The sequence below is a fragment of the Micromonospora aridisoli genome (assembly GCF_056150025.1).
Window position 1 is genome coordinate 1 of the sequence record NZ_JAXCFK010000017.1, and the last position, 83,457, is coordinate 83,457.

Consider the following 83,457-nt stretch of genomic DNA (forward strand, 5'->3'; position numbering starts at 1 on the left):
CCAACTCCGGCGGCGACTCCGGCCTCCTGCCCTACCGCCCCGGCCTACTCACCCTCCACCGCTGACCAACAGACACCCCGGCACGGGCACAGCCGGAACCGGGCGGGCTCGGCACCAACCGCGCCCGCCCACCCCACCACACCGCCCACCACCAGGAGGTACCGACAGTGCGCGGACACGCACCTCAACCCCCACCTGCGGAGAACACCCATGCTGATCGGGTGTCCCCCGGCACTCGGGGACGGCTGTTCAAGCTCGCCGCGGCCGGGATCGCAGCCACCGTGGGGATGTTCACCATGACGGTGGCGTCCGGTTCGGCATCGGCCGCCGACAACCCGTACCAGCGGGGCCCGGACCCCACCCGGACCAGCGTCGCGGCCGTGAACGGCCCGTTTGCCAACACCTCGGTCAGCGTGCCGCCCGGAAACGGCTTCAATGGCGGCCGGATCTATTACCCGACCGACACCAGCCAGGGCACCTTCGGGGCCATCGCGATCTCACCGGGTTACACCGCGCTGTTCTCCGACGAACTGGCCTGGATGGGGCCGTGGCTGGCATCGCACGGCTTCGTCGTGATCGGCATCGAGACCAACAGCCGAAACGACTTCGACACGGCCCGTGGCACCCAGTTGCTCGCCGCGTTGGACTACCTGACGCAGCAGAGCTCGGTGCGCAACCGGGTGGACCCGAACCGGTTGGCCGTCTCCGGTCACTCCATGGGCGGCGGTGGGGCGCTGAGCGCGGCGATCCGGCGCCCGTCGTTGAAGGCAGCGGTCGGCATCACGCCGTACTCACCGTCGTCGAACCTGGCCAACGACCGGGTACCCACGATGGTCATCTCCGGGCAGGCGGACACGGTGGTCACCCCGTCCTACGCCCTCGGTCTGTACAACAGCCTCCCGGCCACGACGGAGAGTGTCTACCTCGAGGTGGCGGGCGGTGACCATGGGTTCATGGTCGGACGGTCGAACCCGGTGCTGATCCGGACCATGCTGCCGTTCCTGAAGTTGTTCATCGACAACGACGCCCGGTACAGCCAGTTCCTCTGCCCGCTGCTGGACAACAGTGGTGTGGTCACCTATCGCAGTACGTGCCCGTTGCTGCCGTCGGACCCGACCACTCCGCCGCCGACCGGCACGCCGACGCCGACGCCCACCACCACCCCGACCACGCCGCCGTCCGGCTCCGCCAGCCAGATCGTCGGTCAGCAGTCGGGCCGGTGCATCGACGTACCCAACGCCTCCCGGAACAACGGCACCCGGGTCCAGCTCTACGACTGCCACGGACAGACCAACCAGGCCTGGACCTACACTGCCAACCGGCAACTACAGGTCTACGGCAACATGTGCCTCGACGCGGCAGGCTCCGGAAACGGTGCCGCAGTCCAGATCTACAGCTGCCACAACCAGACCAACCAGCAGTGGAACGTCAACTCCAACGGCACCATCAGCAATGTCCAGTCCGGACGCTGCCTCGACGCCTGGAGCACCAGCAACGGCGCCCAAATCCAGCTCTACGACTGCCACGGGCAGACCAACCAGCAGTTCAGGCTCGCCTCCCTCGCGCGGTGATCGACGAACTCCAGGGCGTGTCCCGACACACCTGACACGCCCGCCGGATTGAACACGGGCGGGCCCGACGTGACGTCGGGCCCGCCCGGATCGCGCAGTCACCTGACGGAGGCCGACTCTCGCCCTTCTGCTCTTCCTGACCTGCGGGCCGGTCACCATGCCGAGGGTCACTGTGTGAGGATCTGGTAGTGCGCCGCCTCCTCGCTTCCGTCGCGGTGCTCGTGGTGCTCTGCTCCGTCGCCGGGTTCGTGCTGCGCACCGAGCGCCGGACCGCACAGGACCGCCGCGATCTGCACGATCTCACCCGGCCGTCACCATGGCCCCTCGACGAACTGCTGGTGCCCGACGATCTGCCACCGGACGGGACACTCGGGTGGCTGGACGCCGGTGGCCTCACGTTGTCCTTCAATCTCGTCATCGCCGGCCGTACCACCGTTCCGGTGCTGTGGCAGCTGCATCCCGCCGAGCCGGACGGGACCTTCCCGGACGCCGTCAACTGCGCGGCCGTCGCGACCGTGAGCTGCGACGACGTCGGCGACGGCTTCGTCTTCGCCACCTCCAGGCACGCCCCCAACAGCATCCCGTCGACCGCCCTGGTCCGCACCGACCGTGACCGGGTTCTCAGCGTCGTCGTTCAGGTGCCGCGGTATGTCGGCGCCGACGTACTGCGACCGGTCTTGACCCGCACGCACCGGCCCAGTGACGCCGAACTGCTCGCCCTGCTACGCCGGGACGGGTACCAGACGGACTGGAGCTGACGCGGCGCGGCGTAGCGCCGGCTCCTCCCGACCTCCGAGCCCTGCCGACGGAGTGATCTGTCTCACGAGCTGTCAGGGCCATCGGCCATCCGGTGTCTTGAGGGTGAATCTCTCGAAGCGAAGGAGACGCCGTGGCTGGGAACAGCGATGTGGTGGTGATCGGCGGCGGGTACGCCGGTGTGATGGCGGCCAACCGTCTGCGGCAACGCGACGACGTGACGGTGACCTTGGTAAATCCGCGCCCGATGTTCGTCGAGCGGATCCGCTTGCATCAGTTGGTGGGCGGCTCCGACGACGCGGTCGTCGACTACCGGGCTGTCCTGGGCGGAGACATCCGGTTGGTGGTCGACACCGTGACTCGAATCGATGTGGCCGACCGCCGCGTGATGCTGGCGAGCGGCGGCTCGATCGGTTACGACTATCTGATCTACGCCGTGGGTAGTGGCAGCGCCGAACCGCGCGTCGCCGGAGCGGCGGAGTTCGCTTACCCGATCGCCACCCTGGAGGAGGCACAGCAACTGCGGCCGGTCCTCGGCCGAGCACCTGCAACGGCTTCGGTGACGGTCGTCGGAGCCGGCCCGACCGGCATCGAGACCGCCGCCGAGTTGGCCGAGGATGGCCGAAGAGTGACCCTGGTCTGCGGTGGCGTGCTCGGTCCGTACCTGCATCCTCGGGGTCGACGCGCGGTCGCCCGGCGCCTGACCGAACTCGGCGTTACCGTACTCGACGGCGTCGGCGCGACGGTGACGGCCGTCAATCGGGACACGGTGCGGCTCAGTGACGGGCGCACGCTGCCAAGCACGGTGACCATCTGGACCGCCGGATTCGGCGTGCCGGACCTGGCCGCCAACAGCGGTTTGACCACCGACGCCGAGGGTCGCCTGCTCACCGACGAGACCTTGACGAGCGTGGACGATGTGCGGGTCGTCGCGGCCGGTGATTCGGCGGCACCGTCGGACCTTCCCCTGCGGATGAGCTGCCAGGCCGCCACGAGGATCGGCGCACATGCCGCCGACACGGTACTCAGCCGCATCGCAGGCGAGCAGCCAAGGCCTCTCAACCTGGGGTTCTTCGGGCAGTGCATCAGCCTGGGTCGGCGCGCCGGCCTCTTCCAGTTCGCCTCCAGGGACGACACCGCGAACAGGTTCCACCTCGGCGGCGGACCGGGCGCGAAGCTCAAGGAGTTCGTCTGCCGGCACACGGTCAAGCATCTTGCCAACGAGGCACGTAGACCCGGCTCGCTGACCTGGGTCAGGGATGACAAGCGCCAGGAACTGCTGCGCGCCAGGCACGGTGGCAGCCCGGCCGTCCGCTGAGCCGACGGTCCGGGCCGCGCCCCGGAGACGCCGCCCACCCGCGCAAGGCAAGGAGACACAGCATGAACCTCGCACTTTGGATTGCTGCGGGACTGCTGGCGACAATCGCCCTACTCAGCGGCATCACCAAGACGTTCGTACCCAAGGAGAAGCTGGCGGCTGCGCACAGCGGCGGGGAATGGCTCAACTACGCCAGCGTCGGCTTCGTCAAGACTCTCGGAATCCTCGAACTCCTGGCCGCGATCGGCCTGATCCTGCCCGCAGTGCTCGACATCGCGCCGTACCTGGTGCCGGTGACCGCCATCTGCTGGATACCACTCATGATCGGCGCGGCGATCACCCACGGCCGCCTCGGCCAGTTCAAGCTGGTGATGCTGAACATGGCCTATCTCACGGTCGCCGCCTTCATCGCATGGGGCCGCATCAGCCTTGAGCCCTTCACCACCTGACACGCAGGCCCGACCGATGGCGTCGGCAACGAGGACCACCGCGACGGAAGGGCCACGACATGAACCACGCCACCGACCCGGCGACCGACAGCTTCCTCGCCCACCGGAACCTGCTCTTCACCGTCGCGTACGAGATGCTCGGATCGGCGGCCGACGCCGAAGACGTCCTGCAGGAGACCTGGCTGCGGTGGGTCAGGGTAGCGGCGGAGCACGTCCGCGACCAGCGCGCCTACCTGGTGCGGATCGTCACCCGGCTGTCGCTCAACCGGCTGCGCGCCATGAGGCGACGCAAAGAGGCCTACGTCGGCCCGTGGCTGCCCGACCCACTGCTCACCACGCCGGACGTGGCCGACAACATCGAACTCGCCGAGAGCGTGTCGATGGCTCTGATGATCATCCTCGAGACGCTGTCACCGACCGAACGCGCTGTGTTCGTGCTGCGCGAGGTCTTCGATCTCAGCTACGACGAGATCGCGGCCGCCGTCGGCAAGACCCCCGCAGCCGTACATCAGATTGCGCACCGCGCCCGCCGGCACGTCGACGCCCGCCGCCCGCGCAGGACGGCCTCGCCAAGCGACACCCGGGCGGCTCTGGAGTCGTTCCAGCGGGCGTTCGAAACCGGGGACCTACAGGGCCTGCTTGACGTGCTCGCCCCCGATGTCGTCCTGGTCGGCGACGGTGGCGGCGTCAAGCAGGCCGCGCTGCGGCCGATCATCGGCGCGGAGAAGGTGGTCCGCATGCTCTTCGGTGGTGTGGGCAAGGTCGAAGGCACGCTCACCGGTGAGCCCACCGTGATCAACGGCAGCCCGGCACTCCTCGTACGCCTGAACGGCGACCTGGACGGCATCATGGCGGTTCGGGTCGAGGACGCGCGCATCACCGGCCTCTACTACGTCCGCAACCCCGAGAAGCTGACCCACGTCGAAGCCGAGACCCCGCTCACCCTTCGATGAACATCGCTTGTGGACCGCGACATGCCGACGGCCTTGCCCAAATTATCTTAGTCATTAAGATAATGGCATGGCCATATCGACTGACTTCTCGGTGGCGATCGCCGGCGCCGGCCTCTCCGGCCTCTGCCTCGCCCACTACCTGACCCGCGCCGGCATCGACGTGCACGTCTACGAGCGGGACCCAGGCCCCTTCGTCAGGCGACAGGGCTACCGGATCATTCTCGACCGGTACGGGCTGCAGGCGCTGCGCGAGAGCCTGCCCCGGCCGCTGTACCGCCTGGCGCTGACCACCGGCGACGAGCCCGGCGGGTACCTGCGCTTCACCGACAGTCGGCTGCGGGACGCATTCACCATCACCTTCAAGGACGAGCCGTACGCCACCCGCCAGGTCGACCGGCTGACCCTGCGGTCGATCCTGCAGTCCGGGCTGGACGGCCGCATCCACTACGGCAAGGCCGCCGTGGCGGTGGAGCGCGGCGGCCCGGCCGGGCTGCGGCTGCGGTTCGCCGACGGCGGGGCCGCCGCGGCAACCGTCGTCGTCGGCGCGGACGGCGTGGGCTCGGCGCTGCGCAGGCAGCTCATGCCGGACGCGGACCCGGCGAACACTGCGATGCTGGGCATCTACGGCCGGTCGCCGCTGCGACGCAACGGCGAGAGCGTCATCCCGGACGCGCTGCGCACCAGCGGGGTACTGGCCATCGCCGACCGACCGGGCCGCGCCTTCTTCTTCACCTCCATGCGGTTCGGCGAGCGCCCGCAGGAGGCCTTCGCGCGCCTGGCCCCGGGCAGCTACGCGCCCACCGGCGAGGACTACGTGATGTGGGCGCTGCTGCTCCGGCAGGGGGAGGTGCCCATCGGCGTACGCGGAAACCTGCTGGCACTGTGGCGACTGGCCAGCAGGATGAGTGCGGACTTCCACCCGGTCATCCGGCGGCTGGTCGACACGGCCGAACTGGACGCCACGGTGCTCAACCTCTTCGCCACCGGCCGGCGCCCGCACCGGTGGGCGGTGCCCCGGGCGACGATGATGGGCGACGCCGTGCACGCCATGCCACCGTTCGGCGCTCACGGCGGCAACACCGCGCTCCGCGACGCCGCCCTGCTCGGCCACCGGCTGGTCGAGGCCCGGACGAGCGGCACGTCGGTGGAGGAGGCGATCGCCAGCTACCAGAAGGAGATGGTGCCCTACGCCTTCCGCGCCGTCGACACCGCCGCCAGGCTGATGCGCCGCCTGACCGGGGGCTCCGCCGCACCGCACTGGATGCTCACCCGCGTGTTACCTCGGCTGCACCGGGTCACCGTACCGGAGGCATGATTGCGGGCATGTCCCACGAGCCGGCCCGTGCGTCCGCGATCGCCGACCTCATGCGCGCCGGACGAGAGACCTCGCGGCTTTCCATGGTGTTCCGGTACGCCATCGCGGAGCGGCTCGGCCTCACCGTGAGCGACCTGGAGTGCCTGGACTACCTGGCGGACGTCGCATCCGCCACCGCGGGACAGATCGCCGAGCGGACCAACCTCACCACCGGGGCGGTGACCAGCATGCTCCGCCGACTCCAGCAGGCCGGCTACGTGACGGCCGAGCGCGATCCGGCGGACCGGCGGCGGGTCATCGTCACCCTGCGGCCCGAACGCATGCCCGAGCTGCAACGACCGTACGAGCGGTTCGCCGAGCGGACCGAGCGGCTCATCGAGGGCTACAGCGTCGAGGAGGTCTCGCTGCTGATCCGGCACTATGACCGCGTGCAGGCGATGTACCTCGCCGAGCTGGACCGTCTCCGCGGCGGCGACACCCCGCAGCGGTCCGCCTGAGGCGCCGTTCCCCGTACAACTTGCTCGTCGGGTCGCCATCACAAACGCGCTCTCACGCATAGGGCATCGGTTCCCAATACCGCCCCCTGCCAGCTTATACAGGCTGATTAACTGCAGCTTCCCCCATTTCACCCACAATGACCTGCCGCCTGGGGCTTTGCTGAACATCAGTAAGCGGTGTTTGTCCTGATCGGTCTTCAGTGGACAAGCTCAGCGGGCCAGCCTTGCCCTGTCCATTCAGCTCAGACTCGAAAACTTCCGATACGTGGGAAACCGGACACCTACTCGAATACGAGCAGCTGCCTGACCAGCCCAGATGCTGTTCCGGCTCCGTCGGGTCGCTTCACTGAGATTCACGATCACCAGGCGGGATTGATTCAGCGATGCCGATCCGGGGTAAGGCTCACGCGCGCCGGTTGGCCCCAGCGTTGGTCGGTGTGGCGACCGGAGATGAGTATAGGCGTGGAGATTACGCCCGCGTTGCGCCGACGGTTATCGATCCTAATATGAAAGGGCCGGACGTACAGCCACAGCAGGGGCCCCAGCGGAGGAGGCAGCAGCATGGCGCAGGCCAACCCGCGATTCGACGCATCGCCGATCGGGCTACGGGTTCTCGTCACTCTCGGCCCGGAGGTACTGCGTAAAGGGCTGGAGGCGCTCCTCGGCGAGCTGCACGCGGTCACCGGCGTCCGGGTCGCGTCGACGGTCGGTGAGGCGATGGTGCTCCTCCGGCGGCACCGGCCCGACCTGCTGATCCTGATTGTCGAGGACGATGTCCCGGTCGAACGGTTGGTGATCGCCGCCCGAGGCGTCGGCGTTCGGACCCTGGCGGTTTTGAGCCGAGCCGGTGACGCACTCCGCGATCGGACGGTTCCCCTGGCGGCCGATGGTTTCATCCTGGCCGGTGAGCTCGATCGGCGGTCGCTGAACGACGCCCTGGCCGAGCTGTGGCGAGGTGAGATGCCAATGCCGCTCGCTCTCGGCCGGGTCGCGCTCTCGGCGTTACGCGAGGATCAGCGCCCCGTCGACACTCCGGCGCTGACCCCCCGGGAGGGCGAGACGCTGAAGTTGCTGGCCCGAGGGCTGAGCAACCGTCAGATCGCCGCGACGATGGGGATCACCGAGCACGGCGCGAAGCGGCATGTCTGCCGCATTCTGGCGAAGTTGAACTGCACCAACCGAACGGAGGCGGTTACTACGGCCTATCAGTTGGGCCTGCTGCCCGCCAAGCATTGACTCACCGCATACCGCTCCCCTCCGGGATGCTGTTCTCCATCGCCGCCCAGCCGGGCAACGGTGCCGTCAGCTTCAGCCGCATCTCGTCGTATTCGGCGTCCGGATCTGAGTCGAGCACGATCGCGCCGCCGGCACCGACCTGGAGGATTCCCCGGTGCAGGACTGCGGTCCGGATGACAATGTTGAGGTCCGCCCCGCCGGTCAGACCGAAGAAACCCAGCGCTCCGGAGTAGACACCCCGCGCCCGATCCTCGATCTCACCGAGCAGCCGCATCGTCCGCGGCTTCGGTGCGCCGGTCATCGAGCCACCGGGGAAACAGGCCCGGACGATCCGGGTCGCCGGGACCGACCGCCGGCTACGGCCACGCACCGTGGAGACCAGCTGATGCACGGTCGCGTACGACTCCACCACCATGAACGAGGGCACATGGACGCTGCCGATCTCGCAGACCTGCCCGAGGTCATTGCGGAGCAGGTCGACAATCATCAGATTCTCCGCCCGGGTCTTCGGCGAGTCACGCAGCTCGGCCCGCAGGGCGTGGTCCTGCTCGGGGTCGGTGGCCCGAGGGGCGGTTCCCTTGATCGGCTTGGCCTCGACCACCCCGGTCCGGTCGATCTTGAGAAAGCGCTCCGGCGAGGAGCAGAGGACCTGCGTCTCACCGAGGCGGAGATAGGCGGCGTACGGCGCGGGGTTGTGACGGCGCTGCCGCAGATAGAGCTCGATACCGCATCCGTCGTACGGGGCCCGGAGTTCGTTGGTCAGGCAGATCTCGTAGCTCTCTCCGGCGCGGAGCAGTTCCAGGCAGGTGCGGATGTTCGCCAGGTAGCTCTCGCGGCCCCGGGACAGCCAGCGCTCCACGTTGTACGTCCTTCCCGGTCCCGCTCGCCCGCTGGTCGGTCGGGCCGGGTCCGGCCCCTCCGGTCGGCTGGCCCGTCCACTGCGGCCGTTGACGGCATGACCGACGGGTCCGGTGCGCAGCAGGGCGGCCGTGCTGTCCAGCCAGCCGTCCGCGGCCGCGACCTGGGCGTCGGTGGCGCGGCAGAGGGCCAGCAGCCACATCTCACCGGTCTGATGGTCCAGGGCCACCATCCGGGTCGCGGCCATCCAGACCGCGTCCGGGGTCTCGGCGACGTGTCGGTTCGGTGCGCCGCAGTCGGCCTTCACCTCGTAACCGAAGTAGCCGACGTAGCCGCTCGGCAGGTCGAACGGGAACTCTCCGGTGTCCGGGAGCCGGCGCTCGTCGAGGCGACGCTGCAACACGGTGAAGATGTCCCCCGACTCCACGCCGATCCGGACGCCGGTCGGGTCGAGCACCTCGACCGTGCCGGTGGCGCTGACGTACCGGAGCACCTCCCCGTCCGGTCCGCCCGGGTGCCCCAGAAACGAGAACCGGGACAGGCCGGGGATGACCCGGCTGCTGTCCAGCCAGAAGGCGTACGGCCGATCGCGGGCGATCCGCTGGAAGATCCACTCGGGGTCGACCGTCCCGACCTGCTCGCGCGATGCGGTCTCCAGGGTGGCAGGGCCGGGCAGCCGTCGGTGACGCAGCAGCCAACCACCGGCGTGACCATTACTGTCGCTCGATACCGCGCCCGGTTCGGCGACGTCACCGACCGCCCGCGAACTGTTGGTCGCCGCCTTGCCCACCAACCGGCGGAAGTTCAGCAGCAGCCGGCTGCCGTGCTCGGTGCTCACTGACTCCGGATGGAACTGCACCCCGAACCAGGGGTGGAAGCGGTGCCGCAGTCCCATCACCACCCCGTCCTCGGCCCAGGCGTCGGCAACCAGGTCAGTCGGTAGTGGTTCGGCGACGCAGAGCGAGTGGTAGCGGACCGCCACGAAATTCTGCGGCAGGCCGGTGAAGAGCCCGCCGTCATGCCGTATCTGGCTCAGGTGTCCGTGGCGCGGCCGAGGCGCCGGCCCGACTGCGGCTCCGCAGAGGTGGCCCAGGGCCTGGTGGCCGAGGCACACGCCGAGCACCGGTCGACCGCTGTGGCGGATGACGTCGAGGCAGCGGCCGATGTCCTCAGGCACCTGCGGCCGGCCGGGACCGGGCGAGATGATCACCGCGTCGAACTGCCGCGCGAACTCCGCAGTCAACCGCTGGCTGTCGTTCCGCAGCACCTGCGGCTCTACGCCGTAGGTGCGGGCGATCAGCTGATAGAGGTTGAAGGTGTACGAGTCATAGTTGTCGATCAACAGCGTGCGCACGTCACGCCACCCCTGCCCGCCCGGCGGCGCTCGCTTCCCACCCGTCGGGGTCGGGTGCGGTGCCGGCGTGTTCCCGCTCGGCCCCTCCAGCGTTCTCCTGCTCCCGATCGTTGCCCCGCTCGCGCAGGGCGAAGCGGCGGAGCTTCCCCGTCGGCGTACGGGGCAGGGCGGCGAGGCGGGTGACGCCCCGGGGAACCTTGAACGGCGCCACCCGGCCATCCAACCAGCGAGCGAGGTCGTCCACGGTGGGGGTGGCGGCGCCGGGCACCGGTACGACGAAGGCGTGCAGCCGGGTGGCGCCGGTCTCGTCCGTTCGGGCGGCCACCGCGGCCTCGGCGACCGTCGGGTGCTCCTCGATAAGGTGCTCCACCGGCTGAGGTGCCAGCGTGATCCCGCCGACCATCTCCAGGTCGTCCACCCGGCCGCGCAGGGCGTACGTTCCGTCGCCGTGCCGTACCGCCAGGTCCCGGGTCCGCAGCCAGCCGCCCACCAGGGTGCGGGCGGTCTCCTCCGGCCGGTTCAGGTACCCGGCCATGACCGTCTCCCCGGCGACCCAGAGTTCCCCCTCGACCTCGTCGGGTACCGGCACCCCGTCGCTGTCGAGCAGCCGAAGGGAATAGCCCGGGACCGGGCGTCCGACGGTCCCGGCCCGGTGCTCCTCCACGGTGTTCGCGCAGAAGGCGTGCCCGGCTTCGGTGGAGCCGACCTGATCTAGCAGCGGCACGCCGAGCAGTTCCTCGGCCCGCGCCGCGAGCTCCGGTCGCAACGCCTCGCCGGCGGACACCGCGGCTCGGACACTGCCGAAGGCGGATCGGTCATTGGCCGCCACGAGATGTGCGTACGACGTGGGCACCCCGTAGAGCAGGGTGACCCGATGCTCGGCAGCGAGTTCCGCGACCGCCGCGGGGGTCGGTCGCTCCGGCAGCAGCACCGCCGACGATCCGGAGAAGAGGGGGAAGACGAAGGCGTTACCGAAGCCGTAGGCGAAGTGCAGCTTCGAGATCGAGAGGGTCACGTCGTCGGCGCTGCTGCGCACCACCCCGAGCCCGACATACCGGTAGTACGCCTCCGGGTCGGCGTGCCGATGGACAGCTCCCTTCGGGGCACCGGTGGTGCCGGAGGTGTACTGCACATACAGGGGATCGGTCCCGGCCACCTGAACCGCAGGGACGCGACTCACCCGACCGGCCCGGTGGAGCAGCTCAGTCGGGGAGAGCGTACGGACGGTGAACCGGTCCGCCAGCGTCTCGGGGCAGAGCACGAGAACCGGAGCGCAGTCGGCGACCAGCGCCGTGTGCTCCGGAGCGGCCAGCGCCGGGTTGACCAGGACAGCGACCGCCCCGGCCCGAGCCACGGCCAGGAACGAGACCACCCAGGCGGCGCTGTCCGGCAGTGCCAGGAGCACCCGGTCGCCCGGTCTGATCCCTTCGGTCACCAGTACCCGCGCGGCCCGGCCGGCCAGATCGTGGATCGCTCCGTGTGACCAGGTCCGGCCCGGTTCGCGGACGGCCGGGCGCTGGGCCCAGCCGCGTTCCGCGCAGCGCCGTTCCAGGGTGGCCGCGAGATTCATGGCGAGAGCCCTTTCTACTGCTGGCAGGCACGGGAGTTCCGGTGAATGCCGGCGGGCGCAAAAATCCAGGAAGAAATGAATTCGATCTCGACCGTAGATTGCCCCAGATGTGGGCAGCAAGTGTCTGATGCGATACCTCAGGCGGCTCAGACATTTTTTTATCCGCCACCGGATGTAGGCTCCCGGGAAGTATGCTATGTGCCGGCATCGCTGCTGTTCAGAGCGGCGCCGGTGGACGGCGGCGAGGCGGGCGACGCTCGGAAAGTTAGGTGTTCCTAGGTACCCGTCCGGGCACCTCGCGTAGTAGCAGACAGGCGTTCCCCGGTCACTTGTCGAGTTGAGCGGACACCGATCCCGTGGCACCGTGAGCCGGGTGTCGTACAGATACCGCGAGGTCAATTTCAGCGAATACGCAATCGAGCTGCACGGTGTGCATTACGACGCGCGGGAGATCGAAGCTTCGGTGCGTGAGTGTGTGGCCGCCGCCGGAAACGTTTGCGCCATCCAGCCGGAGTACGGCGGGGAGCTGACGCTGATCCTGGAAACGGCTGGCACCAGCGGACCGGAGCTGGCACGCCGAGTCATGGGTGCCGTGGTGGATCGGCATGGACTGGCCCCGGGCACCGTCTGCCTGGTCCCCGGTGGGGAGTTGAACGGTTCGGACCGACCGGACGGCACGAGCGGCGGCACCGCTCCGTGGCGGCACGAGGTGCTGCGGCGGCTCCGGGCCGGCGAGCTCACTGTGGAGTACCGGTACGAGGCTCGGCCCGGCGGCGACCGATCCGCCACGACCAGCGCCGACGAGCCGTCAGCGCCAGCCGTGGCCGGTGGCAGACCGGTCTCGGGCACCTCCCCGACGAAGGCCGGTCCCGGCCTGACCGCCGAGGTGATGCGTACCGACGTGGCCCGCCTGCTCGGGGTCGAACCGACCGACATCGACCCGGACGTCGACCTGGTGGAGCTCGGGCTCGACTCGCTGCGCACGATGCAGCTGGTGAACCAGTGGCGGCGGAGCGGCACCGAGCTGACCTTCGCGGAGTTGGTCGCGGAGCCGGTGCTGAACCGGTGGTGGGAGCTGCTCACGGCTGCCGGGACCGGAGCCGGGACCGGACCGGCCGAGCCGGCGGACGGCGACCCGATCGACGAGACCGAGCCGTTCCCCTTGACCCCGGTGCAGCACGCCTACTGGATCGGCCGCCGGGACGACCAGGTCCTCGGCGGAGTCGGCTGCCACTTCTACGTCGAGTTCGACGGTGGCGGAGCCGACGGCACCGCGCCGCTCGACCCGGACCGGCTGGCGGAAGCGGTCCGTGCCCTGCTGCGGCGGCACGACCTGCTGCGGGCCCGGTTCCTCGATGACGGCACCCAGCAGATCCAGCCCGAACCGACCTGGCCCGGTCTGGTGGTGCACGACCTGCGTACCGTCGGTGCGGCCGAGGTCAACGCGGAGCTGGCCGCGGAGCGGGACCGGCTGGCGCACCGGCGACTGGCCGTCGAGCTGGGCGAGGTATTCGACCTGCGTCTCAGCCTGTTGCCCGGCGGACGCCACCGGCTGCATCTGAACTTCGATCTGCTCGTCGCCGACGTCCTCAGTATCCAGATCATCCTGGCGGACCTGACCCGCCTCTACCTTGCGGGCGCGCAGGCGGATCTGCCGCCGCTGCCGTACGGCTTCCCGACGTACCTGGCCCAACAGGAGAGCCGCCGCCGGCAGGCTCGCGGGCGGGACCGGGAGTACTGGCAGGCGCGCCTGCCCGACCTGCCGGGCGGTCCGCAGCTACCGCTCGCCGTCGAGCCGGCGCTCGTCGAGACGACCCGGTTCCAGCGGCGCGACCACCTGCTGGAACCGGCCGTGCGGGGGCGGCTGGAGCACCTGGCCCGGCAGCACGGCGTCACCCTGCCGATGGTGCTCGCCACCGCCTACGCCGAGGTACTCGGTGCCTGGAGCACCGAGCAGCGGTTTCTGCTCAATCTGCCGCTCTTCGACCGGGAGGTCGTCGACCCCCACGTGGCGTGGATCGTCGCCGACTTCACCAATCTGCTTCCGATGGATGTCGACCTTCGCGAGCCCAGCTCCTTCAGGCAGCGGGTGCGCGGGCTGCAGGAGCAGCTCCGAGCCGGGATCGGGCACAGCGCGTACACCGGGGTCGAGGTACTCCGGGACCTCACGCGCACCCGACCGGGCGACCGCTCTCCGGCACCGGTGGTCTTCACCAGCGCGATCGGCATGGGCGACCTGGTGGGCGAGGAGGTCCAGCGGACCTTCGGCCGGCTCGGATGGATGCTGTCGCAGACTCCGCAGGCCTGGCTCGACCACCAGGTGACCGAGCGCGACGGCGGCCTGTACCTGGTGTGGGACGCCGTGGCGGAGCTCTTCCCGCCCGGCGTACTGGACGACATGTTCGCCGGTTACCTGCGGTTGCTGAACTGGCTGGCCCGAGGCGAGTGGGACGAACCGTCCCCCGCGCTCCTCCCTGCGGCACAGTCCGCCGTGCGCGACACGGCGAACGCCACCGAAGGGAGGCAGCCGGACCGCCCGATGCACGCCGACTTCTTCGACCGGGCAGCGGCCGATCCGGGTCGTACCGCGCTGATCGCGGCAGACCACGTCGTCAGCTACGGCGAACTGGCCGACCGCTCGCTGCGGATCGCCGCTGCCCTGCGTGACCGGGGCATCGGGCGAGGCGACGTGGTGGGGGTGACCCTGCCGAAGAGCCCGGAGCAGATCGCGGCGGTGTTCGGCGTACTGGCCGCCGGGGCGGCGTACCTGCCGGCCGGACTGGAGCAACCGCCGGCCCGCCGGGCCCGGATGCTGCGTCGGGCGGCGGTACGGGTGGTGCTCACCGATGGCGACGCCGTCGGCTGGCCGGACGAGGTCGAGCCGGTGCCGGTCGCGACGACGGCGGCCCGGGAACCCCTCGCCGGCTGCGTCCCGGTACCGGTGACCGACCCGGCGTACGTGATCTTCACCTCCGGCTCGACCGGAGAGCCCAAGGGGGTGGAGATCACCCACATCGCGGCGCGAAACACCATCGACGATGTCAACGAGCGGTTCGCCGTGGACCGGAGCGACCGGGTGCTCGCCGTCTCGGCACTCGACTTCGACCTGTCGGTGTACGACATCTTCGGACTGCTCTCGGTCGGCGGGGCGCTGGTGCTGGTGGAGGAGGGTGAACGGCGGGACGCGTACCGCTGGGCCGAGCTCTGCCGCACCCACCGGGTGACGGTCTGGAACACCGTCCCAGCGCTGCTGGACATGCTGCTGCTCGCCGCCAGCGACCCCGATCGGCCGGCTCGGACGTTGCCGGAGCTACGCCTGGTGCTCGTCTCGGGCGACTGGATCGGCCTCGACCTGCCGGGACGCGCCGTCACGGCTACCGGTGGCTGCCGGTTCGTCGCCCTCGGCGGCGCCACCGAGGCGGCGATCTGGTCGAACCACATCGAGGTGGCCGAGGTGCCCGCCCACTGGCCGAGCGTTCCCTACGGCCGTCCGCTGCGGAACCAGCGGTACCGGGTCGTCGACGAGCAGGGCCGGGACCGACCCGACTGGGTCCCCGGCGAGCTGTGGATCGGCGGCCTGGGGGTCGCCACCGGCTACCGGGGGGACCCGGAGGCGACCGAGCGCTCCTTCGTGACCGTCGCCGGCACCCGCTGGTACCGCACCGGCGACCTGGGCCGGTACTGGCCCGACGGCACCCTCGAGTTCCTCGGCCGAACCGATCACCAGGTGAAGGTCCGTGGGCACCGGATCGAGCTGGGCGAGGTCGAGGCCGCGCTGCTGGCCCACCCGGCGGTTGCCGCAGCCGTGGTGCTGGCGGTCGGCCAGCCAACCCGCCTGGCCGCGACGATCGTCCCGCGGCCGAAGGCCGCAGCGGGCGATGTCGAGGAGGATTGGTCGTGCGCGGGCGGCGCGGGTACGGACGAACTGCTCGCCTTCCTCCGCGAACGGCTCCCCACCCACTCGGTCCCGGCCAGCATCACCAGCGTCCCCGAACTGCCGCTGACCAGCAATGGAAAGGTGGACCGCCGGGCCCTCGCGGGCCTCCTCGAGGATGCCACGGCACCGGCACCGGTGGAGCCGCCGCGGGGTGGAATCGAGGAGGCGGTAGCCGAGCTCTGGGCGGAACTGCTCGGTACGGCCGCCGTGGGCCGGTGGGACAACTTCTTCTCACTCGGTGGGGACAGCCTGCTCGCCACCCGGATGATCTCCAGGCTGAACGCTGCGGGCTTCGCCGGTGCCGAACTCGGCCGGCTCTTCCACACCGCCGAGTTGGCCAGCTTCGCCGCCGGCCTCCGGCACGGCGGCCCGGAACGGCCGACGCCGACGTTGCGGCCCGATCCGGAGCACCGGTACGACCCCTTCCCACCGACCGACGTACAGCGGGCCTACTGGATCGGTCGGACGGACACCTTCGCGTTGGGTGGTGTCGGCTGCCACTTCTACACCGAGTACGACGGTGCGGGGATCGACCTGGAGCGGCTCACCGACGCCTGGAACCGGGTCATCGAGCGGCACGACATGCTCCGGGCGGTCTTCCTGCCCAGCGGCGAGCAGCAGGTTCTCGCCAGCGTGCCGCGGTTCGAGATCCCGGTCGTCGAGGTCGGGTCCGGCGACGCCGAGGAGGTGCTCGCGCAGCAGCGGAACGCGATGTCGCACCAGGTCCTCGACGCCTGCCGCTGGCCGCTGTTCGATGTCCGGGCGGTGCGCTACGGCGACCGGACCCGGCTCGCGGTGAGCATCGACAGCATCCTCATCGATGCGCTCAGCGCGATGATCCTGATGCGCGAGGTGGACACCTTCTACCGCCGGCCCGACGCCGAGCTACCCCCGGTCGGCGTCTCGTTCCGGGACTATCTGCTCGGCGCGGGACCGGACGAGGCCAGCCGGGCCGAGTCCGAGTCGTACTGGTCGCGCCGGGTCGACGACCTGCCCGAAGGACCGGCCCTGCCGCTGGCCCGGGACCCCGCCACCGTCCAGCGACCCCGCTTCCTGCGGCGGGAGCAGCAGCTCCCGGAGCCGCAGTGGCGCCGGCTGCGGGAGCTGGCTCAGCGGTACGGGCTGACCGGCTCGACCCTCCTGGCCACCGCCTTCGCCGAGGTGCTCGGCGCCTGGAGCGCCCGGGGAGACCTCACCGTCAACGTGACCCTCTTCGACCGTCGGGACGTGCACCCCGACATCGATGCCGTCCTTGGTGACTTCACCTCGTTGCTGCTCGTGGGTTACCAACCCGAACCGGGCGAGAGCTGGCTCGACGCCGCCCGCCGGATGCAGCGGAGGATGGGCGAGGATCTGGCGCACAGCGATGTCTCGGCGGTGTGGGTGATGCGGGAGCTGGCCCGGCGCCGGGGCAACCTCGACGTCAGCATGCCGGTGGTCTTCACCAGCACGCTCGGGGTCACCGACGATGTCGTCGTCGAGCCCTCGTTCGCCGAACGGGTCTGGGGGATCTCGCAGACGCCGCAGGTCTGGCTGGACCACCAGGTGGTGGAGCGGGCCGCCGGCCTGCTGCTGGTCTGGGACGCCGTCGAGGAGCTGTTCCCGGCGGGCGTACTGGACGCGATGTTCTCGGCGTACATGCGGCTGCTGGAATGGCTGGCCGAGGGCACCTGGGAGGAGCCGGTGCCGGCGCTGCTTCCGCCCGAGCAGCGAATCGTCCGGGCCGACGTGAACGCAACAGATGGACCGGTGCCCGACGGGTTGCTGCACACCGGGTTCTTCCGGCGCGCCGCCGAGGCCCCGGAACGGGTTGCGGTGCTCAGCGATGGCGGTGAGCTCACCTACGGTGAGTTGGCCGGCCAGGCGCTGCGGGTGGCCGGTGCGCTGCTCGGGCACGGCGTCCGCCCCGGTGACCTGGTCGGGGTCACGCTGCCCAAGGGGCCGGAGCAGGTGGTCGCGGTCCTCGGAGTGCTGGCCGCCGGGGCGGCGTACGTGCCCTGCGGCGTGGAGCAGCCGCCCCTGCGTCGGGATCGGATGTTCGCCAACGCCGGGGTGCGCCTGGTCCTCACCGACGCCGCCCCCCGGGACTGGCCGGAGACGGTACGGACGGTTCCGCTCACCGACGCGGTCCGGGCCACCGCGACGGCCGAGCCGGTGCCGCTGGACCCGGGCTGCCTGGCATACGTGATCTTCACCTCCGGCTCGACCGGCGAACCGAAGGGTGTCGAACTCACCCACTCCGCGGCCGGGAACACCGTCAACGACGTCAATGAGCGGTTCGGGGTACGGGAGACGGATCGGGTCCTCGCCGTCTCGGCGCTCGACTTCGACCTGTCGGTGTACGACATCTTCGGGCCACTCGCCGCCGGTGGTGCCGTGGTGCTCCCCGCCGAGAGCGAGCGGCGGGAACCCCAGGCCTGGCTGCGACTGTGCCGCGAACACCGGGTGACCCTGTGGAACAGCGTCCCGGCGCTGCTGGACATGCTGTTGGTGGCGCTGTCCGACGACGACCAGGCCCCGGGCCTGCGGCTGGTGCTGGTCTCCGGCGACTGGGTGGGGGTGGACCTGCCGGGCCGGGTGGCGATGGCGTTCGACAGGTGCCGGTTCGTGGCGCTCGGCGGAGCCACCGAGGCCGCCATCTGGTCCAACGCCGTCGAGGTGACCGAGGTGCCAGAGTCATGGACCGCCGTCCCGTACGGCCTGCCGCTGCGGAACCAGCGGTACCGGGTGGTGGACGACCGGGGCCGCGACTGCCCCGACTGGGTCGCCGGAGAGCTGTGGATCGGGGGCGCCGGAGTGGCCGCCGGGTACCGCAACGACCCGGAACGCACCCGGGAACGTTTCGTCGACTACGCCGGGGAGCGCTGGTACCGCACCGGGGACTTGGGCCGCTACTGGCCCGACGGCACGCTGGAGTTCCTCGGTCGGACCGACCAGCAGGTGAAGATCCGTGGGCACCGGATCGAGCTGGGCGAGGTGACCGCGGCGCTGGCCGCCTACCCCACCCTGAGCGCGGCCGCCGCCGTCGCGGTCGGCCGGCCGCCCCGGCTGGTCGCCTTCGGCGTCCCCGAAGCCGGCTGCGGCGACGAGGACCTTGCCGGACTGGAGGAGTTCGTCGCCGCCCGGCTGCCGAGCTACGCGGTGCCGGGCGTGTGCCTCCTCCTGGACGAACTGCCGCTGACGGCCAACGGCAAGGTCGACCGGTCCGCCCTGGAGAAGCTGGCCGAGGAGGACGGTGCCCCGGTCGAGCCCGGCGAGCCGCCTCGGGGCCCGGTCGAGGAGGCAGTCGCGGAGATCTGGGCCCGGCTGCTGGACCTGCCCGGCGTGGGCCGGGAGGAGAACTTCATCGCTCTCGGCGGGGACAGTCAACTCGCCGCCCGGCTCGCCACGGCGCTGCGGGAGCGGTTCGGGGTGGACATCTCGTTGCGGCAGCTCTTCGCCGCTCCCACCGTCGCCGGGACGGCACGGCTGATCGACGGTTTCGAGGAAGGCGCGCTATGACCCGCTCGACGACCACACTGACGCCCGCCGAGCTGATCGCCGACCTGCGCGATCTCGGCATGCAGCTCTGGGCGGACGACGGCCAGCTCCGGTTCCGGGCGCCCAAGGGGGTACTCACCCCGGAGCGTCGGGAACTGCTCACCGCCAACCGGGAGGCGGTGCTGGCGTGCCTGGACGCGGAGACCGCCACCGTGACACCCGATCCGGAGCACCAGCACGAGCCGTTTCCGCTGACCGACGTGCAGTTGGCGTACCTGCTCGGCCGGCGGGACGCCTTCGACTACGGCGACGTGCCCTGCCAGGTCTACGCGGAGATCGAGTATCCGTCGCTCGATGCGGAGCGGCTGGAGGAGGCGTGGAACCTGCTGGTGCGCCGCCACGGCATGCTGCGCGCCGGCTTCGACCTCGACGGACACCAGCAGGTACGGCCGGAGGTGCCCCGGTACCGGATCATGGTGACCGACCTGCGGGGAGCCGCCGCGGAAGAGCTACGCTCCGCCCTCCGCGCCACCCGGGACGAGCTGGACCACCGGGCGTACGACCCGCGACAGTGGCCGCTCTTCGAGCTGCGACTGACCCGCACCGACGACGGGACCATCCTGCACGTCTCGGTGGACTTCCTGATCGCCGACTACCTGAGCATCCAGGTGCTCCTCGACGAGCTGCACCAGGCGTACGACGGGGTGGAGCTGCCAGAGCTGGAGATCACGTTCCGGGACTACCTGCTCGCCGAACGCGGCAACCGGGAGGGGAGCCGGTACGAGCGGGACCGGGCGTACTGGATGGACCGTCTGCCCCAGCTACCGGGGGCACCGGAGCTGCCGCTCCGCCAGAGCGGCGACGCCGATCATGCCCGCCGCCCGGATCAGCGGCGACCTGGCCGGTTCCGCCGGCTGGCCACCACCCTTCCAGCCCAGCACTGGACGGTGCTCCAGCGGGCGGCCCGGGAGCAGCGGCTCACGCCCTCGACCGCGGTACTCGCGGCGGTGGCCGAGGTGATCGGCCGGTGGAGCCGCAACCCCCGGTTCTGTCTCAACCTGACCCTGCTCAACCGGGAGCCGGTGCATCCGCAGATCGGGCAGGTGGTCGGTGACTTCACCACGGTCAGCCTCCTGGCGGTGGAGACGATGCCGGAGCTCGGCTTCGCCGAGCGGGCCCGTGCGGTGCAGGACCGGCTCTGGGCGGACATGGACCATCGCCAGTTCAGTGGCGTGTCGGTGATGCGGGAACTGGCCCGCGAACGCGGCCGGTCGGCGGCGCTGATGCCGGTCGTCTTCACCAGTACCCTCGGGCTGGGCGAGGAGTCCGAGCCGGAGCCCGCCGCCGGGTTGAGCGGCACCGTCGGCTACGGCCGCAGCCAGACACCGCAGGTCTGGATCGACGCCCAGGCCATGGTCGATCGGGGTGCGCTGACCGTTCGCTGGGACGTCCGGGAGGGGATCTTCCCCGACGGCGTGGTCGACGACATGTTCGGCGAGCTTTCCGCGTTGCTGCACCGGCTCGCCACCGAACCGGGGGCCTGGCAGCTGCCGTCCCCGATCGACATCCCGCCCGCACAGCATCGGGCCAGGGCCGCCGCCAACGACACCGCCGGCCCACTGCCCGAAGGGCTGCTGACCGACGACGTGGTCGCGGCCGCTCTGCGGTACCCGGACCGGGTCGCCGTGACCGGATCCCGCGGCGACATGACCTACCGGGAGCTGCTCGGCCGGGCCTCGGGAGTGGCCGCCGCGCTGCGGTCCGACGGCTGCCAGCCGGGGGAGATCGTGGCCTTGGCGATGGAGAAGGGCTGGGAGCAGGTGGTAGGGGTGCTCGGCGTGCTTCTCGCCGACGCCGCCTACCTGCCGCTGGATGCCGCTCAGCCGCCGGCCCGCCGGGACCGGATCCTGGCTGACGCCGGAGTTCGGCGGGTGCTGGGCCAGTCCTGGTCGCCGACGCCGCCTCCCGCGGGCACGCTCTTCGTTGACACCCTGGATGTCTCTGCCGGCACCGGCCCGGCTGACATCCCGAGTCCCGGCCGCGGGCCGGACGACCTGGCTTACGTGATCTACACATCCGGCTCCACCGGTACGCCGAAGGGTGTGATGATCTCGCACCGTGCGGCGTTGAACACGATCCACGATGTCAACCGCCGTTTCGACGTAACCGCCGACGACCGGGTGCTCGCCCTCGCGGGGCTCGGCTTCGACCTCTCGGTGTACGACCTGTTCGGGCTCCTCGGCCTCGGCGGACAGCTGGTGCTGCCGGCGGCCGACCGCCGGGGCGACCCGGCACACTGGGCGGAGCTGCTCGCCGAACACCGGGTGACCGTCTGGAACTCGGTACCCGCACAGCTGCAGCTACTCGCCGACTACCTGGCTGTGGAACCTCGGGCGGATCTCGACGCGTTGCGGCTCGCCCTGCTCAGCGGGGACTGGATCCCGGTCGGCCTCCCCGACCGGGTCCGGGAGCTGCTGCCCGGCCTGCGCATGGTCAGCCTGGGCGGTGCGACCGAGGCGGCGATCTGGTCGATCTTCCACCCGATCGACGAGGTGGACCCGGCCTGGCCGAGCATCCCGTACGGCCGGCCCCTGACCAACCAGAGCTTCCATGTCCTGGACCGTTGGCAGCGTCCCAGCCCGGACCACGTCCCGGGGGAGCTGCACATCGGCGGGGCAGGACTGGCCCTGGGCTACCTCGGCGACCCGGAGCGGACCGCCGAGCGGTTCGTGGACCATCCGCAACACGGCCGGCTCTACCGTACGGGGGATGTCGGGACCTACCACCCCGACGGGACACTGGAGTTCCTGGGTCGACAGGACCGCCAGGTCAAGATCCGGGGACACCGGATCGAGCTGGCCGAGGTCGAGGCGGCGCTGGCCACCGCTGACGGGGTCGCGGCGGCGCATGTGCTGGTGGACGGTGCGGATGCGATGCGTCGACGGCTCGTCGCCTTCGTACAGACCGCAGCCGGAGTGGCGGACCGTCCGGACGACGAGCGGCACCGCCTGCTCGCCGCCGCCACCACCGCCGGCGAGGCGACCACCGACGCCGTCGACGCGGCCGAGTTGGCCGAGTTCATGCGACGGCTGGACCGGGCCGGTCTGCTCGGGATGCTGCACGCGCTGGCGGAGCAGGGCCTCTTCCGCTCGCCGGAGGAGACGCACGACACGGCGGAGATCCTCGACCGGACCGAGACCGCTCCCCGGCACCACCGGCTGGTCCGGCGCTGGCTCAACGCCCTGGTCCGGGCCGGTTTGCTTACCGAACGCGACGGCCGGTATGCCGCTTGCCGCCGGATCGACGCAGGCGATCTGTCGGACGCCTGGGCGGCCGTGGACGAGCTGCAGCGGGAGGACCAGTATCCGGCGAAGCTGATCGACTACTTCCGGACCAGCACCGAGTCGCTGCCGCGACTGCTGCGCGACGAGCTGGACCCGCTGCCGCTGCTCTTCCCCGAAGGACGGCTGGACATCTCCTACGCCGCCTACCGGGACAACGTCATCAGCCGATACGTCAACCACGCGGTCGTGGGCCTGCTCCGCGAGCTGACCGAGACCCGACCGAAGACGCTGCGGGTGCTCGAGGTCGGTGCCGGTGTCGGCGGCACCAGCACCGTGCTGATCCCGGCCCTCGCCGACGCAGATGTGGACTACCTCTTCACCGACGTGTCCCAGTTCTTCCTCACCGAGGCGCAGCAGCGCTTCGGTGACCGGGCGTCGTACGGGCTGCTGGACATCAACACCGACCCGAGGGCGCAGGGTTATCTGCCGAACAGCTTCGACGTCGTGCTCTGCGCCAACGTTCTGCACAACTCGCGGGATGCCGCGGTGGTCCTGGGCCGGCTCCGTGATCTGCTCGCTCCCGGTGGGTGGCTGGTCTTCATCGAGACCACCCGGGAGAACGTGCAGATCATGACGTCGATGGAGTTCATGATGCCGGAGAAGGATCCGGCCAAGTGGGACTACGACGACCTGCGGCGCGGCCGGGACCAGACCTTCCTGGACGTGGCGCAGTGGCGGGGACTGCTCACCGACGCCGGCGCGGACGTACTGCTCGACCTGCCCGGTGCCGGCGGCGTGACCGAACCGCTCGGCCAGCACGTCTTCGCCGCCCGGTTCAAGGCGGACCGCGCCGACGTCCGACCGGTCGACCTGCTGCGCCACTGCGCCCAGCGGGTACCCGAATACATGCTCCCGGCCCAGGTGCAGATCGTTGACGCGCTGCCGCTGACCGGCAACGGCAAGATCGACCAGGCGGCACTGGCCGGCTGGATCGTCCGGGACGGCGATACCGCCCAGCCGGTGGACGCCGCCCCTGCCGACGAGTTGGAACAGCGGATCGCCACGGTCTGGGCGGACCTGCTCCAGGTGCGCCGGGTCGGCCGGGAGCAGGACTTCTATCAACTGGGCGGGGACTCATTGCTGACCGCGCGGCTGGCCGGCCGGCTCCGGGAGGAGGTGCCCGAGGCAGGCGGAGTTCCGTACGACACCCTGCTTCGGGTGGTCCTCAACCGGCCCACGGTGGCCGCGCTCGCGGAGCACCTGCGGGCCGGTCAACATCCGGTCGATCCGAGCGCCCCGGCGGAGCGGCGCTCTCCCCTGCTGCCGTTGGTCGACGCCCCCGGTGACGCGGTGCGGGTACTGGTGCACGACGGGGTCGGGACGCTGGCCGCGTACCGGAGCCTGGTGCCCATGCTGGACGGCTCCGGCCCGGTGGTCGGCCTGGCGGTGACCGGCGACGACCAGTACCAGGCCGAGGACCCGGTCGGGCTGGTCGAGCGCCGGGCCAGCGACTACACCCGCCGGCTGGTCGAGACCGGTGCCGTCCGGTTCCACGTCGTCGGCTACTGCATGGGCGGTCTGCTCGCTCTGGAGGTCGCTCGGCAGCTCACTGAGTCCGGTGCCACGGTGGCCAGCCTCACCATCATCAGCAGCTACAGCCTGCCGCACACGATCGAGGACGAGCTGGTGCTGGAGTACGTCTTCGCCCGACTGCTCGACCTCGACACCGAGGCGTTGGGCTACCCGGATGACGAGGCGACCGCGCGTGCCTTCCAGGAGGTCCTGGCGCGCACCCCCGGCCGGGTCCCGAGCGGGGCGCTGGACGGGCTGACCGACGACCCGGCGTTGACCGGGGCCGCGGCGAAGTTCGCGGCGCTGCGGCAGACGCCTCAGCAGAGCCGACTCGCCGCCGTGGAGAAGCTGTTGGCCGGTCAGGCCGCGGAAGCGGCCGGCCCGGTGGAGCTGGGCGGCCTCTACGACCTCTACCGGCACAGCATGCGCGCGGTGACCCGGCACGAGGCCACCCCGTACGCCGGGGACATCACGTTTCTGCGGGAGCGGGACGAGACCGGATTCCTGCCCTGGCTGCGGCAAGACATGACCGACTACTGGCGGGAGGTCTGTCTGGGCGACCTCTCCGTGGTGGATGTCCCCGGCGACCACTTCTCCTGCCTGCGGCCACCGCACGTCCAACGGGTCGCCGACGTACTGTCCGAGGTACACCGGGGGGCGCGGTGACGATCCCGGTGGTCGGCGTGCTCGGCTGCTACGGGGCGGTCGGGTCGGCGGTGGTCGAGTTGCTGGCGGCGGCGGATGTCCGGCTGCGCCTCGGCGGGCGGCGGCCCGGGCCGCTGGCCGAGGTTGCCCGGGAGGCCGGCATACCTCGGGAGGCCACCGCACGTGTGGACGCCGCCGACCGGTACCGCCTCAGCGAGTTCGCCGCCGGGTGCGCCGTCGTCGTCGACTGCACCGGTCCGGCGTACCGGGCCGAGGCCGGCGTGGTGCGGGCGGCGGTGGCCGCCGGGGCAGACTACGTCGGGGTGGCCGGCGAGCACCGGTACGCCGACCTGCCTGCCGGCCGCCGGGTGGTGGTGGGTGCGGGGATGACGCCCGGGTTGACCTTCGTGCTGCCCCGGGCGCTGGCCGCTGCGGGGTTCGACCGGTTCGACCGGCTGACCGCTTACACCGGCGGGCGGGACCGTTTCACTCCGGGCGCCGCACGGGACTACGTGGCGGGGATGGTCGAGGGCGACGGTCGGTCGCTGGCCGCGTGGCTCGGCGGCCGCCGGGTGCCGGGGGCGTTGACGCCGCTGGACCGGGTCGAGCTGCCGTACTTCCCGGGGCGGGTCACCGCGCATCCGTTCCTCAGTACCGAGGCCGAGCGGCTGGCGGCCACGATCGGGCTCGCCGAGGTGCGCTGGTACCACGTCTTCGACGGGGAGCAGGCGCTGCGGGCGCTGAGCACCGTGGATCCCGCTGAGATCGAGCCGGCGGCTGACCGGCTGGTGCGGGCGGCCGAGTTGGAAACCTTCGGCAGATCGACGTACCAGCTCATCGTCCTGCAACTCGACGGTGCCGCGCAGGGCCGCCCGGTGACGCGGACCCTGGCGCTGCGGGCGGCGGACAGCTACCGGCTGACCGCGGAGGCGGCGGCGCTCGCCGCCCGGGCGGTGCTCGCCGGTCAGGTGCCGCCGGGTTCGCACCACGCGGGCGAGGTGCTCGATCCGGTCCGGGTGATGGAGCGGTTGGCGGTCGCGCCGAGCGTCCGCCAGCTGGAGTTGGTCGATCGGCCGGCGGCGGTCGAGGAGGGTGCGCTGTGACCGGGAACGTGGTGGTCTGCGGGACCGGCTTCGGCCGGGTCTATCTGCGCGCCCTCGAACGTGCCGAGCCGTCGCTGCGGTTGGCCGGTGTACTGGCCCGTGGCAGCACCCGCTCGGTGGCCTGCGCCCAGCGCGCCGGGGTGCCGCTCTACACCGATGTGGACGATCTTCCCTCGGAGATCGACTTCGCGGTGGTCGCAGTCTACGCCGGGGTGAACGGCGGTGCCGGCACCGAACTCGCACAGCGGCTGATGGGACGCGGCATCCATGTCCTTCAGGAAGGGCCGCTGCATCAGGACGAGCTGACCGACGCACTTCGTACCGCCCGGCGGGCCGGGGTGATGTACCAGGTCAGCACCCATTACGTGGAGGTGGAGCCGGTCCGCCGGTTCATCGCCGTGACCCGGGCGCTCGCCGCCCAGCAGCCGTTGCTCCATCTCGACGCGACCTGCGGGCTCCAGGTCTTCTATCACCTGTTCGACATCCTCCGGCTGATGCTCGGCGGGCTTCGTCCGTGGTCGTTCGCGGAGACCGTGCCGTCCGTCGGCGGGTTCGCCACCCTGGTCGGGGAGGTGCACGGGGTGCCGGTGACGCTACGGGTGCAGAACCAGTTACACCTGAGTGACCCGGACAACCACGCCCACCTGCTGCACCGGATCAATGTCTACGCCTCGGGCGGAAACCTGACCCTCGTGAACACCCACGGCCCGCTCATCTGGAGCCCTCGTCCGCACTTTCCGGAACAGGGCAAGGCCGTCAGCCGGCTGGACGAGAGTCCGGGTGAGCACCTGGACTACCCCAGTGCCAGCCCACTCGGCCCGGCCGAGGCGCCCAGCTATCGGAGCGTCGTGGGGGAGCTGTGGCCGGCGGCTGCCGGCCGGGCGTTGGCCGGGTTGCACCGCGCGGCCCGGGAAGGCGCCGACCCGCTCACGGCCGGGCAGTCCCAACTCGCCGTCGCCGGAGTCTGGCGGGACGCGAGCCGCCGTCTCGGTCCGCCGGAGTCACTCGACGGGCCCGCACCCCGACCGCTGTCGGTGAAGGAGGTCGAAGTCCCGTGATGATCACAAGTGGTCAACGCTGGCTGCGCCGGCTCACCACCGCGGACGCACCGGGCGGGCGGCCGCGGGTACGGCTGGTGGCGCTTCCCCATGCCGGCGGGGCCGCGAGCTTCTACCATGGATGGGCACGGCTGCTGCCGAGGGATGTGGAGCTCATGGCGGTCCAATACCCGGGCCGGCAGGACCGCGTTGACGAGCCGTGCGCGGTGACCATGCCGGAGTTGGCCGACCCGATCGCGGCTGCCCTTGCTTCGATGGCCGGGCCGACCATGGCCGTCTTCGGACACAGCATGGGGGCGGCGGTCGCCGTCGAGGTCACGCGACGGCTGGAGGAGCGAATCGGGCAGCCCCTGCTGCGGCTCTTCGTGTCCGGCCGCCCCGCTCCCCACCGGCAGCGTCACACCGCCGTCCACGAGGGTGGCGACGACGCGCTCCTGGCGGACCTGCGGCGGCTCGGCGGGACCGACGAGTCCCTGCTCGCCCAGCCGGGGCTGCGGGAGATGGTGCTGCCGAGCCTGCGCGCCGACTACCGGTTGATCGAGCGGTACCGGCCCACCTCCGGGGCTCCGCTGCGGACCGCGATCACCGCGCTCTGCGGCGACCGGGATCCGGAGGTGAGCCCCGAGGAGGCGGCTGCCTGGCGGGAGCAGACCAGCGGTGACTTTCGCTCCCAGGTGATCGAGGGTGATCACTTCTACGTCGCTGACCGGCCGGTCGCGGCGGTCCGGGCGGTCCTGGCGGACGTGCGGCCGCGGTTCCCGCTGGCAGCTCCGTGGCCGTCGACGCCGTGATCCATCAGATCCAAACAGGTTTAGGTTTCACCGGCATCTTTTGGTGAAATAGATGAGGAAACGCTACAGAAAGGATGAATCATGACAACGACCAGCCACGACCTGGAGAAGGAACTCTTCGCTCTGGAGCAGGAGGGGTGGCGGGCGATTTCGGCGGCAAACGGCGACTTCTATCGCGAGCTGGTCACTCCGCAGACCCTCGTGGTGGAGCACGACGGGGTCTCCACCGGTGACGACCTCGTCGCGGAGATCGACGGAAACACCTCCCCGTTCACCGACTTCACCCTCGATGAGCAGCGGATCGTGCCGGTCAGCGACGACACCGCCGTGATCACCTACCGGGCGATCGCCGAAGTGAGCGGGCGGGGCACGTTCCGGCTCTACATGTCCAGCCTCTGGCAGCGCCAGGCGGACGGCTGGAAGCTCCTGTTCCACCAGCAGACGCCGATGTCCAACCAGGAGAGCTGAGACCGACTAGGGTGCCGATCCCCGCACTGGTCGGTGGCCCCCGGAGAGGACGAAGCGGTGACACAACCCGGCATTGAGGTCGAACATCTCCGCAAGGAGTTCGGCGACAAGGTTGCGGTGGCGGACATCTCCTTCACGGTGGCCAGCGGAACCCTGCTCGGCCTGCTCGGCGCGAACGGAGCAGGTAAGACCACCATCATCAACTGCCTCACCACTCTGGTACGGCCGGACGGCGGCCGGGCGGCCGTCGCCGGCCACGACGTCGTGGAGCAGCCCCAGGAGGTCCGCGCGTCGATCGCCCTGACCGGCCAGTTCGCCGCCCTCGACGAGGTGCTGACCGGGCGGGAGAACCTCGTTCTGTTCGGCCGCCTGCTCCGGCTGGGCCGAACCCGTGCCCGGCAGCGCGCTGCGGAGCTTCTCGACCAGTTTCGCCTCACCGAGGCGGCCGACAAGCCGGTCAAGAGCTACTCGGGAGGGATGCGGCGCCGTCTCGACCTGGCCGCCAGTCTGGTGGTCGAGCGGCCGGTGCTCTTCCTCGACGAGCCGACCACCGGGCTCGACCCGCGCAGCCGGGAGGAGATGTGGCAGCTCATCCGCCAGCTCCGCGATGGCGGCAGCACAGTCCTGCTGACCAGTCAGTACCTCGAGGAGGTCGACCGCCTGGCCGATCGGGTCGTGGTGCTGGACAGCGGACGGGTGATCGCCGAGGGGACCACCGACGAGCTGAAGGAGCGGGTCGGCGGCCAGGTGTGCGAGATCGAGGTACCCATCGCCCGGAGGGAGGCCGCCGCCGCCGCGCTCCGTTCCGGGATCGGCGAGGTCGCCGAGCGGGACGGCGCGCTCGTTGTGCCGGCGCCGCGTGCCCGGACACTCGCCGATGTGGTCCGGCTGCTGGAGGAGGCGGGTATCGAGGCCGAGAACGTGGCCCTGCGCAAACCCACCATGGACGAGGTCTTCTTCGCCTTCACCTCCGACGGGAAACAGCGGCCGAACGCGGAGAGGTCCCAGGTATGACGGCGGCGACGGGTACCGAGCGGGGGATCGGAAACCTGGTCATCCAGGGCTCCGCACTCGCCGGCCGGAACCTGCGGCAGCGGGCCAACTCCGAGATGCTGGTCATGTTCGGCGTGTTCCCGGTGATCTTCGTCTTCGGGTTCCTGCTGCTCTTCGGCCAGCTCTTCTCTGAGCGCGGGCTGGACTACGCCCAGTTCCTGCCACCGGCGATCGTCGCGCAGTGGATGTTCACGGTGGCGAACACGTCGGGGGCCGCCTCCGCCGCCGACCGCGCCTCGGGGATGCTCACCCGCTGCCTGTCGATGCCGGTCAACCGGGCGGCGGTGGTGGTCGGACGGCTCGCCTCGGACGTGGTCTGGGCGGTGCTCGCAGTGGTGGTGATCAGTGCCACCGGGTACGTCGCGGGGTTCCGGTTCCACGGTGGAGCCCTGGCCGTGCTCGGCTTCGTCCTGCTCGCGGTGGCGTTCGCGTTGACCTTGACAGCGGCGACGACCGCGGTCGGCCTCTCCTCGACCGATCCGGAGGCGGTGGCGGCGACGCTGAACCTGCCGTACCTGGCGCTGATCATGCTCTCCACCGCGTTCGTGCCGGCCGACGCCTTCCCCGGTTGGCTGGAGCCGGTGATCCGGCTCTCCCCGGTTTCGGTGGTCATCGAGGCCCTGCGGTCGCTCGCCTCGGCGACGCCGTCCTGGGCGCAGGTCTGGCCGGCGGTCGCCTGGCTGGCCGGGCTGCTCGCGATCTTCTCGTGGGCCGCCACGCGCGCATTCAGGAGGGCTCGATGAGTGTCGGGTACGAAGCGTCGGTCCTGGCCGGTCGGAACCTCCGTCGGTTCCTGCGCAGCCCACGCCTGCTCGGTGACGCCGTCGCCTTTCCGCTGGTCCTGCTGGTGTTGCTGCTGGTGATGTTCGGCGAGGTGGTCGGTGGGGCGACCGACGAGCCGTACGTAGCCCGGCTGGCGCCGGGGATCGTGTTGTTCAGCGTCGCCTACAGCTGCGTGGGTACGGCCGTCGGATTCCACGCGGACGTGCACGGCGGGTTCCAAGGGCGGCTGCGGACCATGCCGATCGCTCGAATGTCCCCACTGCTCGGCCGGATAGCCAGCGACGTGGTCAAGTTCGTGCTGGTCACTGTGGTGACCGTCGCGGTGGGTCACCTCGTCGGGTTCCGGTTCGAGCAGGGCGTCCCGGCGGCGATCGGTTTCCTGCTGGTGGTACTGCTGTTCGCGCTGATCTTCCTCTGGTTGGCCCTGGTGGTGGCCCTGACCGCCCGTAGCGCCGAGGCGGCGGCCAGCTCCCTGAACGCGCCGGTCACGCTGCTCTTGCTGGTCTCCACCTGCCTGGTGCCGCTGTCGGCGTTCCCGGGATGGGCCCAGCCGGTGATCCGGGCCAACCCGTTGAGCTGCGCGCACACCGCGCTGGTCGGCCTCTCCTCAGGAGGGCCGGTCCTGGTGCCGGTGCTGCAGACCCTGGCCTGGGTGCTCGGCGCCACGCTGCTGCTGGGTCCGTTGGCGCTGCGGCTCAGTCGGCGATGACCGCCAACCGGGCTGAGCCACCCGCGCGGGCGGGTGGCTCAGTGCCGGCGTTCTCCCGAACGGAGCAGCTCGATCAGCTCGTACCGCAGCTCGCCGTCCGGGTACTCGCCGATTGCACACCGGCGGGTCACCGGCCGCCAACCGTGTTCGGCGGCGATCCGACCGAGCATCGCCGGATCGCCCAGGCCGGCGAAGCCGAGCAGTACCCGCCCGCCGGGTGCCAGGTGCCGCCCGACGGTACCCAGAAACGCCGCGTGGGCCGCGTACCCGGGGTCGAAGAAGGCCCGGTCCAGCAGGTCGTCCGGCGACTCCCCGGCAGGGGTACCGACGAAGTTGGAGTTCCAGAAGATCAGGTCGAAGCGTTCGTCCCCGGTCAGCGGCTGGAACATGTCGCCGCACCGCGCGGTCACCCGGTCGGCGACGCCGTGTCGCTCGGCGTTGCGCCGAGTGTTCTCCACGGCCACGGCACTGATGTCGAGCGCGGTGACCGTCGCGCAGCCGCGCTGTGCGGCGATGACGGAGAGGTAGCCGGTACCGCAGCCCATCTCACAGAACGATCCACCGATGGGGTAGGCGAGCCACTCGGCGTACAGGGCGGCCGACGGAGTCAGATGTGGCGCGTAGACCCCGGGAAGAAGATCCCATTGCTGCCCCAGCAGTTCGAAGGTTCGCGGTTCGACGATCTCCTGATGCCGGTCCCGCAAGCGCAGAACCAGGTCTCGATTCCGGGAATCCATAGATCTGCCCCCTTCTCTGTACCGGGAGCATAAACACAGGAGGACGGTACGTTGCGAGTCGAACGGCGAGTACCCAGGCAGCAGGTGGAAACCCCACAGCGGATCGGAGCCGACCCGCTACGACAGTTCCAGGACTGGCGCGCGGAGTGGGTCGCCCAACGCCCCGCCGACCCGGCGGCCGCAGTGCTGGCCACGGTCGGCCCGGACGGCCGCCCCACCGCGCGGTACGTCGACCTGGCCTATGTCGACTCCGGTTTCGTCTTCTTCACCGGGTACCGCAGCCGCAAGGCGACCGATCTCGCCGTCTCCCCGTACGCCGAACTCTGTTTCGGCTGGCTGGAGACATCCCGGCAGGTCCGGGTCAGCGGCCCGGTGGAGCGGCTGGACCCGCTGGCCAGCGACGAATACTACAGTCGGCTCCCCCGACCGGTGCAGCTCCTGGCCTGGTCGACCGACCAGCGGTCGGTGCTCGAGGAGCCGCTGACCGGCCGGATCGCCGCCACCGAGCGGCGCTTCGCGGGACAGGAGATTCCCCGGCCCACGCAGTGGGGTGGGCTACGGCTGCTACCGGAGCTGATCGAATTCTGGCAGGGTGACCCCGCCGGTGCGCCGGAGCGGCTGCGGTACCGGCGCACCGGAGACGGCTGGACCGGCGAACGGATCGCGCCATGACCAGGTCGCTCGTCGAGCCGGAGGCGCTACAACAGCCGGAGTGGCCGGACCCGGCCGTCGTGGCAGGCGTCCGGGAGATACTCGCCAGCCGGGCCGGCCTGGTCTCCGAAGCGGAGTGTGGCGTCCTCACCGGACTACTCGGCCGGGCGGCCCGGGGCGAGGCGATGGTGTTGCAGGCCGGCGACTGCGCGGAGCGGTTCACCGAGGCCGCCCCGGAACCGATCGCCGCCCGGCTGACCCAGTTGACCGGCCTTGCCGCGCAGCTCCACCGGGGCACCGGGCTGCCGGTGGTACCGGTCGGACGGATCGCCGGTCAGTACGCGAAGCCGCGTACGTCGGCGTGGGAGCGGCTGCCCGATGGCACAGTGCTCCCCGCGTACCGGGGGGACCTGGTCAACCGGCCGGAGGCGGACCTCGATGCCCGCACCCCCGATCCGAACCGGATGCTGACCGGGTACGACTGCGCCGCCTTCGTCCTGCGCCAGCTCCGGCGACGATCCGGATCCGACCCGGCCGGCGCCTCGCGGCAGGTACCCACCCCGGTCTTCGCCTCGCACGAGGCGCTGCTGCGCGACTACGAGACCGCGCTGGAGCGATCCGGAACGGCCGGACGGTACGCCTCCTCCGGCCATCTGCTGTGGATCGGCGACCGGACCCGGGCTCCGCACGGCTGGCACGTGCGCTGGGCGGCGGAGCTGAGCAACCCGGTCGGGGTCAAGATCGGACCATCCATCACCGTCACCGATGCGGTCCGGCTGAGCCGGGTGCTCAACCCGCAGGGCCGGCCCGGCAAGGTGTCGTTCATTGTCCGGCTCGGCTCGCAGCGGATCCGGCGCATCCTGCCGGAGCTGGCGCTCGCGGTCCGCCGGCACGGGACACCGGTGGTGTGGCTGTGCGATCCGATGCACGGCAACACGTACCGACTGCGTTCCGGCGCGAAGACCCGGCCGGTGGAGGCGATCCACGACGAGGCGACCGCCTTCGTCCGGATCCTCGCCGCCCACCGGCTGCACCCGGCCGGGCTGCACCTGGAGACGACCCCGGAAGACGTGACCGAGTGCGTCGCCGCCCCGGTGGACACGCCGGTCTCCCCGGCGCGGGTCGCGCAGCCCCGGTACACCAGCGCCTGTGACCCGCGGCTCAACCGGGAACAGGCGGACGAACTCGTGGCCCATTTCGCGGGCCTGACCCGACGGAGGTGACCCAGCGATGAGCAGACGACAGCAGGGCAGCGCGGACGTCAAGACGTTCGACGGCTTCCCGGCCGAGGCGTTCCGCTTCTACCAGAGCCTGGAGAAGCACAACACCCGCGACCACTGGCACCGGCACAAGGAGACGTACGACTCCTGCGTCCGCGAGCCGATGGAGGCGCTCGCCGCCGAGCTCGGGGAGAAGTACGGCGCGGTCAAGGTGTGGCGACCGCAGCGGGACGTCCGGTTCGCGAAGGACAAGTCGCCGTACAAGACGTACCAGGGGTTGACCGCCGGCTCGGCCGACAGCGTCGGCTACTACCTGCAGCTCGACGCCGAAGGACTGCGACTGGGCGGTGGCTACCACGGCCTCTCCTCGGAGCAGGTCGAGCGTTACCGCGAGGCGGTTGACGACGCTCGCTCCGGTGCCGCGTTGCAACGCATCATCGACGAACTCACCGCCGACGACTGGCAACTGATCGGGGAACGACTCAAGACCAGACCGCGCGGCTGCCCGGCGGATCATCCCCGGGTGGAGCTGCTGCGGTACCGGTCGCTGGCCGCCGACCGGGTGCACCGGGTGTCGGACGGGATCGACGGCGAGGCGGCGCTACGCCTCGTCCGGGACGGCTGGGACGCGCTGGCTCCGCTGGTCGACTGGCTGGATCGGCACGTCTCCGCGACCGGAGGGAGCTGAGCATGCTGACGGGGTGTGTGCCCTGGCCTCCGGATCTCGCCCGGCGGTACACCGAGCGGGGCTACTGGCGGCCGGAGCCGCTCGGCGCGCGGCTCCGGACCCTGGCCGACGCCGACGCCGACCGGATCGCACTGGTCGAGCCGACCCGCCGGATGACCTACGGGGAACTGGACCGGCGTGCCGACCGGCTGGCCGCGGGCCTGCGCCGGATCGGCCTGTCACCTGGGGACCGGGTCGTGATCCAGCTTCCCAACGTGATCGAGTTCGTGACGCTGTGCCACGCCCTGTTCCGGCTGGGCGCACTCCCGGTCTTCGCGCTGCCCGCCCACCGGGAGAGCGAGCTCACCCACCTCTGCGCCATGAGCGAGGCGACCGCACTGGTGATCCCGGACAACTACCTCGGCTTCGATCACCGCGAACTGGCCCGGCGGGTGACCGGGCCGAAACACGTCTTTGTCGTGGGTGACCCGGCGGAATTCGTGGCCCTCGACGCGATCGACGCCGAGCCCGAGCCGCTACCCGCCCCGGACCCGGCGGAAGTGGCGCTCTTCCTGCTCTCCGGCGGAACGACCGGACTGCCGAAGCTGATTCCCCGCACTCACCAGGACTACGGCTACAACCTACGGATCAGCGCCGAGAACGCCGGCCTGAACGCGGCCGACAGCTATCTGGCGGTGCTGCCGGTCGGACACAACTACGCGCTGGCCTGCCCGGGCGTGCTCGGTACCTTGCACGTCGGCGGTCGGGTGGTGCTCGCGCCGACGCCGAGTGCCGAGGATGTCTTCCCCCTGATCGAGCGGGAGCGGGTGACGGTGACCGCGCTGGTACCGCCACTGGCCCTGCTCTGGCTGGAGATGGCCGGGATCGCCGGGTCGGATCTGTCCAGCCTGCGGCTGGTCCAGGTGGGCGGCGCGAAGTTCGGTGCCGGAGCCGCCCGACGGTTCGGCCCGGCCCTCGGTTGCGTGCTGCAGCAGTCGTTCGGAATGGCCGAGGGGCTGCTCTGCCAGACCGCCCTGGACGATCCACCGGAGACCGTGGCCACCACCCAGGGCCGGCCGCTCTCCCCCGACGACGAGATCCGGGTGGTCGACGCCGCCGGCGCTCCCGTGCCTGACGGTGAGGTCGGGGAGCTGCTCACCCGAGGGCCGTACACCCTGCGCGGCTACTACCGGGCGGAAGAGCACAACGCCACCGCCTTCACCTCGGACGGGTTCTTCCGCACCGGCGACCTGGTCCGGCTGCTGCCCAGCGGGCACCTGGTGGTGGAGGGTCGAGTGAAGGACCAGATCAACCGGGGCGGGGACAAGGTGGCCGCCGACGAGTTGGAGGACCATCTGCTGGCCCACCCGGCCGTGCGGGAGTGCGCCGTGGTCGCCATGCCGGACCCGCTGATCGGCGAGCGGACCTGCGCCTTCGTGGTGCCACGACCACGGGGTACGGCGCCGCCGCGCCTGCCCGAGATGGTGGCGTTCCTGCGGGATCGTGGGCTGGCGGCGTACAAGCTGCCGGACCGGTTGGAGCTGGTCGAGTCGTTTCCGCGTACCGCAGTGGGGAAGGTGGACAAGGGCCGGCTGCGGGAACGGATCCGCGAACTCACCGGCGCGGAGCGCGCCTCCACCAGCATGGAGCGCGACCGATGATCGTGGTAGGCGCAGGTCCGACCGGTCTCACGGCCGCACTGGCGCTGCGGTCGGCAGGCCTGCCGGCCACGGTCCTGGAAGCGGAGCCGGTGGACCGTACCCGACCGGGCAGCCGGGCCCTGTTCCTGCACGGCCGCACGCTGCGGCTGCTCGCAGGGCTCAACCCGGAACTCGCCGAGGAGATCGCCCACCGGGCCGTGGTCTGGCCGACCCGCGAGACGTACTACCGAGGACGATTGGTCTACTCCCGCAGCTACCCGCCGCACTCCCCCGGGCTGCCTCCCTTCGCCAGCCTGCGCCAGGTGGAGACGGAACGCCTGCTCCTGGCGGCCTGCGAGCGGGCCGGGGTCCGGTTCGAGTGGGGCACCGAGGTAACGACGGTCACGACCGGGCCGGAGGAGGTCACACTGGAGACCGCCGACGGTCGGCGGTGGAGCAGCGGGTACGTCGTCGCCGCCGACGGTGCCCGCTCGGCGGTCCGCCGATCGCTCGGGGTGGGGCTGCACGGTCCCCGGCCGCGCGGCTTCCACGTCGTCGTCGACCTGGCCGAGGATCCGGACCGGCCAATGCCGCCGCGCCGGACCTTTCACTACGAACATCCGGCCCTCGCCGGTCGTACCGTGCTCCAGGTGCCCTTCGCCGGCGGCTGGCAGGTCGACCTCCAGTGCCGCGAGACCGACGCCCCGGCGACCTTCGACAGTGTGGAGGCGGCGCGACGCTGGCTGCCCGCGGTGGTGCCGGAGCGGTACCAAGATCTGATCCTGTGGGTCGCCCGGTACCACTTCCATCAGGTGGTGGCGGACCGACTCACCGACGGGCACCATCGGGTGCTGCTCGCGGGGGAGGCGGCGCACCTGTTCCCGCCGTTCGGCGCGCGCGGGATGAACAGCGGGATGGCCGACGCCGTCGCCGCGGCGGAGGCGATCGCTGCGGCGGACGCCGATCCGACGGCGGTGCCCAGGTACGCCGCTCGACGGCACGCGGCGGCCCGCTACAACCGGGACGCGGCCGGGGCCGCGCTGCGCCACCTGCGGCCGGGGCGGGTGATGCGGATCCGGCAGCGGTGCTGCGCCACCCTGGCGCCGGTGGTCCCAGCGCTCGGCCGGTGGCTGGAGACGGCACCCTACGGACCCCGTCAGGGCCCGTCCTCCGAGAGCAAGTACTGAGGCGGTCACCGGGCCGGCGTCGATCCCCACGGAGCCGCGGCATCGGCATCGGCATCGGCATCGGCATCGGCATCGGCATCGGCATCGGAGACACCGCAACATCCTCGACGGGCCGGTGCCGGGGCACCGGCCCTGCGGGCAGCCCGGCCGGCAGCTTGTCCCAGTCGTCGATGGCGTTCGGGTACGCGATGTCGCTCGGACCGCCGATGAAGTGGGCGATCGGTTTGGTCAGTCTCCTGAGCTGGTGATCGTCGGCAACCGGGCGGCAGGCTGCTGCGCGAAGTTGTCGGCCAGCGCACCCGCTTTTCGCCGGGTAACGATCAGCGGCGAGCCGCGTACGCCCGGTCGGCCGGGCCGGATCGACTGCACCCGACGGGGCAGCACTGGTACGACTCCACGTTCTCAACTACTATCGGCCATCGACCCATCACAATGGGTCGATCATCCCGCTGATTCGCGAGTGATTCGGTCTGCTTGGGGGTTGACCAATGCCAGACGTCGCCAGGGTCGCAGCGCGGTCGTACCCGTTCAGCCCTCCCGATCGACTCAACCTCGACCCCCACTACGCGGAGCTACGGCGCAGCGAGCCACTCATCCGGGTACGGTTGCCGTTCGGCGAGGAGGCATGGCTCGCCACCCGGTACGCGGACGTGCGGACCGTCCTCGGTGACGCGAGATTCAGTCGGGCCGCCAGCGTGGGTCGGGACGAGCCGCGGCTCACCCCGAGACAGATCGAGGGCGGCATCCTGTCCATGGATCCGCCGGAGCACACCCGGCTGCGGCGGCTGGTCGCCAAGGCGTTCACCGCCCGCCGGGTCGAGCAACTCCGGCCCCGGACCCGGCAGATCGCTGACGAACTGATCGACGCCATGATGACGGCCGGGCCGCCGGCCGACCTGGTCGAGCATTTCGCCACCCCGCTGCCGATCCAGGTGATCTGTGAGTTGCTCGGGGTGCCCTTCGCCGACCGGCAGCTCTTCCACGTCTGGTCGGAGGCGATCGTCTCGACCACCTCGCTGTCACCGGAGCAGATCCACGAGTACCTCGACAACCTGTACGGGTACATCGGCGAACTCGTCCAGCAGCGGCGCCGGGAGCCCACCGACGACCTGATCTGCGCCATGGTGCGGGCGCGCGACGAGCACCAGGAGCGGTTCACCGAACAGGAGGTCGTGCAGCTCGCCGCCGGGCTACTCGCCGCCGGCCACGAAACCACAGTCACTCAGCTACCCAACTTCGCGTACGTCCTGCTCACCCATCCGGATCAGCTGGCCTGGCTGCGCGCCGAACCGGACCGGGTGCCGACCGCGATCGAGGAACTGATGCGCTACGTCCCGCTCGGGGTGGCGTCCGCGTTCGCTCGGTACGCCACCGAGGACATCGAGGTCGGCGGGGTGCTGGTGCGGGCTGGCGAACCAGTGATCGGCTCGCTCTCCTCGGCGAACCGGGACGAGTCCGTCTTCGCCGATCCCGACCGTCTCGACCTTGGCCGCGAGACCAACCCGCACATCGGCTTCGGACACGGTGTGCACCACTGCCTGGGTGCCCAGCTCGCCCGGATGGAGTTGCAGGTCGGGATCGGCACCCTTGTCGCCCGGCTGCCCGAGCTGCGGATCGCCGTGCCCGAGGCGGAACTGACCTGGAAGAGCGGGATGATCGTCCGAGGTCTGGCCCGGATGCCGGTGGCCTGGTGAGCGCCGACTGGCTGATCGAGGTCGACGCACAGCGCTGCATCGGCTCGGGTGGCTGCGTCGGCATGGCACCGGCCCACTTTCGGATGGAGTCGGGGGTGGCCACCCCGATCGCAGCGGCCGTCGAGCCGACCGAGATGGTGATCGACGCCGCGGAGTCGTGCCCGGTCGAGGCGATCGCGGTACGCGACAACGATGGCACCCTGATCGCTCCGGCCTGACCCGACAGACCCCCGGCACGGATCGCATGACGATCTCGACCACCACAACGTGAAACCGGGTGGGCCCGGCACCATGCCGAGCCCACCACCCGGGTCACCCCGACATCTCACCCGCGCGGCGGCCCCGGTGTCGGCGGGTCACACCGCGATCTTCTCCGCGAGCCGGCCTGGATGGGGCCGTGGCTGGCATCGCACCGCTTCGCCGTGCTCGGCATCCGGACCCAACAGCCGGGACGATTTCGGCACGGCCCGTCCAAACTGGCCGGCGTGCGTGCGGCGCTCGCCTTACGGGAGCCGACCCTTGACGGGAACGTTACGTGTTTGATTGACGGTCGTCATCGATGTGTCTAGTGTTTGTATAAATAGCCATCGATGGAGGTGCCATGAGACGAATCAGGGCAGCGCTGGCTGGAGTGGCCAGCTTCCTGCTCCTCACCGTGGGTTTTGTCGCCCTGTCTCCACCGGCGTCCGCCGCGTCGCTGGTCGAGGTGACCAACTTCGGCAACAACCCGGGCGGCATGCGGATGCACATATACGTGCCGGACAACCGGCCCGCCAATCCGGCGATAGTGGTAGCAATGCACGGCTGCGGCGGATCGGGGCCGGGCTTCTACTCGGGCAGCGAGTTCGCCTCGCTGTCGAACCAGTACGGGTTCATCGTGATCTACCCGAGCGCCATGCAGGAGGCCGGGTTCGGCAAGTGTTTCGACACCTGGTCGGACGCGTCCAAGCGTCGTGGTGGCGGCAGCGACCCGGTCTCCATCGAGTCGATGGTGAACTACGCCCGTACGCAGCACGGCGGTGACATCAACCGGGTCTACGCCACCGGTAGTTCCTCCGGCGGCATGATGACCCAGCACATGCTCGCGGTCTACCCCGACCTGTTCAAGGCGGGTGCATCCTTCATGGGCGTGCCCTTCAACTGTTTCGCCAACGCGGCCGCCTACCCGCCCGGCGGTTCCTGCACCAACGGCACGATGAACCGGACTCCCCAGCAGTGGGGTGATCTGGTTCGGGCGGCGTACCCCGGCTACACCGGCCCTCGCCCGCCGATCCAACTGTGGCACGGCACCAACGACACCCTCGTGCCCTACTCCCTGCTGCAGGAGTCGGTCGAGCAGTGGACCAACGTACACGGGCTGAGCCAGACCCCGACGTCCACCGACACCCCGCAGCCCAACTGGAACCGCCGCCGCTTCGGCACCCAGGTCGAGGCATACGCCATCCAGGGTGCCGGGCACAGCCTGCCGTCGAGCGGCATGGCGCGGGTCGCCATCCAGTTCTTCGGCTTGGACCGCTCGACCTCACCTACCACTCCGCCGCCCACCGGTACGCCGACGCCGACGCCCACCACCACCCCGACCACGCCGCCGTCCGGCTCCGCCAGCCAGATCGTCGGTCAGCAGTCGGGCCGGTGCATCGACGTACCCAACGCCTCCCGCAACAACGGCACCCGGGTCCAGCTCTACGACTGCCACGGACAGACCAACCAGGCCTGGACCTACACTGCCAACCGGCAACTACAGGTCTACGGCAACATGTGCCTCGACGCGGCAGGCTCCGGAAACGGTGCCGCAGTCCAGATCTACAGCTGCCACAACCAGACCAACCAGCAGTGGAACGTCAACTCCAACGGCACCATCAGCAATGTCCAGTCCGGACGCTGCCTCGACGCCTGGAGCACCAGCAACGGCGCCCAAATCCAGCTCTACGACTGCCACGGGCAGACCAACCAGCAGTTCCGGCTCGCCCGTCTCGCATGACGATCTCGACCAGCACAACGTGAAAGCGGGTGGGCCCGGCACCACGCCGAGCCCACCCGAAGGCGGCTACCTGGCGGGTTGGGCAGTACGACGCCCCCGGCGCCGACGGTCGGCACACGAGAGCCGTACTCCTGCCATGCCGGTCACTTCGTGCAGAGCGCGGCGTCGACGAGGGCGGCCCGGTCGGCGGCGACAGAGCCGTCCGTGACCGACCCGTTGAGCGAGGTGACCACGACGGTCGCCGCGCGACCGTCGTCGGTGGCGCCGTTGACGGTCGAGTAGCCGGGGATGTCACCGCCGTGGCCCCACGCCACCCCGCCGCAACTCAACGGGGTGCGGAAGAGACCGAGCCCGTACCCCACGCCCGATCCCGGCTGCAGCGCGACGGTGGTCCGCATCTCGGCCAGCTGCGCAGGTTTGATCAGTTTGCCAGCCAGGAGGGCCAGCAGGAACGTGTTGAGATCGGCCGGAGTGGAGACCAGTTGGCCGGCGGCCCATCCCCAGCTCGGGTCCATCCGGGTGAAGTCGAGCAGTTCGCCGGTGGCTTCATCGAGTTGGTAACCCTTGGGATGCCTGCCGCGGATACCTTCCTCACCGATCCCGGGCGCGTAGGTGTCGCGCAGACCTATCCGCTCGATGACCCGGGTGGTGACCAGCTCGTTGAACGGCCGGCCGGTGACCCGTTGGGCGATCAGGCCGGCCAGCAGGTAATTGGTGTTGCTGTAGGCCCAGTCGCCGGCCGGCCGGCCTGCCCTGGCGTTGGCCATGTCGAGCAGGTCCCGGGGCTCGAAGTAGATGTGCTGGTACGGCGGGATGTCTCGCACGCCCTGGAACATCGCCTCGGTGTAGTCGGGCAGGCCGCTGGTGTGCTGCAGCAGTTGGCGGACCGTGATCGCATCTGCGTTCACACCGGGGCTGCGCACCAGACCCGGCAGGTACGTTTCGACCGACTCGTCGAGATCCACTGTGCCTTCGTCGACGAGCTGCAGCACGACGACGGAGGCGAACATCTTGCTGGCGCTGCCGATGCGTACCCGGCCGTTCTTCGGCACCTTCGCGCCGGTGCGCAGGTCGCCGACCCCGGCCGTGTAGTGCCGGGTCCGGCCGCGGCGGTCCCGGACGGCGGCCAGCGCCCCCGGGTGCCGATCGGTACCGACGAGCTTCTCGATGCGTTGCCCGATGGCGTCGGGACGGGTCTCGGCCCAGGCGGTGCCGGCCGGGCCGGCGGCCGTGAGACCGCCCGCCGCGATCACGGCGGTCGTCGCCATGGCGACGACCCGGCGACGCGACCGGGTGGGCCGGCGGAGTCGAGTGAGGTGAGTGGGCATGGCAGGCAGCTCCTTCTGGGTACGGATAGCCGGGCCGCCGCCCGGGCCGGGTGCGCCAGTCGTTCCGGCACGGGCGGCGGGTCACCCCGTCAGTGGCGGTTCGGGCGAAGGGATCGGGTCAGTTGACCGGGGACGGCTACCTGCCGGCGCACAGGGCGGCGTCGAACGCGTCCAGGACCTGGAAGACGCCGTCGTTGACCGCAGCGGTCACCACGATGGTCACGGCGCGTCCATCGGAGGTGATGGCGGAACGGCTGGAGTATCCGTCGATGTCACCGCCGTGCCCCCAAGCGCGACCACCGCAGGAGAGGTCGTACCCGGTGAGGCCGAGACCGTAGTGCCACACCAGGTCCGGGAAGGCCTCGCCACCGGGTAGGAAGGCCTTGCTGTCGCGCATCTCGGCCAGGGTCGCCGGCGAGATCAGCTTCCCGTTCTGCAGCGCCACCAGGAACTTGTTGAGGTCACTCGGGGTGGAGATCATCTGTCCGGCCGCCCAGGCGATGGAGGGGTCCACCTGGGTGGTGTCGACCCACTTCATCGTCTCCGGGTCCGGCAGGTAGCCCTTCGCGTGCGGCTGGCGGATGGTCTTGTCACCGACACCCGGCCAGTACGTCTCGTGCAGCCCGACCGGCTTCAGGATCTTGTTGGTGATCACTTCGCTGATCGGGCGACCGGTGACCTTCTGCACCAGCAGACCGGCCACGATGTAATTGGCGTTGCGGTACTGCACCTGCCCACCGGGGGCCGGGGCGTGCGCCTCGTGGGCGAACGCCGAGTCGAGCATGTCACGCGGCTCGTAGTACCTCTCGCCCCACACGGAGACATCCGGCAGGTCGTACTCCGGCAGGCCGCTGGTCATGCTCAGCAGGTGGCGGACCGTGATGGTGCGTCCGTCGAATCCCTTGCCACGGACCAGCCCCGGGAGGTACGTCTCGATCGGCTCGTCCAGCCGCACCTTGCCCTCCTCGACGAGCTGCAGGACGGCGACAGAGGTGTACATCTTGGTGTTGCTCGCCATCCGTACGTACCCGTCGGTGGGCACCTTCGCCTTGGTACGCGGGTCGTTGACGCCGGCGGTGTAGTTGGTGACGCGGCCCTTGCTGTCCCGTACCGAGACCAGCGCCCCGGGGGCGACGCCGGCCTTGACCAGCGCGTCCAGGCTGCTCTGGATGGTGTCCTTCTTCGGGCGGTGGGCCTGCGCGGCGTCGGCGTACTGGATGCCGATGCCGGCGAACCCGACCAGCGCCACGAGCGCCAGCGCGGCGGCGCTGCGGCGACCGGCCCTGAACCGCTTGCGCGGCGTCACGGTGACGTTGCCCATAGCGGTGGCGGTGCTGTCGCCCCAGCCGGACTCGTCGGTGCGTTGCGGTGACACGGAACCTCCTGGTGAGTGTTCGGACCGGGCGCCATGGGCGCCGATCCACGGAGCCGACGACGATTCGTCGGAGCCTGCGGTGGACTGCCCGGCGGTCACTCCTTGACACCGATGCTGTGCACCGGCGGCGTACGAAGGAGCGCGCTGACGGGGGCGACGGTGGTGACCAGCGCGAGCAGCGTGGTACCGCCGATGATCGAGATCCAGCCGAGCGGCGGGACGTACGGGATCAGGTGCCCGGTCATCGTCCGGACCACTGAGACCAACGTGACGGCGGCGATGGCGCCACCGATGAGCAGCGATGTGCCGAGCAGGCCGGCCTGTTCGGCGTGCACCATCCGCTTGACCTGACGGGTCGTGACGCCGACCAGGCGCAGCAGGGCCAGCTCGCGGCCCCGGGCCAGCGCTGCCATGATCATGGTGTTGGCGGCGGCGAGGGCGGCGTAGCCGACCATGACGCCGATGAGCAGCTTGTTCAGCCAGGCGCTGAGCGCCAGGTCGGTGGCGAGCTGGGCACCGATGACCCCGGTGTCGGTCAGGCCGCTGCCCGGGTACCGCTCGACCAGGCCGGCGAGCCCGGCGGCGGCCTCGGCGTCGCCCGGTTCGGTGCTGATCAGGACCTGGTCGTCGAGGTTGGTGGGGGTGTGGCCGTCGGCCGTCTCCCGGTGGAGAGTCACGTCCCCGAAGGCGAGCCCGCGTTCGTAGACGGCGACCAGCCGCAACGACACCGGGGTGCCGTCACCGAGCCAGAACTCGACCTGGTCGCCGAGATCCGCCCCCTGTGTGGAAGCCTGCAGGGTCGACATTGCCACGGCGTCGCCACGCAGGTCAGCGAGGCTGCCCTCGGCGACCGACAGGTCCAGGACACGGTCGGCCCCGTCGGGGTCGATCACCTGGGCGGCGACGGGTTCGACGCCCCCCATCACCGGGACGATCACCGAGGTACGCCGGATTCCGGTGGCGGCGACGACGCCGGGCACCTGGCGGGCGTCCGCCACGGCGGTAGCCGGTAGCCCGACCGCCGACACCAGCGCGTGCTGGGCCAGCATTCCGTCGCGGGTCTGGGCGATGCTTTCCCGCTCCAGGTTGTCCTGGAGGAACCAGATCGAACCACCGAAGCCGACCGACAGCACCAGCGCGGTCAGTACGGTCGCCATGCCGCGAGCGTTCGCCCGCAGGTTGGCCGCCGCCAGGTATCCACTGTCGCCCCACACGGCACGCAGCACCGGGCCGAGTACCTGCGCGGCGTACCGGTTGATCCACGGCGCGAGCAGCGCGGCGGCGAGCACGAAGACGAACAGCATGCCCAGCGCCGCGCCGAGCGCTGCTTCGCCACGGAGGGCCGTACCGAACATGGTCAGCGTGACCCCGCCGCCGAGCGCGATCAGACCGGCGACGAACCGGACGCGGCTGCTGCGGGCCGGCTCCACGGCGACCTCGCCGAGCGCCTCGGTCGGGCGGATCTTCACCGTACGGCGGGCCGCGATCAGCCCCGCCGTCACCGCCACCAGCACCGTCGCCGCGCTGACCGCCACCGCGGAGAGCACCCCGCCGGCGAGCGGGAAGCCGTCGGGGATGAAGCCTCTGGTCATGAGCTGTCCGTGCACCCAGTCGGTCACCCACAGCCCGGCTGGGACGCCGAGCACGGCTGAGACGATGCTCAACTGCGCGACCTCGGCGACGATCATCAGCCGTACCTGGCCCGGGGTCGCCGCGACGGCACGCAACAGGGCCAGGTCGCGGCGGCGGTGGCGGACCGCCAGGCCGATCGTTCCGGCGACGACGAACATCACGAGCCCGGCGACGTAGCCGCCGAAGACGGCACCGAGCTGGATCAGCATGGTGGCCGCCGCGAGCGCCTCGGACTGTTCGAGCTTTCCGCGTTCGTCGCCGGTGTGGACGGTCGCGCCGGACTCGGCGGCCAGCCGGCCGACCTCGCCCGTCACGGCGGCGGAGTCCGCGTCCGGGGCCAGGACGATCCCGATCAGTCCGGCCCGGTCCGGGCTGCCGCTGAGCGCCGCGGCGTGGTCGTCGGTGAAGAAGAGCGCGGACGGGGTGTCACCGGCGGCGGTACGGTCCACGATGCCGCTGATCCGGTACTGGCGCTCCGATCCGGCGGCGAGGACCGGGATCTGGTCGCCGGGCCGCAGTTGGGCACCGGCCGCCGTGGCGAGCCGGGTGTCGATGGCGACCTCGTCGGTGGTGTCCGGCCGGTTGCCGTCGACGATCCGGTACGGGGTGAGCGCGGCGCTGCTCCAACCGTGCCCGACCGCCTCCTGTGCCGTGTCCTGGATCGGTACGACCGCCTGGATCGAGCGGTCGGCGGCGGCGACCGCCACGCCGGGCAGTTGCCCGATGCGGTCGGCCAGGTCGACCGGCACGCTTCCGCCGGTGGGCAGGTCCACGGTGACCGTGGCCGTCTCACCGAACTCGGTGGTCTCGATGGTCATGTCGCGGTCCGCGACCAGGATGTCGGCGGCGGCGTACCGCTGCGGTGCGGGTGTGAACCGCATCCCCGACTCGACCAGCACGCCCATCGACATGAGGATCATGACGCCGCAGGTGAGCGCGACGAGGGTGGCGACCGCGCTGCCGATCCGGTGGCGCAGCATCCGGAGGGCGAGCATCAGCATGGCTCAGCTCTCCTGGGTGACGAGCTGGCGGCGGCCGAGCCACGCCAACTGCTCGGCGATCTGCTCCGCACCCGGCTGGGGCATGTCCCGCACGATCCGGCCGTCGGCCAGGACCATCACCCGGTCGGCGTACGAGGCCGCCACCGGATCGTGGGTCACCATGATCACCGTCTGCTGCGACTCGTCCACCACCGACCGCAGCAGGGCCAGCACGTCAGCGGCGGTCTGGGTGTCCAGCGCGCCGGTCGGCTCGTCACAGAAGATCACCTCGGGGCGCATCGCCAGTGCCCGGGCGATCGCCACCCGCTGCTGCTGCCCGCCGGACAACTCGGCCGGGCGATGGTGCAGCCGGTCGCCGAGCCCGACCCGGTCCACCACCTGGCGCAGCCAGGTCACGTCGGGGCGTGCCCCGGACAGCCGCAGCGGCAGGTGGATGTTCTCCTCGACGTTCAGCGCGCCGATCAGGTTGAACGCCTGGAAGACGAAGCCGATCCGGCTGCGCCGCAGCTTGGTCAGCTTCGTCTCCGACAGCCGCGACAGCTCCTGGTCACCGATCCACACCTGCCCGGAGGAGGGCCGGTCCAGGCCGGCCGTGGTCTGCAGCAGGGTGCTCTTGCCGGAGCCGGACGGCCCCATCACCGCAGTGAACGTGCCGCGGTGGAACTCCGCGTCGACGCCGGCGAGCGCGGTGACCGCTTGCGGTCCGGAACCATAGGTACGGGCGAGCTGTATCACGCGGACCGCCGGGTCGGCGGGGCGTCCAACGCGGACGGACATCTGGACCAACCTCTCCATGTCGTCTGAGGACGATGACATGGAAAACGCTATGGTCAGACGGGTTGTCGGACGATCTAGCGTACTGGCCAACCGGGGTACAGCAGGCTGTACCAATCGCGCGGCGCTGGGCTCACCGACTGCGGCGCTGGGCGTCCTCGAGGTAGCGCAGCACCGCCGTCACCCGCCGGTCGGCGCGGTCGTCCGGGGCGAGACCGAGCTTGGCGAAGATGCTGCGGATGTGCTTGTGCACGGCCCCGTCGGTGACGAACAGCCGCTGCGCGATCGCCCCGTTGCCAAGCCCTTCGGCCATCAGGGCGAGCACGTCACGTTCCCGGGCGCTGAGCCGACTCAGGGTGCTGTCGGGACGGCTGCGGGCGAACAGCTGCCCGACCACCTCCGGGTCGATCGCCGTACCGCCGTCGGCGACCCGGTGCAGCGCGGCGAGGAACTCCTCGACCCGGCCGACCCGCTCCTTGAGCAGGTAGCCGAGCCGGACCGCGCCGCCGGCGAGCAGGTCGGTGGCGAACGCCTGCTCGACGTACGCCGACAGGACCAGCACCGCGAGGTCGGGTCGACGACGCCGGGCCTCGACAGCGGCCACGATGCCCTCGTCGGTGTGGGTGGGCGGCATCCGGACGTCGACGATCGCGACGTCCGGCCGGAACTCGTCCACGGCGGCCAGGAAGGTCGTCGGTGAGTCGGTGGTGGCGACCACGTCGAGCCCCTCGGCCCGCAGCAGCAGCGACAGACCCTCCCGAAGCAGAGCGTCGTCCTCGGCGATCACGATCCGCACGGCAGCTCCACGAGTAGTGTCGTCGGCCCACCACGTGGGCTGGTCAGAGTGAAGCGGCCGTCGTGGGCTTCCACCCGCCGCCGGATGCCGCCGATGCCCGAGCCGCGGCCCTCGTCGGCACCGCCCCGGCCGTCGTCGACGACCGACACGTGCAGCCGGTCGGCGTGGCGTCGCACCGTGACCGACGCCGAGGCGGCACCGCTGTGCCGGGCGACGTTGGTCAGCGCCTCCGCGACCACGAAGTACGCCGTCGCCTCGACCGACGCGGCGCATCGGCCGGGGACGTCGACCCGCACCGTGCACGGCAACCCGCAGCCGGCGGCCAGACCGTCGAGCGCGGCGGCGAGCCCACGGTCGTCGAGCACCGGGGGCAGAATCCCGCGTACGACGCTGCGAAGCTCCGCCAGCGCCAGTTCAGCCGAGTCGTGCGCGCGGTCCAGAATCTCCACCGCCCGCGCCGGATCCCGGAGCATCGCCCGCCGCGCCGCACCCAGCAGTACGGTGACCGCGACCAGCCGGTTCTGTGCCCCGTCGTGCAGGGACCGCTCGATGCGGCGCAGCTCGACGGCGTGCGCGTCCAGCGCGGCCGCCCGGGTCGCGGTCAGCTCGGCGATCCGCAGCGACATGTCGACGTCGCGCGGTGGGGCCAGCAACCGCCGCCCCGGCAGCGCCTGCAGCCCGGCCATCGGCGGGTTGAGCGCCACGGTCGCGGCGAGCCAGCCGACCCCGATCAGCCCCACCACCAGCGCGTCGGGCAATCCATCGATCCGCCACACGACGAACCCCGGGCCGCCCGCCTCCGGCGGCAGCATCCAGTAGTAGAGCGGGAACAACAGGCTCTGCACGGCGGAGATGGGTAGGGACAGCCCCAGCACACCCAGCCCGAACCCGACGGTGCCGTGGATGCCCACAAACGCGCACTCGCGCCGAAACCATGGGTCGCGCAGGACGTCGCGCAGGCTGGTGGGGACCGCCGGCGGCAGGGGCAGGTCGCGGTCCCATCGCGACAGTCGGGCCCGCTCCCGGTTGGCGGCGAGCCGGACCGCCTTCGCCGCCGACGGGACCATCGCCAGGCCGATGCCGACCACGCTGGCGAGCGCCACCAGGACCAGGAGCAGTACGGCCGCCAGCGCCAGGATCGACGTGCCGAGGCCGCCGACGAGGTGTTCGATGGCGTCGACAGACATTCGTAGGCGGCGTCGCAGGTATCGCCGCGCCGCCCGCCAAAGCTGCGGGCCCAGTTGTCCCGCAGCGACCGATGCGCCAGCGGCGTCCCTGCACGGCATCCCGTACCTCCCGGCAGAGACGATAGCGACGCAAGGTCGGCTCCGACGTGCCGCGGCCCAGAAAGTACAGCCTGCTGTACCAGTCCTGTGGGTGCCGGAAATCTCGTCCGGCAAACTCGTCGAACGGCACGAACCCAGCCAGAGGCCCGCGCCCTAGGACTGCCCGACATCCACCTTGAGTGTTGCAGCTGACGCATGGGTCAGGGTTTACGGTCGCGCTCCACCGACCGAGCAAGGAGCGTTACGTGCCTCCACTGCCTTCCGTCCATCGTCAGGTTCAGTTGCTCACGACTCCGGACGGCCTGCCGCGCCCGGAAGACTTCAGCATCGTTGAGGTCCCGGTGCCACCCCACGCGCCCGGCGAAGTCCTGGTCCGCAATCGTGCCTTCCTGGTCTCCGCGGCCCTGCTCCGGACCCTCATCGGCGCGGCCGCGGCGGGACTGCCCGGTCCGCGCCCCGGCGATCCGTTGCCCGGCGCCGCGATCGGCGAGGTCGTCGCCGCCCCCTACTCCAGCGGCCTGCGTCCGGGCGAGTTGGTCGGGCACGACCTTGGCTGGCGCGAGTACGCGGTCGTCCCGGCCGACCGGTGCCGTCGCCTCGGAGACTCGCTACCGGATCCGCTGGCCCACCTGTCTCAGGGCTGGACCGCGTACGCGGCGCTGACCCGCACCGCCGCCGTTCGTACCGGCGACACGGTGCTCATCACCGGCGCCGCCGGCGCCGTCGGTTCCCTCGCCGGCCAGATCGCCCGTCGTCTCGGCGCGGCCAGAGTCATCGGTACCACCGGCTCACCGGCAAAGGCCCGCGTCCTGACCACCGAACTCGGCTACGACGCGGTCATCGTACGCGGAGCGGAACCGATCGCCACGCAGCTCGCCAACGCCGCTCCGGACGGTATCGACGTGGCGCTCGACACCGTCGGCGGCGAACAACTTCAGGCGGCGGTGCAAGCCGCCCGGCCCCACGCCCGCATCGTTCTGATCGGCGCGCTGTCGGCGCAACTCGCCGCCAAGGGCACCGGCACGACCGCGACGCTGGAACTGGACCTCGTGCCCATCGTGCTCAAGCGAATCAGCATGCGCGGGTTCAACGCCGCGGACCACCCCGACGCGCTCGCCGAATGGACGCAGCGGTTCGGCGCCTGGCTACACACCGGCGACATCCGGTTTCCGCATTCCCGCATCCATGGAATCGACCGGGCCGCCCAAGCGTTCCAGGAGGTCGTCGAGGGACGGCATGTCGGCGCCGTCCTCGTAGAGCTCTGACAGTCGGGAGGCGCGATGCGTATCGGTGATGCCGCAGCGGCAGCGGGAACCACACCGCGGGCGCTTCGCTTCTACGAACAGCGAGGACTGCTGCCGCCACCGATACGCACCCGCACCGGGCAACGGACCTACAGCAATGCCGACGTGGCCCGAGTGAAGATCATCCGTGAGTTGCTGTCGCTCGGCCTGACCGTTGACGACATCGCCACGCTCAGCGCCCACCTTCATCTGCTCGACGGCGACACTCTGCCCGAACACACCGTGCCCGACCGCATCCGGCTGCCGCAGGCGAGTGAAATGTTCCGCCGCCGGTTGGAGGTCATCGACGAGCAAATCACCCGGCTGACCCGACTGCGGCAACTGCTGTCCGTCTGCCACGCTCAGTTGGCCGAGAAAGCGCCACCCGCGACGGCAGACCCCCATTGACCCGCCCTCCCTGCGCCGATGTGAGACAGCCCGCCTACCAGGGGAGTCGCTTCCTGGACGGTCGCGAGGAGAAATCACCAGCATGACGCCGAAGTTCGGTGAGAGCCCGGATCTGCCCGCCTTCATCACGAGAATGCCCGCCTTTCAGGATCCGGTTCAGGGTCGGCGCGCCAAACCATGATCAAGCCCAGCCGGAGGCGGCAACCACGCACCGGACAGGGCCGGACGCGAAGGATGCTCGTCGCACCAGCACTACGCCCCTGTGGCGGCTGTCTTGGCGGCCTCGATTGCCGAGTTGAAGTCGGGGTTGGCCCCGAGTTGAGCGAGCAGCACATTCGCTGCGTTGTAACAGTCGAACCTTTCGATTTTTCCGTCACGGAGATGCCAGAGATCCGCCGTCGGTACGTCGATCCGGTTGCCGGTCGGCGGGATTTCGCCGACCGGGGTAGGGAACCCGCCGAGATGCGTTCCCTGAATGCGGAGTTTGACGGCAACGACATCACCGAGCGCATGCACTTCGAGTAGCTCGCGGTGGACGTCGGGAAAGACGCTGGCGAAGCCAGTCAGCGCCTGAGGAATCTGGTCCCCGCGGAAGGTTAGCGAGTTCGGCACGTCGTTGAAGGTCCCGTCCTGGGTGAACAAGGCGCGAAAACCGTGTCCATCGAGGACGTTGCCTTCCGACAGCCGGTATGCCTCGCGAACAACCTCTTCGTTACTCTTCACTTCTGCTCTTCCTTGATCTTGGTTGATACGCCACATGTCGGGCAGGAGTCAAGTGATGACGCCGTCGCTTAGGTCGACGACGCCTCCGTCGTGGTTTCAGTGATGCGCGCTCGGTCAAGCTAGCAGGTTTTTGACCGTACGGTCAATAACGTAGGCTTGCTCACATGCCCCGTCCCCGCAAGTTCCTCGAGAGCGAAGTCGTCAGCAGCGCTAGTGAGGTGTTCGCCGTGCACGGCCTTGCCGCTGCGACGCTGGACGACCTCGTACGGGCGACCGGCCTAGGGAAGCAGAGCTTGTACAACGCGTTCGGCGGGAAGCGGGAATTGTTTTTCCGGGCGCTCTCTGAGGATCGGGACGAGGCGACGCGCGCTGTCTCGGAAGCGCTCGGACACGATGACGCTTCGCCGCTGGAACGCATTCGTGGTCACATGCTCATGATGGCGATCGAGTTCAGTAGCAGTGATCGGCGGGTCTCGCTCACCACGCGTGCGCTGGTCGAATCGACCGGCGCGGAGGATCCGCTTTCGACGGCCGCGAAGGACGGCATCGAACAGCTCGCCGGCGTCTATGCTCAATGCCTGGAACATGCGCGGGAGAGCAGGGACATACCGGAGGACGCGAACGTGCAATCGCTGGCCGTCTACTTCGTCGCCGTCACTCGGGGGATGGAGTTGCTCGGCCGCGCCGGTGTCGGCCGCGCCGTTCTCACCGCAGTCGCACTCGACGCACTTCGCGTGCTGCACGGTCAGCGGATGGACGAGGCCGATAATGGCCCGTCGGTGCGGGAATGACTGCCATCTGGCCGCTGCCAAGGCGAACTCGGGACGATAGCCTGACCGAGATCGAGGAAAGCCGTGATCATCCGGCGGCGGCTTCCTGACGCGAACCCCGCTGCCTTCCTGCCAACCTCGCCGGGCCGCTGAGCAACCTGCAGGACAGGTCAGCAACGAACTCCCGTCCTGGGCGTCGTTCGTGCTCGACTGCTGTCCTACCGGGAGCTTCGGCCTATCTGGAGTAACGACACGCCGCTGCGCACCTGCTCACGCCCCCTTCATCACGATGAAAATGGCTTATCGGTGCCGTACCGGGCAACCATGGTTCGGACGGCCTCGTCCACAACCGCGGTCGTGCGGGCAGGTGTCACCGTCCAGTCCGGGAGCAGAAGGCTCGGCCAGAAGAGGTAGTTGGAGATCATCCCGAGGAATTGCGTAGCGGCCATCTCCGGGTCAGCGATGTCGGCGGCTCCCGCGTCGCACTCGGTCATGAGGTAGCCCCGGACGGACTCGAAGTACGGCAATTTGCCCTGTGAGAAATGCGCCTTGGCCAGTTCCGGAAAGCGCGGCAGTTCGGCGATGACGATACGAAACAGGCTGGTCATCGCCGGCTGGCTCATCAGCGTCGCGTAGCGCTGTCCGAGGACCGTCAGGCCGGCCTTCAGGTCGCCGGCGGGCGGCACGTCGGCGACGTCGTTCTCGGCCCACGAGTCGATGACGATGGCATCGAACAACGCTGCCTTCGTCGGGAACTGCTTGAACAGCGTCGCTTTCGAAACGCCAGCACTGTCGGCAACACGCGCTAGTGATGCCCGGTCGTAGCCCAACTCGAGGAAAAGTTCGGTAGCGGCCCGCACGATGAGCGCACGCTTCTCCTGCGCCACGCGCTGGTGGTAGGCCGACGGCGCTGGGGTCATGCGCCCATCATAGCGAGGTGAGTGGGTTGACTCACCACTCGGAGTGGGCGTAGCGTCGGCATGGTGAGTCACCCGGCTCACCACCCGCTCCTGCGGGCTGTCGTTCACCGCTCGGTACTCGGAGGATCAGATGCCCCGCTTCGCCAATCAGACCGTACTCGTGACCGGCGGCACCGGCGGGCAGGGCGCCAGCCACGTTCGTGCCTTGCACAGCGAGGGCGCCAACGTCGTCATCGGGGACATCGATGCCGAGCGCGGCGTCGACCTCGCCGCCGAGCTGGGAGGTGCGGCGCTTTTCGTCCACCTCGACGTCTCCCAGGAGGAGTCGTGGGCCGCCGCCATCGCGGAGACCGAGAAGGTCTTCGGTGCGCTCACGATCCTGGTCAACAACGCCGGGGTGCAGAACCCGCCGGCCCTCATCGAGTCAACGGAACGGGCTACGTGGGCCCGCATCCTCGACATCAACCTCACCGGCACTTTCCTCGGCATCAAGGCAGCCGCCCCGGCGCTGCGGCGCGCGGGGGGAGGAGCAATCGTCAACATCGCCTCCACCATGGGCATCGGCGGTACTGCTTTCTATGCGCCCTATGTCGCCAGCAAGTGGGCGGTCCGAGGGCTCACTCGGACCGCTGCCCTTGAGTTGGGCCGCGACAACATCCGCGTCAATGCCATCCACCCCGGCGTTGTCGCCACCCCGTTCATCACCGAGCCGGCGGCCGGCAGCGACGCCCCGATCGCCGACTTCTACTCGCCCGAGCCGTTCGCTGTCCCGCGGCTCGGGCAGCCCGCCGACATCACTGCGCTGCTGTTGTTTCTCATCTCGCCCCACGCGGCCTTCATCACCGGCGCCGAGTATGTCATCGACGGCGGATTGCTCCTCGGTCCCGCTCTACAGAAGGAAACCGCATGAACCCCGCCGACCTGCATGGCGGACGCCGCACGCTCGACCCGCTGGCACAACTGCCGCACGAGATCAGGCGCGCCATCGAGATCACACCCGCAGCCGGAAGAAGCCGCAGGTCAAGCAGTCATCACATGACGTACGTTCACGGAACGTGATGACACCCGAGTGGCACCCACCGTCCACAGCGGGCAAACAACAAGAAGGGGCCGTCCCGCGTTTCCGCTGGGCAGGCCCTCATGATCTTGCGCCCGAAGGGATTCCGCCCAGCTCGCCGCGTGGCGTGGGCAGAGCAACCTGGACCTGACCGTGGCGGTGAGTGTGGTGCCGGCCCAGCTGTACGACCTGGCATTCGTCACCACGGTGCGCGATTGCCTGGCGGAGACCGCACACCGCCAGACCGGCTCATCCTCGAGATCGCTCAGGACCAGGCGACCGACCTCGAACGCGCCGGCGAGGCAATTACCGAACTGGCGGCCATCGGGGTGCGCATCGCTCCGGACGACTTCGTCGTAACCCATGCGACGCTGGCAGGGCTGTTTGCCTTCCCGGTGCATCAGAACAAGATCGGCCGCGCCATCGCCCTCGACGAATCCGGCAACGGCCGCACCATGGTGCAGATTCTCGCCCTCGCCGCCCAGATGCTCGGCTACGAGCTGGTCGCCGCCGGGGTGGAGGCAGACGACCCTGTCGAGGCCATCCGCGAGGCCGGATTCCGAACCTCCCAGGGATCCCGCTACGCCGATCCGATGCCCGCCGCCGAGATGGTGACCTGGCTCGCGGAGCGGAGGGCGGTCGGCGCCGAGAGGTGACCCCGGCGTCGATGAGCACCGTCTTCACCCGCGACCCGTTACGGGAATTCCCGCCGTCTTTACCAGCGGGATCGCTGGCAACGTCCGCAACGGGTTCCGAGACACCGCTGAGCGCCGGACCCAGGAAAAAATCCGGGACGGGGCCTGGGTCCCCGTCCCGGACTCGTCCGTGCCGCCGCGGCTCACTGTTGCAGCACGGGCTCCTCGTGGTCGACGAGGGAGTGTCGCCCGCTCGGCGGCGACGCCGGCGGACGCGACAGCCGGCTCGGCCACCACATTCGCCGGCCGATCAGCAGGGTGAGGGCGGGCACCAGGACCGACCGCACGAGCAGGGCGTCGAGCAGCACGCCGAAGGCCACCAGGAACCCGACCTCGACCAGCATCACCAGCGGCAGGGAGACGAGGACCGCGAACGTGGCGGCCAGGACCAGGCCCGCCGAGGTGATGACGCCACCGGTGGCGGAGAGGGCTTTGAGCATGCCGTCTCTGGTGCCGAGACGTACGGTCTCCTCCCGGGCTCGGCTGGCCAGGAAGATGTTGTAGTCGATGCCGAGCGCCACGAGGAACAGGAAGGCCAGCAGCGGCACGGAAGAGTCGATGCCTTTGAACCCGAGGATGGTCTCGAAGACGAACACGCTGCCGCCGAAGGCCGCGGCGAAGGAGACGACCACGGTGGCCATCAGGACCAGCGGGGCCACGATCGCGCGCAGCAGCAGCCCGAGGACGATCAGGACGACGACGAGCACCAGTGGGATCACCAGCTTCTCGTCGCGGCTGGTGGTGACTTCGGTGTCCAGGTTCTCCGCGCTCGGCCCGCCGACGATCGCCTCCGCCCCGTTGACCGCGTGCACGGCGGTGCGCACCCGCTTGATCGTGTCGTACTCGGCGGGGGTGTCCGGCGCGTCGGTCGGGAACACGGAGATGTCTGTCCAGCCTCCGACGGTCTGGCCCGGTTCGGCCTGCGCCACGCCGGGAGTGCGCTTGACGACGTCGAGAATCTGTTGCTGGTACGCCGGCCGCGTGTAGATGGTCATCGGCTGGCCGCCGAGCTCCGGGAAGTTCTGGCGCAGAACGGTGAAGCCGGTGACCGACTCCGGCGGGGACAGGAACTGGTCCTGCTCCCGCAGGGCGCCGGTGTTGCCCGTCAGCCCGACGCAGAGCACGCCGAGGATGCCGAGCGAGCTGAGCGTCGCCACCCAGCGGCGGCGGTTGATGGCGGTGCCGAGCCGTCCCCACAGCCCCGGCTTGGCCTGCACGGCCGTGCTGAACCGCGGGATGACCGGCCAGAAGATCCGCCGGCCGAGGACCACGAGCACCGCTGGGAACAGCGTCAGCATGGCTACCAGCGCGCACAGGATGCCGGCCGCACCGACCGGGCCCAGCCCGCTGGTGCTGTTCAGGTCCGCGGCGAGCAGGCAGAGCAGACCCGCGACCACGGTGGCCGCGGACGCGATGATGGCCGGCGCCGCGCCGCGCAGCGCGTGGACCATCGCCACCCGGACGTTCTCGTGATGATGCAGCGTCTCCCGATATCGGGCGATGAGCAACAACGCGTAGTCGGTGCCGACGCCGAAGACCAGGATCGTCAGCAGCGCCGAGGTCTGGTTGTCGACCACGATGCCGAAGTTCTTGACGAGCAGGTAGACGGTCGCCATCGAGGTCAGCGCGGCCGCGCCCACGGCCACCAGCGGGATCAACCACAACACCGGGCTGCGGTAGGTGAGGATGAGCAGGATCGTGACGACGATGACGGTGGTGAGGAAGACCTGCTCGTCGATGCCGTCGAAGACGGCGTCCAGGTCGCCGTCGATCGCGGCCGGGCCGGTCACCTCGAGTTCCAGGCCGGCGGGGCGTTCCTTCGCGGCGTCACGCAACGGGCCGACGAGTTCCTCCGGCGGGCCGTAGGCCGTGCTCAGGTCGAGGGTGAACATCATTGCCTTGCCGTTGGTGGACGGCCTGATCGGGGGACCGTCGTCATCCTCTTCGCCGGACGTCGCCGTCTTCGGCGGGTACCGCTTGGCAAGGGTGTTGTAGTGGCGTTCGACCGTGGCGCGGTCGGCGTAGGTCAAGCCGCCGGCGCGGTGGTACACGAAGACGAACGTGTTGTCCTCCGCGCCGGGAAGACTCTCCTCCAGCACCGCCACCTTGGTGGACTCGGCGCTTGCCGGCAGGGCGTCCACGGCTTTGTCGGTGGTGACCGAGCTCAATTTTCCGCTCAACGGCACCATGACCGCCGCCAGGGCCACCCACAAGCCGATTACCAACCACGGCACCCACCGGCTGGCCAGCCGACCGGGCGGCGCGTCCTTGGTCGGCGCTACGTTGACTGCCATCGATCCTCCTACGCAGGCGTTACATTGCTTGTCCGAGGCCGACTTCGTACCGAGTGAGTCTGAGACGATCATTAATGTGGTGCTCAGGCCGGTGCTCCGAGCCAGGTGCCCGACACGGGCCAACAGTGACGTCGAGATCACGCTCGGTGGGCGCGTCTTGGGCAACACAGCCGTTGGCAGGATGAGCAAGGCGTCGACGTCGACCAGGTCCGTGCGGGCGGTGACGGTGTTGACCCGTGCGGTCCACGCGGCCGCGCCCCCGCGTGGTTGACAAGGCTCAGCAGGAGCGCACGCCCCTTGGTCGGCGTGTCTGTTGCCATCGGCGGGTGGAGTTCTCGGTCTCGTGAAGTCCTAGAGAAACTCCATGATCACCTTGGACCCGGGCGGCCAGGCAGGCGTAGAAGTCCACCACGCTGACGCGTGCGCCGGGCACCTGGCTCGGACAACCGACCTGATCACATTAACGTTCGTCTCAGATTCACTAGGTACGAAGTCGGCGTCAGACAAGCGAGGTAACCCGTCGACAGGAGGCTAGTGATGGCAGTGGATGCAGCGCCGTCGGGGAAAGCGCCGCCCGGGCGATTGAGGTTCGGGGCGTCCACCATGGCTCTGCCGACGGCGTACCCGGTCGCCGCCTGCGGTTCGCACCCCCACAACAGTGCGGGGCCCGCCGCGACCGGCCCGCACAGCCCGCACGCGAGCGAGCGGTTCCTCGACCCCGGGCAGGACGCGAAGACCCCTGCTCCCGGCCGGCAGCGCTTCGGCGGGACCGGCGCCGAGGTCGCAGAGAGGGACCCGGCTCGGGTGGAGACCTGGGCGACGAAGGCTCGATCTGAAGCATCTCGCAGACGGATGCCGTACGGACACCACGCCACACAAACCCCTGAAGGGAGACTGACATGAAGCCCATGGGACGCCGCAGCTTCCTGGCCGCCGCCACGGCACTCGGCATCGGCGCCGGCGTGTCCACGCATGCCATTGTCTCGGCAGCGAGCGACAACAAGACTCCGGACCAGGCTCCGGACCAGAACGCGGACAAGACCGCGGAAATTTACCAGCGAGACCGGGACCTGCCCTTCATCGGCACGGAGGAGACATTTTCGACTCCCACGTTGTTGAAGCTGAACTCCATCAATGACGAGCATATAGCATTCCTTGAGGAAATTGGCCTTTCGGATCTAGGCCAACGCCGCATCGACGATATGGACGCGGGGGGACTCAACGTTCAAATCCTCTCTGCTCATACGCCGTCCGTACAAAATGTCCCTGGGCAAAGGGGCATCGACCTTGCCTATCGTCTTAACCGGCAGCTTGTAGACGGGCCAATCGCCAAATATCCAGGCCGCTTCAAGGCTTTCGCCACCTTGCCCTTGCAGAGCCCGGAGGCGGCGGCGGACGAACTGGAACGCTCGGTTCGGGAGGATGGCTTCTTGGGCGCACTGACCAACGGGCATATCACGAAGAAGTACCTCGATCATCCCGATTTCGAGCCTGTGCTGGCACGTGCCGTTGCTCTCGATGTGCCGATCTACCTACATCCCGGCTATCCAGCTGACGAGATCTTCGAGATCCTTTACAGCACCACACGTTCTGAATACACGAAGGAATTCCAACCCTACATTTTCAGTGGGTCTGGGTATGGCTGGCACCAGGAGGTGCTGACCCAATGCATTCGGATGATCACGTACGGGGTTTTTGACAGATTCCCCAAACTCAAGATCATCATCGGTCACATGGGCGAAGGTCTTCCCTTTTACTACGAGCGGATCGCCAATGACATGGGCGAGCCGACAGAAAACTCGCTTAAGAAGCCCTTCGAGCAATACTTCCAGGACAACTTCTGGGTCACAACCAGCGCATTCCCGCAGACCGAACTGCTCAATCTCCTGCTGAAGTACATAAGCGTGGACCGAGTGATGTTCGCAACCGACTACCCGTTCGCGGACATAAAGGCGCAGACCGACTGGTTCCGCGGAGTCGACTTGCCACGCGAAGACAAGGAAAAGATTGCGTTCCGAAATGCAGAGAAACTGTTCAGAATGAAAGTGCCCGTGAAGTGACGCGCCGGCGTCGGCAGCAGTAGCGACTCTCCTGAGATCCCCAGCGTGCCGACCCGCCTGGTCAAGACAGCGCGGTTCGCGAGGGTCCGCTGCGGAGCCCCGTAGCCGACCCTCGCCCCGCCCACGTCACCGCGACAACGACCACGTCATCGCCTGGCCACACCCAGACGCCGTCAGTGGCGAGCACAGCATTGCCACCGACGGCGAAGAGCGAACCCAGTGCCGTTGCAGCATCGGGCGTTCTGCCACACGGCTTGGAAGCGGGTCGGCTCGTTGGCCTTGCCGTCGACATCGACCTGGCCCAGGACCGTCCCGGTGTGCTGATCGAGCACAGCGAGCAGATGCACCTGGGAGCCGGCCGGGCCGCTGCCTCGCAAGGTCTTTGCCGTCCACGCTGTACACACGCCGGGCCGAGCTCGGCACCGGCCGGAACGCAAGAGCCCACCGCCAACCGTGTCGTCCAGGGCGTCGGCGTCGACACCGGCCAGGACGCGCCGGTTTGTCGACTCGTCCGGCACCCGGAACCGGCCGGTGCACGGATCTCTGAAACACCCAGTTCAGCGAGGACTTGTTGCGGTGCGTCAGCAGCCCATTCCGCGACCGCCGCCGCGGAGCGGGCACCGGTCAGCACCGCCGCGATCGCGGTGGCCAAGACTGCGAACAGCGCATGAACGACACCGCGGCGGTCGCGCCGGTCCGGTACTGCCGCCAACCCGGTGACCAGGCTTCACCGGTGCTGGGTCGGCAACGGCTCGTCCAGTGTTGTTGCTGGCCGTGTGATGGTCGACAGGATGCTGTTGAGGCCTTCCTCGAACAGCACCCGGTCGCTCCAGCGGGTGTCGTCGAGGTGGCCGGAGGCGTGCAGGGTCGGGTAGTCGTTGGCGCTGGCGGTGATGTGGTCGCGGGCTGCGGCTCTCACTTGAGGGTTGGCGCTGCGGTGCCAGGTGGCTTCGGTGAGGGCGGCGCCGATGACGTAGTTGGCCAGGGTGCGGGTGGCCACGGCGAGGTGGAGTCCACGGCAGCCGCCGCGCACGAGGGCCGCCTGCAGGAACTCCGTCCGGGACAGGACGTTGGGTCCGAGCATCGGGCGTCCGATCAGCCTGGGTGCCCACGGGTGGCGCAGCATGGCAGCACGCCAGGCTTCGACGAGCGCTCGGATGTCGGCCTGCCAGTCGTGGCTGGCTTCCGGGATGGGCACGTCACCGAAGATCCGGTCGACGGCTAGGTCGAGGACGTCGTCCTTGGTCGCGACGTGCCAGTACACCGCGGTCGCCGTGACGTCGAGCCGCTCTGCCAGGCGGCGCATCGTCAACCCCTCGACGCCGTGCTCGTCGAGCAGGGTCACGGCGGCGGCCACGATCCGCTCGAGGGTCAACGGCGGTGGGCGTCGCGGCCGCGACGGCTGCGGTCGCAGCCACACCGACGACGCGGTGCGGTCGTTCGATCCTGCCGGTGCTGGAGTTGGCAGGTCCGGTTCTGCGGTAGTCACGACAGCGAGCTTAATACGGTGCGCAGCTAACTTAACGTCGGTAACCTGCCTGAGCGCGTCAATGTGAGTGCTGTCTGCGCGGGCGAAGGAGCTAGGGCCGTGCCGTTGCTACGTATCCACGTCGACACCGACCGACTGACCGCTCGGCGCGTCCTGCACCTCCACCAAGTTGGCAAGATCCATCACGAATCCCTCGAAGCAGCTCGCGAACAGGTATGGCGGCACGGCCGCACCCCCGCCGGCGCCCCCGTATTCGTCGGCATCACCAACGGCCGTCACCACGTAAAGCTGCTCTACGATGTCGAGGTCTACCCCGACACGGTCCGGTGACCGCCGACGGGCACACCAAGCAACGGTCACGCCGCCCCGGATCGCTACTACTCACCGCCAGGTAGAAGCCCGAGCGCCCCACCGGTTGCCACGCCCGTCCAGCGCAGTCGATCGGCGGCGGGCGTGGCGTCGCAGGATCTCGGTTGGGCGGGCGAGTGGACGCCGAGCTAGCGAAGCTCAATTCCGACGAGTTGCGGGAGGTTGGGGCCGCCGCACCGTGGGGTTCATCGTCACTCGATGGCGAAGGGACAACGCCGAGGAGGCTGCACGGTCCGGTTTATGACCGGCGTGGCGGAGTCAGTCGCCGGCCGGTCGGACCGCGGGGACGCACCCCAGTTGTTGCGCGGGCTGGGAAGGTCGCTCGCCCGCAGGCGTGCCAGCTGCGCGGCAACTGCCGGATCAGCGTCGCGGATCGGTCGCGAGCCCGCCGGTCGACGCTGATGCCGAGCGCGTGCAGGGAGGCGACCATGAGGCGGATGTCCTGCTGGAGTGTTAGGCGGCATCCCGCTGGTCCAGCCACTCCAAAATTGCCTCGGTGGTTTCCTCCGGCTTCTCCTGCTGGATCCAGTGACCGCAGTCCAGACTGACCACTTCCACATTCGGCACAAACTCCGCCAGTCTTTCAGCCCTCCCGACCGTGTCGCGGTCGCCGTAGATCATGAGGGTGGGCTGCCGGATGATCGGGTCCACGTCCGCCAGCAGGCGCCAGTTGCGGTCGAGGTTTCGGTACCAGTTGATTCCGCCCGTGAACCCTGTCGACTCGAAGGCGGAGACGTAGACGGCCAGTTCGCTGTCACTCATGACGGGCTCACCGAGTGGGGTTTCCGCTCTGGCGAGGTTGATCAACGCGTTGCCCGGCTGAGGATCTGCGAGGGGCACGTTCTGCCGGTACAGGTTCCGAAGGAATTGGAACGTGTTCTCCTCGAACACGGCGTCCGCGACGCCCGGCTGCCGGTTGAAGTGTACGAAGTAGAAATCGGCGCCGAGCACGGCCTCCATGAACTCGATCCAGGGCATCTCTCCGCGCTCTTGGTAGGGCACGCTCAGCGCTACCACGCCGTTGACCCGGTTCGGGTGCAGCAGGGTCAGACCCCAGACGACGAATGCGCCCCAGTCATGGCCGACGAAGGTGGCATCCTCGTAGCCGTAGTGATCGAGCAGGGCGACGAGGTCACCCGACAGGTGTGCGATGTCGTAGTCCGTCACTTCGGCGGGACGGGACGAGTTGCCGTAACCCCGCTGGTTCGGAACGATGACGTGGTAGCCCGCCGCGGCCAGGGCCGGCACCTGATAGCGCCAGGAGAAGGCGTGCTCCGGCCAGCCGTGACAGAGCACGATGGGGTTCCCCGCGTTCTGCCGGCCGGCCTCGAAGACTTCGAGTTCCACACCGTTGACCGAAATGCGGGTGGGCTCGGGAAAATCGGTTGTCATGCCGGCATCATGCCGACCGATACCGGTCACCTTCTGACCGGTTTTTGTGGAAGGGTTGGCGAAGTGCGAGCCGACCGGTTGATAGCCATCCTCCTCCTGCTGCAACAGCGCGAGCAGGTGACCGCAGCAGAGGTCGCCCAAGAGCTGGAGATCTCCGAGCGCACCGCCCGCCGCGACCTCGACGCCCTGGCTATGGCCGGCGTTCCGGTGTACTCCGTGCAGGGCCGAGGCGGCGGCTGGCGCCTCGTGGGCGGCGCCCGCACCGACCTGTCCGGGTTGACCGCGAGTGAGGCCCGCGCCCTCTTCCTGGTCGCCGGCCCGGCCTCGTCTGTCACGCCGGCCGTGAAAGCAGCCCTGCGCAAGCTCGTCCAAGCCCTGCCGGAACCCTTCCGGGCACAGGCCGAGGCGGCGTCGTCGTCGCTCGTCAGGGACCCACAACGATGGGGATCGAGCCGAGTCGAGCCCCGACCGCCTCGCTTCCTCGACGAACTCCAGGACGCCGTGATTTACGGCGTCCAGGTCCGGCTCGGCTACGTCGACCGCGAAGGCACCGAAACCGAGCGAACCGTTCACCCGCTGGGCATCGTCGCCAAAGGCCCGTCGTGGTACCTCGTCGCCAACACCGAGACCGGCCGGCGGACATTCCGGATCGACCGCGTTTCGTCGGTCGACCCGACCGCCGATCCCGTGCACCGGCCCGAGGACTTCGACCTTGCCGAGAGCTGGCGCGAGATCGCCGACGAGGTCGACCGTAAACGAACACCCCACAAGGCCCGGGCAGTGTGCGCGCCTCACGGGATAGGCGTGCTCCGGATGGGGTTCGGCGCTCGACTCGAAGTGGGAGGTTCCACGGCCGATGGCCGCATCGAGGTCGTGATCCGCGGCAACGACGAATACATACTCGCCGGCGAGCTTGCCGGGCTTGTCGAATACCTCGAGGTAACCGGCCCTCCGGGAGTACGAGGCCACCTGGCCTCGATCGGCAACGCGCTCGTCGAACGATACGGCTCAGACCGGCAGCACGTCGTACCGCAGAACGAGAACCAAGGTCATCAGGCTCCACTGCATCGATGACTCCGACTGCTCGCACGGCACTACGACGAGATAAGCGCCAGCTACCCGGCCCACCTCTCCAGCCTCCATAACAACGAGCTATGCGAGGATGCCGCTCGTCATCGACGCGGCAAGGAGCAGCAGTCGTGGCAGCACCCCCGAGCATCGGTCGACGCACGCTCATCGGCCAGATCAGTACGGTGCCTGGCCGGGCGGCGTCCTTGCTCACGACACGGAGCGGCTCGTGGTAGCTGGCTGGTCGGTTCGAAAGTCGCGGCGGCTCGGGTCGACACCCGACATCCGAGCGGGCGCGAACCCAAGACCGCCGCGAGCCGCCGCCCGGTCGCCCTCGACAAGCACACCGTCGCGGTGCTCGCGCCCGCCGCCGCCACCAGCTCGACCAGCGCGCCGCCGGTGCACCCTGGACGGACTCCGGGTACGTGTTCACCCGCCCCGACGGACTGCCGATCAACCCGAACTACGCCACCACCCGGTTCCGCAAACTCACCGACCGCGCCGAACTACCGCCGGTGCGTGCGACTGCACGACCTACGCCACGGCGCCGCGTCCCTCGCCCACCAAGCCGGCGCTGACCTCAAGACCCTGCAAGACCTGCTCGGGCACTCCAGCAGACGGCCCCTGATCGGACAGCTTGACAAGGACATACCGGTGACGGCCGTTCGGCCGCGACGGCCAGGTGCCGAGCGCAAGGGCTCTCGTCCCGTTGTGGCGCCGCCTCGTCGGATTACGTTCACCGAGACGGCGCCGCAACGCCCCACACCGGCCCGGGTCACGCTCGCTTCGTGAAGGCGGAACGAGCCCACAGGTAGCCGACGAGGGCGATCGCCACGCACCAGGCGACGGCGACGGCCGCGTCGGTGGTGTCGGGCGCGCTGTCGAGCAGGCCGCGCACGGTCTCGATGATCGGCGTGAACGGTTGGTACTCGGCGAACTGACGAAGACCCGGTCCCATCTTCTCCGCCGGTACGATCGCGCTGCTGAAGAACGGCAGCATGACCAGCGGCACGGCGGCCATGCCCGCTGTCTCCGGCGACTTCGCCGACAGTCCCAGCGCGACCGTGAACCAGCCCGCCGCGAACGCGAGCAGAACGACGACGCCACCCACGGCGAGCCAGTCGGTCAGGCTCGCCTCCGGGCGGAACCCCAGCAGGAAGGCCACTCCGACGAGCGCCGCGATGGCGATCACGTTGGTCAGCACGCTGGTGATGACGTGGCCGGTCAGCACCGCGCCGCGGGAGACGTCCATGGCCTTGAACCGGTTGATGATGCCCTTGGTCATGTCGGAGTTCACCGCCGTCGCGGTGGCTCCCAGCCCGTAGCAGACGGCCAGCAGGATCATGCCCGGCGTCGCGTAGTCGACGTAGTCCACGCCGACGCTGAAGGCGTCGCCGAACATGTACACGAACATCAGCAGGATGATGATCGGCATCAGGACGGCGTTGAACACCGAGGTCGGGTTCCGGGTGAGGTGTTTGAGGTTGCGGCGCAGCATGACCAGCGAATGGGACTGGGCGCTCATTTCGTGTCGACCTCCGTGGCGTGGCCGGTCAGGGCGAGGAAAACGTCGTCGAGGTCCGGGGTGCGTACGGAGCACTCCTCGGCGCTGAGGGAGTGCTCGTCGAGCCGGTCCAGCAGGGCCCGCAGTGACTTCGTGCCGCCGTCGGCGGGCACCCGCAGGGCCAGCGCGTCGTCGTCTCGGGTGGCCACGGGGAAGATCCCGGCGGCGGCGTCGAGTTCGGCGGCGGTGGAGAACCGCAGCCGTACGTGTGTTCCGGGGATGAGGCGCTTGAGCTCTTCCGGCGTGCCCTGGGCGACCAGGCGACCCTGGTCGAGCACCGCGAGGCGGTCGGCGAGTTGGTCGGCCTCCTCCAGGTACTGCGTGGTGAGGAAGATGGTCGCGCCGTCGGCGACCAGGTCACGCACGATCGACCACATGGTGCGGCGGCTGCGCGGGTCCAGGCCCGTCGTCGGCTCGTCGAGGAAGATGATCCGCGGATTGCCGACCAGCGTCATCGCCAGGTCGAGCTTGCGGCGCATGCCCCCGGAGTAGGTGGAGGTCGGCTTGTCCGCCGAGGCGGTCAGCTCGAACCGGTCCAGCAGGTCCGCGACGATCCGATCGCCGTCGCCGGCGACCCTGCGGTTGAGGTCCACCATCAGCTGGAGGTTCTCGCGTCCGGTCAGCAGCTCGTCGACGGCCGCGAACTGGCCGGTGACGCCGATGGCCGCGCGGACCGCCCTGGCGTCGGTGGCAAGGTCGTGGCCGGCGACCCGGACCGTGCCGCCGTCGGCCTGCACCAGCGTGGTCAGCACGTTCACCGTCGTCGTCTTGCCCGCGCCGTTGGGGCCGAGCAGACAGAACACCGTGCCGGCGTGGACGTCGAAGTCGACGCCGTCGAGGACGGTCTTGTCCTTGTACGCCTTGCGCAGGCCGGAGACCGAGATCGCCGGGGTCGTCACGTGGTCACCTCCGGGGTGGCCTCGGCGGCGTCGAGCGCCGCGATGATCTTGTTGGTCATGTCGGCGACGGTGGGACCGGGTGCGCCCTGCCGGGTACGGACGGCTGCGTCGAGGGCGACGACGACGGTGCGGCGGAAGTTGTCGGCCTCGGCCGGAGCCTGCTCGGCGAGCAGGCGCATCGCCTCGGTCAGGGCGGGCAGAACGCGGTCGGCGATCTCGGCCACCGACCTGCCGCCCAGGTCAATACCCCTGGACTTCTCCGCGAGCACGTGCCCGACGAGGCCGGTTGCCGAGGCCAGGGCGATGGACCCTGCGGTGGCGATCTTGTGGGGTGAGCCGGCGGCGGCTCCGGCGGCCGCCAGCAGCGTGACCGCACCGTACGCGGCCGTGCGAAGCGTGAGTTTGTCCTGGGTGGAAAGGTTGACGGACACGGTGGTGAGCTCCTTGACGTTGACGTGGGCAGGTGGCGACCGCCGGGTGGCGGCCCGGGATCACCGGGCGGGTCTCGGCTCCTGCCCGGGGCGGCGCACGTCCGCGGACAGACGGGATCTTTCATGACAAACCTCTTCTCAGTGGACGCGTCGGCCCGGTGCTGCTGGACCGGGATCAGGGCCGCCGGTTACGGCAGGGTGAGTTCGTAGCGGAGAAGCCGCCCGAGAGGGCGGTAGCCCAGGTGTCGATGCAGGGCGACCAGGTCGGAGTCCTCGTCGGCGGTGCGAGTCTCGATCTCCTCGACGTGTGGGTGGATCTCGCGCAGTCGCGTGAGCAGAGCGGCGTTGACCCACAGCCCCAGCCGCCGTCCGCGATGACCGACGAGCACGGCAGGGCCGTACTGGCGGGCGCGACGCTGCGACGGTGCTCCCGTCATCGCCAAGACGTAGGCGACCACGCCGCCGTCCGCCTCGGCGGTGCTCACCACCGCATCACCCGGTCGGCTCGGATGCCGGAGCAGTTGCTCGACGCTGTTCGCGCCAGTCGCGTCCCCGGTCCAGTGACGCAGTCGGTATCCGGGGTGCTCGACGTCGACCAACTCACCCAGCCAGGCATGGTGAATATCGCGGTAGGTGAGCAGGTTATGGATCCTGGATCCGGTGCGCCGAAATCCGTGCCGCTCGCAGAACGACTGCGCGGCGGAATCCGGGGCAGTCTCCACGATCAGCCGCCGTCCCACGGCGTGTGCACCAACGGCGGCCAGCAGCCGCGATCCGATCCCTCGTCGACGCCACTGCGGCTGCACATACAGGTTCAGATCAAGGGTGCCCGGCCGCAGGGCGGTCGGCGGTGGCAGTTCGTACTCGAACGGCATGACCGGACGTAGATCGGCGACCCCGGCCACCGAACCGGGCGACGTCACAGCGTGCCAGCGTGGGGTCCCGAGATGATCCGGCGCCGCCACGATGTCGATCACGCTTTCGCTCATGCGTCCACCCTCGCCCGGCCGCCCCGGCCGAACAACGCAGAAGATCGCATCGCCGCATTAGCCAGCGGTGATCGATCGACGACCGACCCCGCGACGGCCGGTGGTCCGAGCCACGCTCGTGCCGCCCGTTCCCGTCGCGGCCGTAGACTGCCCAATTCCAGGCCGCAATGATCGAAGGTAGGGCCGTCTGGTGGAACTGCGCGACATCGAGATCTTCCTGACGCTGACCGAAGAGCTTCACTTCGGTCGCACGGCCGAGCGTTTGCACGTGTCCCAGTCGCGGGTCAGCCAGTCGATCAAACAGCAGGAACGCCGGATCGGCGGGGGCCTGTTCGAGCGTACGAGCCGCGCCGTTCGACTCACCCCGCTCGGCGAACGGTTACGCGACCGCCTCCGCGCCGGCTACAGCGAGATCATCTCCGGCATCGAGGAGGCCGCCGCCACCGCACGCGGCCAGGCCGGCACGCTGACCGTCGGCACCATGGCCACCCAATACCAGTCGGTCGAGGCCGTCCTCGACCTGTTCCGGCAGCGGCACCCGCAGTGCGAGCTGCGCCTGCGCGAAATCCTGCCGACCGACCCGCTCGGGCCGCTGCGGGCCGGTTCGGTCGACATCGGGATCCTCTGGCTGCCCATCCGCGAGCCCGACCTCACGGTCGGGCCGGTCCTGCACCGCGAGAAGCTGGCGCTGGCGGTGGCCGCCAATCATCCGCTGGCCGACCGGGGCAGCGTCGAGCTGGAGGACCTCGGCGATCATCCGGTGGTCTACCCCGAGGGACCCATTCCCGACTACGTGTGGGAGGCGCACACCCCATCCACCACCCCGGCCGGGCGGCCCGTCCGGCGCGGACTGGGCATCGTCACCCTCGAGGAGGCCTTCCAAGCGATCGCCGGCGGTAGCGTCGTGTCCCCGATCGGATCGGATGTGGCAGCCACCCGGCGACGAGGCGACATCACCTTCCTGCCCATCACCGACGGACCGGCGCTGCACTACGCGCCGGTGTGGCGCAAAGGCGGAGAGAATGCCCTGGTACGCGCCTTCGTTCAAGTCGTCACGAAGGCGCAGCAAACGACGTAGCCGGGCCTGGCGCCGCCCTTCCCACCGGCAGACGGTGCCTGCGGCTCAACAAGCTTCCGACTGCCGCGCGCCACAGATTGGCCGGTGCGGGAGAACCCGTATGCCTGAGGTTCCCCGGTAGTTCGGAGGCTCTCGATCATGCTCTGGCTCCCTCCTGGTCTCGCACGACCGGCTCGCGGGACAGACGGCGACCGACACCGTGCCGGTCGCCGCCGTCCAATCAAGACTGTATTTTCGCCACGGCCGCCGTGAGGAGCCCGTTCAGCGACCTCTGCGCGACCTCGTGGCGAAGCAGCTGGAAGTGCGGGTAGTAGTCCAGCATCCGGCCGGGGTTGGCCGGATCGGGGAACGACTTGAACGCCCCCCAGTACCACACCGCGTACTCGTGCCGCTGCGCCATCGCTCCACCATGGTTTTCCGCGCACACGAAGAAGCCGGGGATGTACAGCTCGGGATAGACCTGCCAGACGGTCTCCTCGTCCGGGATCGGCAGGTAGGCCCGGTCGAAGTACATATTGCAGGACACCTGGAACGTGGTGAGCATCTTGTTGAAGACCGGGATCAGGTACTGCTCCAGTTGCGCGGTCTGGAGGCGCGCCTGTGCCCGCGCCGCCAGCGCGACCGGGCCCAGCGAGACCATGAGGACGGCGAGGTCGCGCATCGCCGCGTAGTTGTAGTTGCCCGCGACCGCGTCGTAGCGGGCGTTGATGGCCGTGACGCACGCGGTGGCGTCCTGCGCGAACCGCTGCTTGAGGCTCAGCGAAAATTCCGGGCTCTCGACGAACTCCAGCATGGCGTGCTCGGCGCAGCCGCGGACCTCGGCGACGGTGAGTGCGTCCATGTGGTTCTTGATCGCTTGCTCGGACCGGCGGACCTCGCTGATCATCATGCTGACCGCCAGCTCGAGCGTGAGCCCGCCGCTCCGGGATTGGTTGTAGAGGTTGTACGCGGCGTAGGCGTACTGCGCTATCTGGATGAACGTGGCCGGGTCCACCGCCTGCGCCGGCCGTGGGGCGGCCGGCACCGCGATCCCGGTGACCGCCACCGTGGCGATCACTCCTCGCACCACCAACCTCTTCAGCAGGGCCGTCATGCTCAGATCCCTTCGCTTTCCATGCGTCGCAGGATGTCTGCGGCGACCGCCCAGCTGGAGTTGGCGCCGGCCGTGGCCTTGAGCGTCTCTGGCGTGTACGGCCCTTCCCGCCACACGCCGTCGACCTGGTAGTCCTGGAGGGTCACGATGCCGTTGGGCGTGACGCACTCGTACACCTGGTGGTAGATCGACGGGTGGTAGTCCATGTCGCCCTCGCGCGGGCCGGTGCACCGCGGCACCAGCCGATCGGCGATCGCCTTCATCGCCGCCTTGTAGCTCGGCATGAACGTGGTGCTGGTGTTGAGGTTGCCCCAGACCCGCGCTTCGAGCGCGACCGCGTACAGCGCGGCGACCGCGAAGCCGAGGCGGTCGGCGACGGCTTCGGAGGAGAGCTCGTCGAATGTGGACTTGGCCTGGCGCGCGTACAGGCTGATCTCCAGCGCGAACTCCTCCGCGTTGTCCTCGGTCAGGTCCGGCAGGGATGGGACCTCCAGCAGCGCGTGCTCGGCGGCGCCGACCCACTGAGCCGAGGCGACCGCGTCCATGTGCGCGATGATGGCGTCCTCCGCCTCGCCGACGATGTCGACGAACTGCCGCACCGCCGTGTAGAGCTGCTCGGCGGTCAGCTCACCCCGTTGGTGTGCGATGAACAGGTTGAAAGCCTCCTGGCCCATCCTCTTCACCTGATCGATGCCCACCGCCTGTGCCGGCGTGGCGCCGGGCAGCACCGCCACGACCGCCAGAGCCGCCACCGCCACACCGCGCGACAGTCTGGCTCTCACCTTGAGTCCCCAGGATTTCCCGTCCACATCACGCTCCTTGTTTGTCGAGACAGGGCCGGAAACAGTGGGCGGCCCGCCCCCGTGATGGGGGTCTGCCTGCCCTGACGCCGAGTATCGCGAACCTCGCGCGGCGCGAACATCGGTAGAATTACGCAACACATGCGCAGTTGGCGCAGCGACGTCCGCCGATTCGATTTGATCAGCTGAGTAGGAAGCGGGTGTTTGCGCCGTCCCTCGGGCCCACGGTCAGCTGGCCGCCGTCGTACGTCAGGAAGCTGCGGGCGTGGGGACGAGCTGGATCGACACGCCCGTCGTGCGCGGCACCCGGCGGAGGGTTCGGGCGACTGAGCATGTCGCCGATCCACGCCGCGACCACATCCACGCCCGCGACCAGCGGGTCGATGCCAGCCTCTGCCAGGAAGTCCAGATGATCGTTCACCGCACGCCCGTACGCGACCATGGTGTTCGACGCTCGGCCGATGTTGGCGTAGAACTGCAGCCAGCGGTGGGCATACTCGCGCCCGTCTACCAGGGGAAACTTGCTCCAGGGAATCTCGATCATGGCGGAGAACAGTAGATCGGCCAGATTCCAGATAAGGGCTGGTGTTGCCGGCGGCGGGGAGGGCTGGTGTCAGACCCCGGCTGGCCGTGGTGGGTGACAGGTGCGGGGCGTGGTTGTCATGCCCGGGTCAGACACCGGTGGCGTACTGCTCGCATGGGGATCCGCCGATGTCCGTCGGCGACATCACCGCTGTCGTGTCCCCCTCTGTCCCCTGAAGTATTGACATGTTCGTATCCGACACCCCGCACTGGCCGTCCTCTCATCTACTGGCCGCGGACGCGGCGTTCGTGGCGCTGACGCGCGGGCCGGCGCCGTTGGCTCTTGACCGTGACCGGCTGGCGCGTGACATCGGCCAAGACCTGGTATTGCCGTGCGGTGTCGTGCCGTTGCCGGTGCTGCGGGACTGGCTGTTGGCCCGTCCCGGTGGGTACGCGGGTCGTGATGCGGTGTGGCGAGAGTTGGTGCTGCGGGCCCGGTTGCGGGGCAAGGAGTGGACGATCGCCGCGGCCGGGATGGCGATGCCCACGCTCGTGCGTAACGCAGGGCAGTTGTCCGCCGGGTACCGGGGTGATGCCGACATCGACAACGAGGTGCTGACGGGTTTCCTGGAGGCGGTGCGTGATCACTGCGACCTGACGGGGCCTGCCCTGTCTGCGATTGGATTCGGATTGTGACGGATTGGATGTCGGGGGCAGGGAACAGCCTGAGGGTGGTCAGTGCCGCACCAGGGGGCACTGTTATCGGACTGAAGGTCCGCATACCGGCGGCGGAGCAGGGTCGGCAGGTCGCTGATTGCGGCGAGCGTAGGCCCCTGCCAGTTCGGATCGGTGTTGTCAGCGTGTCAACCTGAACGTGGGTGTACGCGGCAGTTGGTGTGGAGGTATCGGGCAGCGCCGTCGGTGAAGTCGTAGATCGCGACCGTCTGGGTGTCCTCCAACGGGTCCGCCGGCTGCATCAGGAAGTTCGTCTCGCTAACCGGCCGGAGTTCGTAGCTGATGCGGTCTGGCTTCTGGAGGAACTCTGCCTGCATCGGGTCGACGACGAGGGTGAGACGGAGTGTTCCGCTGTCGGTGGACACTTCGAACCGGGTGCCGGGCCGCTCGTAGACGCCTTCGTACCTGGACAGGTCGAGATGTAGCGTCGGGTCCGGTGCGGGCAGGTCCGGGATGGTGACCGTGCCGAGGTCGACCAGGATCTCGTTGTACACCTTGCGGTAGAAGCTTTCCCGTGGTCCGCCGTTGGTCAGCATCGCGATCGCGGTCTTCGAGTCGGGCAGGAGCCGGAGCCGGGCGTTCTGGCCGATCGTGCTGCCGTCGGTGGCGTAGACGGTTTCGCCGTGCCAGTCACACACGATGAGGCCGAGTGCCCATGCCGGCCCGAACATGTACGGATCCGGTACGGGAACTCGCGAACACATCATCTTCCGGATGGTTTCGGCCGAGACGATGCGCTTCCCGTTCGGTGCCGTGCCTTCGTGCAGCAGCACGTGCGCCATCGCCAGCACGTCCGAGATCGTCGAGGTGATGTTGCCGCCGGGACCGAAGTCGCGCGGCAGGTAGTCCACCGGCGTGACGATCGGACCCTCGTCCAGGGAGCGGATCAGGTGCCCGGTCGCGGCCCGGTAGTCGTCCACCTGCTGGCGCCAGCTGCACGTGCTGGTCAGGCCCATGGGATCGAAGAGACGATCTCGCATGATGTCATCCCAGCGTTTGCCGTCGAGTACCTCCAGGATCCGGGCGAGGATCGCGTATCCCAGGGCCGCGCTGTAACCGTGGGTGTGGCCCAGCGGGAAGACCTGGGGCGCGTCGGCGATGTTCTCGACCATGCGCTCGTAGACGTCGTCGTCCTCGCCGGGATCACCGTACGCCTCTTCGATGCCGTTGGTGTGGTGAAGCAGGTGACGTGGGGTGACCTGGGCGCTCGTCTCGGGATCGACCACCCTGAAGCCTGGCAGGTAGGTCCGCACCGGCTCGTCCAGGTCGGTCTTCCCCTCGTCGACGAGTTGCATGAAGGCGAGCGCGGTCCAGGTCTTGGTCATGGAGCCGCACTGGTAGACGGTGTCGATCGTCGCAGCTTCCCGGGTTTCCACGTTCTTGAGCCCGACCGCGAACTCGACCACCTTCCCGTCGTGGAGCACACCGATGGCGGCGCTCGGGATGCCGTACTCCGCCAGGAGTTCGGCGACCCGAGTCTGGATCCGCGGCAGGTCGAGCGTCATCGCGGGAGACCGACCGCGTTCGACGCGTCTGCTTCGAAGTACTCCGTCGTGGCGTAGGCGCCCGCGTGCGTCTCGAAGAATTCCCGCACGCCGTCGATGGAGTCGTGGGTGATGATGTTGACCGCCTTGGCCCCGTCCTGGCTCGCCACCGCCACCTTCCACTTGGCGCCCTTGGGGAGCGCGGCGTGCGCCTTCTTCAGGCCACTCCAGAACCTGCTGTTGTCCGACACCGTCGATACGGCCAGCACGTGCACCATCGCCATCCTCTCTTTCGACACACGGAAAGCTACGTTGCATTTCAGAATCCGTCAACATAGTGGACCTGCAAAACCCTAGCTAGACGCCAATGGTTGCAACAGAACTGTGGGTAAATGCAATTGCCTTAACCGAGCCGTTGCAATGTACTGTGAATGAACGCAAGGGAGGGGGCACCGATGCCAGGAACCAGGCTGACCCACGAGGACCGCAGCCGGATCGCGGCGTGGCTGGCCGACGGACTCGGGTACGCCGAGATCGGCCGCCGGCTCGGCCGGCCGACCTCCACGATCAGCCGCGAGGTGGCACGCAACGGCACGCCCGGCGCCTACCTGCCCGAGCGCGCCCAGCAGGCCGCCGGCCACCGTGCCCGCCGGCGCAAGCCCCGACCGTCCGAGGCGACGACCGACGAGCAGGCCGCCGATGTGGTGCGGAGCTTCGTGGACCAGTTCGCAACCCTGTTGGCCGCCACCGGACTCCCCCGGATGACTGCCCGGATGTTCGTCTGCCTGCTCACCGCCGACGCCAACGGCCTGACGGCCGCCGAGCTGGTGCACCGGTTACACGTCAGTCCGGCGTCGGTATCCAAATCCATCGGTTACCTGGAAGCCATCGACCTGGTGGTGCGCCGACCGGACGCCGGTGGCCGCCGGGAGCGGTACGTCATCGACGACGACGTCTGGCTCCGGGCATGGCAGTCCGACACCAGCGCACACGGCGAAATCGCCATAGCCGCGCAGCAGGGCATCGAGATCTTCGGAGCCGACACAACCGCCGGAGTTCGACTGGGCAAGATGGGCCAGTTCTTCGCCCGACTCAGCCAGCAGATGAGCGGCAGCATGCTCGCCGAGCCCGTCGTCTATGACGCGCTGACCCTGCTCGCCGCACTCGTGCACGCCGATCGACCCCTCACCCTCACCACACTGGCCACCGCGCTCGACTGGCCCCCGGACCGCCTCACCGCCGCTCTGGAGGCGATCCAACTCCACCCAACCATCGCCGATCCGCTCGTCTTGCGGACCATCGAGCCCCAGACCTACACCATCACCACCAGACCGGACCGCCTCAGCCCGGCGCAACGCCAAGCCCTCGAAGACGTGAGCCACACACGGCGTGGCACCAGCAGACCGAACCGGACAACTCCCACTGTCCGCTAGACGCGGGCCGCGAGCGCGATGCCCTGGGAGCGGCGCGCGGGCTCGAATTCATCACCCATGAATCCGTACACTCCGCAGGAATTCCGCCGGCCCTTCCGGTGGCAGGCCGGGATCGCTGCGCGCGGCAGCGGCCTGAGGCGGAACGAGCCAGCGACCTTCTGCTCGTAGACCTCCCAGGTGGCCGGGTGGCCCAGGGGGATGCACCAGCGTCCGCTCGGACCACGCCGGGCGTGGCACCTGCCCCAGGCGCAGCCAGTTGTAGACCGCGTTCCCGGGGAAACTGAGTTCCGCGACGGCCTGTTTGACGCTGACCTCGCCGTCCTGGACCGCGACGGTGCGCGGCCCGAAAACCTGGTAAGCGTCGCGGACCCGAGCGACGCCGCCAGCGGTGAACGGCCTCCCCTCGCCGGTGCTCAGCCCGACGGCATTGAGCATGTCGGCGAATTCGGCGCTGGGGTGGGTGGCGCCGTGACGGCGGATCAACACCAACGCGACGGTCGGGTGCGGCCAAGGCCGGGGCGGGCCTCCTCTCAACCTCGCACACGAAGAACAGCCCAGTGCGCTTGCGCTGCGCAAACAGCACGGTCAAGTACTGACCTTTCAATGGATGGACGCGGCGTCTCGACGCCGGACGGGGCGCTCTCGCCGACCCCTACACCGAGGCCGCCGCGGCCGATGCCACCGACCTGGCCGACCGGCTCGCCCGCGGTGCGGCGAAGCTGTTCCGCGTCGGCGTGTACGTCACCGTGCACGCCCGTACCGAGGAGGAACTGGTTCAGGCGTGTGCCCGGGTCAAGGCCGCCGCCGCGTCCACCCTGCTGGAGGTGCAGCCGGCCACCTGGCGGTAGCTCGCCGGCTGGACCACCACCCTCCCACTGGCCTGCGACGGGCTGCGGATGCCCCGCACCATGGACACCGCCGCGTTCCCCCTGGCCTCCCCGACCTGCCGGCACCGCTGCCCGGTGACCCGCCCACCGGCGGGGTGCTCTACGGGATCAACCCGACCGGCACCGGAAACCGGGCTGCAGGGAAGGCCGATCACGTTACCCCCAGCCGGACGCCCCCGGACCGAGCGGGACACGAGGGATGCTCGTCGCAGGACCAACATCCGAGCAACCAACCGACCACAAGGGACACAACAGGCAAGGGGCCTGACTGCTGTTTCGGCAGTTCAGACCCCTTGTGATCTTGCGCGCCCGAAGGGACTCGAACCCCTAAACCTTCTGATCCGTAGACGAGAAGCCAGATGCCACAGCTCAGAGTTTTGATCAAATTCCTTGCCGTAGCACGATTTGGGCATAGATGTATCGTTTCTAGGTCTTGTCAAGAATTTCCTTCCCGTTGTCTCGGCTGCTGGGAGACGCATCGTTGGTAGACGATTGAGTGGTCGCGCTGGACGTTAAATCGATCTCGTTCTGTGCGCCCACGCCTACCTCGCCGTCACCGCCGCACAGGCCAAAAGGGGGCACCGAACCCGATGACGGCCTCATCCCTCTCGCCCTCGGCGAGGTCCGACGTCTCCTGACACACCTGATCACCACCACCCGACCCTTCGACCACATCCATCGATGGCCACAATGGCGACGACGACACCAATACCGCGCCAGAACCGCCCACTACCAGCGAAGACTCCAACTTCATCAGGCGCGGCTGGAGTACTAAGCCTCGCCTGCCGAAGGCCCTCCAAGCATCCGCAACTCGGCACGTCCGGACGGCACCTGTGCCGGTTCGGCGGACACTGCGCAGCGCGCGGCTCACGGCATGTCCCGGTAGGCGGTTCTGGGCAGAATCCGCAAGTGGCGGCGACCCGAGGCCCCTGGTGCGTCTGCGGCTGCCCCCTCAGCCTTCACCCTTCACCAGGTCAGCAAGGTGCGCACAGGGCCGCTCGACCTCACGATGCCAGGCGCTGCCGATCACGGCTACGGGGTAGCTAACCTCCCTGACCCTCCCGTCAGCAGTCTCCACCGCAAACCGCATCGGCAACGGCTCGCTGTCGAACGGGATCGAGCAGTCGATGCGGACCTCGACGTCGATCCAGCCGGTGCCGCCGGGACGCAGCAGCCGGGACTGTCCGGTACCTCGGACCCGGATACCCGGCAGCTGACCGGTCGCCGCACTGGCAGTGACCGGCGTCGGCCCAGCATTGATCACCGCCAGTTGTCCTGCCATCTGATAAACGCCCCCGCTGCCCCCGCCCCCGCTGCCGCCGGATGCGACGAAGGCCACGAGGGAGATCGACGTACTTTGCTCCCGTTCTTCCCGCGCATCCCGCAGCTCGCCGACCGCAACACCGCCAAGCGCCACGCCGACCACAAAGGCAGCGACGAGCCGCACGTTCACCTTCCGTCTGGCCGTAACGCGGTCAGGAGCGGAACTGCCCGACGGCACCGATCGGTGATCGTGGTCACCCAGGTCAATAACCTCGTGCTCCGCCGGCATGGCATCAGCCTAGAGAACGCGATCTGCAGCCATCACCGATCTACACCCGCAGACTCGGGTGCCTGAGCATCCTCGGGTTCGGCAGACGGGCGGGGAGCGAGCCAAGGCGGGCGGAAGGACCGATACACCGAAGGGTGGGCCCCGACACGACGCAACGCACGGTCGGGCCGTAGATGCCCGTGCATGCTGGGCTCGCCCTGTCATCGGCAGGACCGCGCGTCGAGCGCCGCCACGCCCTGACTGAACGTGACGCACGATCGGCGGCATGTCCAGATAGTTCCCACCTGATCCACTTCAATCCGACGAACGTTCCTGGATAGCGCGCTAGGCTGGTCCGGATGAGACCTATGACCGTGATCGTTTCGTTGCCCGTCGCGGACGTCGAGAGGTCGCTACGCTTCTACCGCGAGGGTCTGCAACTGACCAACCCCGAGATCGACGACAAGATGATCGCGTTCGAGCTGCCGAACCTGTCGCTGTTTCTGATCGAGCGGTCCGAGTACGCGAAGTACACCGACCGCGCCGGTGTCCCGCCGGTCGGCGCCGCCGTGCCGGGAGCCTGCGTCTTCTCCTGCGCGATCGGCAGCAAGGAGGAGGTGGACGACATCCTGAAGCGTGCCGGGGCAGCCGGGGGTTCGATCCCGGGGCCGGCCGAGGATCACGACGGCTCGTACATGGGCTACTTCAGCGACCCCGACGGGCACGTCTGGGAGCTGGTCTTCAACGCCCGCACCGAGGCCGCGGCGGGCTAGGTTCTCACCTTCTTACACTGGGACGGTTTCAGGCGTAGGTAGTCAAGATCGATCGTTCGGCCCCTAATGTCGATTATGGAATTGCCATGAGGCGCACCTCACCGGCCACGCCGTCGCTTCGCAGCCCGGCCCATCCCGGCGCTCGAAGCTGGGCGCTCTGTTTCAACGCGTGCGGCTCGGCGTGCCCACGCAGATGCTGAGGTCACGCTCGTCTGCGGCAGCACTGGGCACGGGCTGTGCTTTGACCGCGATCACCAGGAACTGGCGGGCGGCCGGGACCGGTCTGGCCGGTCAGGGAAAGCTGTTGCCGGGGAAGGTCATCCGGACGGTGGTGCCCTGCCTGGGAGCCGAGGCAACATCCAGCCTGCCGCCGTTTGCGGTGACGATCGCCGCTTGATGTCCACCCGCACCGCGGCCAGCGGGTCCAGGTCGTGGTCGGCGCACCAGCGCAGGGTCGGACTCGGTGTGTACGCGAGTCCGGCCACGGTAGCGGCCAGGAAGGCCGACACCGCGGCGCGCGCAACGAGTTTGATCGGGCAGTGATGAACGCCAGCCCACCGGAAGCGGCAAATCCGTGCACTCGCCTGAACTGTTGCGCGAGGTCCACACGCAACCGTGCAGGGTCGGCCCCCGGGCCCCTACTCAGACGACGTGCGGACGCCACGGGAATCGCACCGCGACGGCGGGATCGTCTTGCAGGAAGCCGACGAATGCTCGAATGACTTCCTCGACGTCCGGCAGCTCTGCCCGGAAGTGCTGATCAGGCGTGCCATCTCGCCGTTCGAGCGCGTACCACCCAGGTCGCGTACCGGCCTGTTGACCGTAACCGGCCTGGACATACCAGTCGTCGGCCCGAGTGAGCACCGCGTAGTAGTTGTCCGTGGACAGGTGCATGAGGACTTTGCGCACCATGTCGGCATCCGGGTCACGGGACGGACGTCCCCGCGCAGAGGTCAACTCGAAGCGCCAGGACTCTCGAAACGGCGTGCGAAGCTGGTTCCACTGCGGGTCGTAGCAGTTCAGCCCGTGCTCTTCGGCCAGTCGAGCGGCCCATTCCGACACCTCTTCGCAGCGGCTCCACACCATTGGGAAGTACACCAGTGGTCCCCCCGCCTCGCTCATCAGCGGTCCGGTGGACCACGGGCTGTCCTCGCCGGCATCGGTGCCGATGTCGGGGTATCGGGCCAGCAACGCCCGCACATACGAGGTCACACGCGCCGTAGGCGCCACAGGAGCATCCGACCCGACGTAGCGGTCGTACAGGCGCTCGAACTCTGCGGCAGCAGCGAAGTCATTCGCCGGCCGATCACCCTCCCAAACGGCAAGGTCATATGACATGGCGCGATGTTACGCAGGCACCTCCTGGCCGGGCTCGGCGCAACCGCCTTGACCTCGGCACTGTCATCAGATCGGAGGCGGGGCATCCACGATCCTCGTCACGCTGGATAGTGCTCGGTCGGCGGCATGAGCGTGGACGTCGCCTGAGGTAGCTTCTGCGGATGCCTCATGATCCATTGCAGGACATGCCCGCCGAATCTCGCACGGAGCTGACGATGGCTGTCTGCGCTGCCATCGACATCGATCCGGCTACCGCGGAGGACATCATCCGCTCGACTGAGCCATTTTGGGATGCGATGGAACGAGCCGGTGGCCTCGTGGACTCATGGGGTGGCGGCTAGTTCTATTACGTCCTGCCGAGGGTCTTGTCGTTCATCCGCCAGACCGCCAATCCGTAGCGCAGTCGGCGATCCCTTCGCCCTGTCACCGGCGCGACCGGACGGAACCTGACTCAAGCGATCGTGACGCTGCGCGGCGCGCGGTCCGCGGCAGAAGCGGATGGTCTGGCCGCTACATCCTGAGTCCACGGCGCGCGACGAATTCCAGGACGTCGGCCGCCTCAAGCTCCGGGTCGCCGCCATCGTGGAAGTGGAACCAGACTTCCTCGCGGCAGTGACCATCATCGACCGGGAACCCCCAGTGATCGCCGGTGCCCACCGCCGCTATCGCGATGAATGTCCGGTCAGGGACTCTCGGTCGTTGACCGACGTGACGTCGTCGTCGCCGGAGTCGGCGCTGACGATCGGGAACAGTTCGAGGCAGCCGACCATGCCACCGCCGTAGCTCATCATGAAGGCCTTGTACTTCTCCGGCAACGTCACGCCGAGCTGCTTCTCCAAGTCGGCAACCTCGGCGGCGGTGGCGGTGCGTCCCTCGATGAGCGCGAAGCCGTGCTCGCCTGACGTTCGCCCTCGGAAACGTCGTCCTGCGGCTGTGGGCCAAGCGCCGGCTACGAGCAGGCAGAACGCTGCCGGGACCATGCCGAGCACTTCGCCTGTCCGTCAACCACCCAAAGCTCTTCTTCGGTGCCTTGTTCGCACAGATCACGATCGGCGTCCTGCTGTTGCTCACCGCCATCGTCACGACCGGTCGTTGAGAGTCGGCTCTCCCGTCGACCAGCTACGGAAAACTCCCTCAAGGGGGTCGTTCTCCTCAGCGCCCGCCTTGGCGGTAGATCAGTGCCCAGTTCAGGTGGCGGTGAAGACCACGGCACGCCCCGCGGCTGCAGCCCGCTGGTAGAACGCCCGAATCTCAACGAAGTTGTCCCAGGTGTAGTCGAAGTCGGCGTCATCGAGGGCGCCGCGATAGTCGGGGTCGTCGATTGCGTTGAACCGCTGGCGCAGCTGGCATCGGTCGACAGACCGCAGAGCGGCGGCCACGTCCCGGGTCTCGTCCACGGTGAGGTAGACCACGACGTACTCGTCGTGCAGCCGGCGCCCGCCGAGCACCGCATGGCTGAACGGATACTCGCCACCGTCGGGTTCGAGGGTGCCGTCGGTCAGGCACCGGTGGATCGCGTCCCACGCTTTGTCGGTGTCGGCCTTCAGGCCGTCCTCGGCCCACGACTTCTCGATCTCCTCGATGAGTTCGTCCACCGCGTCGCTGTCGCCGTCATCGCCGGCCGCGAGCAGAGACCGCTCCTGCTCCGGCCTGATCGCGAAGTGCACTCCCAGCACGCAGAGATCCTATGCTGATCTTCACCAGTGGTTGCGGAGGTTCAGCTCGAACCACGGCACGAAGGAGCAGCAAGGGCGGCGCGCCGGTTGCGGCATGACAGTGCGCCACCAGAGTTGCCGGGTGAACGTCAATCCCCGTCGCGGTCCAAGGCAGGGGGATGGCATCTTACGTCCGTGTATAGAGCAGTCGACGATGGCATCGAGATCGTGGCCGAGGGCGGACAGGGCCGTGTCCGTCTGCTTGCCCCCAGCGACCCTTCGCGGACGAGTTCCTTGACTTCAGAGTCGAGTTGCAGGATCTCGGGTTGAACGCCGCCACCGGAGTGCGCACGATCGGCGGTGACGGACTCGCGTCCTGGGCCAAAATGCTGGCCGAGTCGTATGCCGGCTGGGATGGTGAACGGTCGTGGGAGTCACTCGAACATGATGCAAGCATCCATGCACGGCACGACGGACGCGGACACGTCACACTTCGATTCGTGATCCGTGGCTCAAGCGCATACGACGAGGCGGCGTGGGAGGCTGCCGTCAGCGTCAACCTTGACGCCGGTGAGGACATGAGGGGGCTTGCCCAAGAAATCGAGGTCTTCGTCGGGTAGACGGACCTGCCCAGATCTGCACGCCTGTGCACGATCGGTGGCAGATCAGGGCACGTGGTCTCGCTGAGACGCCGTCAGGGCGAATCACTGAGCCTCGCTAGTCGGCCCAACGGACCGCGCGGCTGTTCTGATCGCTCGTTCTGGGATGCCGCGTACCCTGCTCGAGTGGTGACGCTCATGACCTACGCCGGCATTGCGGTCCCAAATGCCCGAAGTACCCGCACGGGCGGAGTTCCGCTGACACCGCCGGGATTTAAGTGGCCCCGGTGTCACGAGGGCGAAGGGGCGATGCAGTTCCTGGCTCAGATACGCCTTGCTGACGTCGAACCCGAGGGCGCTGGCCTGTTGTCCATCTTCATGTGTCAAAACGATCCGGGCCTCTGTGACGAATGGGACGCCACCGCAGGCGGCAACCGGGCGTTCGTATTCGGATCTGACTCCACCGAGACTGTCGCGGTACCCGATGACGGCATCACGCTGCTGGACGAGACTTCAGCGGTCGACTTCGTGCAGGTCTACGCCGACGACTATCTGAAAGCCCGTGAGCGTTGGGCTCAGGAGACCAGCCGGTCGGTGCTGGAGGTGCTCGGTCAGGTCGGCGGCCAGCCTGCCTGGCTACAGAACGACGAAACGCCCGCATGTAGCGTCTGCGACGAACCGATGTCGTTCGTCGTGCAACTGGAGGAGGGCCACGACCACAGGACCTCGGCGAACTTCGGCGGCGGTGGCTGTGGCTACGGATTTCGTTGCGCGTCCTGCGGCAATGCCGCTTTTCTGTGGCAGCGGTGACGCTGCCCAGACCAGCAAGAAGCCAGCGGCGAGACCGAACCATGCGACGGCAGCAACTCGCGCTCGCTACGCATCGTGATTGACAGACCGAAGGTGGCGTGCTCGCTCGGCCAGATCCGGATAGCTGCGGGCGCTGCGTCGTCGTAGTCACTATCCGCGCGGCATAGACGGATGCAGGGTGTGACTGATGGAGCCATCATCGGGCTGCAACCCGGGTAGCTTTCCCAGTCGCGACACCAGTCGTCAGTGATCGTTGCGCACGATCTGTCAGACCGGAGGGCCATCGTGCCTGTAGGAGACGAAGCCGTTCATGGCAGCGGCGCTGCTGACCGACAAAATAAGCCCATGTCAGTCATCAGAATTTCTGGACCACCTCCACGAAAGGGCAAACAAATCCGAGAGAAACATGCGGCTAAATCGAAGCTGACGCTGAATCAACCCTCTTCCCAGAGGGTTGATCGAGGAGTGGGCGGAATCAATCGCCCCTGCGGCGATTGCCACGATGAACGAGACGCAGAAAACCACTATGATCGGCACCACAAAAGCAATTAGCACCGAATGGCCGATCAAGTTATTCTCGCGCAGGATTGTAACCGCCGCGCCCCCACCTGCGGCCAGAAATGCCACGCGCCACGAAATCACCAGCAAGCGGTATGACTTACGCCTCCTGAACACGGCAACTTTGTCGCGATACGACGAGTTGTCCATTTACCGAGAACTCCTCAATCAGGGATCACCAGTCAAATAGGCGCCCCGACGAGGTCGTCGCCACGCCCTCCGTATAGCCGCCACCAGCGCCAATTCCAGCACTCGCCCCACATGCCCTCAAGCCGGCATGTGCGGATAGGGCGGGTCGGCCAAGGCTAACGTTTCGGGTATGACGGACGAGACGGGCACCATCAGGGCGGCCATAACTGGCCCATCAGGGGCTGATTATCGCTGCTCCCGGTTACTGAACGTAGTCGGCGCTGGTGGTTACCGAGCGGCGATTGGCCCCGACCCTCGCGTCGTCTGCGGGCATGTCCGTGCCCTTGATCTTGGGCCGACGGCTTGTGGGAGAGGACCAGCTGTGGGTCTCCAGTCAAGCGGTGTCGGGGGCTACCTCGTCGGTGTGGGGTGATTTGGGTGTTGTCGGGTTGAGGTGCTGGCTTGTGGCGCTGTTTTGTAGGTCGGTCAAGGTGGAAGCTGCCGCGTCGCGGCGCGCGGTGAACGCCTGCGGCTCGGCGGCTGCGAGCTCCTCGAAGTACTGCAAGCCTTCCGCAACTGCATCCAGAATCTGGTCCGAAGTCTCTCCGAGGATGCTCGCTACATATCCCACGTTCCACAGGGACGTGGCGAGGTCGGGCAGGTAGGCGTCGCGGTTGGCGGCGGCCAACTCCCGGCGCAGGTCGACGGCTTCCTGGCTGGCTTCCAGCGCTTCGACCCGCCGCCCCACCTCCGCCAACGTCGCCGCATTATTGTTCACCGACATGGCGAGGTCGGGCAGGTAGGCGTCGCGGTTGGCGGCGGCCAACTCCCGGTAAAGGTCGACGGCTTCCTGGCTGGCTTCCAGCGCTTCGACCCGCCGCCCCACCTCCGC

General features: G+C 69.1%; 70 protein-coding genes and 4 pseudogenes. 42 read left to right on the forward strand and 32 right to left on the reverse strand.

Features of this window, described 5'->3' with window-relative positions:
* Positions 1-167: 167 nt before the first annotated feature.
* The 8 genes from SM447_RS26645 to SM447_RS26680 all read left to right on the forward strand — a co-directional run bounded on the left by SM447_RS26645 (position 168) and on the right by SM447_RS26680 (position 8,095).
* Positions 168-1,571: a poly(ethylene terephthalate) hydrolase family protein gene (locus tag SM447_RS26645; protein ID WP_474575625.1), complete on the forward strand. Its 1,404-nt coding sequence runs from the start codon at positions 168-170 to the stop codon at positions 1,569-1,571.
* Between the two features lie 188 nt (positions 1,572-1,759).
* Entirely contained in the window at positions 1,760-2,329 is a 570-nt protein-coding gene (locus SM447_RS26650; protein ID WP_474575626.1) for a hypothetical protein, read from the forward strand.
* 131 nt (positions 2,330-2,460) lie between these two features.
* Positions 2,461-3,645 (forward strand): NAD(P)/FAD-dependent oxidoreductase, encoded by a 1,185-nt coding sequence (locus tag SM447_RS26655; protein WP_474575627.1) that lies wholly within the window; start codon positions 2,461-2,463, stop codon positions 3,643-3,645.
* Between the two features lie 62 nt (positions 3,646-3,707).
* Positions 3,708-4,094, forward strand: a complete 387-nt coding sequence (locus SM447_RS26660) for a DoxX family protein (RefSeq protein ID WP_474575628.1) — start codon at positions 3,708-3,710, stop codon at positions 4,092-4,094.
* A 59-nt stretch (positions 4,095-4,153) separates the two neighbouring features.
* Positions 4,154-5,047 carry an RNA polymerase sigma-70 factor gene (locus SM447_RS26665; RefSeq protein ID WP_474575629.1) on the forward strand — a complete coding sequence of 298 codons (894 nt, stop codon included), beginning with the start codon at positions 4,154-4,156 and terminating at the stop codon, positions 5,045-5,047.
* 67 nt (positions 5,048-5,114) lie between these two features.
* Positions 5,115-6,362 carry an FAD-dependent oxidoreductase gene (locus SM447_RS26670; RefSeq protein WP_474575630.1) on the forward strand — a complete coding sequence of 416 codons (1,248 nt, stop codon included), beginning with the start codon at positions 5,115-5,117 and terminating at the stop codon, positions 6,360-6,362.
* Positions 6,363-6,370: 8 nt separating this feature from the next.
* A complete protein-coding gene (locus tag SM447_RS26675; RefSeq protein WP_474575631.1) occupies positions 6,371-6,859 on the forward strand; it encodes a MarR family transcriptional regulator in 489 nt (162 codons plus the stop codon).
* Positions 6,860-7,420: 561 nt separating this feature from the next.
* On the forward strand, positions 7,421-8,095 hold the full coding sequence (locus SM447_RS26680) for a LuxR C-terminal-related transcriptional regulator (RefSeq protein WP_474575632.1): 675 nt from the start codon (positions 7,421-7,423) through the stop codon (positions 8,093-8,095).
* Position 8,096: 1 nt separating this feature from the next.
* Here the strand turns inward: SM447_RS26680 and SM447_RS26685 are convergent, their stop codons facing one another.
* A complete protein-coding gene (locus SM447_RS26685; RefSeq protein ID WP_474575633.1) occupies positions 8,097-10,307 on the reverse strand; it encodes a chorismate-binding protein in 2,211 nt (736 codons plus the stop codon).
* A gap of 1 nt (position 10,308) precedes the next feature.
* On the reverse strand, positions 10,309-11,877 hold the full coding sequence (locus SM447_RS26690) for an AMP-binding protein (protein ID WP_474575634.1): 1,569 nt from the start codon (positions 11,875-11,877) through the stop codon (positions 10,309-10,311).
* A gap of 373 nt (positions 11,878-12,250) precedes the next feature.
* On the opposite strand from SM447_RS26690, the gene SM447_RS26695 reads away from it, so the two are divergent.
* The 9 genes from SM447_RS26695 (at position 12,251) to SM447_RS26735 (ending at position 30,760) form a co-directional block, all read left to right on the forward strand.
* Positions 12,251-19,315, forward strand: coding sequence for an amino acid adenylation domain-containing protein (locus tag SM447_RS26695; RefSeq protein ID WP_474575635.1), 7,065 nt, complete (start codon positions 12,251-12,253; stop codon positions 19,313-19,315).
* Positions 19,312-24,816: a non-ribosomal peptide synthetase gene (locus SM447_RS26700; protein ID WP_474575636.1), complete on the forward strand. Its 5,505-nt coding sequence runs from the start codon at positions 19,312-19,314 to the stop codon at positions 24,814-24,816. Before SM447_RS26695 ends, SM447_RS26700 begins: the two co-directional genes overlap by 4 nt.
* Positions 24,813-25,898 (forward strand): saccharopine dehydrogenase NADP-binding domain-containing protein, encoded by a 1,086-nt coding sequence (locus SM447_RS26705; protein ID WP_474575637.1) that lies wholly within the window; start codon positions 24,813-24,815, stop codon positions 25,896-25,898. Before SM447_RS26700 ends, SM447_RS26705 begins: the two co-directional genes overlap by 4 nt.
* Positions 25,895-26,956, forward strand: coding sequence for a Gfo/Idh/MocA family oxidoreductase (locus SM447_RS26710; RefSeq protein ID WP_474575638.1), 1,062 nt, complete (start codon positions 25,895-25,897; stop codon positions 26,954-26,956). The genes SM447_RS26705 and SM447_RS26710 overlap by 4 nt, the downstream gene beginning before the upstream one ends.
* Complete coding sequence (locus SM447_RS26715) at positions 26,956-27,747, forward strand: thioesterase II family protein (protein ID WP_474575694.1); 792 nt, start codon at positions 26,956-26,958, stop codon at positions 27,745-27,747. Before SM447_RS26710 ends, SM447_RS26715 begins: the two co-directional genes overlap by 1 nt.
* Positions 27,748-27,828: 81 nt before the next feature.
* Entirely contained in the window at positions 27,829-28,215 is a 387-nt protein-coding gene (locus SM447_RS26720; RefSeq protein ID WP_474575639.1) for a DUF4440 domain-containing protein, read from the forward strand.
* Between the two features lie 57 nt (positions 28,216-28,272).
* Positions 28,273-29,229: an ATP-binding cassette domain-containing protein gene (locus SM447_RS26725; RefSeq protein WP_474575640.1), complete on the forward strand. Its 957-nt coding sequence runs from the start codon at positions 28,273-28,275 to the stop codon at positions 29,227-29,229.
* Positions 29,226-30,011, forward strand: coding sequence for an ABC transporter permease (locus tag SM447_RS26730; protein ID WP_474575641.1), 786 nt, complete (start codon positions 29,226-29,228; stop codon positions 30,009-30,011). Before SM447_RS26725 ends, SM447_RS26730 begins: the two co-directional genes overlap by 4 nt.
* On the forward strand, positions 30,008-30,760 hold the full coding sequence (locus SM447_RS26735; protein WP_474575642.1) for an ABC transporter permease: 753 nt from the start codon (positions 30,008-30,010) through the stop codon (positions 30,758-30,760). Before SM447_RS26730 ends, SM447_RS26735 begins: the two co-directional genes overlap by 4 nt.
* Positions 30,761-30,798: 38 nt before the next feature.
* Here SM447_RS26735 and SM447_RS26740 read toward each other — a convergent pair whose 3' ends face one another.
* Entirely contained in the window at positions 30,799-31,497 is a 699-nt protein-coding gene (locus SM447_RS26740; protein WP_474575643.1) for a methyltransferase domain-containing protein, read from the reverse strand.
* An 84-nt stretch (positions 31,498-31,581) separates the two neighbouring features.
* Here SM447_RS26740 and SM447_RS26745 point away from each other — a divergent pair, with 84 nt between their 5' ends.
* Genes SM447_RS26745 through SM447_RS26765 form a run of 5 tightly spaced genes read left to right on the forward strand, consistent with a single transcriptional unit; the run spans position 31,582 to position 36,862 of the window.
* The gene (locus tag SM447_RS26745) at positions 31,582-32,169 is read left to right on the forward strand and encodes a pyridoxine/pyridoxamine 5'-phosphate oxidase (RefSeq protein ID WP_474575644.1); all 588 of its coding nucleotides are present in this window, start codon (positions 31,582-31,584) and stop codon (positions 32,167-32,169) included.
* Positions 32,166-33,371 (forward strand): 3-deoxy-7-phosphoheptulonate synthase, encoded by a 1,206-nt coding sequence (locus SM447_RS26750; RefSeq protein ID WP_474575645.1) that lies wholly within the window; start codon positions 32,166-32,168, stop codon positions 33,369-33,371. The genes SM447_RS26745 and SM447_RS26750 overlap by 4 nt, the downstream gene beginning before the upstream one ends.
* A 7-nt stretch (positions 33,372-33,378) precedes the next feature.
* Positions 33,379-34,056 carry a DUF2461 domain-containing protein gene (locus SM447_RS26755; protein WP_474575646.1) on the forward strand — a complete coding sequence of 226 codons (678 nt, stop codon included), beginning with the start codon at positions 33,379-33,381 and terminating at the stop codon, positions 34,054-34,056.
* Between the two features lie 2 nt (positions 34,057-34,058).
* Positions 34,059-35,696: a (2,3-dihydroxybenzoyl)adenylate synthase gene (locus tag SM447_RS26760; protein WP_474575647.1), complete on the forward strand. Its 1,638-nt coding sequence runs from the start codon at positions 34,059-34,061 to the stop codon at positions 35,694-35,696.
* The gene (locus SM447_RS26765; protein WP_474575648.1) at positions 35,693-36,862 is read left to right on the forward strand and encodes an FAD-dependent oxidoreductase; all 1,170 of its coding nucleotides are present in this window, start codon (positions 35,693-35,695) and stop codon (positions 36,860-36,862) included. The genes SM447_RS26760 and SM447_RS26765 overlap by 4 nt, the downstream gene beginning before the upstream one ends.
* A gap of 228 nt (positions 36,863-37,090) precedes the next feature.
* On the opposite strand, the gene SM447_RS26770 is transcribed toward SM447_RS26765, so the two are convergent.
* Positions 37,091-37,246 carry a hypothetical protein gene (locus SM447_RS26770; RefSeq protein ID WP_474575649.1) on the reverse strand — a complete coding sequence of 52 codons (156 nt, stop codon included), beginning with the start codon at positions 37,244-37,246 and terminating at the stop codon, positions 37,091-37,093.
* A 104-nt stretch (positions 37,247-37,350) separates the two neighbouring features.
* On the opposite strand from SM447_RS26770, the gene SM447_RS26775 reads away from it, so the two are divergent.
* The 3 genes from SM447_RS26775 (at position 37,351) to SM447_RS26785 (ending at position 40,537) form a co-directional block, all read left to right on the forward strand.
* A complete protein-coding gene (locus SM447_RS26775) occupies positions 37,351-38,556 on the forward strand; it encodes a cytochrome P450 (protein WP_474575650.1) in 1,206 nt (401 codons plus the stop codon).
* Positions 38,553-38,774, forward strand: a complete 222-nt coding sequence (locus SM447_RS26780; RefSeq protein WP_474575651.1) for a ferredoxin — start codon at positions 38,553-38,555, stop codon at positions 38,772-38,774. The genes SM447_RS26775 and SM447_RS26780 overlap by 4 nt, the downstream gene beginning before the upstream one ends.
* A 383-nt stretch (positions 38,775-39,157) precedes the next feature.
* Positions 39,158-40,537: an extracellular catalytic domain type 1 short-chain-length polyhydroxyalkanoate depolymerase gene (locus tag SM447_RS26785; protein ID WP_474575652.1), complete on the forward strand. Its 1,380-nt coding sequence runs from the start codon at positions 39,158-39,160 to the stop codon at positions 40,535-40,537.
* Positions 40,538-40,680: 143 nt separating this feature from the next.
* Here SM447_RS26785 and SM447_RS26790 read toward each other — a convergent pair whose 3' ends face one another.
* From SM447_RS26790 to SM447_RS26815, 6 genes are all read right to left on the reverse strand, one after another.
* Positions 40,681-41,865, reverse strand: coding sequence for a serine hydrolase domain-containing protein (locus tag SM447_RS26790; RefSeq protein WP_474575653.1), 1,185 nt, complete (start codon positions 41,863-41,865; stop codon positions 40,681-40,683).
* A 136-nt stretch (positions 41,866-42,001) separates the two neighbouring features.
* Positions 42,002-43,186 (reverse strand): serine hydrolase domain-containing protein, encoded by a 1,185-nt coding sequence (locus SM447_RS26795; protein WP_474575695.1) that lies wholly within the window; start codon positions 43,184-43,186, stop codon positions 42,002-42,004.
* A gap of 149 nt (positions 43,187-43,335) precedes the next feature.
* On the reverse strand, positions 43,336-45,873 hold the full coding sequence (locus tag SM447_RS26800) for an ABC transporter permease (RefSeq protein WP_474575654.1): 2,538 nt from the start codon (positions 45,871-45,873) through the stop codon (positions 43,336-43,338).
* Between the two features lie 3 nt (positions 45,874-45,876).
* On the reverse strand, positions 45,877-46,650 hold the full coding sequence (locus SM447_RS26805; protein WP_474575655.1) for an ABC transporter ATP-binding protein: 774 nt from the start codon (positions 46,648-46,650) through the stop codon (positions 45,877-45,879).
* Between the two features lie 130 nt (positions 46,651-46,780).
* Complete coding sequence (locus SM447_RS26810) at positions 46,781-47,443, reverse strand: response regulator transcription factor (protein ID WP_357590166.1); 663 nt, start codon at positions 47,441-47,443, stop codon at positions 46,781-46,783.
* Positions 47,431-48,630 carry a sensor histidine kinase gene (locus SM447_RS26815; protein ID WP_474575656.1) on the reverse strand — a complete coding sequence of 400 codons (1,200 nt, stop codon included), beginning with the start codon at positions 48,628-48,630 and terminating at the stop codon, positions 47,431-47,433. The genes SM447_RS26810 and SM447_RS26815 overlap by 13 nt, the downstream gene beginning before the upstream one ends.
* A 344-nt stretch (positions 48,631-48,974) precedes the next feature.
* Here SM447_RS26815 and SM447_RS26820 point away from each other — a divergent pair, with 344 nt between their 5' ends.
* Complete coding sequence (locus SM447_RS26820) at positions 48,975-49,994, forward strand: MDR family NADP-dependent oxidoreductase (protein WP_474575657.1); 1,020 nt, start codon at positions 48,975-48,977, stop codon at positions 49,992-49,994.
* Between the two features lie 15 nt (positions 49,995-50,009).
* Positions 50,010-50,420, forward strand: a complete 411-nt coding sequence (locus tag SM447_RS26825; RefSeq protein WP_474575658.1) for a MerR family transcriptional regulator — start codon at positions 50,010-50,012, stop codon at positions 50,418-50,420.
* Between the two features lie 252 nt (positions 50,421-50,672).
* On the opposite strand, the gene SM447_RS26830 is transcribed toward SM447_RS26825, so the two are convergent.
* On the reverse strand, positions 50,673-51,143 hold the full coding sequence (locus tag SM447_RS26830; protein WP_474575659.1) for an ester cyclase: 471 nt from the start codon (positions 51,141-51,143) through the stop codon (positions 50,673-50,675).
* Positions 51,144-51,307: 164 nt separating this feature from the next.
* On the opposite strand from SM447_RS26830, the gene SM447_RS26835 reads away from it, so the two are divergent.
* Positions 51,308-51,934: a TetR/AcrR family transcriptional regulator gene (locus SM447_RS26835; protein WP_474575660.1), complete on the forward strand. Its 627-nt coding sequence runs from the start codon at positions 51,308-51,310 to the stop codon at positions 51,932-51,934.
* 263 nt (positions 51,935-52,197) lie between these two features.
* Here SM447_RS26835 and SM447_RS26840 read toward each other — a convergent pair whose 3' ends face one another.
* Positions 52,198-52,833: a TetR/AcrR family transcriptional regulator gene (locus SM447_RS26840; RefSeq protein WP_474575661.1), complete on the reverse strand. Its 636-nt coding sequence runs from the start codon at positions 52,831-52,833 to the stop codon at positions 52,198-52,200.
* A gap of 130 nt (positions 52,834-52,963) precedes the next feature.
* On the opposite strand from SM447_RS26840, the gene SM447_RS26845 reads away from it, so the two are divergent.
* From SM447_RS26845 to SM447_RS26855, 3 genes are all read left to right on the forward strand, one after another.
* Positions 52,964-53,743, forward strand: coding sequence for an SDR family NAD(P)-dependent oxidoreductase (locus SM447_RS26845; protein ID WP_474575662.1), 780 nt, complete (start codon positions 52,964-52,966; stop codon positions 53,741-53,743).
* The gene (locus SM447_RS26850; protein WP_474575663.1) at positions 53,740-53,892 is read left to right on the forward strand and encodes a hypothetical protein; all 153 of its coding nucleotides are present in this window, start codon (positions 53,740-53,742) and stop codon (positions 53,890-53,892) included. The genes SM447_RS26845 and SM447_RS26850 overlap by 4 nt, the downstream gene beginning before the upstream one ends.
* A gap of 213 nt (positions 53,893-54,105) precedes the next feature.
* Complete coding sequence (locus SM447_RS26855) at positions 54,106-54,546, forward strand: EAL domain-containing protein (RefSeq protein ID WP_474575664.1); 441 nt, start codon at positions 54,106-54,108, stop codon at positions 54,544-54,546.
* A 182-nt stretch (positions 54,547-54,728) separates the two neighbouring features.
* Here SM447_RS26855 and SM447_RS26860 read toward each other — a convergent pair whose 3' ends face one another.
* Positions 54,729-56,879, reverse strand: a complete 2,151-nt coding sequence (locus SM447_RS26860; protein ID WP_474575665.1) for an MMPL family transporter — start codon at positions 56,877-56,879, stop codon at positions 54,729-54,731.
* Positions 56,880-57,778: 899 nt separating this feature from the next.
* Between SM447_RS26860 and SM447_RS26865 the strand changes: the two genes are divergently transcribed.
* Complete coding sequence (locus SM447_RS26865) at positions 57,779-58,939, forward strand: amidohydrolase family protein (RefSeq protein ID WP_474575666.1); 1,161 nt, start codon at positions 57,779-57,781, stop codon at positions 58,937-58,939.
* 61 nt (positions 58,940-59,000) lie between these two features.
* Here SM447_RS26865 and SM447_RS26870 read toward each other — a convergent pair whose 3' ends face one another.
* Together SM447_RS26870 and SM447_RS26875 are read right to left on the reverse strand one after the other, a co-directional pair.
* A complete protein-coding gene (locus SM447_RS26870) occupies positions 59,001-59,651 on the reverse strand; it encodes a transposase family protein (protein WP_474575667.1) in 651 nt (216 codons plus the stop codon).
* Positions 59,652-59,666: 15 nt separating this feature from the next.
* Positions 59,667-60,428, reverse strand: a complete 762-nt coding sequence (locus tag SM447_RS26875; RefSeq protein ID WP_474575668.1) for a TetR/AcrR family transcriptional regulator — start codon at positions 60,426-60,428, stop codon at positions 59,667-59,669.
* A gap of 99 nt (positions 60,429-60,527) precedes the next feature.
* Between SM447_RS26875 and SM447_RS26880 the strand changes: the two genes are divergently transcribed.
* The gene (locus tag SM447_RS26880; RefSeq protein ID WP_474575669.1) at positions 60,528-60,758 is read left to right on the forward strand and encodes a hypothetical protein; all 231 of its coding nucleotides are present in this window, start codon (positions 60,528-60,530) and stop codon (positions 60,756-60,758) included.
* A 492-nt stretch (positions 60,759-61,250) separates the two neighbouring features.
* Here SM447_RS26880 and SM447_RS26885 read toward each other — a convergent pair whose 3' ends face one another.
* Positions 61,251-62,294: an alpha/beta fold hydrolase gene (locus tag SM447_RS26885; RefSeq protein ID WP_474575670.1), complete on the reverse strand. Its 1,044-nt coding sequence runs from the start codon at positions 62,292-62,294 to the stop codon at positions 61,251-61,253.
* Between SM447_RS26885 and SM447_RS26890 the strand changes: the two genes are divergently transcribed.
* Both SM447_RS26890 and SM447_RS26895 read left to right on the forward strand, forming a co-directional pair.
* On the forward strand, positions 62,253-63,263 hold the full coding sequence (locus SM447_RS26890; RefSeq protein ID WP_474575671.1) for a helix-turn-helix transcriptional regulator: 1,011 nt from the start codon (positions 62,253-62,255) through the stop codon (positions 63,261-63,263). The two genes, SM447_RS26885 and SM447_RS26890, sit on opposite strands and share 42 nt — an antisense overlap.
* A gap of 294 nt (positions 63,264-63,557) precedes the next feature.
* A pseudogene (locus SM447_RS26895) lies at positions 63,558-63,872 on the forward strand (site-specific integrase); the annotation flags it as partial.
* Positions 63,873-64,032: 160 nt separating this feature from the next.
* On the opposite strand, the gene SM447_RS26900 reads toward SM447_RS26895, so the two are convergent.
* The 4 genes from SM447_RS26900 to SM447_RS26915 all read right to left on the reverse strand — a co-directional run bounded on the left by SM447_RS26900 (position 64,033) and on the right by SM447_RS26915 (position 67,140).
* A complete protein-coding gene (locus SM447_RS26900) occupies positions 64,033-64,782 on the reverse strand; it encodes an ABC transporter permease (protein WP_474575672.1) in 750 nt (249 codons plus the stop codon).
* Positions 64,779-65,720 carry an ATP-binding cassette domain-containing protein gene (locus tag SM447_RS26905; protein ID WP_474575673.1) on the reverse strand — a complete coding sequence of 314 codons (942 nt, stop codon included), beginning with the start codon at positions 65,718-65,720 and terminating at the stop codon, positions 64,779-64,781. The genes SM447_RS26900 and SM447_RS26905 overlap by 4 nt, the downstream gene beginning before the upstream one ends.
* Complete coding sequence (locus tag SM447_RS26910; protein ID WP_474575674.1) at positions 65,717-66,151, reverse strand: hypothetical protein; 435 nt, start codon at positions 66,149-66,151, stop codon at positions 65,717-65,719. Before SM447_RS26910 ends, SM447_RS26905 begins: the two co-directional genes overlap by 4 nt.
* 188 nt (positions 66,152-66,339) lie before the next feature.
* Positions 66,340-67,140, reverse strand: coding sequence for a GNAT family N-acetyltransferase (locus SM447_RS26915; RefSeq protein WP_474575675.1), 801 nt, complete (start codon positions 67,138-67,140; stop codon positions 66,340-66,342).
* 190 nt (positions 67,141-67,330) lie between these two features.
* Here SM447_RS26915 and SM447_RS26920 point away from each other — a divergent pair, with 190 nt between their 5' ends.
* The gene (locus tag SM447_RS26920; RefSeq protein WP_474575676.1) at positions 67,331-68,218 is read left to right on the forward strand and encodes a LysR family transcriptional regulator; all 888 of its coding nucleotides are present in this window, start codon (positions 67,331-67,333) and stop codon (positions 68,216-68,218) included.
* 220 nt (positions 68,219-68,438) lie between these two features.
* Here SM447_RS26920 and SM447_RS26925 read toward each other — a convergent pair whose 3' ends face one another.
* The 3 genes from SM447_RS26925 to SM447_RS26935 all read right to left on the reverse strand — a co-directional run bounded on the left by SM447_RS26925 (position 68,439) and on the right by SM447_RS26935 (position 70,655).
* Positions 68,439-69,311, reverse strand: a complete 873-nt coding sequence (locus tag SM447_RS26925; protein WP_474575677.1) for a hypothetical protein — start codon at positions 69,309-69,311, stop codon at positions 68,439-68,441.
* Positions 69,312-69,313: 2 nt separating this feature from the next.
* The gene (locus tag SM447_RS26930; RefSeq protein ID WP_474575678.1) at positions 69,314-70,093 is read right to left on the reverse strand and encodes a hypothetical protein; all 780 of its coding nucleotides are present in this window, start codon (positions 70,091-70,093) and stop codon (positions 69,314-69,316) included.
* 199 nt (positions 70,094-70,292) lie between these two features.
* Positions 70,293-70,655 (reverse strand): hypothetical protein, encoded by a 363-nt coding sequence (locus SM447_RS26935; protein WP_474575679.1) that lies wholly within the window; start codon positions 70,653-70,655, stop codon positions 70,293-70,295.
* Positions 70,656-70,942: 287 nt separating this feature from the next.
* On the opposite strand from SM447_RS26935, the gene SM447_RS26940 reads away from it, so the two are divergent.
* The gene (locus SM447_RS26940) at positions 70,943-71,329 is read left to right on the forward strand and encodes a hypothetical protein (protein WP_474575680.1); all 387 of its coding nucleotides are present in this window, start codon (positions 70,943-70,945) and stop codon (positions 71,327-71,329) included.
* A 167-nt stretch (positions 71,330-71,496) separates the two neighbouring features.
* Here SM447_RS26940 and SM447_RS26945 read toward each other — a convergent pair whose 3' ends face one another.
* Together SM447_RS26945 and SM447_RS26950 are read right to left on the reverse strand one after the other, a co-directional pair.
* Positions 71,497-72,873 (reverse strand): serine hydrolase domain-containing protein, encoded by a 1,377-nt coding sequence (locus SM447_RS26945; protein ID WP_474575681.1) that lies wholly within the window; start codon positions 72,871-72,873, stop codon positions 71,497-71,499.
* The gene (locus tag SM447_RS26950; protein ID WP_474575682.1) at positions 72,870-73,130 is read right to left on the reverse strand and encodes a hypothetical protein; all 261 of its coding nucleotides are present in this window, start codon (positions 73,128-73,130) and stop codon (positions 72,870-72,872) included. The genes SM447_RS26945 and SM447_RS26950 overlap by 4 nt, the downstream gene beginning before the upstream one ends.
* A gap of 177 nt (positions 73,131-73,307) precedes the next feature.
* On the opposite strand from SM447_RS26950, the gene SM447_RS26955 reads away from it, so the two are divergent.
* Entirely contained in the window at positions 73,308-74,285 is a 978-nt protein-coding gene (locus SM447_RS26955; protein ID WP_474575683.1) for a helix-turn-helix domain-containing protein, read from the forward strand.
* 51 nt (positions 74,286-74,336) lie between these two features.
* Here SM447_RS26955 and SM447_RS26960 read toward each other — a convergent pair whose 3' ends face one another.
* Positions 74,337-74,771 carry a hypothetical protein gene (locus tag SM447_RS26960; protein ID WP_474575684.1) on the reverse strand — a complete coding sequence of 145 codons (435 nt, stop codon included), beginning with the start codon at positions 74,769-74,771 and terminating at the stop codon, positions 74,337-74,339.
* Between the two features lie 125 nt (positions 74,772-74,896).
* Between SM447_RS26960 and SM447_RS26965 the strand changes: the two are divergent.
* A pseudogene (locus SM447_RS26965) lies at positions 74,897-75,300 on the forward strand (conjugal transfer protein TraC); the annotation flags it as partial.
* Between the two features lie 824 nt (positions 75,301-76,124).
* Here the strand turns inward: SM447_RS26965 and SM447_RS26970 are convergent.
* Positions 76,125-76,724 carry a hypothetical protein gene (locus tag SM447_RS26970; RefSeq protein ID WP_474575685.1) on the reverse strand — a complete coding sequence of 200 codons (600 nt, stop codon included), beginning with the start codon at positions 76,722-76,724 and terminating at the stop codon, positions 76,125-76,127.
* 338 nt (positions 76,725-77,062) lie between these two features.
* Between SM447_RS26970 and SM447_RS26975 the strand changes: the two genes are divergently transcribed.
* On the forward strand, positions 77,063-77,476 hold the full coding sequence (locus tag SM447_RS26975; protein WP_474575686.1) for a VOC family protein: 414 nt from the start codon (positions 77,063-77,065) through the stop codon (positions 77,474-77,476).
* Between the two features lie 642 nt (positions 77,477-78,118).
* Here the strand turns inward: SM447_RS26975 and SM447_RS26980 are convergent.
* The 3 genes from SM447_RS26980 to SM447_RS26990 form a co-directional block, all read right to left on the reverse strand.
* A complete protein-coding gene (locus SM447_RS26980; protein ID WP_474575687.1) occupies positions 78,119-78,814 on the reverse strand; it encodes a hypothetical protein in 696 nt (231 codons plus the stop codon).
* Positions 78,815-79,476: 662 nt separating this feature from the next.
* Entirely contained in the window at positions 79,477-79,794 is a 318-nt protein-coding gene (locus tag SM447_RS26985) for an SMI1/KNR4 family protein (protein ID WP_474575688.1), read from the reverse strand.
* Between the two features lie 207 nt (positions 79,795-80,001).
* The gene (locus SM447_RS26990; protein WP_474575689.1) at positions 80,002-80,490 is read right to left on the reverse strand and encodes a YfbM family protein; all 489 of its coding nucleotides are present in this window, start codon (positions 80,488-80,490) and stop codon (positions 80,002-80,004) included.
* 275 nt (positions 80,491-80,765) lie between these two features.
* On the opposite strand from SM447_RS26990, the pseudogene SM447_RS26995 reads away from it, so the two are divergent.
* Both SM447_RS26995 and SM447_RS27000 read left to right on the forward strand, forming a co-directional pair.
* Positions 80,766-81,089, forward strand: a pseudogene (locus tag SM447_RS26995) (DUF6228 family protein); the annotation flags it as partial.
* A 165-nt stretch (positions 81,090-81,254) separates the two neighbouring features.
* Positions 81,255-81,878, forward strand: coding sequence for a DUF1963 domain-containing protein (locus tag SM447_RS27000; RefSeq protein WP_474575690.1), 624 nt, complete (start codon positions 81,255-81,257; stop codon positions 81,876-81,878).
* A gap of 348 nt (positions 81,879-82,226) precedes the next feature.
* On the opposite strand, the gene SM447_RS27005 is transcribed toward SM447_RS27000, so the two are convergent.
* The gene (locus SM447_RS27005; RefSeq protein WP_474575691.1) at positions 82,227-82,586 is read right to left on the reverse strand and encodes a hypothetical protein; all 360 of its coding nucleotides are present in this window, start codon (positions 82,584-82,586) and stop codon (positions 82,227-82,229) included.
* A 373-nt stretch (positions 82,587-82,959) separates the two neighbouring features.
* Positions 82,960-83,457 (reverse strand): annotated as a pseudogene (locus SM447_RS27010) (hypothetical protein); the annotation flags it as partial.

Bases quoted from the DNA above. Each gene is read 5' to 3' on its own strand.
- SM447_RS26975 (WP_474575686.1), top strand. From the start codon at position 77,063: ATGAGACCTATGACCGTGATCGTTTCGTTGCCCGTCGCGGACGTCGAG.
- SM447_RS26860 (WP_474575665.1), bottom strand. From the start codon at position 56,879: ATGGCAGTCAACGTAGCGCCGACCAAGGACGCGCCGCCCGGTCGGCTG.
- SM447_RS26865 (WP_474575666.1), top strand. From the start codon at position 57,779: ATGAAGCCCATGGGACGCCGCAGCTTCCTGGCCGCCGCCACGGCACTC.
- SM447_RS26775 (WP_474575650.1), top strand. From the start codon at position 37,351: ATGCCAGACGTCGCCAGGGTCGCAGCGCGGTCGTACCCGTTCAGCCCT.
- SM447_RS26925 (WP_474575677.1), bottom strand. From the start codon at position 69,311: ATGACGGCCCTGCTGAAGAGGTTGGTGGTGCGAGGAGTGATCGCCACG.
- SM447_RS26755 (WP_474575646.1), top strand. From the start codon at position 33,379: ATGAGCAGACGACAGCAGGGCAGCGCGGACGTCAAGACGTTCGACGGC.
- SM447_RS26915 (WP_474575675.1), bottom strand. From the start codon at position 67,140: ATGAGCGAAAGCGTGATCGACATCGTGGCGGCGCCGGATCATCTCGGG.
- SM447_RS26790 (WP_474575653.1), bottom strand. From the start codon at position 41,865: ATGCCCACTCACCTCACTCGACTCCGCCGGCCCACCCGGTCGCGTCGC.
- SM447_RS26740 (WP_474575643.1), bottom strand. From the start codon at position 31,497: ATGGATTCCCGGAATCGAGACCTGGTTCTGCGCTTGCGGGACCGGCAT.
- SM447_RS26670 (WP_474575630.1), top strand. From the start codon at position 5,115: ATGGCCATATCGACTGACTTCTCGGTGGCGATCGCCGGCGCCGGCCTC.
- SM447_RS26835 (WP_474575660.1), top strand. From the start codon at position 51,308: ATGCCCCGTCCCCGCAAGTTCCTCGAGAGCGAAGTCGTCAGCAGCGCT.
- SM447_RS26665 (WP_474575629.1), top strand. From the start codon at position 4,154: ATGAACCACGCCACCGACCCGGCGACCGACAGCTTCCTCGCCCACCGG.
- SM447_RS27005 (WP_474575691.1), bottom strand. From the start codon at position 82,586: ATGGACAACTCGTCGTATCGCGACAAAGTTGCCGTGTTCAGGAGGCGT.
- SM447_RS26945 (WP_474575681.1), bottom strand. From the start codon at position 72,873: ATGACGCTCGACCTGCCGCGGATCCAGACTCGGGTCGCCGAACTCCTG.
- SM447_RS26720 (WP_474575639.1), top strand. From the start codon at position 27,829: ATGACAACGACCAGCCACGACCTGGAGAAGGAACTCTTCGCTCTGGAG.
- SM447_RS26715 (WP_474575694.1), top strand. From the start codon at position 26,956: ATGATCACAAGTGGTCAACGCTGGCTGCGCCGGCTCACCACCGCGGAC.
- SM447_RS26700 (WP_474575636.1), top strand. From the start codon at position 19,312: ATGACCCGCTCGACGACCACACTGACGCCCGCCGAGCTGATCGCCGAC.
- SM447_RS26750 (WP_474575645.1), top strand. From the start codon at position 32,166: ATGACCAGGTCGCTCGTCGAGCCGGAGGCGCTACAACAGCCGGAGTGG.
- SM447_RS26680 (WP_474575632.1), top strand. From the start codon at position 7,421: ATGGCGCAGGCCAACCCGCGATTCGACGCATCGCCGATCGGGCTACGG.
- SM447_RS26935 (WP_474575679.1), bottom strand. From the start codon at position 70,655: ATGATCGAGATTCCCTGGAGCAAGTTTCCCCTGGTAGACGGGCGCGAG.
- SM447_RS26690 (WP_474575634.1), bottom strand. From the start codon at position 11,877: ATGAATCTCGCGGCCACCCTGGAACGGCGCTGCGCGGAACGCGGCTGG.
- SM447_RS26805 (WP_474575655.1), bottom strand. From the start codon at position 46,650: ATGTCCGTCCGCGTTGGACGCCCCGCCGACCCGGCGGTCCGCGTGATA.
- SM447_RS26955 (WP_474575683.1), top strand. From the start codon at position 73,308: ATGCCAGGAACCAGGCTGACCCACGAGGACCGCAGCCGGATCGCGGCG.
- SM447_RS26950 (WP_474575682.1), bottom strand. From the start codon at position 73,130: ATGGTGCACGTGCTGGCCGTATCGACGGTGTCGGACAACAGCAGGTTC.
- SM447_RS26980 (WP_474575687.1), bottom strand. From the start codon at position 78,814: ATGTCATATGACCTTGCCGTTTGGGAGGGTGATCGGCCGGCGAATGAC.
- SM447_RS26785 (WP_474575652.1), top strand. From the start codon at position 39,158: ATGAGACGAATCAGGGCAGCGCTGGCTGGAGTGGCCAGCTTCCTGCTC.
- SM447_RS26730 (WP_474575641.1), top strand. From the start codon at position 29,226: ATGACGGCGGCGACGGGTACCGAGCGGGGGATCGGAAACCTGGTCATC.
- SM447_RS26815 (WP_474575656.1), bottom strand. From the start codon at position 48,630: ATGTCTGTCGACGCCATCGAACACCTCGTCGGCGGCCTCGGCACGTCG.
- SM447_RS26795 (WP_474575695.1), bottom strand. From the start codon at position 43,186: ATGGGCAACGTCACCGTGACGCCGCGCAAGCGGTTCAGGGCCGGTCGC.
- SM447_RS26760 (WP_474575647.1), top strand. From the start codon at position 34,059: ATGCTGACGGGGTGTGTGCCCTGGCCTCCGGATCTCGCCCGGCGGTAC.
- SM447_RS26660 (WP_474575628.1), top strand. From the start codon at position 3,708: ATGAACCTCGCACTTTGGATTGCTGCGGGACTGCTGGCGACAATCGCC.
- SM447_RS26900 (WP_474575672.1), bottom strand. From the start codon at position 64,782: ATGAGCGCCCAGTCCCATTCGCTGGTCATGCTGCGCCGCAACCTCAAA.
- SM447_RS26735 (WP_474575642.1), top strand. From the start codon at position 30,008: ATGAGTGTCGGGTACGAAGCGTCGGTCCTGGCCGGTCGGAACCTCCGT.
- SM447_RS26765 (WP_474575648.1), top strand. From the start codon at position 35,693: ATGATCGTGGTAGGCGCAGGTCCGACCGGTCTCACGGCCGCACTGGCG.
- SM447_RS26800 (WP_474575654.1), bottom strand. From the start codon at position 45,873: ATGCTGATGCTCGCCCTCCGGATGCTGCGCCACCGGATCGGCAGCGCG.
- SM447_RS26985 (WP_474575688.1), bottom strand. From the start codon at position 79,794: ATGGTCCCGGCAGCGTTCTGCCTGCTCGTAGCCGGCGCTTGGCCCACA.
- SM447_RS26840 (WP_474575661.1), bottom strand. From the start codon at position 52,833: ATGACCCCAGCGCCGTCGGCCTACCACCAGCGCGTGGCGCAGGAGAAG.
- SM447_RS26970 (WP_474575685.1), bottom strand. From the start codon at position 76,724: ATGCCGGCGGAGCACGAGGTTATTGACCTGGGTGACCACGATCACCGA.
- SM447_RS26850 (WP_474575663.1), top strand. From the start codon at position 53,740: ATGAACCCCGCCGACCTGCATGGCGGACGCCGCACGCTCGACCCGCTG.
- SM447_RS26845 (WP_474575662.1), top strand. From the start codon at position 52,964: ATGCCCCGCTTCGCCAATCAGACCGTACTCGTGACCGGCGGCACCGGC.
- SM447_RS26825 (WP_474575658.1), top strand. From the start codon at position 50,010: ATGCGTATCGGTGATGCCGCAGCGGCAGCGGGAACCACACCGCGGGCG.
- SM447_RS26675 (WP_474575631.1), top strand. From the start codon at position 6,371: ATGTCCCACGAGCCGGCCCGTGCGTCCGCGATCGCCGACCTCATGCGC.